Raw genomic sequence first — 115,343 nt, forward strand, 5'->3', positions numbered from 1 at the left:
CGGATATACAATGTTGCTGTATCTGGCTGCACTGCAAAGTGTATCTCGCTCTTATTATGAAGCAGCAGAGCTGGACGGAGCTAGCGGATTCCAAATGTTCCGCAATATTACATGGCCAATGGTGAAACCAGTAACCTTCTTCCTGGTCGTTACCAACATTATTGGTGGTTCGCAAATCTTTACTGAAATGAACATTATGACACCTACAGGGGGTCCGGAATATTCATCCGCCTCAATTGTCTTCTATATTTGGGATAAGGCATTTAAAAACCTGCAAATGGGATATGCCTCCGCGATGGCTATGATTCTCGGCATCTTCATTTTTATCGTAACTTTGATTCAATTTAAAATGAATGAAAAATCGTCCTTTGATGGGGATTGATTTTCGCGGAAAGGAGTGAGGCTGATTATGTCCCATAGTCAAAAAACGAAAGTTACCAATATCATTATCTTTATTGTACTGGCGATTGGAGCGATTGCGATGATCGCGCCGTTGCTTTGGATGTTGTCCACTTCGGTAAAAGAAAAGCAGGATGTCTTTGCACTTCCACCAGTATGGATACCAGAGGTGTTTCAGTTCGGTAAGTACAAGGAAATTTGGGAAGCAGGTCCTCTGTTAAGCGGGATCAAGAACAGCGTGATTGTGGCTGTAAGTGTCACGGTTGTGGGTACCTTCACATCTAGTGTGGCCGCTTTTGCATTCGCAAAGCTGAGGCTCCCTCATAAAAATAAACTGTTTTTGGCACTCATCGCATCCATGATGATTCCTTACCCAACAGTTATGATTCCACAGTTTATGATGTTCTCCAAACTTGGCTGGATAGATACGCTGTTGCCTCTGATCGTTCCCGGCTTGTTCGGTAATGTAGTTATGATCTTTTTCCTGCGGCAGTATTTGCTGAGTGTACCAGATGCTATTATCGAAGCTGCTAAAATTGACGGAAGCTCTTATTTCCGACTTTATTCGTCGATTACGTTCCCACTCATTAAGCCGGCAGTTGCGGCACAGCTGATCTTATGGTTTATGGGAATTTGGAACGATTACTTGGCACCGATTATTTACTTGAACTCACCAGAAACGCAGACATTGCAGCTGGTTATCGCGAATTTTAATGCGACTTACGCCATTCAGACAGACTATCCGCTTATTATGGCAGCTTCCATTATAGCCTTGTTACCTGTGTTGATTATATTCCTAATCTTCCAGAAACAAATTATTGAGTCGGTTGCCATTTCAGGTGTCAAGGGTTAATTGACACTCGCACTTGGACGATTTGGATGAATGATGGAACGCAGTCACCATATGTATTGAGCAAAGGAAGGAGGAGAATAACAGTTATGGTTATGCTGCTAATGCTGGGCCTATCCGGCTGTGGGGATAACACTCCGGACCCTGTATATCCGCAGGCTCCGCCTCCTGATCACTTGTATGATCAAAGCACGGTAGACGATGAACAGCGCTGGACTATTAACAATGCTCATGACCCAGCAATTATCAAAACAGATCAGGGATATTATGTCTATTCGACGGATGTAAAGACAGGTGGAGAACTGAGGCCGGGTGTCATGGTGCGCAAATCGACCGACCTGATTCACTGGAACTGGGTTCAATATGCTTTACCCGGCATTCCAAAGGAAGCGGGGGCATGGTCAACAGCAACGAATCTGTGGGCCCCGGACGTCATAAAGATGGGCGATACCTATCGAATGTATTATTCTGCCTCTACATTTGGCAGCACACGATCAGCCATTGGGTTACAGACATCCCATTCCCCAGAAGGTCCTTGGAAGGATGAGGGACTGGTTGTTAAAACGGATGAGCATGACAAGCTGAATGCAATTGATGCTAATCCGGTATTGGATGCTGATGGAAATCCATGGATGGTGTACGGATCTTTTTTCGGCGGGATTTATATTACACCGCTTGATCCGCAGACTGGAAAGCTCAAAGAATCTGGTTATGGTAAAAATATCGCTGCCAGAGATCGGGCAACCGAGGACGGAGCTGTGGAAGGTCCGTACATTGTGTACAATCCTGTGTTCCGTAAATACTACTTGTTCGTCTCGTATGATTCTTTGTTCGAGGACTACAATGTTCGCGTAGCCCGCTCGGATTCCATCACAGGCCCGTACGTAGATATGAATGGACATGATATGGCAGATACCAGTTATTTGCCTCAATATGAGATTGGGACCAAGGTACTGGGCGGTTATCGTTTCAGTGAAGGAGAAGGCTGGGTTGCGCCAGGTCATAATTCCGTGCTGAAGGACGGAGACGATTACTATATTGTTCATCATGCGCGGGGAGAAACGGATAAGAGCTGGCCTTACTTGCATGTGCGCAAAATATTGTGGACGGCTGATGGCTGGCCTGTCGTATCGCCGGAGCGGTATGCGGGCGAAAAGGAGCAGGATATACCCAAAAGATTATTATCCGGCAACTGGGAGCGCATCGTGATCAGGCAAGAAGTAGACGGTCAGGTGGAAGCTGAACCGCTTCGTCTGGAAGATGGAGGGCGGGCAACCAGTGGTTCTCTGGAAGGTCACTGGAGTTTTGATGGCAGACGTACTCTAACAATGAATTGGAGCAATGCGTCCGAAGGGTCAAAGGAGGAAGTGCTATTGCTTCCTTCATGGGACTGGGAGCTTGGTCGCCATACTCTAATTTTTACGGGTATGAATGAAAAAGGAATTTCCATCTGGGGAAAACGTATCAGCGATTAATCCTATGAACTACATATTACACATAGAGGAGAGAAAAACCATGAATCAAACTGTATCCTTTAATAATCCGGTCATTGAGCAACGTGCAGACCCTTGGATTTACAAGCATAGTGATGGGTACTATTATTTTACCGGATCTGTGCCAGAGTATGACCGCATTGAGGTTCGGCGGGCACGTACTATTCAAGGCTTGAATACAGCAGAGCCAGTGGCAGTGTGGCATAAATATGAAACAGGTCCGTTAAGCGCGAACATTTGGGCACCGGAAATTCATTATATTAACGACAAATGGTACATTTATTTTGCAGCAGCTCGTACCACAGAAACGAAGGAAGGTCTGTTCGACCATCGGATGTTCGTGCTGGAAAATGATTCAGCTAATCCTCTGGAAGGCGAGTGGGTGGAAAAGGGACAGATCAAAACTCGCTGGGAGACGTTTGCTCTCGATGCCACAACCTTCCAGCATAATGGCGTTTTATATTATGTATGGGCTCAGAAAGACCCGGACATCGTAGGCAACTCCAATCTGTATATTTCAGAAATGAGCAATCCGTGGACGCTGCGCGGTGAGCAGGTTATGATCTCTACACCAGAATATGACTGGGAAGTCATCGGTTTTAAGGTGAATGAAGGTGCAGCGGTTCTGAAACGGAACGGCCGGATTTTTATCAGCTATTCAGCTAGTGCTACGGACCACAATTATTGCATGGGCCTGCTAACGGCAGACGAGAATGCAAACTTACTTGACCCGAAATCGTGGGCAAAGTCTCCTGCGCCGGTATTCTGCACGAATGAGGAGACAGGTCAATTCGGACCTGGTCACAACAGTTTTACTGTTGCTGAGGATGGTAGTGACGTTATCGTATATCACGCCCGCAATTACAAGGAAATTACAGGTGACCCGCTGTATGATCCGAATCGTCATACACGTGTTCAGCCGTTGAACTGGAATGAGGATGGAACACCTAATTTTGGTATTCCAGTGCCAGATGGCGTTTCCGTTAATAACTAAGCAGAATATATGCTAGACGATTGACGTGTCACATAGCGACGCTATAACTTTATAAAACATCGCAGGAAAATGATTTTGCTGCGTCTAACAATAGCAATGAGATATCTTCGGCCTTAGGCTGGAAGGTATCTTTTTGCTTTTGGGAGGGAGAGACGTCTCGGAAACTATGGGAACTTTAAATCAGGTTATGTGAAGCCTAGAACATGTCAAGCGATTAATTGATACAAATGTTTAATATTTTCCACGAGATGGAAGCTACAAATGTATGGTAAAGTGTAGGGTATACAAGATATTTTCCAAAGTCTCCTGTGCATACCGAATCCGAATCACACGAGGTGAGAAAAATGTTACAATCGTTAAAAGCCATTGCTAATTACAGGAAAGAAAGTGATCTGGCTTGGGATACACCGACTTGGCTAAAGCTGCTTGTTTCGGCTGAGGAGCGTATTGTAAATTTGGAGCGCATTCGATCCATAGGTGAGTTAAAGGATGCCAATCCTGTACTGGATTATGTGGAGCGCACGTTGCTTATTTTGGACGGACTTCCATTGTCATTCTGGGTTAAAGAGCTACTGGAGGATGTATTGGTATGGTCTGAGACAGCCAAAGGAGGCACAGTCCGCGAACGGCTACGCTGGCAGCATGAGGGCATTAATTTATTTGTACATAATATTGGCTCCTCCCAACTGTATGTCAGACAGGCTCAAGCAGAGTCCCCTGCCTACCCGCGCAACAGCATGACCCGAATTTTGATTGAGACGCATGGATTGATCGGACAGTATATACGGGGAGAAATACCCTTTGCAGAAAATCGACTGCTGCTCGAAATCACTCGTAAGGGCTGGCTGAGCTCGGAGGAATTGGAGCTTGTGTTACGAGCACTGAACGAATGCATTATCGCCGGTGTAGATCCTGCATTATGGGAACAAGTACGCGCTGAAGTGGAGCAGCTAATCGGCTGGATTGCCTGGAATAACGCACCTGTAGTCTGGAGTGTAAAGGAGCGACTGGAGAGATTGCGGTCGGTTTCGATTCATGAAGGTGAGCCGTTTGAGCAGGCTTACGCCGAGCTGGAGCGGGAGCTGAATGTAGAGAAGGCGCTGGCTCCGCTGGAGAATCGTACACTTTGGTATGTAGAATCAGCTTTGCAGGATTTTTCACTTCAAGAACTGGTTAAGGTATTTTTACTCACATTGAGGGATGGCACAGGGCAGGAACAACCTACAACGGTACGGCATATCAGTTTTGAATCACTTATGAATACGATGTATTATGACTATCGTGGTGTTAAGAAAATTAACGTATACAAAAAACGAATGATAGAAAAATATTTAAGCGCACTGTCTTGGCAGGATATCACAAAAGGAAAACGGAAGCATAATCCTCATTTGAGTGTAATCGTGGAGCATAAGGAGGAGCTGCCAAGTACCGTGTTTTTTAATTTTGTATTTTCATCAGCTGCTGAAAAATTGATCGACTTTTGTATTGAGGCAGAAAAGACGCCTCTGTATGACAAAGCAGTCCTGCTGCTGTTTGATCTGTTCGGATTACGGCGCGATGCTTATGATCGCTTTCACAATGAGGAGACGTACCTTACAGATATGAACCAGACCGCAGATTTCAAAAGGGTCATTCTGGATTACGTAACTGGAACCCGTATACTGGATATCGGACCCGGCGGGGGCGTACTGCTGGACCTGATCGAGCAGGAAAGACCAGACTCCAAGCCGTTGGGTCTTGATATTTCTGTGAATGTGATTGAGGCTCTTAAACGCAAAAAGCAATTGGAGCACCGTCGTTGGGATGTCATCAAAGGTGATGCGCTTCGACTGGAAGAATTTGTGGAAACGGAGAGCATGGACACGGTTATTTTCTCTTCGATTCTTCACGAGCTGTATTCCTACATCGAACGAGATGGAAAAAGGTTCAATTCACAAACAGTGGAGGCTGCTTTGCAAAGCGCTTATTGTGTACTTGCACCCGGCGGACGCATTATCATTCGTGACGGTATTATGACCGAACCAGTAGAGCAGCGCAGACGTATTCGATTTTTGGAGCCGGACGGAATGGAATGGCTGATGCGGTATGCGCAGGATTTTGCGGGTCGCCCCATTGAAATAGAGCGTATAGGTGAGCATGAGGCTGTTTTGCCGGTAAATGATGCAATGGAATTTCTATATACCTATACATGGGGAGCGGAAGCCTATGTGCATGAAGTGCAGGAGCAGTTTGGTTATTTTACTCCGTCACAGTATGAAGAATGTATTCGTAACACACTTGGTTCACAAGCGATTATCCGGGTGAGTCGCCACTATTTGCAGGAGGGTTATGCCGAAGCGCTGTCCAGTCGTGTTGAGTTCATGGATGAGCAGGGACAGCCGGTTCCTTTGCCAGACAGTACCTGTCTGATCGTGATTGAGAAGCCAAATCCTAGGGATGAAGCAACTGAATGATTTTTAATTTGAACAAGAGAATGCCTTCTGAGGTGTGCCAAACGCACTGGGAAGGCATTTTTTTGAAAAACGAATGGAGGTGCGTTCATGTCCAAGCAGGTAGTGATATCCGAATATAATCCGCAGTGGGTAGCAGAGTATACACGAGAACGAGCAAAAATGATAGAGGCCCTCGGAGACGTATGTGTCGGCGTAGAGCATATTGGCAGTACATCCGTTCCTGGTCTGGGAGCCAAGGCTATTATCGACATTATGGTTGGAGTAGAAGATTTGGCGATTATTCAATCCGAACAGCGAGAGCGTTTACTAGGTATTGAATATGAATATGTACATAAGCCTGATTTTCCAGAGCGAGCTTTCTTTCGCCGTGGAGAATGGGGAGCTGGGACCCATCATTTGCATATTTACAAGTATAAAGGAGAACATTGGGAAAACCATTTATTGTTCAGAGATTACTTGAAAGCGCATCCTGAGAGCCTGCGAGGGTATGAGACTTTAAAAAAAGATTTGGCGCATCAATTCAAACATGACCGCGCAGCGTATACCGAAGCCAAGGGACCTTTCATTCGGCAGATCGTTGAGCAAGCGAAGCTTGAAAGACAAAAGCAGAGACAAATGGAATTTTAGTACGCATGAACAAGGTGGAGGTATGATGAAAAATATGATGCTTGATGCACAGGTAACGCCGAATGGTTTAAAAGAGAGAATGATGCTGCTATCAGCGCTGGATATTATATTGTCTTCAGAAGATTGGTTACGCACGTATCGTATGCAGTCTGAATGGTCTGGTGATGTGTGCCTGGGTGAGGTGAACAATGGCGCTGGAGATACGATTCATATGCTATGGACACGTGGAGGTGTGTTGTTGAAGGGTTTTGACCACGAATCCCCTGTAAGTCCTCATGCAAGAGACGAATATGAGGTCTGGCCGGGCATGTACGACGGTGTGCCTGATGATATGATGGAGCTTTTGGAAGATGAAGCGCTAGAGAAAGAGGACGTTACCTTTTGTATGTGGAGGGAAGCGGGAGATAAGGAGTGGCGTATGGGCAACGCGAACTTTCCTGAGGGATATGACGATGGCTCATCCTTTTTGCTGGGGAAAATTATAGTTACACCGGAGGAATATCAGGATTGGGCTGAGAGTTACTATGAGCTGCCGATTTCTCTAGGGGTGGTAAGCCAGATTTTCAACGGCGTTCCGATCACTGCCCAGATGATCTCTGCGCTTCATCCACAGCGTAACGTTACGGAAGTGGTAAAGGAGCTAAAACAGCTTGGCATTCAGGTGCATGAAAGCTAAGAATGCAGATTTGTTTTTCTTGACAAGTTTTGTATATAATACAGGAGAAATGGCTGGGTTAATCACCTCGAATTAAAGGAGCTGTGTTGAAGATGTCCAAACGTTTGATTCCTTACATCACGCTGGATGGAAATGCACGAGAAGCAATCGAATTTTATGAAGAGGCATTGGATGCCCAACTGCTTTTTATTCAAACCTTTGGGGAAATGCCGGAAAATCCCGATTTTCCCATTCCCGCAGAGGTCAAGGAACGTGTGGGACATGCTACCCTTAAAGTAGGTGAGACAGAGCTCATGTTTTCTGATACCTTTCCCGGCTCACCGTTTAGCAGCGGGAATCAAGTGAGTATCTGTATTACAACCGATAGTGTGGAGCAAGCTAAAAAAATGTTTGATGCTTTACAGCAAGGAGGACAGGTGGGAATGCCTTTGCAGGAAACCCATTTTAGTCCAGCTTATGGGAATGTAACAGACAAGTTTGGTGTCACCTTTCAAATGTTCACAGAAGCTCGATCGTAGTAAATAGAAAACGGCCCGATCCGCTACTATAGCGATCTGGCCGTTTTTTTGCGTGCATGTCCTTCGTCTGAAAAATAAATATACATACATAAAGGTATGGGGAGTGTTTGGATCTCTTTTTTCACGTATAGCTTAATTCCTAAAATAATTATTTTTATTATTGTTGAAATGGAAATAAAAATATATTATATTATGTTGTTAATGCACCAACGGGTGGGAGGACAGTCCATGAACAAAGAAGAACAGGTCATAATGGGTTTCAGGGACTTATATAACAAGATGGTTTGGCTCAATAAGGATAAGATGGAAGACAGTCTTAAAGGTTATAAGTCTTCTGAAGTACATTGCATGGAATATATTGAAAAAAATGTAGATTCCAACGTGACAACACTTGCGGAGTCCCTTTATATGACTAGCGGTGCCATAAGTAAAATAACTAAGAAGCTCATAAAAAAAGGCCTTATCGAAAGCTACCAGAAGCCGGATAACAAAAAAGAAATCTATTTTAGGCTTACTGAGCAAGGGAAAGTAATCTATAAAATCCATGAGGAACTGCACAAAGAGTTTCAAGAGCGGGATAAAGCCGTATTTGAGCAGGTAACTGATGAGCAATTTGACAGTATGCTTAGCTTCATAGATAAGTATAGCAGGCATTTGGATGCAGAAATAAAGAAAAAGGGTAACGATATTAAGTCGAAATAAAATTTGAATAATGAAAATCAAACCACAGGCAGCCGGGCTCTATTGAGAACGGACTGCTTTTTTTATTGTTTTTTTTTTTTTTGTTTCCTGGGAAGGAAAAATATGATACGATAATTTTGTTTCCCGGGAAGGAAAATCGCAACTTTTGAGGGGAGAATTGAAGTGTTCAAATTTAGATCACATAATGAACAGACCACAGAACAAACCGTAGATAAACACGCTTTAATATTCGGCCTTATCTCTGTGTTTCTTTGCGGAATAGGCTTCAGTATCATAACACCTGTCGTCCCATTCTTAGTGCAGCCTTATACAAGCAGTCCAGAAGAACAAGCCATAGTTGTTACGCTGCTGACCTCTGTTTATGCATTTTGCGTGTTTTTTGCGGCTCCCGTACTTGGAGCTTTGAGCGACAAATATGGTCGTCGTCCATTGCTCTTAATATGCCTTTTGGGTTCCGTAATCGGGTACTTAGTTTTTGGTATAGGAGGAGCTGTATGGGTACTATTTGCTGGGCGCATCATGGAAGGTGTAACAGGTGGGAGCATAAGCACGATCTTCGCATATTTTGCAGACATCATTCCTCCAGAACAGAGAACTAAATACTTTGGATGGGTGAGTGCGGTTGTAGGTGTCGGCACGGTCATTGGCCCAACCCTAGGAGGATTACTTGCCAAGTTTGGTTATTCTGTACCCATGTATTTTGGAGCAATAATCACTTTATTGAATGTTGTTTATGGATTCTTTTTTATGCCGGAGAGCCTTGACAAGAAACATAGACTGAAAGAGATCACCTTTGTAAAACTGAATCCATATACACAGCTTGCAAACGTACTTTCCATGAAAAACTTGAAAAGGCTACTTGTCTCAGCGTTCTTACTCTGGATACCCAACGGATCTTTACAGGCAGTTTTTTCACAATTTACAATGGATACCTTCGGTTGGAAGCCTGCATTAATCGGACTTATGTTTTCGATTATGGGATTCCAAGATATCATTTCACAAGGTTTCATCATGCCAAAGCTCTTGATAAAACTTAGTGATAAACAGATAGCAATTCTGGGAATGGTCTCGGAGATTATAGGCTATGGTCTTATTGCGCTATCTGCTTTGTTCTCATTCTATCCACTTATTATCGCTGGAATGTTTATATTTGGTTTTGGCGATTCGATCTTTGGACCTTCATTTAATGGGATGCTCTCCAAGTCTGTCAATTCTAGTGAACAAGGAAGGATTCAAGGAGGTAGTCAATCTATTCAGGCTTTAGCAAGAATGATTGGACCTATCATTGGAGGTCAAATCTATGTATCATTTGGTCATGCCGCACCCGCTTTTATGGGTATGATTCTTATAGCGGTGGCCATACCAGTTTTATATAAGAGAACGCATGCGAATATGTAAACTACCGCTCGAAGCTTTCCGGAACCACCTGCATAGCAGGTAGTTTTAAGAAAATAATAGGGTTTCAGAACTTAGGAATAAGTTCTGAAACCCTATTTGTTTACAGTCTGAGCCATCCGCATGTGGATGGCTCTTTATAGTATCGCCTTGCTAAATTCATTTTACGTATGTGTACTTATACGCCAAAGTTAAAATCATCATCTGTTAGCGGCTCTACATTCATCGCCCGTACATAGCCGTTTCCTTTTTTAGAAAAGAAATCGTGCTGCTTGGTGTGGGTGCTGATGCCGTTGAATACAATGGGATTGACTTCTTCTTCTTCAAAAAGTGGATCAAAGCCCAGGTTCATCATGGCCTTGTTGGCGTTGTAGCGCAAGAAGACTTTAACATCGTCTACAAGTCCAATAGGGGCATAAATTTGCTCGGTATACTGTTCTTCGTTATTGTGCAAGTAGCGCAGCAAGCCTACCAGCGTCTGGTAGAGATCGCGTTGTTCTTCCTCGTCCAGTTCCGCATAAATCTCCTGTGCCAGTACACCTACGTAGACACCGTGTATACTTTCGTCCCGCAGGATCAGATCGATAATTTCCCCGCTGCATGTCAGCTTGCCCTGACCCGCCAGATAGAGAGGGTAGAAGAAGCCGCTATAAAACAAATAGCTTTCTAACAGCACCGACGCAGCCATCGCGAGATACAGGTCTTTCGGTGTGTGAATGTTCATATAATACTGACGAATGGTTTCTGCTTTCGTTTGGAGATGCGGATTTTCTTCCACCCAGCGGAATACACCGTCAATTTCTTCCGTGGAAGCCAGGGTTGTAAAGATGCTACTGTACGACTTGGCATGAATTTGCTCCATCATCGCCATAAAGCTTAATACCGCTTTGCGTTGCAGTCCGTCCACATGCTCCATAATTTGCGGCATTCCCACGCCGCCTTGAATGGTGTCCAGCAGGGTCAAGCCACCCAGCACCTTCATGTAGGCTTCTTTTTCAATATCACTAAGGGTTACCCAGGACATTTTATCGTCAGACAGCGGAATTTCATCATCCGTCCAAAATTGCATAATATTCTGGTTCCAGAACATCAGTGTGAAATCATCGTCCGAGCGGTTCCAGTTTACAGCTTGTATACCTGTCATTGTTAGCATTCTCCCTTCAGCTTGCGAGATTCCCTGGAAACACACATGAGAGGTTACCGGAGAGTCATCGTATGCTTGACATACGGAAGCTGTATCCGCGAGGGTCTTGTTCAATCCTGTAAAGGTCTGAACCACGCGCTGGATACAGCTTCTAATGCCAAGCATTCATATCTATTCAAAATCTCATTTTATTCTATAGCTTGTTACCATGTATGCATTAGATGGAGCAAGTGAGGCACTCTTCCACAGACAGTTTTTTGGTACGTGTGTAGTATAACGATTTAAGTCCTTTATGTGCGGCGTACAGATAGCAACGTGCTAACTGACGCGTAGTCACGTCACTGTTCACATGAAGCACAGTCGAAATTCCTTGGTCCACGTGAGGCTGGATTTCAGCAATCAGATCAAGCACTTTGAATTGATCCATTTGATAAGCGGATTTGTAAAAGAATACATTATCCTTTTGCAAATACGGCATTGGATAGTAAGTTGTTGAATTCGCATAGGTACGAGTTTCAATCTGTTCGACAATCGGCATAACGCTGGACGTTGCATTTTGAATATACGAAATGCTGGCAGTGGGAGCAATCGCCATACGGTAGGCGTGATACAGACCGTTCTTCATGACGTCTGCTTTAAGTGTGTCCCAGTCTGCTTGAGTCGGAATATAAATATCCTTGAACAGTTCTTGCACACGTGCCGTTGTCGGACGATAATCTGTGTTCAGATATCGGTCAAAATATACACCTGTCGCATAATCCGATTCCTCAAATCCATAGAAGCTTTGTCCGGCTGCTTTTGCGATTTCCATACTCTTTTCGATGGAATGATAGTTCATCGTCATGAAGAAGGTACGGACAAAATCCTTCGCTTCATTGCTTTCATATGCAATCTTGTTCTTGGCAAGGTAGCCGTGCAGATTCATGACACCCAGACCAACGGAATGCATTTCACGGTTCGCTTTCGCAACACCTGGTGCATTAGCCACTTGGGTCATATCGCTGACCGAAGTGAGAGCAATCATACCCTCGTGAACGGACTCGCGGATTTTGCCGTGCTCCATGACATTTACAATGTTCAGGGAAGCCAGGTTACAGCTTACATCCCGGCGAATAATATCCTGTTGTCCATAATCGGCAATCTCAGAAGTTTCCTGTAGCTGGAAGATTTCCGTGCACAGGTTTGACATTTTGATTTGGCCCACGTTTTTAAGAGCATGCGCCTGATTTGCGTTACTCTTATTCATAATATATGGATAGCCAGACTCCAACTGGATCATGGCAATTTTTGTCAGCATATCACGTGCGCTCATTGCTATTTTTTTCTTCACTCGATCGTCAGCGAGCAGCGTATCGTACATTTCATCCAGATCCATGTCGTCCAAATGCGTTCCATAAGCCTTGAACACACTATAAGGTGCAAACACATGCAGCGGTTCATTATCTTGAGCCAGCTTGTAAAAGCGGTTGGGCACCAGCAATCCGATCGAAAGTGTCTTAAGGCGTACTCTTTCATCGGCATTAATTTTTTTACTATCCAGGAACTCCAGCACGTCCCATCCGAATATGTTGTAATAGGCAGCGCCAGAGCCTTTACGTTGACCCATTTGATCCGCGTAGGAGAAACCATCTTCCATCAGCTTCAGCACAGGCATAATACCTTTTGCTGCGCCTTCTACACCTTTAATTGCCTCGCCGCGTGACCGCAGCTTCGACAGGTTAACCGCAACACCGCCGCCGATTTTGGACAATTGCATGCAAGTGTTCAATACATAGTTGATTGAGTTCAGAGAGTCATCCATTTCGAGCAAGAAGCAGGACACCAATTCCCCACGACGGCTTTTGCCAGCGTTCAGGAAAGTTGGTGTAGCTGGCTGGAGACGTTGCTCCATCATCGAGCGGGACAACAGGCGGGCCGTATCGGCGTTGCCGCGTCCCAAATGCAGGGCGACAGCAGCCACCCGGTCAGGGTAGTGTTCCAGGTAGACTTTACGGTCATTACTCTTCATTGCATAATCGGTATAAAACTTGGATGCTGCCATATAAGAAGGAAATTTAAAATTATAGCTATGAGTGATATGGAAAATATCGTTGATTTCATCAGCCGTATAGCTGTTATAGAAATTTTCGTAATAATCATTCTCAATCATATACAGCACTTGAGCAGCTGTGTCAGCAAACTTCAAACTCCGTTCTTGAACTTCCTTCATAAATTCTGCTACGGCCTCTTGGTCCTTTTCCAATTGGAAAAAGCCGTCTGTATCGCGTTTCATCAACATGTTGTTCAATTCAATATGCCGCAACTCGGCTCACCTCCTGTTTAAAACGCTCTACATCTCCGAACGTTCCAGATAATTCAAATTTGCTAATCACGGGGACATTATAATGGTCGGCAATCAAATCCGCACTTTTGGCAAATTTGTCACCCCAGTTACGGTTGCCGCTTGCAGCTACACCAACAAGGTTTTGTGCATTTTTTTTCAAAAATGAAGATACCCTCTCAGGTATCTGTCCAAACCCGGTTGTATATGTAATGAGTACGTAAGGTTCTTCTATAGTCATTTGTTCCTCAATCTGAACAGCCGGAAGCTTGAGCTTGTTTATAAATCTTTTTACATTGCCGGTCTTGGAATCATAAGCAATCAGCATGGTGTGCAACCTCCTTAACAATTAACGAAAAAAAGAAAACGGCATTGCCAAGAGACCCATTATAGCTGTAATCCCTTGCTGGCTGCGCCATTTAAGATTTTTGACTCTATATTTACATGTATTTTCATACCTTTATCTTCAAGATATCGGGCATAAATACGTTTTTTACACTATATTTAGAGTACATTCTCTATTTTATATCTATATATAGTTTTGTCAATCGGTCTAGAGAGGCTCAGAGGACCTAGATCCGGTGTAAGTCCAAGCAGGGTGCGGAAAAGAGCGAAAGAACTTTTTTTTCGTAAGTATGTTAAAAAAGTATTGGAGTTTTTGAGGCTGGAGATGTACGATTTGTCAATGGGCAATAGAATGTAAAATTTACATTTTACTGTAGAAAGGATGAAGTGGATGGAAAGTGGTTTTTTTATGGAATTTCAATCGTTTAATATGATCTTTTTTATCGTGTTTGGACTTATTGCTATTGTAATTATTACGGGGATTGTGAAAACAATCGGAGCGGGCCTTTCCAATCAAGCAGCCGAACAGGTTCAACGTTCATGCAAGGTTGTGGATAAGCGAACTAGAGTGCGTGGGGGATCGGGTGATTTTTCAGCTTCGACCGATTACTATATCACCTTTGAGTTTGAAGGAGGTGAACGTAAGGAGCTGAAGGTAAAGGGTTCGGATTTTGGAATGATTGTAATCGGGGATCGCGGGGAGGTTCATTATAAAGGTACACGTTTTCTGGAGTTTGTGAGATTAATGGGAGCGTAAAGAGATGGCGAGGTGTTAGCGTATTACCAGAACAAATACATATAGGGAGGAAGCTGACGATGCCACATATCATTGGAGCACGAATTGTTTTAAGAGAGTACCGTCAGGAGGATATACCTGATATCCGAAGATGGGTCAATGACCCGGAAATCACACATGGTTTAAGCGACGTATTTATCTATCCGCATTCACTGGCTAATAGTGAATCGTTTGTACAGATGATGATTGACGGCAACTCTGAGATCAAGGGCTTTATCATTGCTCATAAAGACACATTGGACTATATTGGACAACTCGATTTATTCAAAATTAACTGGGTGAATCGGCATGCCACCCTTGGGATTGTAATCGGGCGTGGCGGTGACCTGGGCAAGGGCTATGGGCGGGAAGCAATCCGGCTGATACAAAAATTTGCGTTTCATTCGCTGAACCTGCATCGGCTGGAACTGGAGGTGTATGCGTTCAATGAACGTGCATATCGTTGCTATCTGGCATGTGGCTTCAAGGAGGAAGGGCGGCTACGGGAAAAGCTATTCAGGGAAGGACAGTACTATGACATTATTCAGATGGGAATGTTGCGAAGTGAGTATGAGGCTGTAGAGAAAACAAAGGAATCCTGAAAGTGAGGCCACATAAGCTATTTTACTCCGTCAGCTTTCTGCAATTTTTTATGAGTGAAATCACGGGAACTACGCTTATTCTATTTCTATTAGCTAAAGGACTTTCTCTGCAAAGTGCGAATTTCTTGCTGGTTGTATTCTTTGTAAGTATTTTTCTGTTTGAAATACCAACAGGAGCTATTGCAGACAAGTATGGAAGGAAAATTTCTGTTGTTCTGGGGCTTTGTTGTTTTCTAGTCTACAGTGTGTTGTTCGTTTGGGTAGATCACATGTGGCTGCTTGTGTTCGCACAAGTCTTTGGGGGTCTGGCAATATGCTTGCAATCAGGCTCGTTGGAATCCTGGGTTGTGGAAAACAGCGATAAGCCGATGGAAGTTCTTTTTACAACCTCTAACAGTATACAGTACATTTCGGGATTTATTTGCGGTCTGTTGGGGGCCTTTCTCGCAACTTTTAACTATTCACTTCCCTGGGTGGCCAGCATTGTATCTATTATCCTGTGTATTTTTCTATGCTGCTTTTATATGAAAGAGAAGAATATTACCCATCGAAAAACATCTGCTACTCGTATTAAAACGATTATCGGAGAAAGTGTCCGTATCGGTTTTGAAAATAAGTCGATCTGGATTGTGTTTATCATTGGTTTATTTATCAGCTTTTCAAACTCGGCGGGGAATACATTTCAACAGCCACGTCTGGTCGGTCTTTCTGAACAAGGGATTTGGATTATGGGATTGATCAAGGCAGGTTATTCACTATGTATGACTTTGGGAAGCTATCTGGTTCGAAGGCTAGGCGCCCGTTATAGTGATGTACATATACTCATGTATGCTTGCGGGATGATTGGGATATGGCTCATTTTAGCGGGTGCTTTCAACACGTTTTATCCTGTACTGCTTACCTTTTTAATCTATGAAATTGGGCGAGGGATGTATCCGGTTGCCAAACAAATTTTTCTGAACAAAAGGATCTCTAATGAGTATCGTTCAACACTGCTATCTCTGGATTCTGCCATTTCCCAACTAGGCATGTGTATAGGTTTAATCGTGACAGGCATCGTAAGCCGTAATTTTACCAATCTTGCTTCAGATCAAACACCTATTCAGATATCGTGGATGCTGTGTGGCGGGATCGCATTGATCCCAATCTTTTTGTTGCTTTATGTCCGTCGGGGGTCAAGGAAAAATAGTTCCTGGAAAGAAAAAGCAACAAAGCAGAATGTTTAGTGCAAAAAAGGGCTAAACAGGTTCTGGCTGTCAGCCCCTATGCACCTTCATAAGTAATCAGACTTTACTTCTCCCCGTACCATAACTTCAGACGATTTTGGATCAGGCCAGTGAAGATTTCTTCAGCCTTTGGTACACCCGCCTGATCCAGCTCTTGGAGCATGCGGTCATACACGGCATCGAATTGATCTGGCTTGGCGAGTACGGCCTCAGGAATCCGTTTGCGTACAATGTCCTGCGACTTTTGATAAATAACATTGTAATTTGTATTGGTCGGAACAGGCATGTTGTAGGCGGCTCCCCACTCTTTTACCGGAAAATCCTTTTCGTTCGGGAATAAGTCTTTCCATGTCCGGGCTTTATATGCCTGAAGGGATTCTTTTTCCGCTTGACTATAATTTTCGGTAATCATCTCCGGATAATTGGTTGTGTAATAGTTGCCAGTAGGGTCCTTAACGCTATCGCCGTAATGTGGTCCCCATATCCAATACAAACCGATACCTGATTCTCTGCTAAAAGAAGCATTATCTTTGTTTTTGCGTTCTTGCACAGCTGCAGGAATGACTCGTTTGCCATTCTCTACATTGTAATGCTGGCCTTCAATTCCCCAATTACGCAAAATTTGTCCTTCGTCCGAGGCCAGGAAGTCCAGAAACTTGATCGCTCGCACCGGGTTTTTGCATGAAGTTGTGATGCCGATCCCGGACGCAGTATCGAAACCAATGGGCTGGAGGGAATGATCCTCGTATTGCTCATTTAAAGTGACTGGAAAGTGGGAGTAGGTGTATTCATCCTTACCTGCTGCCTTGAGCGCATTTTCGGCATCCTGGTAGTTCCATTCCTGATCAATCAGTCCAATGACACGACCTGCGGCGATTTTGGATTTGTACTGATCGCTTTTTTGTACAAAAGTATCCTTATCCAACAGACCTTCATTGTACATATGGTTTAACCAACGGAAATACTCTCGCTCTTCTGGGCGTTTGTAGTGAAGAGTGGCTTTGTGTGTTTTAGGATCAATATAATATTCGCCATCGTCTGGTCCACCTGTAGCCGTAACTGCCGGGTTTGTCACAGTAATCTGCATTTTCCAGTCCTCGGCATCGAGCGATAAGGGAATGGTAGGCTGGCCATTAGTAGTAGGGTATTTGGCGACATAATCTTTAAGTGCTTTTTCAAAATCTTGAACGGTGCGAATTTTGGGGTATCCGAGCTTCTTAAGGGCTTGATGCTGGATTTCGAAGCCTGCTTGTGCATCAAACGCGATGTGATCTACGCCCAAATTGGTTGGGATGGTGTAAATGGCGGGATCTTCACTACTATATTTAATACGGTTAAAATAATCTCCATACACTTTCTTAATGTTAGGACCGTATTTATCAATCAGGTCGGTTAAGTCAATGAGTGCTCCGGCATCGACCAGCTTTCCAATGTCTCCTTTGGGGTACACGAGATCAGGGTACTCTCCGCTAGCAGCCATTAAAGCAAACTTTTCCTCGCCTCGACCGTTGACAGCATGTTCGGCATTGAGTGTAACACCCGTTTTCTTGGTTATTTCCTGCCCGACAGCGTCCTTCATGTTGTTCCAGTTGGAGCTTGAGTCACCGCCAAAGAACGTAAATGTAATGGGACTGGTGTCATTGGGGTCTTCCTTTTCTGCCGTACCGCCTTTGCCATTCGCGCAGCCCGTTGTAACAAGCAGCAGCAAAGCCAGGAGCAGGATAGAGCATTGTTGTACCGACCTGTTCGTGAACATCTGCAAATCCCCCTTAATAAGTATGATTTACACAATGTAAGTGCTTTCAATAGTAAATTGTAGGAAATAAAGAACCTTACGTCAAGTTATTTATGTTTATTTGTTATGTGTTTTGTTTTTTATTAAGCAAACATATTTAAATGAAAGGTGTGGATTTGTGCAAATCCATCGTTTGATGATCTAAAACAAAGTATGCTACGATGGTACCAGTTTATAGGCATACCTGTATATTTAGAAGACTAAGGTAGAAAAAGATTTCGAATAGGGTTGGGTGAGGAGATGCGTGGAAAAGTAACATTACAGGAAATTGCGGATGCGGCGGGCGTTTCAAAGTTTGCTGTTTCGCGTGCACTGTCAGGCAAACCCGGTGTAAGTGAAGAGACAAGGGCGCTGCTGGTTAAGCTTGCTGCCCAGATGGGCTATTTTCGCAGTCATCCCAAAATGACTGGGGTAGAGCCTCGGGACACAGATGCCAGAGAATGGTCGGGTACGGTGCTGGTGTTATTTCCGAATATTCGACACCAGAATCGGGAGTCCAAGTACTGGGGACCTGTATTTGAAGGGATTTCCGAGCGTCTGAACCGCAGGGGATTGGATATGATCACGCTAACGGAGCCTTCAACTGACGATATGTTTTCTTTACTGAATCCAGAGGCCATTAAAGGGATTATCACTGTAGGAACGATTTCAACTACGTTATTGCTGAACATTTATCGAATGGGTATTCCGGTTGTCATGGTGGATCATTGGGATTCTGCATTTTTAAGTGATGCGGTGTTTACGGATAATCGCACATGCATGAATGAATTAATGAAGGATTTGCTATGCAAGGGGTATGATCACTTTCAATTTGTGGGTCATATTGACGATGCTCACAGTTTCTATGAACGTTGGGAAGCTTTTCGGTCCACACTGGAAATGAGCGGAGTAGAATTACGGCAAAACAAAGCCCTTATTTATGGGGGAGCGCAGGCGCTTGCTGAGGAAATGGACAAGTTGCCCGAGGATGAGTTGCCAGAGGTTTTTGTTTGCGCTAATGATGTGACTGCTTCGCAAGTCGTGGAAGTGCTGAAAGGAAAGGGGATTGACGTGCCGAGGCGATGCGGGGTAACTGGGTTTGACGATACGAATGATCAAATGCCGATTTATGCCACGGTGAGAGTGGATAAGGAACTGTTGGGGATGCGGGCGGTAGACCAATTATTATGGCGCATCATGAACCCAAACTCACCTGTGGAAAAAAAATTGCTACACGCTGATTTACTCGTACGGGAAGTTCACGCGCCACGGCTCAGCCGGGAAAATGATGATCGTGATCGTCCCTTTAGCACAATCAAATATAGTTGATGTCCGGATATGTGGGATGAATTTGATCCACAGTGAAGACGAGGGAAGTCGCTTTTAGCCTGTTTAGGGGTAGAGGGCGACTTTTATTTTGTGTTTTACCGATTGTTCCAAAAAAACAATTGACTGATTTGTTAGCTTAATGTTATTTTTGTTATGTTAATGAGTGATCCAGATGTTCCCAATCATCCTTATAGGGAGGCTTGCGACGATGATTAATGTGATAGGGTTGGATGGCTGGAGGTTTAGGGAAGCACATAGTGATGAGTGGCTCAGTGCGAAAGTACCGGGTTGTGTGCATACCGATCTTTTGCGACATGGCAAAATTCTTGATCCTTTTATCGGTATGAACGAGATGGAGGTACAGTGGATTGATAAGCAGGATTGGATATACGAAGCCTATTTTGAGATAGATGCAAATCAGCTTCAATGTCGATGTGTAGAGCTGGTGTTGGAAGGTCTGGACACCTACGCAGATGTAAGAGTGAATGGTCAAACTGTCATATCGGCCAATAATATGTTTCGGGTATGGAGACAGGATGTGAAGGCATTTGTTCAGCAAGGGAAAAATCGGCTTGAAATCCATTTTCGCTCTCCGATTACGGAAGATGTGCCTAAGCTGGAAAGGTTGGGCTATGGACTCCCCGCACCGAATGATCAGTCCGAGATAGGTGGCTTGTCTGATAAAAAAGTAAGCGTTTTCGCTCGTAAGGCTCCCTATCACTATGGTTGGGATTGGGGGCCGAGGCTGGTGACGAGCGGGATCTGGAGAGAGGTCCGAATTGAAGCTTGGTCTGGTTTGGTCGTAAGAGACTTGTTTATTCGACAGGACAAAGTGAGTACCGAGAGGGCTGAACTCACAGCAATGGTAGAGATTGAAAGTGCAAATGAGATTAGAGATGCCGAGTTGTGTATTTCTGCTGATGGCAGGGTGTGGTCCAAGCCGGTTCGTCTTCTGAAGGGAAAGCAAACAGTAGAGCTGGAGCTGGATATGAAGGAGCCGAAGCTGTGGTGGTGTCGTGGGCTGGGGGAGCCGCATCAGTATACGTTTGTAGCCGAATTGAAGGAGCAAGCACAGGAAGCAGTAATTGCGGAAAAATCAGTGAAAACGGGACTTCGTTCGATCCGTCTTATACGTGAGCGGGATACGGCAGGGGAGAGCTTCTATTTTGAGCTGAATGGAATCCCCGTGTTTGTAAAGGGAGCCAACCATATTCCGAATGACAGCTTTGCTGCCGAAGTTACGTTGGAACGATACCGGCATGAAATTGCCAGTGCGGCCGCCTCACATATGAATATGTTGCGGGTGTGGGGTGGCGGTATTTATGAAGAAGACGTATTTTATGACCTTTGTGATGAATACGGCTTGCTCGTGTGGCAAGATTTTATGTTCGCATGCAGCATGTATCCGGGGGATCAGGCTTTTTTGGACAATGTAGCGCAGGAAGCCGAAGATAACATCAAGCGTTTGCGCCATCATCCTTGCATTGCGTTATGGTGCGGCAATAATGAGATTGATTCCGCATGGGCGCATTACGAAGAAAATGCAGGCTGGGGCTGGAAAAAGGCCTACACGCCTGAGCAACGGGAACGCCTATGGGAAGATTATGAAACGCTTTTCCACCGGATTTTACCGGAGGCGGTAAATGCCTGGACTCCGCAGACGGCATATTGGCCCTCCTCACCGCTAATTGATCTGACCGGAGATCGAAACCAGCATGCTCATCCGTCCTCCACAGCGGGAGACATCCATTATTGGGGAGTATGGCATGCGTCTGAGCCGTTTGAAAATTATCACGTACATGTGGGCCGTTTTATGAGTGAGTATGGTTTTCAGTCCTTTCCTGAATACAAGTCTGTTCGCGCTTATGCGGAAGAGAAGGATTTGGAACTGGAATCTGAGGTGATGCTGGCACATCAGAAGAACGGCTCGGGCAATCGCCTGATTCAAGAATACATGGGACGGTACATGCGGCAACCCAAGGATTTTCCATGTTTTCTGCTCATGAGCCAGGTTTTACAGGCAGAGGCGATGAAAATGGCCATTGAGGCCCATCGTCGTCACAAGCCTTATTGCATGGGGACATTATACTGGCAGATGAATGACTGCTGGCCCGTTGCTTCCTGGTCAAGTATGGACTATTTTGGTCGTTGGAAGGCGCTTCAATATACGGCTAAACGCAGCTTTGCCGATGTGCTGTTGAGTGCAGTAGATACGGAACAGGGGAGTAAAGAGCTGCATCTGGTTAACGATACGCTAGAGCCGATAGCGGGTACGCTGCGGCTGACACTTTTGCATATCCGTGGCAGTCAGGCTATTCGTGAAGAGAACATTAAGGTAGAACAGCAAGCAGGCGGCGCAGGGATCGTACATATACTGCCTACTGACAAATGGCTGAATGGCCTGGATCGTACGGAGCATATGCTGGTCGCACGTCTGATACAAAACGGTGAGCAGGTGGCCGCCAGCGAAATTTATTTTGCAGGTACGAAAGAGATGGATTTACCGCAGGCGAAAATTGAAGTGACGGAGATACCGGGAAGTGGAGGCAGTAGGTTCACGCTTTGTTCGGATGTACTTGCCAGACATGTGTGGCTGACCGCAGAGCAGGAGGGGATTTTCAGTGACAACCATCTGGATCTGGCTCCCGGTGTTCCTAAAACCGTGGAATTTCTGGCCTTGCGTAACGGTGCCTCCGCATTTGAGGTAGCTGCGCCAGGTGCATTGACGGTGCAATCATTGATCAATTGGATACAAGGTTAGAGGACAGTTAAAGCTCATCCGCCTTGAAGTAGATGATGGACAATGAAGTTCCTCTTCATCCGGCCGGCTGAGAGCATGTAGAGAAATCCGTGAGTAGGGTTTGAGCAGGGGGAGCTGAATTACAGCATTACCCGGGAAATGCTGCCTAAGATTGAGCCTATTGGAGGGCTCCTTTTGATCAGAAGATCTGCATTCGTATATCGCTTTACCTGTGAAATGAAGTCTGAAATACAGTAAGCATCTGTCTCCCAGGAATATGAGGTCAACCCCGGGAGAATAGATGCTTTTTTATCTTCATTTTATGCAGAGTGGAGCGCTTCCATTGAGCTTGAAGCCATTGTGGTGTACACTGTCCAGAATAGGTGTAAATTGGAACGTCAAGAAGGATGGACGGTTACAAGGAGGGAAAGAAACATATGTATGACCGTTTAAGATCGTTAAATTATCCAGTTAAACTTTATATTTTTATTGCACTGGCCTTATGCTCCGTAATTAGTACATTGTGGATCATTAACGTGCGACTGCCCTCAGGGGGCCGCCCTTATCTTTTTATTTGGTGGAATATGATGCTGGCCTGGATTCCTATGCTGTTGACGCTTTTGCTAGATGTCATTCATTGCTCGTGGAGAAGGGGAACAAGGACATTTTTGCTCTGGGTCATAGGGGCTGGATGGCTTTTCTTTTATCCCAATACGCCTTATTTGATCACAGATTTGCTGCATGTATTTGCCAGGTATCCATTTCTCGGGGAGCAGCGTTTTTGGGGCAATCCGTACTTTTGGAATCATGCATTAGGGATGCTGCTGGTAGCTGTGCTTGGTCTCACCATGGGAGTTGTATCACTTGAATCTGTACGACAGTTGGTGCAACGTGCACGGGGCGGGCTTGTCAGCTGGTTGTTTATGCTGGCGGTACTCCTGCTAAGTAGCCTAGGTATTTATATTGGCCGTTTCTTTCGAGGAAACTCATGGGATATTGTATCTGCACCGTCCCAGTTGTACACACAAGTATTCTCCATATGGGCGGATTCCTTGCAACGCACTCATTTTGTGGAGTTTAGCGGGATGGTCTTCGTTATTTTGCTCGTTAGCTATATATCCATGATGTGTGTGGCCTGGATGGGGAATAGCCGCCGGGACGAATGGCATCGCTGGTGATTACGATGGGGCTGAGTGGCTAAATATCATCATAAGATAAAATGTAAAAGCAAAGGAGGAATAGCTACAATGAATGGACAGAACCGATCTGATATCCGCGCTGGTCTTCAGGTGGATATTGTGCTTAAAAAGGATCAGCCCACGGGTAAGCTAACGCGAGGAACGGTGAAGGATATATTGACCAATTCCCCACGTCATCCGCATGGAATTAAAGTGCGTTTGGTAGACGGACAGGTTGGACGTGTCAAACATATTGTAATGAATGAAGGATAAGAGCTTTGGGCTTAGGAGGAATAATGTATGAATCAGGCAACGGCATGGTCTAAAAATGATCGTTATCCGCTTATTTTACTTGTACTGCTGGTGCTTGCTCTCATTTGGTCCTTGGTTCGTCCGGCGGATTATTTTACATGGGTACTGGAAGTTCTCCCAGCTGTTTTAGGAGCTATACTGCTGGCGGCTCTTTACCGTCGATTTCGGTTTACCAATCTGGTATACACCCTAATCTGGCTACATGCACTCATCCTGATTGTCGGGGGGCACTATACCTATGCCGAAATGCCTCTGTTCAACTGGATTCGGGATACGTTTGGGCTGGAGCGCAATTATTATGATCGACTTGGGCATTTTGCGCAAGGTTTTGTGCCTGCACTCATTGTCAGGGAAGTGCTGCTGCGTAAGACGGCTTTGGGAAGCGGGAGCTGGCTCACTTTTCTAACGGTTAGTGTGTGTCTTGCGATCAGTGCTGTGTACGAACTGATTGAGTTTGCCGTAGCCAAGGCAACCGGTACGGCGGCAGAAGCCTTTTTGGGGACACAGGGAGATGTATGGGATACTCAATGGGATATGCTCCTTGCGTTCATCGGTGCCCTGACAGCGGTGATTTTGTTAAGCGGGGTACATAACAAGCTGCTCAAACAGCTAAAGGTATAGCAGGGTTTCTTGAAAGTCCGATGTTTTTGAAGGCTATATTCGCGTCACAGGGCGGCTGTCGAGATGCAGGGTCGCTGCATCCATGTAGCTGTCCAGCAGCCGCTCAAAAATACGGTCCCACGTCTGCTCCAGACTGTATGCTCTACCGGTTCTGGACAAAAAGTCTCGAAGTGGGACATCCTCGTACAACAGGTGTACAGCTTTGGCAAAGGCAGCGGCATCTCCAGCTGGACACAGTAACCCCGTTTTCCTATGGATTACATTATCTTTGACCCCGCCTTCATTGGCGCCGATCACGGGTGTGCCGGAGGCCATAGCTTCCAAAACGACGTTACCGAAGGTTTCCGTAGTGGAGGGAAAGAGGAATACATCGGCTGCAGCGTACAGTTCAGCTAATTCCGGTCCTTTTACAAAACCAAGCCAGTGAACTGCGTGCTCTGGCATTCCGATATCTGCTGCAGTTTTGAACTTAAACAATGGGCCATCTCCTGCAATGACCAGCACTGAGGCTGCGCGGACGTCGTCGGGTAACTGGAGATAGGAATCCAGTAACGTGTCTATCCCCTTTTCCGGTGCTAGTCTGCCCACATACAAAATCACAAATGCGTCTGCACGAACGCCCCATTTTTCCCATATCGCTTCGCGATTCACTGTGGGCTGGAAGCGGTCAGTATCAATTCCTCTACCCCAGATTTCGAGCTGTCCCATTCCTTTATTGCGTAACAATTCCATGGTTGACCGAGAGGGGACATATACCCTTTCACAATGTCTGTGAAACCAGAGCATGTATTTCCATAACGCAGGTTCAAGCCAGCGAAGCTTGTAATATTCGAGGTATTTATCAAAGTGGGTGTGATAGGAGGCGACAAGTGGAATATGGTGTTTGGCAGCGTAGCTTGTTCCATACAGGCCAAGGTTAAACGGAGTAGCGACATGAATTAGATGCGGGGAAAAGGCTGACAGGCGCTCGTTGATTTGTTTGGCGTTAGGGATCGCTAGTCTACATTCCCGGTACAATAAAAAGGGAATACTTCGAAAACGCTCCACGCCCGGCCCCGAGGACAGATGATGGTCTGCCTCCGGTGCGAAGACAAGAGTAGATACCCCGTGTGTCTCCAAATAGCCAATCCATCGTTCCAGTGTCAGAGCAGCGCCATTGACATCAGGCGTATACGTGTCTGTAAATAATGCGACTCGAAGCATGCCTTCATTCCTCCTCCGCCATTCTCATTTATCCTATGACGTTCCAGGGGAGTCCGCTTGGAGGCTCCGGCTTTTATTGTGTCATGATTTTGTTTACGGGCTTGCCGGGTTTTGTAAAAGTTGCCCTGCGGACGGGTGCTCTTCTCAGATTTTACTAATCCATGGCACGATGAGATCCTTCTGCGATGTTGATGCAGATAGGGAAATTCTGTTGATATGTATCCTAGCAGGAACTATACATTTCATAAATATTCCTGATCTCCAATGGTTTTGGGTAATAATAAAACATGGACTTTGTCTTGAAATTTCATTATAGTAATTCGGTATGAATAAATTTGAAGGGTAAGCAGGAGGGATGGCTTTGGCTTTTGGAGCACGGGTGTTAAAAACGGGAATCGCAGTGACGCTCGCCCTTTTTCTGAGCACGCTTTTGAACACCCATTCGCCTGTGGGGGCAGCGATAGCCGCTATTTTTGCCATGCAACCGTCGATATATAGGTCGTGGCGTTATTTTCTGGATCAACTCCAAACAAGCACATTAGGTGCAGTCATGGCGTTGCTGGGCGGAATGGTATTTTCGAATGAGCCGATTGCGGTCGGACTGGTATGTGTATTGGTACTTATGATATGTCTGAAAATAAACATGGCTGATACGGTTGGATTGACACTCGTGACCGTTGTTTCTGTCATGGAAGCTTCAGGGGACTGGAAATTTGCAGTAACCCGCTTTGCGCTGACTCTGATCGGGATTGTGTCTGCTTTTGTCATCAACATTACTGTTTTTCCTCCCAAACCGAAAAGGCAGTTTATCAATCAGATTCAAAATGTATTTAACAGCATGTCCTTGCTGCTGCGAACCGCCATTTCAGATGAGATTAAGGAGTCTGTCTTTAGAGAGGAAAAGGGAAATTTGCAGGGAGCTATTAAATCACTCTCGGACAAATATCATTTGTTCGAAGAGGAGCAGAAAAAGCTCAAGCGCACCAAGTTTAGTCAGACGAGACAAATGGTCGTATACAAACAAATGCTCGAAAGTTTGCACAAAGGATACGAGGTCTTGGATGCGGTGGAAAGGCACTACTTCCAGTCTTTACGTCCAAAGGGAACAGATGCGTTTTTTGACGATCATCTGGAGCGGCTGATTCGTTTCCACGAGCACGCTCTGCTGAAATTCGAAAATAAACTGAAACCAAATGAGGATGAAAGTGAATTGTTTCAGCAGGCCAACGGCGATTTTATGAAGCATGCCATTACACGTTTTGACCATTGTGAGGAGGGAATGCTGCGGCTTTCCATCGTAGCTGCGACGATGTACGACTATGGTCATCAGCTGGAGCGATTAAGCAGACTGGCCGACCATATTCATCCTGTGGAAGAGAGTCGATAGGCAATTTCGAAAAAAAGAAAAGGCGACCGCATTCATCAATCAGATGGACGGTCGCTTTTTTATGTCATGAATTCAAGGATGTAGGAACAGGCTAATGGAAGATTGCCAGAAAATACAAAAAAAGCCCACTGGTTGCGAACAGGGACTGAACTTGCTACAATAGAGGATGCTATGTTTTACATCGTAAAACCGTATTGCATAAGTTGTTAACACACTTCTTGTTACATTATAGCATGCTTCAAAGGAATAGTCAATTTTCCCGGATCAGGGGGATGCGATGAGTATACCCGGGTCCATAATAGAGCATAGTTTGTACGCAAGGGAGCCCTGCGCGGAGCAGGAGGAAACGGAACAGGAGCGATGTCAGTGACTACTGAGCAGCAATGGAATGAGGAACAACGAAGAGTAGAAGATGTGACCGCAGTCATTAGCGGGCGTATTCGGAAGCTGGAGACAGAGGTTGGTTCTGTGCGCGGCGATGTTGTCGATATGCGTAAAGACTTCTGGGATGAGGTAACGATCAATTTCAGTGAGGCGGATGATGTGGGAGAGACGTCCACCAGTTTGCGTCAGCAGTCTGAGATTTTGTCTGAGCGGGAACGAAGACACAAGCATTCCACTGAGGCGCTAGGGCGTTTGAAAAAGTTGCTGGACTCACCCTATTTTGCACGCATTGATTTTGCTGAGGAAGGGCAGACTGCGGAACGCATTTATCTGGGGATTGCCTCCCTGCTGGATAATCAGGATGAGGAATTTCTGATCTACGACTGGCGTGCGCCTATTTCGAATCTTTATTACGATAACATGCCAGGTCCCGCTTCTTATAAGACCTCAGCAGGAGAGATGGAAGGAGAACTGACGCTCAAACGCCAATTCTCAATCCGTGACGGACAGATTCGCTTTATGTTCGATACAGGCGTCACCATTGGAGACGAACTCCTTCAAGCCGTATTAAGCCGGAGCTCGGATGCTCAAATGAAAAGTATTGTCGCTACCATTCAAAAGGAGCAGAATCGCATCATCCGTGATGACCGAAGCCGCATGCTTATTGTTCAGGGAGCGGCAGGAAGCGGCAAAACCTCTGCAGCGCTTCAGAGAGTAGCGTATTTGCTGTATAAGTATCGGGATCGCTTGCGAGCGGATCAGGTCGTGTTATTTTCGCCAAACCCCATGTTTAACAGTTATGTTTCGACGGTATTGCCTGAATTGGGTGAGGAAAATATGCTTCAGGCCACGTTTCAGGAATATTTGGAACGGCGTTTGGGCCGGGAGTTTCAGTTAGAAGATCCTTTTGAGCAGCTGGAATATGTGCTATCAGCGTCGTCACAGCCTGGGTATGAAGCTAGGATGGAAGGTATCCGTTTTAAGTCATCCAAGACGTTCTTACATGTGATTACAGGCTACAAGGCGCATCTGGAACAGGAGGGAATGCGTTTTAAACCTGTTCGTTTTCAGGGACGTGAGGTGATCTCAGTAGAGCAAATGGCAAGCAAGTTTTATGAATTCGACTCGGCTGTGCGGCTGGCGAACCGATTGGAACTGCTACGCGATTGGATGCTCAAAGAGCTGGCCCGCTTTGGTAAGGAAGAATGCTCCGCTCCTTGGGTGGACCAGCAGATGGATCTGATGGAGCCGGAGGATTATCAGCGTGCATATAACCGCATGCGCCGTAAATCCAAGAATAAAGGCGATACCTTCGACGACTTTACACGTGAAAGAGAAATATTGGCACGTATGGTGGTCAGTGACCGCTTAAAGCCCTTGCGCAAGTGGATTAAGGCACTCCGCTTCGTGGATACAACCCGTCTATACAGCGAGTTGTTTATGAACGAGACGTTATTAAGCCAACTGTCGAATCATGCAGAGCTACCCGTCAACTGGAGTGAAATTAGTCGGCAAACTCTGAAACGAATTCAGGCTGGAGAATTAGCGTATGAGGATGTGACGCCCTTTTTATATTTGCGTGAGCTGATGCTGGGCTTCCGTTCCAATAGTAACATCCGTCATGTGTTTATTGATGAGGCACAGGACTATTCACCATTCCAGCTGGCTTTCTTTAAACGATTATTTCCGCAGGCTAAAATGACGGCACTCGGCGATTTTAATCAGGCCATCTATGCCCATGCTTCGGTGCTTCAGGATGCAGAACCATTGTATGACCTGTATGGAGCAGACCAGACCGAGATGATTTCCCTGACACGCAGCTATCGCTCAACACAGGAGATTGTAGAGTTTACCCGGGGGATGGTAGCAGGGGGAGAGCATATTGTTCCGTTTAACCGTAAGGGTGAGAAGCCTCTGGTAACCGAGGTGAACTCGCGTGAAAAGCTACACCAACTGATTGCCGGGAATGTTACAAAATTGCTGGCAGAGGGTTATGAATCCATCGCAGTGATCTGTAAAAATGCTGATGAAAGCGCGGCAGCCTACGAAGCACTGGAAGGACAACTGCCAGTAAAGCCAAAATTAATTAAGAAAACAACCCCTGCTTTTGAAAAGGGGATTCATATCATTCCGGCCTACCTGGCGAAAGGCGTGGAGTTTGATGCGGTTCTCATTTATGACGGATCAGTCCAAGAATACCAGCGTGAGAGTGAGCGTAAATTGTTCTACACGGCCTGTACGCGAGCGATGCATTTGCTGCATATATATAGCATAGGGGAGATTACGCCATTCGTGAGTTCGCAGGAATCGGAGACGTATATCCGTAAAGTGGAATAAAGTGACCATGTTCTTTAGGGGCGGCTGGCATTGTTGAGCGTATTCCAGTAACATAAGCAAATAAGCCAAACAGGTAAGAAGCATAAACGGAGGTTACAAACGTAATGGACATGAAGAGAGTATTTCAACGCCCGCCGCTGGCGGACTGTGTACCCGAGTTGATAGCTACAGCTAGAGGGGAGCGCAAGGCATCGCTGGTGATCCGCGGAGGAACGCTGGTCAATGTGGTATCGGGCGAATTGTTACCGGGCATGTCTATTGCTGTGCAAGGCTCTCGTATCGCATATGTCGGTAGAGACGTTAGCCATACGATTGGAGAAGACACCGTAATCATTGAAGCGGAAGGCCGCTATATGGCACCGGGTTTGCTGGACGGACATTGTCATATCGAAAGCACACAGCTCACCGTAACTGAATTCGCGAAGGCTGTACTGCCGCTGGGCGTGACGGGCGGTTTTTTTGACCCACATGAAATTTCCAATGTGCTGGGTCTAAAAGGGCTTCGTCTGATGCTGGACGAAGCACGCACGACACCGCTGGCTGCTTACATGCAGGTAGCTTCGTGCGTGCCTTCCACAGGCCCAGAGCTGGAAACGACAGGTGCCTCTTTCGGTCCGGCGGAAGTCGCAGAGGCTCTAAGCTGGGGCCCGGATATGATCGGGCTGGGCGAAGTTATGAATTTCCCTGGCGTCGTCTATGGCGACGACGTGATGATCGGGGAAATTCAGGCCACGCTGCGCGCCGGCAAGGTGGCAGATGGCCATTTTACATGGGCCTCCGATGATTGGCGGCTGCCGGTCTATGCAGCCGCAGGAATTACGGGCGATCACGAATGTGTCACGCCCGAGGATGTAGCCGAGCGTATTCGGCTCGGCATGTATGCCAAGATGCGGCAAGGCTCCGCATGGCATGATGTGGCCGAGACGATCCGTGCCAGCACGGAAATGGGTCTCGACACGCGCCGTATGATGCTGGTGACGGATGATCGCAGCGCCGAATCCTTGCTCCATGAAGGGCAGATGGATTTCGTTGTCCGTCATGCCATTGCGCAGGGCGTTAAGCCAGTGACTGCCTTTCAAATGGCAACGCTGAATACGGCAGAGCGCTTCGGCGTAGCACGGGACATCGGCTCGATCATTCCTGGTGCGATTGCCGATATTATCTTGCTTGATGGCCGATTGGCCGAAGTGAATGTGACGGCTACCATTGCAGCGGGTCAACTGGTGGCCGAGTACGGTCAAATGGTCGCCGACTGGGACGGCTTCGTTTATCCTGCGGAAGTAATGGACACGGTCCATTTGGGTCGAGAGCTGAGTGCCGCAGATTTCTGTATTGCGGCTCCAGTGCAGGAAGGGAATGTACCTGTACGAGTAATTCGTGTCACGGAAAATCACGTGGATACGAAGGAAGTGCGGATGACCGTTCCGGTGCGTGATGGTGAAGTTGCATCAGATCCTGCACAAGACTTGTGTAAAATCGCCGTTTTCGAGCGGCATCATGCCAGTGGCAGCCACGCGGTAGCACTTGTGACAGGCGTCGGCTTCACCGAGCCAGCCGCAATTGCCATGACCGTAGCGCATGATAGTCACAACCTGCTCGTCATCGGCAATGATGACGAGCTCATGACCCAGGCGGCGAAGCAGGCCGTTGCCCTGCGTGGCGGCGTGGTGGTCGTATCCGCCTCGGGTGAGACGCGCTTCCCGCTTCCGATTGCCGGGCTGATGTCCCCAGCTCCGTTTGCTGAGGTAGCTGCGCAGTCCGAAAGCATCAGCCAGGCACTTCAGCAATCCGGCTGCATGTTGAACAACGCGCTAATGACACTGTCGCTGCTCGCACTGGTCGTAATCCCTGAAATCCGCCTGTCGGATCAGGGTCTTGTCGTGATCGGAGCCGACGGTATACGCAAGGTGTCTCTTTTCGTGGAAGAGGATGCTACGGAAGCCTGATAGAATACATCACTGGGGTTGTCCTGCAGGTCTACCCAGACCTGTGGGATAGCCCCTGTTTTCTTATATAGTCCTAAAGGTATCTTTGATTTCTTAATCAACGTTTTGTGGGGTGGTGAGGAGATGCAATTATATTATCGTTCATTAGAAAATATGGCTCATCAAGCCTCAATTATAGATCAGGATTGGAACAGGTTTGTAGAGCAAACCCGTGTGAGGCATGTTCAGCAAGGGACATATCTTATTGAAACAGGGGAACCTGTGAAACACGCTTATTTTTGTTCGGAGGGATTATTCCGTTTGTTTTATACTTTGGCAGATGGCAGAGAGTATAATGTTGGTTTTTCACCAGAAGATGATTATGTAACCTCTTATGGCGCTATGGTTCAAGGTAAACCATCCACTTTTACGATTGAGGCCATGGAAGATTCGGTTGTTATTGAAATTCCATATTACGTATTAAAGGAGCTTATGGATACAAGCCATATGTGGGAAAGATTCGTGCGTAAAAGCGTAGAAAGACTGTACATTCGCAAAGAGGAACGGGAACGCGAATTGTTATATCTTTCTGCTAGGGAACGTTATGATGCCTTTCTTCTCAAGTATCCCGGGTTAGACAAACGAGTTGCACAATACCATATAGCTTCGTACATAGGTGTATCCCCCGTCTCACTTAGTCGTTTGCTGCGCAGCAAGCCGCATTAACCTATGTTAATGCGGCTTGGCAGACAAGCAGCGTACAATAACGATAAATCCATTCAAGCTTCACTAAAAAGGAGATAGGCATATGCGTTATATGATGATTGTATTATTGGAATTCTACCCTTCTTGGTTGGCTCTTCCTCGGGAAGAACGCCGCAAACATGCGGGGGCCTTGCAGGCTCGTATTCAGAAGTACAGCGAACATGTTCAGGTTCGTTTTTTCGATGCAGAAGCACTGCCCGGAAAGGACTATACGGATTTCGTTGTATGCGAAACAGAGGATATGAAGCAATATCACTATATGTGGGAAGAAATTCGTGATTCGGAGCCGTATACCAAAGGATATATGAAGATTAAAGATGTAGTAATGGGGATGGAAAATGCATTTCAGTCCTATGAGTCCGAAATGCTACAGATGGACAAATAACTCCCCGTACTCCTTTACTATGTAAAAGTAGGAGTTGAGCTTGTACAGGTTTTAAACAAGGCGAGTTCCCATGCTGTTTTATTCAGCTGGGAATTCGCCTTTTATCTAATAGAGACGATAATAAGATAAAATCGTATTATGCAACTGTATTACTTATAACCGTCATAAAACCATTATTTGTAGCATTATTAATTAACTGATTAATAGATTTTGCTGCGCTATCGCTAAACAAGTACCACTCATCTTTGGATACGTCATGAATCAAAAACTTGGGATACCCGATTAAAACTTCGGATGGAAAGGACTGGATTAAAGAATACACATCAAAACGAGCTAAGCTTTTCCCTTTTTGGTCTAAAAAATCGTATTGTGCATTTTTATAATAAGACCCAGGTGTGTCAATAGTGAGTCTCCAAGAATAGTTTTCAGGTGCTTCGACTTTTTCGCCTTTGTTTTTTGCAAAAATATTATAAATGGCTTTGTTATATGCATTGCCATGAATTTGCTGAACTACGCCGCCCATAATCATATGGTATTCCTGTTGAAGTGCCTTTACTTGTACACCGTCTATGAGCAATGGTTCAATATTAATAGTCACTGCAAAGTTGCTGTAATTGACATTACAGCCAAATGTCTCTGCAATAAAACGAAGTGGAACATATATGTTGTTATTTTTCAAGTATGGTTTTACATCAAGCTGTATCTTTTGACCGTTTTTCTCCGCTGTGCTTTTGTTTACTGCTAATTTTACTTTCATATCGCTTTTAGTGAGAATAACCTCGGAATCGGACCATTCGACGTTAGCCCCCAAACTTTCGCTAATAACACGTAGAGGCACCATTGTACGTTTGTTCTTCATTTGTGGCTTTGCATCGGTTGCTATAGCCACACCGTCAATTTTGATTTGATTTTGTGCTGCATAAGCAGTGGACGATGAAATACATAAAAAGATAGCAAGAAAAGCCCCAAAGAATGCCTTGTTCATAAAAGATTGCTCCTTTTTTTGATTAATTTGTTGCACAGTAACTTTCCCCCATATTAAGACGCGACTGGATAAAAATTTGTTGCGTTTTCCTGTTCATCAACTTGACGTAACAACCAGTTTGTACTATTCAACTGAATTCCGATATTTACCACCCAAAAAATTCTAATCTTCCTGGGGAATTATGTCGATAACATTGAATATTGTTCATAAAATTTACAAAGTAAATCCTTAGGGGGAAAGTTAATGAGAAAACAGCTAAAAGTTGCGATTTCTCTAGCATGTTTAATGATGTTTATAGGTTGTTCAGCATCACCAGTATCACAGCAGACGACCAAGATTACATTTTTGAATTCTAAATCTGAAATAAAAACCCAATTAGAAGAAGTCGCAAAACAATACAATCAAGAGCACCCTGAAGTATCTTTAGAAATTATAACCGCTCCAGAGGGAACGTCTGCATATCAAAAGCTGATGTCGATGTACGGCTCAGGAAGCCCAGCAACGATGTCGATGCTTGACCCGGGTGACACGCAGACATTCCTGGATAAAGCCGTTGACTTAAGTAAAGAGAAGTGGGTAGCCGATACGATAGAAAATGGACTTGATGCAGTTAAGAAAAACGATGCTGTGCTGGGATTCCCATTTGCAGTGGAAGGCTACGGATTAATCTATAACAAAAAAGTATTGGACAAGGCAACAGGGGGTCCTTTTGATCCTTCTTCGGTCAACAGTAGAAGCAGCCTGAATTCATTAATGGCTAAAATTCAGAAGTCGGGAGTAGCACCAGTCATGCTTTCACCAATGGACTGGTCTCTTGGCTCTCATCTTCTGGCTCTGGCTTATTCTGTTCAACCTGGAGGTTTTCCAGAGTTTGTTAAAGGTATGCAGAACAACTCCATCGATATGTCCCAAAACAATGTAATGTCTGGATGGGTACAAACTTTAGATCTGCTCAAGGATAACAACATCAATAAACACGCGCCTTTGGACAGTACGTATGAGGATGGATCCAAAGCTTTGGGAGAGGGCAAGGTAGGGCTTTGGTTTATGGGCAACTGGGCTTGGAATGGAATAAAGAGCAATGATACGGCAAATGAGGAATACGGGTTCTTGCCTCTTCCGCTAAACGATAATACAGATGATCCCAACAATTCAAAGATCACAGTTGGTGTGACAAAGTATGTATTCATTGACTCCACAGCTACTACGCCGCAGCAGCAAGAGGAAGCAAAGAAATTTTTAAACTGGCTGGTATACGAAAAGTCGGGACAGGAACTTTTGGTTAACAAGGCTAATGTTATACCAGCCTTTAAGAATATTGACTTAGTGCCTTCCGATCCCTTGAGTAAATCGATCAAGTCATATATGTCGAACGGAAAGACGCTGCCGTTTATGGCAACCCTTCCACCTGATCATGGGGCCATCACAGGAGCATCTATCCAAAGCTATATCAGTGGAAAGATAGATAAGGCTGAGCTCTTACGCCAAATACGCATATACTGGAAAGCTCAGCAGGGATGATACGAGACCAGTCACGGGAGGAAGATAAGGGTGTTTAAATTAACATTAAAGAAAAAAATAATTAGTGCAGCGCTCATACTGGTAATCGTACTGTCCCTTTCAAGTGTTATAGGCGTCATTAAGATGTCGGAAATGGGGGAGGCTTCTGATAAGGTAAATAACAGGTCGTTACCTGCGGTTATTCTTCTTCAAGGTATGGATAAGCAGATTACAGAAATCGATAGACTCACCGTTCGAATGATACTCGAAGAGGATGCAGCTGCTCGCAGCACTTATCAAGAAGAACTAGCCAAAGCTACAGATTCAATGGATAAGAGTGTAAATAAATATCAAAGTTTGGCCTCTACGGCAGAGGAAAAAGAACTGTTCACCAACTTTTATGGTCAGTGGGCAATGTATCTTCGCCATCTAAAGGTGGTTTCTGCGGCCATGGAAGAAAACGACAAAGTGATGGCCTACATGATCATTCATGGAAATTCTTCTATTTATAAGGCAGCATTAGACGATGTAAATAAACTGAAGCTGCTTAATGAGCAGTATGCCACTGAGGCAGCTAATCAATCGAGTCAATCTTACCATTCAGGTAGACTTTTGATGATTTCTTTGACTATCATATGTACGATCCTTGGAATTATCGGTTCTTTTTTATTGGCTCAATCGTTCACTAAGCCCATATTAAAAATAGCAGAACAGATAAAGCTGGTAACGAGAGGGGACCTGCAAGTGGAACCCCTTAGGGTCCGATCCAAAGATGAGGTCGGGGAGCTGGCATCCGATTTTAATGAAATGTGCGATTCGCTACGTAACCTTTTAAAGGAAGTTGTGGATAATTCCTTACTGGTTGCCTCTACGGCTGAACAGCTAACGGCCAGTGCAGAACAGACAAGCATTGCTACCGAGCAGATAGCTATAAGTGCCACTCAGGTTGCGGAGGGTTCTCAGACACAGCTTGCAGATATAGCTGAAACGCTGAATTACACGGTAGGCGTTTCTAAAAGTGTAGAGAGCATAACCAATCGCTTTGTGAATGTGGCGAACCTCACAACCCAAGCACAAGAAAAAGCAAACAACGGGAAAACCCAAATGTCTTCCACCGTCTCTCAAATAAGAGATGTGCATACCAAGGTAACTCAATCCGCTGAAGTGGTAAATATTCTAGGCGAAAAATCTGCAGAGATTAGACAGATCACAGCTATGATTAGCGATATATCTGCCCGAACCAACTTGCTTTCACTCAATGCGAGTATAGAAGCTGCACGAGCGGGAGAGCAGGGAAAAGGATTTGCGGTTGTCGCTTATGAAGTACGTAATTTGTCGGCACAAGCAAGTGAAGCAACGGGCAAGATTTCCTCTCTGGTCAACGAAATCGCATTAAGAACAGACGAAGTTGTGATTTCGATGAATGAAGGTGTTCAATCTCTAAATGAAGGTATGATGCTTGTCGAAGGTGTCGGTAACGTCTTTTCTGAAATTGTCGGTGCCGTGGAAGAGGTGAGCGGTGAGGTAGATACTGCGGCTGTAGAAGCAAGATCCGTAAATGAAGGAACCGTTTCTATGGTGGAATCTATGAAGAAAATTGCCGAAATCTCCGAACGTGCAGCCGACTCTACTCAAACAGTCGCAAGCGTAGTCGAGGAAACTACTGCCTCCATGGAGGAAGTGTCCGCAGGTGCTAATATGCTTGCCAAGCGGGCGGAAGAGATGAATCAAACGGTGTCCGTATTCAAAATTTAAAGTAAGTTAGCGGTAGTCTTGGACGAGAAAAACAAGTCCTAGACTACCGCTGTTGTATTCAACTCTTGTGTCTAAATTAGCGTATAATTACGAATGAACTGCTTCAGCTTGTTTAGCAGCTTTTTTCAGATTCTGTTTGCGGCGTTCCTCTAGATATCGTTCTCCATTTTTCTTGTCAGCTGTTAGCGTAAAGCAGGAAATGATGGTGAACAGACCTGCAATGGAACCCAAAATAACATAAGTGATTGGGAAATTCAGAACTTCATACATATGTCCGACAATAGGTGAGAAAACAGATACCACCAGGGAGCCCATAAACAAATACAGTAGGTACATGGTGGACGATAAGCGCTGGTCAAAGTTGACGGTAATGTACTTGAAGATGGCTACCAGAATCAGCGGTTTTTCCAGGGAGTGAATCATCTTCATCGCAGCCACCCATATGGAACCGAACGGCAGCGAAGAACCGATAATACGCAACGACATGATCGTTCCGGCAATAATCAATGCCCATTTGGCAGTCGTTTTGTTCACAAACCATGGGGTAACAAACAGGAACACAAATTCCAGGAATACCTGTACAGCACTTAAATCGCCAAGGAATTGATTTCCTTCTGCTTTGGAACTGAACTGAGATACGAAATAGGTGGCAAATTGCTGGTCATATACCTCATAAATTTGGGTCACGCCAACCATGAATAGCATAAGAAACCAGAACTTTGTGGTGCGTACGAGATGTAGTACGTCAATGAGCTTCAACGATTCAGTTTTCTGCTGCTCCTGTCCAGAAATTTCGACTTTGGTCAAGAAGATGCAGATCATGGCAACAACAGCAGATACGGAGGCAATCCAGAAGGTCAGATTTACATTGATGTTGATGACCCGCCCCGCAACAAAAGTAGCGGCCGCCCATCCGAGTGAGCCCCACATACGAACTCGTCCGTATTCAAAGCCGTATTTGCGCGATACTTTGTCCATATAGGAATCGACGACACCGTTACCTGCATTAAACACCAGACCGATAAATAGTGCACCGACAATGGCACCAATGACGAACTGCGTTTGAAGCAATGGACCGTACACATAGATAAAAAAGGGCCCGACGAGCAAAAGGATCGTAAAGAGTATGTACAGCAGATGTTTTCTCAAGCCCAGCTTGTCGGATAAGTACCCAAACAGGGGTTGCATGATCAAGGCGACGATAGAGTTCGCCGCGTATAAAAATCCTGTGTAGGTTTCTGAAATCCCCAGGCTTTGTCCCAGCCAAATGACAAAAAAAGACATGGCGGCAGACCATGTAAACAGATAAGCGAAATTAAAAACGCTCAAAGACCAGTAGTTACGTTTTGCTAAATTCATGTTTAAGCACCCCTTCAAATTATAGCCGCTCAATGTATTGCATACGTCTTTAAACATTGTCTGTACTATTAATTGTAAGGATGATTCAATTGAATCCATAGGGCATTTTCCCAAGATTTCCTGTGCTTATTGCAATCAATTGCTAGATGGGTTATACAGAGCTTTTATTATCTTGTAAGAATTAAGTCCTACGTGTAAAATTGTTCGTAGTTCATTAGGCTCATTTAGTAGGAGGAGAAACATGGCACGAAGCAGAATTGTTCTAAGGTCTGGCTGACATGGTCATACTGATAGCACAATAAATTGCTAGAGCAAGGGGATGAAGTGGTTCTTTCGCAAGTACAAAGTTACTTGAAACCGTGAACGTATATAGAGTATTGTGTAATGATGAGTTATCGAAACTCACATCTTGAATAATGTTCTTACACCGATCGGGAAGGGTTAGCGGAGGGCTATCCCTACTTGGTGTTGCTATGCCCTATTCACATGTCCTATACAAAATAAAAAGAAAATGAATGATAACAAATTGTTGTGATTTCATGGTTGGAGGATTTATTATGTCAAAAAGTGTTTCTTCGTCCTTTATTATTATTATAGGATCGATGCTATTTGCCTTATTTTTTGGTGCAGGGAATCTAATCTTCCCACCTATGCTTGGTCAAATGGCTGGAGAGAATGTATGGATAGCCAATGCGGGTTTCTTGGTTACCGGAGTTGGTTTACCGTTACTAGCCATCACTGCCTTTGTTTTTTCAGGCAAAAGCAATTTACAAACTTTAGCGAGTCGGGTACATCCTGTATTCGGGATTGTCTTTACAACGATCCTTTATCTAGCCATTGGCCCTTTATATGCAATTCCAAGAACCGGTAGTGTGTCGTTTGAAATTGGAGTAAAACCTTTCTTTTCAAACCATACAGATCATCCTGTCGCACTTTTTGTATTTACAATTCTTTTTTTTGGAGTTGCATGCTTGTTATCACTTAACCCTACAAAAATTATTGATGTGATCGGAAAGTTTTTAACCCCCATTAAATTGACATTCATTGGAATCCTGGTGGTTGTAGCTCTTATTCACCCCATAGGAGCCTTCCAAGCACCTGCTGAAGGCTATACTTCGCACGTCTTTTTCAAAGGTTTTCAAGAAGGTTATTTAACATTGGATGCTCTTGTAGCCTTTATTTTTGGAATTATCATTGTGAATGCAATTAAGGAAAGAGGAGTTACTGCCAAAAAAGAGCTGATGATTATTTGTGCCAAATCGATAACCATCGCGGTTGTCCTCTTAGCATTTATCTATACGTCTCTTGCCTACATGGGAGCTTCTAGCGTTGAAAAACTGGGTGTTTTAGAAAATGGTGCTGAGGTGTTAGCCAAGGTTTCATCCTATTATTTTGGATCTTACGGCTCCATTTTATTAGGCTTAATGATTACAGTAGCGTGTTTAACGACAAGCGTAGGGCTTATTACGTCCTGTTCTTCCTTTTTTCATACATTGTTTCCGAAAGTTTCTTATAAAAGAATTGCTCTCATGTTATCCATATTTAGTACCATTGTAGCCAATATAGGTTTAACACAGCTCATTAAGGTTTCAACGCCAGTGTTAATTGCAATATATCCTATTGCGATTTCTCTAATATTTTTAACATTTTTACATTCCGTGTTTAAAGGAAAATCAGAAGTATATCAAGGCAGTTTAATATTAACCTTCATTGTTAGTCTATTTGACGGCTTGAATGCTGCTGGAATAAAAATCAAAGTAATTAATGACTTTTTCACTCAAATTCTTCCGCTATATGATGTAGGATTAGGCTGGTTAATTCCCTCTGTTTTAGGAGGAGTAGGAGGTTATATATTCTACTATATTAAACGAAGAAAAATTGTCCTTATACCTATGAAGCCAAAAAATAAATGATTTGCTTATTCGGTGAATTGGACATGTATAACAAAAAAGAAAGAACGAACGGAGAACTGGATCTTCCGCTCGTTCTTTCTTTTTTGTAACTTTACTGGCTGCGATTCAAATCAAAATCATGCTTTTCAGTCTGTTATAGCAGGGACAGCAAGCGCCTGATCTGCTTCGTGCTGCTTGCGGTATAGCGAAGGAGTCAGGCCGTTCCATTTTTTAAAGGTTGCAATAAAATAGCTTAGATTTTCAAATCCCACATCCAGCGCAATATCAACTACTTTGCGGTCACTTTGCTCTAGCAACCTGCAAGCCTTTTGAATCCGCTGATAGTTGATATATTCAACCGGACTTTTCTGCACCATCTGCTTGAAGAAACGACAGAAATGTCCCTCGCTCATCCCAACCTCATCTGAGATCTCTCGCAAACGAATGGGCTCATGCGCATGACTGTTGATGTACGCCAGTGCTTTTTTGATCCGTTCGATCTTGTTGCGTTGACTCGCCATAACCACGTCTTCTCCGTTAGCCGGAGTCATATGCGGGAACAGGCAGGCGATTATGCTATAGAGTTGTGCTTTGGTGGTCAGCTCACGGGCAGGCGCATTCTGTTCATGGCTGGTGATAATACGTTTCAACGCGGTCAATAGCTCCTGCTCCCAAGACTGTACACCGCGAATGTGAGGGGGAGGGACGAGCTTTTTATGGATAAACGGTTCAATAAACTGGGTCTGAACTGTATCTTGCGTGCGGCTGTGCAGCATGTCCGGGTGAAACACCACCGCAGAAAATACACAGCGAGGACTTTTTTGTAAATAACCGGCGTGAAGCTCGCCACTGTTTACAAAAAGGGCTTCACCTTCGCTAACCTCCGTATAGATCATATCCGTCTGAAATACAGCGCTCCCCTGTTCTACTACGATAAACTCCATTTCCTCATGCCAATGGGACTCCAATATACGATTTCCGTTCAATTGCTCTACGCTCGGATATACGCTGACTGGATACATGGGATTGCCGTGAATACGATTTTCTCGTAACATTTCCCTTTGCATTTCAATGATTCCTTTCGGCAAACTGATTTATATAGAAAACATCAAAATATTGATACTAAACGTCAAAATAGAAGAAGTAAACCCTTACATAAATCAATATTATTATAGTAAGGATTTCGAAAAAATCCAATAAGCGATTTGGGATCAAGGAATATAAAAGTCGAGACGGAGGAAGAGACAGATGAAATTTACTGATGGCTATTGGTTGGTTCGCAAGGGCTATGAAATACAAAATCCTGCTGACATCCGTGATATCGTGACGGACGATGCTTCCATGACGGTATATGCAGCAACCCACCGGATCGAGCACAAAGGGGATACGCTGAACGGGGCGTTACTGAAAGCGACCTACAGCTCTCCCATGCCGAATGTTATTCGGGTGCGTCTGAACCACCATAAGGGACGGGTGCATCATGGACCAGATTTTGAAATTCACACATTGCCGACAGAGGTGGCTATTACGGTGGGTGAGGATGTAGCGGTGCTGAAAAGCGGCGATCTGAGTGTGCGAGTCGGTCGTGGAAAGAGCTGGGACGTAGGCTTTTATGTCAAGGATCGTAAAGTCACAGGCAGTGGGCATCGGGGACCAGGCTATATTACGGACCCACAAGACCAGCCTTTTTTCCGAGAGCAGCTGGAGCTGGGCATGGGGGAGTACGTATACGGTCTTGGAGAGCGTTTCACTCCGTTTGTGAAAAATGGTCAGGTCGTTGATATTTGGAATGAAGATGGCGGGACCAGCAGTGAACAGGCGTACAAAAACATTCCATTTTATTTATCCAATAAAGGGTACGGTGTATTCGTCAATCATCCGGAAAAGGTATCCTATGAGATTGCGTCGGAAAATGTTTCGAAGGTACAGTTTAGCGTTTCTGGCGAATCGTTAGAGTATTTTATTATTGGTGGAGCTAATCCTAAGGAGGTACTTGATAATTATACCAAGCTGACAGGCAAGCCTGCATTGCCGCCGGCCTGGACCTTTGGTTTGTGGCTGACCACTTCGTTCACGACTGATTATGATGAAGCGACAGTAAACCATTTTGTGGACGGGATGGCTGAACGGGATCTGCCACTCTCGGTATTCCATTTTGACTGCTTCTGGATGAAGGAATACCAATGGTGCGATTTCCAGTGGGATCAAGATATGTTTCCAGATCCGGAAGGCATGCTGCAGAGATTGAAAGCTAAAGGTCTCAAAATTTGCGCATGGATCAATCCGTATATTGCAGAAAAGTCCATTTTGTTTGATGAAGGCATGGAGAATGGCTACTTGGTTAAAACAGCCGATGGCAGTGTGTGGCAGTGGGACATGTGGCAGGCGGGAATGGGGCTGGTTGACTTCACGAATCCGGCTGCAGTTGCCTGGTATCAGGATAAGCTGAAGGTGCTGATCGATCAAGGCGTGGATTGCTTCAAAACCGACTTTGGTGAGCGTATTCCAACAGATGTAGTTTATTATGATGGCTCTGATCCAATGAAAATGCATAATTACTATACGCATTTGTACAACAAAGCTGTGTTTGATGTGCTGGAGGAAAAGCTGGGCAAAAATGAAGCCGCATTATTTGCACGTTCTGCCACAGCCGGGGGACAACAGTTCCCAGTTCACTGGGGCGGAGACTGCTCGTCCACGTATGAGTCGATGGCAGAATCCTTGCGGGGCGGATTATCACTTGGCTTGAGTGGTTTTGGCTTCTGGAGCCATGATATTAGCGGCTTTGAACTAACGGCTGCGCCGGACTTATACAAACGGTGGGTACAGTTTGGACTGTTATCCTCCCATAGCCGTCTACACGGAAATGTGTCATACCGTGTTCCTTGGCTGTTTGACGAAGAGTCAGTCGACGTAGTGCGCAGCTTTACCAAACTCAAATGCTCGCTGATGCCACACCTGTATGCAGCTGCTGTGGAATCCTCGGTGAAGGGACTGCCGATGATGCGGGCTATGGTTTTGGAATTCCCGCAGGACCCTACCTGTGCTACGCTGGATCTACAATACATGCTGGGGGATTCCATTTTGGTAGCTCCGATCTTTAATAAAGAAGGCAATGTACAGTATTATGTACCAGAGGGTCAATGGACGAATTTGCTAACGAATGAAATCGTATCTGGCGGTCGTTGGGTCAACGAGCAACATGATTTTACAACCTTGCCTGTGCTCGTGAAGCCAAACACATTGCTGGCTATCGGTCATGAGGATCGTCGTCCGGATTATGATTATGCAGATCAAGTAGCGCTTCATTTGTTTGAACTAGGTGAGGGGCAACAGGCCCGCACGGTCATCGTGAATACATCAGGTGAAGAAGAGCTAACGGTTACTGCCAGCCGCAAGGATTCTGTCATTACGGTGAAGGCCGAAGGTGCCGTTAAACCGTGGTCTTTAGTACTGCGCGGTATCCATGAGGCTGTTCAAGTGAAGGAAGGCACTAGTCTGGCTGGAGAACAGGGGTTAATCATTACACCAGCCTCCAGCGGACAGCAAGAGCTCACTATTCACTTGGCCTAGGTTAGGAGTTCATCCGTGGATGGATAGATTATAATGTAGCGATTATATTGCAAAAAAAAGGGCTTGCCTGATACAAACAGGCAAGCCCTTTTTGATGTGGCATCCGATAAAGAATATCTTCAACTTTAGCATTGATATCATACCCTATGCATTTTGCTGAAGTAGGAGTGGTACAAGGTACTGCCGGAAAATATCCACAGGAGTCCGTTTCTTTTTAAATTTATCAGCCGTGAGGACAATTACCAAGTCATAAGAGGGGACCACAATAATGTATTGCCCACCAAAGCCGAGTGCGTAAAAAAAGTCTGTTTCCGTTCCTGTCTCTCTCTCATCTGAAAAGGAAGAAGCCCACCAGTGACAGCCGTAATATGCTTTTTGTGGTTTGGAGGCTGGAAGAAATGGACGGGTCGAATATCGGACGGTCTCTGTCTGGATGATCTGCCGTCCTTCCCAGCTTCCTTCGTTCAGATAAAGTCGCCCGAATTTGAGCATGTCCAGCGGTCTGAGATGCAGCCCAAAGCCCCCGGTGTGAGTGCCTTGCGGATCGGTTTCCCACTGATAGTTATCGATACCAAGTGGCTGGAATAATTGCTCCTCGGCAAATTCAGCAACGGCTTGTCCAGAGGCAGAACGCAGCAAGGTGGCCAAAAGTTGAGAACAGCCAGAGCTGTACTCCATTCGCGTACCTGGTATATCCGATAATGGCTGTGAAAGCACAAATTGCACCCAATCGGACGTTTTGCTCATGGTAGGAAAAGAATTTTGTCCCCCAAATTCCGTCCAATTAAAGCCAGCAGACATCGTCAGCAGGTGTTCAATCGTAATATCACGCTTTCGAGGGTCACTGTCTTTGGCTAACTGGGGAAAAAATTCGAGGATCGGTGTCTCTGGTTTGGGTACCAGTCGTTGATCCATAGCAATACTAACTAATGCAGAAATCACACTTTTGGTACAGGAATTTATTTTATAGAGTTCGTTGGCGAATTGAGGCTCACGGTAGTAATCCATGATCGTATGTCCCTGTTGCTCAATAAGACAGCTACGGGTTTCCAACTCGTTAAGCACGTGAATAAGTGGTTTGAGCTCCAGACTTTTCATGCAGATCCTCCTTGAGGCTTATAGCATACCATTACATAGTATATCATTTTTAACCATCCGAGTCCGACAAGTATAAACGAATAATGATTCTTATCTTTTTCCCTAATTTGAATTTTTTTGTTTTTTGATATTAATAAATATATATATGTTCACTAAAAAGACACAAATATATTTGAAAATCTATACACTTTTTCGGTTTCATTTAAAAAAACAGCTCAATAAAACGATATATAGTAAGTTGAACATTTTATTTTGAAACAACTGGGGGACCAATTCATGAACTTAACAATTAAGGCCAAAATGATTCTCAGCGCGATACTGATCCCAAGTGTGATTGCTGCCATGCTGCTGACCAATTACATTTTAAGTATACATAGTGAGAACGAGTACAAAGATATTATGAACCGTGAAGAGACGATTGCGTATAACTCCAAGTCTCTGCAATTTTTGTTAAACGGGATATCCAATGATGAGCGGGCATATTTGTTGACTCGTGACGAACAGTATGGGAACGAGATCGGAAACAAGCAAAGTGAAGTTGCAAAGTTGTTACAGGAGACAGAAGCTCTGCTCAATACAGGCAATGAGGATACAAAGAAGAAGATGACTGATCTCAAAACAGGGATTAATACCTATATGAATCAAGTTCATACTCTACTGACCACAGCGGGGTATAAGAGTACAAGAGATGATGCCTTCCCGCCATTTTCTGAATTGCTCGATGATTTTGAAAACGAACGGGTTTTGCGCAAGCAACTTGATACCAAGGTGGTAGCATTTGTCAAAGCGCAGGAAGATATGGTAACGGTGAAAATACAGCAGGCGCACCAAACGATGACGAATACAACCTTAATTACGAGCATTGTAGGACTTTTGGTTATTATTTACAGTATTGCTCAATCTATCGTTTTGATTCGTTCTATTCGTCCATTACACCATATGAATGAGCAGTTGTTGCAAATGTCTCAAGGTGGAGGAGATTTGCGAAGTAGACTGGATATTACGTCCAAAGACGAAATCGGTATGATTGCGAGCTCCTACAACAAGCTTATTGAAGGATTCCGCAATATCATTGTGGATGCTCAGGATACGGCTCGTACATTAACTGTAACCGCAGAGCGTGTTAACGTCAGTACTGAGGAAATGAATCAGGCCAATCGTCATACCTCCGGTGTAATGGAAGAGCTTGCGACTGGTATGGAGCATCAGGTCGATGATATTACACAAACTACAGATACCATAAAAGAGCTTGCCAACGAGCTTGAACGGATTGCTGCCACAAGCGAGCAGGTATATGAATTGTCTGATACAGCTGCTAAAGATGCAGAAGCAGGGGAACAATCGATTGGTAAGGCTATGCGTCAGATGGAGAAGGTAAGCGAAAGTGTAGACAGCTCTGCACGTGCTGTACGTTCACTTAGTGAACAGGCGGAGCAGATTGGCATGATCGGATCTGTTATTACCGGATTTGCCAAACAGACTGGAATGCTGGCGCTTAATGCGTCCATTGAAGCGGCAAGAGCGGGAGAACAGGGCAAAGGATTTGCTGTTGTGGCCTCTGAGGTAAGAAGATTGTCCGAGCAAGTATCGGTTTCAGCAGCAGAAATCACACAGTTTGTGCAAAATATTCAGGAGCATGTTGGGCATGTCGCTTCAACCATGCAGTCTGGAACAGTTGAAGTGCAATCTGGCGTAAAGGTCATGCAATCCGCTGAAACTGCATTTCGTCAGATTGGAAGTTCCATTCAACAAGTCAGCGAGCAGATTCACAGTGTAAACCGGTCTGTAGAACAAATGTCCGGTGGATCTGAGCGAATGGTGAAGGCCGCGGAACGCATCCGTGAAGTAGCGGAGCAGACGGCAGGAGGAACCCAAAGCGTCAGTGCGGCGGCTGAAGAGCAACTGGCTTCCATGGAGGAAATTGCATCGTCCATTCATACTGTGGCGGATATGTCGCAATTGCTAAACGCAAGGGTCGGTGGTTTTAAAGTATAGCCGTATAAATTCCCACCAATGTAAACACAATAATATCTGTTGAACGAATCTGGACAGCTGTGTGTTATTACTTTTGCAAAGGTGGTAACGGGATGCAACAAAATAAAGGGAATCTGGTTGCATTAGGTTCCATCCCGCTGATGATGACGCTGGGTAATTCCATGCTGATTCCGGTTTTACCGGAAATCGGACGTAAGCTACATGTAAGCTCCTTTCGGATTAGCATGTTGATTACAGTGTATGCGGTGGTGGCCATTTTACTGATACCGATTGCGGGCTATCTATCCGACCGATTTGGCCGTAAAGCAGTGATTGTTCCCTGTTTGATTCTGACTGTGATCGGAGGGGGAATTTCTGCGGTGGGAGCATGGTTGCTTCATGACCTGGCAGCATACTGGACCATTATTGCAGGTCGACTACTTCAGGGCGCAGGAGCGGCAGGTGCTTTTCCTATAGTTATTCCGCTTGTGGGCGATCTGTACGAGAACGAGGATGAAGCCAGCAAGAACCTGGGGGTAGTCGAGACCTACAACACATTCGGTAAAGTATTAAGTCCGATTCTCGGTGCTGCGTTGGGCGCTATGCTATGGTTTTTGCCATTGGCAGTGATTCCGGGTCTCTGTCTGATTTCGCTTATTTTGGTCATTTGGCTGATCCATGTGCCCAAGCGTAAAAATCAACCGATTATGTTTCGAGAATTTGTGGGGAATGTGAAGCAGGTGCTTGTCGAAAAGGGACGCTGGCTCTATGCTATTTTTGCTATGGGCGGTATTTGCATGTTTGTCATTTTTGGCGTCTTGTTCTACTTATCCGACATACTGGAAAGTCGCTACAACCTCCATGGCGTCTGGAAGGGCTTTGTGCTGGCTATACCGCTTATTTCCCTCTGTCTGTGCTCTTATTTAGGTGGCAAGGTTATTGGCAAGCACAAAAAACGTATGAAATGGATCGGTTTCGGAGGTTTGGCCATATTGACGATTAGCTTTGCCATTCTCGGATTTTTTCAACATATTTATGCGGTGATTAGCCTGTTTACGCTAGGTGGCGGCGGTATTGGGCTCGCACTCCCTTGTTTGGATGCACTGATTACCAAAGGAATTGAAAAAGAGGAGCGCGGAACCATCACTTCCTTGTACAGCAGCATGCGCTTTGTCGGAGTATCTTTAGGTCCGCCGGTTGTATCTTTGCTGATAGGCCGTAGTGGGCATGGTCTGCTTTTTGGCGTCATGGCCGCAGTGGGTGGAGTTGCGGCTCTGCTGATGTTATTTGCGGTCAAGCCAGAACAGGATGAACCAGCAGGGGACAAATCCAGTGATCGCAGCAATAAGAGTGAGGGAATGACATACATTTCTCGAGAAAAGCCTCCTTCTTCTAAGCTTAGACACAAAACCCCTGCGAAATATAAATAAATTGCAAATGAAAAAGTACCCGTTTTCCATGGAATTAAGCCATGGTAACGGGTGCTTTTGATATTTGAGCGAGTATAGATGGATACACTCATTCTAAAGAATAGTCTTATCCCTCTAGAGGGACATTTCTTTTAGGCTTGCGACTTGCGATGATCTGAATGACATAAATCAGCAAGAACAACACAACAAACAGCGACGAAAGACGATACATCCATGCATAATCACTGGCTTTGGCGATAACGCCAAGTATAAGCGCTCCAGCTGCGACCCCGAAATCGAGGGAATTGAGGAACATACCGTTTGCCATGCCTCTCTGTTTAGGTGACACGACCTGAATCATCCAGGTTTGCAACGTTGGCTGCATAACACCAAACCCGATACCATAGCAAAGAGCAGACAGATACATAAAGGCGTCACTGTGTGCGTAGGAAAGCAGGATCAGACCGCCAATGAGAAACAGGGAACCAGGGATGAGCAGTGCCTTTGCCCCTTTTTTATCATATATACGGCCCGAGAAGGGGCGTACGATCAGTACAGATACCGCATTAAACAGGAAAAAGTAAGCCGGGTGCGCAAGATTAGCTTCATCTCCATAAAGCGCCATAAAACCGAGCAACCCGCCATATGTGATAGACATCAACATGTTCAACAAGGCAGGGATCCACAATTTACGGTTAAATGCTGGTTTGCGCCCTTCTTCCAAAGGAACCATAGGTGGTTCGACGTGCCCCTTAGGCAGTGTGCGAATGAGCCAGTAAGCCAGAGGGAAAATGACAACAATGACAGCGGATGTCGAATAGGCAAGCAGGTTAAAACTGCCGTATTGCAGCATCGAAATACCGATAGTTGGCCCAATAGACATCGCTAAACTAGTGGACAGACTAAAAAATCCCATTCCTTCACCGAGGCGTTTGGGAGGGATGACGTCAGTGACCATTGTTGGAAAGGCGGTGCTGCTCATACCAAAGCCGATCCCAAACAGCATACGCATGAGCAGGAGCACCGCAATTGTCGGTGAAACACTGTATCCCAGCGTTCCTGCTAATGCAAACAGCAGTCCAACGAAGATCAGGGCGCTGCGATGTCCTTTTTCCAGCATACGGGCAGAAAAAAGCCTTGCGACAATTGCACTTAATGCGAACAAAGTCGTAACAAGACTGACCTGCACGGAGGTGGCGTGGAACGCATTTTTCACATAGGAAGGAATGGAAGATACAATCATCTGTAGTTCGAGAAACAAAAATAAATTGGAAACCGTAAGAACGATAAATTCCTTGGTCCAAAGAGGTTGCTTGCCTTGTTGCATATTAATCGTTCTCTCCTTGTTTTTCTGATTCAGTCATGTTGGTATGAATTTGTAAAAGAATGTGGCGGAATTGCTTTAGATCGGCAGAGGAAATTCCTTTTACAAAATCGTGGTTGGCATCCCGTTCGACGGGGAGGGTCTCCTCCACAAGCTGTCGACCAGCTTCAGTCAAATGAAGCAGATAGGCCCGGCGGTCCTGCGGGCTATTCACACGCCTTACCCAGCCCTTCTTGTCCAACAAATCAATAATACGGGTCGTAGTGGGCTGGTCCTTTACGGCCTTAGCTGCAATTTCTTTCTGATTTAAACCCTCGGCTTGATAGATTTGGTATAGAACCGACCATTGCTCTGGGGAAATATCATAAGGTTTAAGACGATGCAAGAGCTGTTGACTCATTTTGCGATGAGTAATCCCAAGCAACATCCCAATAGAACAATCGGGAGGCAAATTGTTCATAGGGCACTCCTTTCTATTTTTCCGTACAGGGATACTTTGAAATTAATTAGTTGTTATAACAATTATATGGACAACAAGTTGTTTTGTCAAAAGAAGTGCAAAAAACAGCCCGTAAAAACGGGCTGTTGGGGTATTAGTACAATATAGTTTGCCATGACTGGCGAATTAAGCTTTAGGTACAGTTTCCCAATCCTTAAGGAAGCGTTCGATACCGCTGTCTGTCAGCGGATGTTTCCACAGGGAAGGAAGCAAGGAACCTGGAATGGTGGCGATATGTGCACCAGACAGAGCAGCATCTTCTACATGCTTAATGTTACGGATGGAAGCCGCGATGATTTCGGATTTCAGACCATGAATGTCCAAAATTTGTCTCAGATCACGAATCAGCTTCATGCCGTCAACGGCGATATCATCCAGACGTCCTACGAACGGGCTGATAAAAGTAGCGCCAGCTTTGGCTGCCATCAAACCTTGAGCTGCGGAGAAAATCAGTGTTACATTCGTTTTGATTCCGTTTTTGGTCAGCTCGTTACAAGCATACAAGCCGTCTTCCGTCATAGGAAGCTTGATCACCACGTTAGGTGCCCACTTTGCGATGTCATAAGCTTCTGCGAGCATATCTTCAGCCTTGAGGCCAATGACCTCAGCACTTACGGGACCTTCAACGATACTGCAAATCTCCTGAATGACTTCCTTGAACACTCGACCTTCCTTAGCGATCAGGGAAGGGTTCGTTGTTACACCATCAACCAGACCCAAACGTTCAATACGTTTGATTTCTTCAATGTTACCAGTATCCAAGAAAAATTTCATTTGATTTTCCTCCTCAGGTTTATATAGTACATAATACATATCATATGGCGCACATTAGCACATTTAAATGTAGCATATTGCACACGTTAAACTTATAATTAGTATGTATTACATTCTTAATTGTGACACATTTTAAATTTGAAAACAAGCGGTCTATGATTAAAATTTGATGAATTGTCGAAACATGCTGAAATTTACTGATCTGTGCTCATTTATAATGTATACTACCCCATTCCATAAGGAGGTAATCATTATTCAACTGTCAGAAAGACAGCGGGAAATTGTAGATATTGTCCAGCGCCTGGCGCCTGTTACAGGGGATAAAATCGCTGAAGAGCTGGGACTATCGCGGCCGACTTTGCGTTCTGACCTTGCTTTGCTGGTTATGCTCGGGCTAGTAGATGCCAAACCAAAGGTGGGCTACTTGCCAGGGCGTTATCCAAAATATGATAGCCATATCGGCAGTATGCTCAAAAAGCTGACTGTGGCAGATATACTCAGTGATCCGATTTTGATATCAGGTGATGCTACCGCCTATGATGCGGTATTGATGCTGTTTCAGCAAAATACAGGCACGCTGATGGTTACAGGGGAGGAGCAGGAGCTCATTGGTATTGTTACCCGCAAAGATTTGCTGAAGGTCATGCTGGGACATACTGATCTTCACACTGTCCCGGTGACCATGGCTATGACTCGCCGGGCCCAAATGACGACGCTTGCTCCAGGAGATTCTTTATTGGAAGCAATATCGAGATTGATTCGGCATCAGATTAATTGTCTTCCTGTTTTGGACGAGCCATGTACCTCCTCGGCTCCAATTCAGGGGTTGGTAGGGCGGGTTACGAAAACGGATATTATGAACGCCATTCTGAATTTGACGGAAGAAAAGACGTAAAACATGAATAAGGGGGCCTTATATGTACTGGTTGGCCATGCTGACGATGCTGATTGACCATGTCGGACTTGTGTTTTTTCCGACAGATCCGGCTTGGAGAATTGCCGGCAGGCTTGCTTTTCCAATCTACGCGTACGCTCTCTATATGGGATATACCCGTACCCGAAATATGCGGAGCTACATGCTTCGCCTGCTCGGACTAGCCTTGATCTCCCAGGTGCCCTATATGCTGGCCTTTGATGTACACAGACCCAATGTGATCTGGACGCTACTGACGTCGTTGCTCGCGCTGGCTGCTGCATCTCGCATGAAGCATTGGGTGGCTGTAACGGGTCTGTACGTCCTCACAGCGCTATTTATGGAGCTCAGCCAGATGGATTACGGAGCTTATGGTCTGCTGCTTGTTCTCATTTATCGATACACCCGTTCATATATGATGATTGCTGCCCATTTTGTTTTGAATGTTGTGTATGATATGGTACACCATGCGAATATTCAGCACTTTAGTCTGCTGTCCAGCATTCTGATTGTATGTTTTGCCACTGGGGAGAGCGGATTTTATCGTCGGGTACCGCGTTGGTTGTGGCGCAGCTTTTATCCGGCACATCTAGCTGTGATTGCGCTAATTCGCATCTGGCCCTAAACTTGAAACCATACAATAAAAGAACCTTTACAATCCTGACATAAAATGATTGTAAAGGTTCTTTTTATTCTTAAATAAACTATGGTGTTCAGGATGCCTCATTCGGACCTTGGGCAAAAGGAAGTGGGCGAAGGGGAGCCCCTTCTTTCATATATTGTACCAATACTTCGGGAATATTGTGTATTCCACCTGCATTGACGCGATAGCCATTCGTTTGTCCTGGCGAGTTAATTCCTCGTTTCACCGTGAACGTAACGTCAATTCCCAAGGAGCGGCAAATTTCCAATGTCTCCTTGGTATACCCACCATAAGGGAAGGCCAGTACATTCTGATCATTGTGTAGATGTTTGAAGAGCTTCTTATCAGCCATGTCCAAATCGGTATAAATCCGCTGTTTGAACTCCTCCTCGGTTTCCATTCGCCCCAGCTTTTTCGAATACACCGGACCCATCAGAAGCGGTTTTTGTTTGGTGCGCGTGGTGTTGGAGTATCCGTACGAATGCTCGTCATTGGTATGACTGTAAAAATCAATGCCCTCTGCATGCATCTGATGAATTTGATTCCATGTCAGCTTAGGTATACCAATATGTTTAGGATTGCTGATTGTGGATGTAATGAGAAAATTGGTAGCCGGAACATGATACTTCTTCAACACGGGAAAAGTGTCCGTATAAAAAGATTCATAGCCATCGTCAAATGTCATAAGAACCGCATTATCGGGAACTTTGCCTTTATGTAAAATAAAATCTGTATACTCTTTCATGGTGATCCAATGAAAGCCATTTGCTTTCATTTCGTCCAACTGTTTCGTTAAATTACTAAGCTTGAGAGCACCGGGATCAGGTGGAGTCTTGGTCACTTCATGATACATCAGGACAATGACTTTGTTTTGGTAATATACCCTATCTGGTGTAGGCGTCAGTGAAAATAAATGGCGTACCAGTCGATCTGCATTAGCAGTGCGTGTACGATGAGTTCCTTTGACTACAGGTGTGTGATAAATGCTACGTGCTTCATACACCAAAATCCCTAGAATAGCTACCAAGCTTATGATTAGCAATGTTCTTTTTAAAAAAGTGTGTTTCATTGAATGACATCCCCCGCATGCAAAAAATTCTGAAAGTATAGAGGTTTATACTAAATATGAAACTAGCAAAATCTAGTCTATCATACCGAAAACACGCGGGGGAAATATCACAACTTTGTTACCTCTGTGTTGCTTGTGCAGATACCGAAGATGAGGCCGGGAAGTAACCGATCTCGACAGCATGCTCGATCATATTGCGAATAAACTCCAGGTCGGTTACCGGACACTGGACGCCAGCTTGTTCCAGCAGAGCTGTGGTTACAGAGCAGCCGTAACGGTAGGCCGAATCCTTGGCGCCATCACCTTCGAGTTGTCCCATAGCAAGGTGAAGTGCATCTTCCTGAATGCCAGAAGACGGATTCAGCAGCCAAGCGCTGTAATCGTCAAAAGGCAGGGTTTCTACTGCGTAACCGAGCTGGTTTACCATAGCGATCAATTCATCATATGGCAGTGGGTTCGGATTACAGATGTGGAAAATGCGGTTCGCACTTTTTTGCTTGACGGACAGTTCTACAATAGCACGGCTTGCGTAATCAATCGGTGTAAAGTCTGTATGCCAATCGGCTTGTGGAGCTTTGCCCAGCAGCAGCATCGCTTTCATCATACGATAATAAGCATTGCTGTCGATATTACGCTGGAAGCGTCCGTTGGCCGAATGGGCGGTCAAATTACCCGCACGGTAGATCGAGACAGGCGTACCTGCTTGAGCTGCTTGGAATAATAGCTTCTCTGCCGCAAGTTTACTGTTCGTGTACAGGTTGTCCACGTGCAGTTCATCTGGGAAGGCAGAGAGTTCTAATGTCGATTCCCATTTTCCTTCGTTTGCAAGATCCTCTGGTATTCCCATAGTGGAAACATGATGGAAGGAGACTCCTGGTTTAGCTTGGGCGATTTTAAGCAGTTCCAATGTTCCGGTCACATTCGTGCGATCGAAGGTTGCCGAATCACCAAAATGGCGAACGTCAGCGGCGCTGTGAATGATACCGTCGATGTGGTGCTCTAGCATATGGCGGTCGACAGAAGAGAGACCAAGATCAGCCTGCTCTAGATCCCCATAGACAGCCTTCACCCGTCCTTCCATCAAGCTGGAGATATCTTGACCAAAATATCCTGTCAATACGGATTGAATACGCTCAAAGCCAGATGGACCGTCCTGAGAAGGGCGTACCATTGCGTATACTTTGGCTTCTGTCCGGTGGAGCAGGTCATACAGAATGTGTGAACCCAGATATCCCGTGGCTCCGGTCAACAAAATCACGCGCAAGTCGCGGATTTCAGCTAAATCTGAAGTGCCAGGCAACTCAATAGGATGTTCATTCAAATCTGTTTTTTCCTGAGAAATCGCGAGTGACTTGCGCTGAGGCGCTTGTTCTGTAACTAATTGCTCTACATATTCAGCAAGCTCACGAACAGTTTTGTAGCGGAAGAAGTCACCAATACGCAGCGAGCCATAACGCGGCTTCAGAATAGCCAGCACATGAATGACACGAAGCGAATCGCCTCCGATCAGGAAGAAATCGTCGGTCGCGCCAATGTTATTTTTACCAAGCACTTGTGTCCATGCTTCGGCAATGAGTGTTTCGGTTCCTTCGCGGAGAGGCTCCCCACCAGACGTAACATCAGGCACTTCAGGAAGTGGCCGCAGGGCCAACTTTTTACGATCGATCTTGCCAGTTGGTGAAATAGGCATGGCTTCCAGATGAACAACATGGGTCGGTACAAAATAGGAAGGCAGCTTGCCTCCAATATAAGACTGAATAACGTCCTGTGGAATGGTCTGTCCGTCCGAAGTGGTGAAATAGCCAACTAACATGTTCTGATCTGTGTGATCCTTGACGGCAACGACAGCTACGTCCTGAACACCTGGATGTTTGGAGAAATGGTCTTCAATTTCTCCTATTTCAATCCGGTTCCCCCGAATTTTGAGCTGCGAATCCTTCCGGCTTACGTATTCAATCGTACCGTCTGGCAGTAGCTTGGCGATATCCCCCGAACGGTACATTTTCTCACCCGGGACAAATGGATTGTCCACGAACGATTGGGCTGTACGCTCCGGCTGGTGGAGATAGCCATGGGCCAACGCAGGCGTAGCAATGCATACTTCGCCCGGAATATTGACAGGGCAGAGCTTGTTATCGTCGTTAACGATGTACACTTTGTAATTGTAAATCGGCTTGCCGATCGGGATATTAACGACATGCTCAGGTACGGCACCACGGACTCGATGGGTCGTCGTCGCTACGGTGCATTCGGTAGGTCCGTATACGTTTACGATGTCGGTATCTGTACCGAATTTGCTTTGGAACGCCCGAACTTGTGAGCCATACAGCGCTTCGCCTGCTACAGTAACAATTCGAACATTTGCGAGTTTACGATAACCTTCGTCTGACAGGTACGTAGATAGCTGATTAAAGAATACGGTTGGCAAAATAGTAATAATCGTTGTGCCCGTACGTTCGATGGCTTCAGCGAATTCTTCAACAGATACGCGCTCTTCGGAAGACAGCAAGTACAATTTTGCACCGTAAAACAAGGCTCCAATCGTATCCCACACCGAAGCATCGAAGCTATAGGTGGCGAATTGGGTCAATACATCCTGAGGCGTAATGTCACAATCGCGTTGCACGACAGCTCCTAGGTTAACGACACCGCGGTGAGCGATCAGGGCACCTTTTGGTTTGCCTGTAGAACCGGAGGTATAGATGACATAAGCTAGATCATCTGAACTAACATCAACGTTTGGATTGCTTGCTGCATAACCTGCCAGTGGTCCATCAATAGCTAATATTTCTTTTACGGTTTCAATTGACCCGCATAGTTCAGCCGCTTGTTGGGTGAGTGCGGAAGTTGTTAAGACAAAAGGAGAACGCGTGTCCTCGACAATGTAGCTACTCCGGTCAGCGGGGTGAGCGGGATCAACGGGAACGTAGACCCCTCCGGCTTTCAGTATGCCGAGCAGGGAAATAACGGTCTCCAAGCTTCGTTCCATGAAGATGGTCACGAATTCACCTTTGGTGAGACCTTTGGATAACAAAACACGTGCGACTTGGTTAGCACGCTCGTTCAATTCACGGTACGTATACTCACCTGTATGGGAAGCAATAGCTGGACGATCAGGGTATTGGGAAGCCGCTTCTTCAAACATTCCGTGAATCGTCTGATGCTCAGGATATTTTACGACTGTATTATTTAAAGCTTCGTGAGCAGCTCGATCTGCGTCCGATAATATGTCAATGGAATTCACAAGTGCATGGCTGTTGTTGAGTGCACCACGCAGAAGGGTTACAAAGTATTCAGCGTAGCGGACCACCGTTGTTTCCAGCAAGAGTGATTGATCATATCGAATCTGTATTTGATAAGTGCCATTGCTCTCACTGACTGCCCAGTCCATAATACGGGATTCTACACCGCTGTCTGTAGGTAGTGTTGTTGAAAATGAAGTATCGGCTTGCGGTTCTGCCAGGAATGCATGAGGCTCACGGAGCATCTCCTGAAATAAGCTTGCCAGTTCATGAAAAGTCGTTTCCTTTTCAACTGTCAACGATGCTGTAAGCAGACCGGATTGAGGCATAAAAGTAGAGAAAGAAACTTCTTCCTCTGCGGATAGACGATATAACCATGCAGTATACGCTGATAAGAGCACCGCCTGTTTGTCTTCCGCAACTTTTTGTTGATTCAGTTGGTCCGAGATGGATGTTCCTAACTCTACTTGATAAGTAGAGGATGTATACTTGCGCTGTATACGTGCAAAATCCAAGGGAACTAGGAATGGGGATGGAGCTGTCTGTGTGCTGTTTTGTAGTAATGAAGCCATTACGCTAACCTCCTGAATGTTTGGTGTTTCAATATAAGTTGTAAATTTAGTAAATGCCTCCGATCCCTTCAAATGGATGAACAGGAGGGAGGCATTACCGAACGACTTACTTATGAAATATACATTGAAATCGATAAATGGATATTATGATTTGGTACGGTTTGTGTCTGCAATTTTGAAATAAGATGTAATTTCTTGAAGCTCTTCAGACATGGACGTCAGCTTATGGGATGACTCGATGATAGAATCCAAAGAAGCTTTTTGTTCCTCTACCGTTTGCATAATGTGAACACTGTTATTGGCTGTTTTGGTTACGGTGGAGGAAAGATCGTCTGCTGTCGCGGTCATTTCCTGTGTCCCCGCAGATATTTGCTCCGTAGCACTGGATACTTCTTGGATTTGCCATGCTAGATTTTTAGTTGCTTGAAGAATATCGTTGAACAACTCGCCTGCTTGTCCAGCAACGACAATACCGTTTTGAACTTCAACGTTCCCTTGCTCCATCGAATTCACAGCTTGTCCGATTTCACTTTGAATTTCTTCAATCAAAGAAGTAATTTGTTTAGTTGCCTCCGCAGATTGTTCTGCCAGCTTGCGTACTTCATTGGCCACAACGGCAAAGCCTTTACCTTCTTCACCGACACGCGCAGCTTCTATAGAAGCGTTCAGGGCGAGCAGGTTCGTTTGGCTAGAAATACCTGAAATGGTGCTAATGATATTGCCAATTTCCTGTGAACGGCTGTCCAGCAACTTGATGATACGGGAAGTATTCGTTACTGAATCGGTAATCAAATGCATTTGGGATGATACCTTATCTACAATCTCGTTACCTTCATTCGAACGCTTCTCTACCGAATTGGCTTCTTCGGCCACATTGGAAGAACTAGTAGCAATATTTTGGATAACTGATGCCATTTCAGCCATAGCTCGTGCACTATCGCCTGTCGCTTTTTCCTGTGAACGGATATTATCCGTAATTTCATTGATATTTTGGTTGATGATGTTGGAATTGATTCCGTTTTGCTCGCAGATTGCGAGTAATTCTTTCGCAGATTCATTGACTTCATCAGTAGTCTGCTTCACTTTGGTCATTATGCTGTTAATATGGCTTACCATATCGTTAAAGTTCTGATTCACGAGTCCCAAATCATCCTGACCAGTATGAATTTGAACATCCAGGTTTCCTCTGCTTACTTCACTGATACCGTACATCAGTTGCTTAATCGGAGACAGTGTGCGTTTTACTACCCAATATTGAAGCGCCAGGCAGATCAGTAGGAATATCACCAAAATGGTAGCGCCGCTAATGAGCAGCTTAGTCAATCCAGCCGGTACAGCCCCAGCATCAGCATCGACCGCAAAATAAGCAAAGATTTTGCCACTAGGATCTTTAATCGGCGTCATCAAAGTCGTCCAAGTACCAAAAGAGTCATCGTAGAAACTGGTGAATGTAGGTTTGCCGGAGTCCAGCATGCTAGTTACCCCTACAGCCACGACATTGGGTTGCTCGTACATAGCGCCGACACCCATCTTATCTTTTTCAAATGATTCTCTCAGATCTGTTGGCATTGCGACAATGGAGGTCTGATTCCCATTTTCCAGCTCTGTTCCGAAAATATAGGCGTGAGAGATATTCGGGTTCGTGGCCATGATGTTATCTAGATAGGTACGGAGTTTGGTTTGAATGGGTCCATCATAATTTTTTTCTTGAACCGCTTGGGATACTTCATCGGAATTAATGCCCTGCGCCCACTTCAATGTGATTTTTTCCACTTGCCCATGCAACTGGTCAATCAAAATCGTACGTTGGATCAAATAGCTAGACACAATAAGCACTAGCCCGATCAATACGATATTGAAGAAGGATAATAATAAGTTTTTGGTGAAGAATGATAAGCTACTCCACTTTTTCAAAATGTTCCACTCCCTGGTAGTATTTTTGTATATGGTGTTGAACCGCTTATCGAATGAGATAATCAAGTCCCCCTTACAAACATAATAAATAGAGATAATGACCCTTGATTTTTTTTAATAGGTCTTAAGTCTTTTTCGGACCAGTAAGATATCCCTATATATATGTCGTACAAAAAGCTCTTGAAATGAATACCTAACCCAATAAAAAATTAATTTTTAATAAGTAAACACTATGTGTATTTCAGTATTTCCCAATTTATGCTCACGCTTGAAATTCAAGTTCATTTCACTCCATAAGCAACTATTCAACAGAAACCATCATACTTTATAATAGAGTCAAATGCACTTATGAATTTGGGACATTTTTCATATTTGAAGCCGCAAATGCTTGATTTATCGCGGTTTACGTGAATTGTTTGCGAAATGAGTCCATGTATCTATGCATAGAGAAGAGGGAAGAGAAGAGTGTCCAAGCTTACGATTTTAAAGGTTGAGAGCAATCACTCGGATCTGCATCATTTGATTCATAGGCTGGATGAAGACTTGCTGGAAAGGTATCCTGCTGATCAAATTTACTTGGTCGATTTTTCCAATCCAAAAGTTAAAAGTATGTTTTTCGCTGTTGTGTATGTGGATGAAAAACCGGTTGCTTGCGGAGGGCTTAGGCCTATAGATGCGGAAGAGATGGAACTTAAGAGATTTTATGTCGATTCCTCTTATCGCAGACAAGGAATTGCGGTCAGCCTATTATCTTTTCTGGAAGAGGAAGCCAGAAAGCGGGGAGTTGTAAGGATTAAACTAGAGACCGGAGCGGCTCAACCTGAGGCAATTGCCTTCTATACCAAGCAAGGGTACGAACCTATTGAACGATTTGGGGAGTATGAATACGATGAAAATAGTCTTTGTTATGGTAAAAAGCTGTCTCTGTCTTTATAAAGCGTTCTCATATAAAATAGATGTTGATCAACACTAGCCTATATAGCGGGAGAGATGATAATGAATTTGAAGCAAAAAGCGGCTGAGAAAGCAGTAGAAGCGATTCAGGATGGCATGAAAGTAGGACTTGGTACAGGCTCGACAGCCTATTGGGCTATTCAAAAAATCGGAGAGCGTGTGGCACAAGGTTTACATATACAGGCTGTAGCTACATCCCAAGCCTCGGAGGATCAGGCTAGGGGGCTGGGTATTCCCATCATTCCGTTTGATCAAATTGGAAGGCTTGACGTTACCATTGATGGTGCAGATGAGGTGAATGAGCAACTGGTATTGGTGAAAGGTGGAGGCGGTGCTCTGCTGAGAGAGAAAATTGTGGAAAGCAATAGCGACCGATTAATCATAATTGTGGATGAGTCCAAGGATGTGAAGGTACTGGGCGCATTCCCTTTGCCGGTCGAGGTGGTACCTTTTGCCAGTGAATGGACGTTGGAGGCTCTGCGGCAGACGGGTTGTAAAGCGGAATGGCGTATGAAAGACGGCGAGCGCTTCCTTACGGATAACGGTAATTATATTGCCGATTGTCGCTATGGTACGATCGAGAACCCGCAGGAGCTGGAAATTCGCTTGAATCAAATTCCGGGTGTAGTCGATAATGGACTGTTCATTAACATGGCGGACCAAGTCATTATCGCACGAGCTAATGGACAAATTGACGTACGGAATAAATAATGTCTGGTAACCGTCTGTTTTATAATGTGGCATTCGTGTTATTGATATTATATACAGGGCTTCTATTATATTGGATGTTTCTCGGTTTTGGTCGTACATTACGGCCAGGACCTCCGTATTCATATAATATGGTTCCATTGGATACGATCGGGCGATACTGGCGGGCAATGTATTCGTCCCCTTTTCGGGTATGGGGTGTTAATTTGCTTGGGAATATTGGTGTGTTCATTCCCTTCGGTGTTCTTTTGCCGATCATTTGGGTGTCTATGCGCAAGGTAGGCAGGCTGCTGTTAGTGGTGGTGGCCGCATTGGTCATTCTCGAAGTAAACCAAATGCTGCTGGGCGCAGGTACGATGGATGTGGATGACATCATACTGAATGTGCTGGGAGTATTATGCGGACGTGTTGCCTATGTATTTTTACGTAAGAAATTAAGAACTGAATCATAATCGCCCTGCTCTCGATATCAGTGTTTAATGACTAGTCGAGGGCAGGCTTTTTTTACATAATGAACGGCAATTTTCGCATAATAGATGGTAATTCTACAATAACAGAGCGTAAGAGCAGGAAGGGAAGCGCTTAAACTTGACAAAAGTACGCAATTAAGATATCTTTGAATAAAGATATGAGTAACGGAGGCTGTTAATATGTCTGTAAAACCAGATGATCAGGACTTAGCGCTTAATTTGTTCGTTGTTCTGGCACGTGCCTATAATTCGGTCACATCTCGCACGAATCGGGACATTCATAGTCATGGATTAAATACAACTGAATTTGGTGTGCTTGACCTGCTGTATTATCGCGGACCGCAGCCTTTGCAGAAAATTGGAGAAAAGGTACTGATCTCCAGTGGGAATATTACGTATGTGGTGGATAAACTTCAGAAAAAAAACCTGCTTTTTCGCCGTGCGTCACAAGATGATCGGCGTGTAATTTATGCAGAATTGACTGACGATGGACGTCATTTTTTTGAGCAAATATTTCCACAGCATCATCGAGTTATTATGGAGACTGTGGATGGCTTATCCGTGGAAGAGAAGGAGCAGGCTATTCATCTGCTAAAAAAGCTTGGACTAACAGCTGAGGGACAGAAGAGTAACGGATCATAAGTGTTGCATATTCTGGTTAATTCAGCTTTGAGATAAAATACCGACTTTTCGGTATTTTATTTTTTTGTCTAATTTTGGAGCAGTAGGTACGCAAATCAGGTATAATTGTCTAATAGTCTCGATCTGAGGTCATCCCTAGAACCTGTTTCATATACAAATACCTTGTCGGGGAAGGAGCTGTACATGAGTATACAGCAATATACCGCAGGTGAGTCGCTATTAATGCAAGCAGGAGGCTTGGCTGAACTAGTTACCCATAAACAATACGAATTACAGCCAGATCTTTTGGAGCGCTTTGGGGACAACGGTAAAATAAAGACAAAACAGGACTCCATATATAGTTTGAACTATTTAGCAGAAAGTGTAATCGTGAACAGTCCTATTTTATTTACGTATTATGTTTCCTGGTTAAAGAGACTTCTAGAAGGTTTCGGCATAACCCAAGAAGATTTGATTATCAATTTTCAATTAATTCGGGAGACGTTGGTAGAGCACTTTCATCACACGGATAAAACGACGGTACTGATGCATCTGGAATTGGGGATACAGCAAATTGGGAAGAAGGAGGAGTACGCCTCTTTTATTACAGATGATAATCCCTATGCTGCAGATGTGGCTCAATATTTGGAATATTTACTTTTAGGTAATCGCAGACAGGCTTTGGATTGGATCGTTCATTTGCTTGATGAAGGTACGTCTATTCAACATACTTATAAATATATTTTTCAAATTTCGCAATATGAAATAGGTCGTCTGTGGCATGAAGGCAAAATTACGGTTGGCCAAGAACATTTTTGTACTGCTGCGACTCAGTTTATTATTTCCAGCCTGTATCCCAGATGGATAGGTACTGGAAATAAGGGACGCAGCCTTGTAGCAGCATGTGTAGGCAGCGAGCAGCATGAAATAGGTCTGCGTATGCTGGCTGATATATTCGAGATGGATGGTTGGGATACGTACTATTTAGGTGCTAATGTACCTGATCGGAGCCTGCTTCAGGCCATTGTGAGTTACAACGCAGATGTGGTAGCTATCTCAGCTACCATGGCTTACCATGTCCATCTGGTGAAAAAGTTGATTACTGTTATCCGTCAAAATACAACTACTAGTCATGTGAAAATTATGGTCGGTGGCTTGCCCTTTAATCTTGATTCACACTTATGGCAGGAAGTTGGGGCGGATGGATATGCACCAGGTGCGGAGGAAGCGCTGGAGGTAGCAGAGGACATACTTTCGCTCAAGAGATAATGTTAGTGTTGGCAACCCGTAAGTCATTTTGTAAAGGGGGCCTTTTAATATGAAGGAACCGACAGCAGAAATGGCTGTCCTGCGGAGAACGGTCGAACAATTAACGGATGAGGTTCTGAAAAGCAAAGCTGAGGAAGAAAAGCTGCTGAATGAATTTTCAGCAATGAACAACGAGCTGGTCAATCTGCAGCGTCAGCTTGCCAAAAGCAATGCGGAATTAAAGCGGACAAAGGAAGAAGCGATACGGGCTAATGACCTGAAGAGCACTTTTCTCGCCGTGGTTAGTCATGAATTTAGAACGCCAATGAACGGAATTCTGGGGATGATCGAAATGTTAGCTTCATCCAAACTGTCTCCAGATCAGCGGCAGGCCATCGGTGTGATACGTGAGTCGGCCTCTCTGCTGCTAAACATGATTAATAATCTGCTCGATATATCCAAAGTAGAAGCAGGACAGATGGAATTGGAGATCGGAAATGTCAGAGTTCAAGCGATTATGAGCCATGTTGCCCAGTTGTTGGAGCCACAAATTTATCAGATGGGCAATCAGTTGAGTATAGAGACTGATCCTGGCGTGGCAGAGCATCTCGAAGGAGATTCGGCAAGGATCATGCAGATCTTGCTTAATCTGTTGAACAATGCGAATAAATTTACAAGCGAAGGGAACCTTGTTGTTCGGACAAAATTGGTTGAGGAAACAAAAGATTCCCAACGTGTTCGTTTTGAAGTACAGGATTCGGGCATCGGGATTTCACCGGAGGATCAGGACAAGCTGTTTCAGCCTTATGTGCAAGCCGGTGAGGGCGGCGCCTCTCAATATGGAGGAACGGGACTGGGACTATGGATATGCAGCTCGTTTGTGAAACTTATGCAGGGAGAGATTGGGGTCGTCAGCGAAGAAGGCCAAGGCTCCACATTCTGGTTTGAAATTCCCTTCAGGAAGGCATCAGGACAGGCAGATAAAATAGAGAAACATGAAAATGGTGAATTGACGGCACGTAGCGAATTGCTTCGTGAGCATATTCATTCTCAAGTTATTTTGGTGGCTGAGGATAATCGGATGAATCGTCAAGTGGTACAATTACAGCTTAACCACCTGGGATTCCAGCATATTGACTTTGCCGAGGATGGGCAAGCCGCAGTAAGAGCGGCCTCCGAACGATCCTACGCCTGCATTCTAATGGATCACCATATGCCTCTGCTAAATGGTCACGATGCGACGAAAGCGATCCGCCAGTGGGAAGTAGAAAACCAACAGCCGCCCGTAACGATCATTTCTTTGACCGGAAATGTGTCCGAGGAAGACCAGGCTCGTGGGCGGGAGGTTGGAGTGAACGATTACTTGACGAAACCGGTGACGATTGAAAATCTCTCAGAAAAGCTCGTCAAATGGCTACCCGTTCCGGAATCCGAGCCTATTTTGGATGAGGATGTTATTCGGGAAATTATGTTGCTGGATGAGGATGGTAGCACGGGATTACTCGAGTCATTGGTTGAAATGTATACTAGTGATACACCTGCCAAAATCAACAAGTTAAAAGAATTGGTTGCTGCGGGCGAAGCCACAAAAGTAGTAGAGGCTGCTCATGAGTTGAAATCAGGCAGCGTGAGTCTAGGGGTCGGGCGTTTGTCCAAGTTGCTGTCTGATATTGAACAGCTTGCACGGGAGAACCGACTTGAGAATACGCAAGTGAAGTTGTCTGCGCTCCAGTCTGTCTATCAGGCAACGTGCTTAGAGCTGGAACGTTATATTCACCAGTCTAGACTGATTCCCCCTTGTTAGACTTGTACCTAGAAGGAGGACCTAAGATATATATATGAAAGAACAGCTGCGTTCCATTCACCCGCTGGCCTGGACGATTATAGCAGGTACGATTTTTGGTCGGATGGCGACCTCGATGAGCATCCCATTTTTGTCTATTTATCTGACCACCCGTCTAGGGGTTTCCCCCTTTCATACGGGGGTGATCGTATCGGTCAGCTCGCTGGTCGGCATTTTTGCCAGCTTTTACGGTGGATATATTTCAGATCGGATCGGACGGCGTAAGGTGATGCTGGTATCCATCGCGAGTTGGGCGCTTGTATTCGTCGCTTTTGCGTTGGCAGAAGCGGCTTGGGCTTTTTTTGTCATTAATGCTCTGAACGGACTATGCAGATCCTTGTTCGAGCCAACTTCGCGGGCGCTATTATCAGATGTAACCCCCAAGGAGAAAAGATTGCTCGTCTATAACATGAGATATGCGGCGATTAATGTTGGTGTGGTGGCAGGACCGCTGCTTGGTTTGATGTTGGGATCGGCATCTACAGGTACGCCGTTTATGGTAGCCGCTGGTGTGTATGCTCTGTACGGGGTGCTGCTGTTGATCCAATTTACTCGGTATGCAGCAGATCTGCATGTAGGCACAACCGCAGGCGAGGCTCCGCTGCGGATGGGTGAGGCGTTCCGAACAGCCAGCAGAGATCCCGTATTTATGCCGATTTTGTTGGGAACCGTATTCTGCGTAATGGGCTATGCTCATTCCAATTCGACAATGCCTCAATTTTTATCGTTGTCCTTCGAGGAAGGTACCCGGTGGTTTACATACATGCTAACGGTCAACGCGTTTTGCGTATTGGCTTTTCAGTATCCACTGGTACGACTGGCAAGCCGCTTTTCTCCAGTGAATTCCTTAATAGCAGGGAATATATGTATTGCAGTTAGCTTGCTGCTGTGCGGTATGCTAAACTCAGGCTGGATGTTTATACTGGATATGGTGTTGTTTACAGTAGGCGAAGTATTATTGTTCACGATGCTGGACGTACTGATTGATCAAATTGCTGATGTCCAATATAAAGGGACCTACTTCGGTACGATCGGCTTTAATAATTTGGGTAGTGTACTGGCTCCTTTATTTGGTGGCTGGTTGCTGGATATCTATGGTCAAACAGCACCGCTTGCCGTGTTTGTTCCGGTTGCACTATCGGTTGTGATCGGTATTCCGTTCCTGCTGGTCGCACGCCGCCGTTTGGCGCAGCGTACAGCCCGGTTCGCGGCTCAAGGTGGAGAGTCTGTGCAGCAACTATCATCATAAAAAAGGGAGCTGAGTACAGGATGAAGTCGGAAGAAGATGTGCTACGAATTATACAATATATGAATGATCCACAGGTTTTGGAAGACTTGCGCTATGTGCGAGAGCTGAAGCTTCCGCAAGGCTGTATAGCCGCGGGCTATGTACGAAACCGGGTTTGGGACAAGCTTCATGGCTATACAACGGCTACACCTCTAAACGATATCGATGTTATTTATTTTGACCCTAAAAATACGCTAGAGGAACGAGATGGGTTTCTGGAGCAGTCCTTGAATCGTAAACAGGCAGGACGCAACTGGTCTGTCAAAAATCAAGCTCGGATGCATATTCGCAACGGGGAGGCTCCGTATTCCTCGATAGAGGATGCGATGAGCCGCTGGCCAGAGACGGCAACAGCTGTAGCCATTCGATTGAATGCCAAGGATCAAATGGAGGTTATTTGTCCGTATGGGTTGGAAGATCTGCTGGATATGCGGGTACGCCAAAGCCCCCTGTTCCGTCACACTACGGCTTTTCGTCAGCGTGTATTTGAAAAACAGTGGCTAGATAATTGGCCGTTGCTTATTGTGGAAAACTAAAGTATAACCTCATTTCAGATTATAAGGAGAGACGACTAACGATGTTTAAAAATATAAAACCAGATTCAGATCGTGAGGAGGTGCTGGAGCTCCTTACCTACGCTGTGCTTGATCATCCTGAACGCGGAGAGGCGGCTTTGCGTGCTTATCAAGCCTCGGATGAATGGAAGTTGTTCGGTGTGGAAGATGAAGGACTTATTGTAGGTGTTGTCGGTTTTGAGGAGCGGGAGGATGGAACGATCGTGCTCCATCATCTGGCTGTATTACCTGAAAATCGTCATAGAGGCTACGGCAGAGGGATGTTGCTTACGCTTATTAAGGAGCGTAGCCCGAAGCGACTTACGGTGGACACAGATGCGGAGGGGGCAGATTTCTTCCGCAACGTGGGTTTTGCCGTATATGGATCGGAGGATTTGCCAGATGGTGGGCAATTCCATTGTATATATGAAATAGACGAAGAATAAGCGAATCTCCGTGTCCCACTTCCTTTTTTCTACATAATATATGTTATGTCGGAGGGAGGTGGGTTTCATTGGCGTATCACTACACAGCGATTGGAGATTCTTTAACGACAGGTGCAGGGACGTTGCTGAGTGGCGGCTTTGTACCTGTCTATCGGCGAATGGCGGAAAGACATCTCCGTACGCCAGTCAGTTACGAGAATCTGGGAATCAACGGATTGACATCGCAGGAGCTGCTGTCCATGGTCCGCAACAATCCGCTTTTTCGGTCGGCAATCAGCCGGGCTGAACTCATAACGGTGACGATCGGCGGGAATGATCTGCGTCCATATATCAGTACACTTGCTGGAAGCCCAGGCGCGTCGGGTTCTTCCATTTCGCAAGCGCTGAATCATACCAAAGAACATGTACGCCAAATTGTACATGCCCTGTATCAAATAAAGTCCGGTCAGCGTGAGCCATTTATCATCCGAATGGTGGGGTTATATAATCCTTTTCCAGGAGTAAGGGAGGCGGGAGTATATGTGCGCCAATACAACTCGTTTCTCTATACATTGGGCGGGCCGAATTATCGGGTAGCGAACATTTATCCCATATTCGAAGGCAATGAACGGGCACTGCTTTCGCTGGACCGGATACATCCGAACAGCCGTGGTTATCGCGTGATTGCGGAAGAGCTGAATCGACTTGGTTATGCGCCGTTACGATGACCGTGAGAGGATGCTTTGGATCGGAAAAAGTATAATAAAGAAAGAGGTTCATCATGGCAGATTAACTGTTCATCTTGAACCTCTTTTTTGCGTTTCAGCGTGTGATTTAGCTGATTATTTTACGGAATAGACTGCGTGCAGCCCACTTGCGCTCACTTCGTTTGCGGTATTTGGGCAGAGAACGATAGACAGCAATAGACTGGTTAAATGCAGTGATGGCTTCATCCTTGCGTCCCAGCATACGGTACATCAGGCCTGTCAGATAATAGCCCTCGCTGGAAGAAGACTGAATCTCCTGAAAATGCTGTAGATAGTGTAGTGACTTATTTACGTCCCGTTCCTTGAAAGCTGCGGCTAAATGCAAATAGGGTTCACCGTATTGCACCCGCGGGTTAATGTCCAGTGCCTTGAGTAAATGCTGTTCTCCATCCTCCAGGTGGGTTGTGTGTACCTCAGCCGTACCCCGCGCGTTCCAATAATCTGCTGAATCTTCATATCGGGATTGAATTTCCAATAGTAGCTCCAAAGCCTGCGAGTATTTCTTGCTTTCGATCCAAATCCGTGCCAAATCAAACTTGGCAGCCACATCGTTGGTGTTTAACACAATCTGTTGACGCAATCGTGCTGCATTGCGTCTTCTTTTCCAAGGTTTGCTGATGCTGGGCAATACACCGACAAAGCTGCGATCCAATATATAGATCACAATTAGGAGTACGAGCATTGCCAAAAACGGATTACCGAGCAAACTCCATAGTAGAGAGAAAATCAAAAATTTCCCAATCATTCTGCTCCAATCCTCCTGTACATGTAACTATCCATACTTTCCACATTATAGCATAGGTTACTTTAAGGGGCATTAGCATCATGAGATTTCGAAGGATGATAGCTTTCAGAATTGGTGGGGGACTTGTACATGCTTTTGATATATCGATGGGGAAAAAGAGGAGCATGAGATGTCTCAGCATTCCCGCCAAAAGGTTGAACAGTCGGCCTTATCCAAAATATTAAACTCGATTATTTTCTCAAGTAATGAGAAATCAACTGGACTATCCCACTGGATACGTACCAACTGCTTGGTGTGATTATAGCCAGCCTGCACAATTAACTCAGAAAAATGATTAATCCCTGCCTTTTCAGGGGCAACGGCTAAATGATGTTTGGCTACGCTAAAGCCAATAATAAATGTGCCGTGATCCATAAACATAGGCTGATTCCACGCAATTTTTGGCAATAAATTTGGAAAATTCTTGGTTACCCAAGCCAAAACCTCTTCCGTTCGGGCCCGATGTTGTGGGTTATCAATATGCGCTAAATATTCTGCAAAAACTTCCATGTTGTTCCCTCCTAAAATAAAAATTATGTCCTGTAATATTCCTCAGCAAGAATAGAGTACAAATATGAATCATGAAACTCGCCTTTGTAGTACCAATGTTCTCGCATTATACCTTCACGTTGCATTCCGATCTGTTGCATAACCTTCTCAGAAGCTTTATTTTCTGGACGACATGTTGCATAAATACGATGGACATCAAGTGTGCTAAATCCAAATCCTAGCAGGGCTCGTGCCGCTTCTGTTGCATAACCCTTACCTTGATAATCTGGGTTTAAAATATAACCCATTTCTGCATTAGTATCTTTGACATGAATACCAACACCGCCGATCAGAATTCCAGTTTCTTTCAGACATACGGCTAGTTCGTAGTCTTGTCGTGGCTTTTCCAGCTGTGAGACTAGAACTTGTTCTATATACGCCTTTGTATCTTCTTCTGTATTGGGTCCCCATGCTGTGTGCCTAGTAACTTGAGGCAATGACGTGTAGGTATGTATACTTCCTTAAGCAGATCTGATGGGAAAGATTCAAGATTTTGAAAGAAAACGTTAAAGAAGAGTATCCAATTACGTGTTGAACAATGGGAACGAATGAATCCTTTTGCCGCCTGAACGCAAACCGCAAGGGAGGCGTCCGGCAAAAGCAATCAGAAGATAATGAATGTGGTAATGGAGCAGCCTACGGTTATGGGGTATCTGCTTGTCCTAAAACACCCTGCGAGCTGTTACGAAACGTTTCTTCCATTTACCGTCAAACGTGTCAAAATGAACGCCGCGTTCTTTGGAGAAAGTATGCAGCAATTTGTTGTTCCCTGCATAGATCGCCACATGGCCGATCTCCAGCCCCCGCGCACTGAAGAACAGCAGGTCACCTTTGCGCAGCTCGTTCAGCCCGATCTCTTGGCCTTCTTTGGCCTGATCGTAAGAGACACGGGGGAGGTCGACAGAGAGCGTATGCCGGAACACTTCCCCGACAAAAGAGGAACAATCAAAGGTCGATGTTTGTCCGGTTGCAGCGCCGAATTCATAAGGGGTGCCAAGGTATTTCTGCCCGTAGGCGATCAGTTCATCTCCCTGCCGTTCTGCTAGGGAAGTGCTGGTATAGTCACTGTATTTTGGTTTTGCCGATATGTACCCGGTCAGGTTGTTTTTAGTGCGTACTTCCAGCCAGAGGGCATTGACCTCGCGGATGACATGAACCTTTTCACCGGTTGGAATAAGCCGCAGGGAAGGGGAAGTTTCTGATGAATCCGGTTTGCTACGCAGGTTGACTCCATAAAGAACCGTTGTGAAAAAATCATCAGTGGAGGCAATCCGAATCGTACGGGTTAGGCCGTCCCACTTCACTGTGCTCCCAAGTGCTTCACTCACAAAACGCAGTGGAATCATTGTGTTGCCCTCAACAATCTGTCCGGGAACGTTCAGGGATAGCGTTTTGCCGTTGAGGGTGGAGGTGACTTCTCCAATGCGATAGGTCAGCGTCGTGTCGTTTTTGGTTGCTGTTACGGTTTTGCTGGATCCATTCCAGGAAAGCACAGCTCCTTGCGCTTCAAACAACTGCCGCATGGGAACGAGCGTTGTCCCGTCTAGCAGTAGCGGTTGAGCAGTAAGCTCAAGCGGGCGGTCATCCACATAAACGGTTGTTACTGGAGTTAGCGGTGCCGGCTTGGCGTAAGATGGGGTTGCTTGAAGCAGTGGTACTGCCAGCAGAGCCAGCCATACTTTCTTGTTGATTCTCATGCTGTCATCACCTCGTTGTTAATGTGTTCCTCTAAGTTGTACGATACTGTCTCCGATTAGTTGTGTACCAATTATTGGACTGATTCAAAAAACAAAACAAACAAAAATAAAACAAATAAATATCTGTGTTTTTATATTGACATCAAAATCAAATAAAGATAGAATTGCAATTGTGAAATGTTTCACTTTAGAGTAGTTCTGTATTTAGCGAGGGATCAAAAGTGAATCCTTGGGAGGCAGATTTTTATGAGCGCACATGTATTTTTTGTACCATCTATCAATCTGATGGGAAAAGGCTGTTTGCATGAAGTTGGACCCTATATAAAAGAACTACATTTACACAAAGCACTGGTCGTGACGGATAAGTTTCTGATGAAGAGTGGAATTGCCGGCAAGGTCACATCCTTGCTGGATGATATAGGCTTGGACTATGCGGTATATGATGAGGTCAAGCCCAACCCGACCTGTAAAAATGTACATGATGGTGTCCAATTTCTACAAGAAAACGGCTGTGACTTCTTAATTTCCATTGGCGGAGGATCCCCACAGGATACGGCCAAGGGAATCGGCATTATTGCTACCAACGGGGGACATATAACTGAGTATGAGGGCGTTCATCAATCCAAGCATAAATCGCTGCCAATTGTCGCTATTAATACAACGGCAGGAACATCCGCAGAAATTACAATCAATTATGTCATTACGGACGAAGAGCGCAAAGTCAAAATGGTTATGGTTGACAAGAATAGCGTAGCTACGATTTCAGTCAACGATCCTGAACTGATGGTAGACAAACCCGCCGCATTAACGGCAGCTACCGGACTAGATGCTTTGACCCATGCCATTGAAGCTTTGGTTACTCCGGGTTCCTACCCTGTTACAAATGCGACCGCGTTGGCAGCAGTAGAACTTATTTTTAACAATTTGGCCCGCACGGTGAGCAATGGTCATGATATAGAAGCACGTGAACAAATGGTTTTCGCTATTTTCTTGGGAGGACTTGCATTTAATAATGCCGGCTTGGGTTACGTCCATGCTATGGCCCATCAGCTAGGCGGCGTATACGATTTGTCTCATGGGGTTTGCAATGCCATGCTGCTGCCGATTGTGGAGGAGGAGAATGCCAAGCATGTACCAGAGAAGTTTCGTGCCATTGCTAAGGTGATCGGTTTTGAAGATAAGGGAAAAACGGATAAAGAATGCGCAGACTATGTAATTCAAAGAATCAAAGACCTGTCGAAGGAAGTAGGGATTCCTGCCAAACTTTCTGAACTAGGTGTAAATGAGGTGGATTTAGACTTGCTTGCCGAAAACTCCATGAAGGATGCTTGCGCTCCGGGCAATCCGTTCATACCTAGCAAAGAACAAGTTATCGAAATGTTTAAGAAAATTCTATAAATAATACTGTTATTATTTTTTGTTATTTTTGTTATATACTTTGAGGGCTGTCCCAGGAACTGATCAAGAATACCGGGAACGGCCCTTTTGGCCTAAGTCATTACAGATTCCCATTTGTCCACTTTTTTACTTAAGAACTCCTGAAGCTCCCCCTCGTTGTTGCTTAGCTTATAAAATAAAGAAAGGGCAACCAGAATCACGTCTGCACATTCCTCTTTGACATCGGAAATATTCAATTGCTTATATTCGCTTCCGTTTGCATTCATATAAGACAGCATGGCTTGAGAGGTTTCTCCTACTTCTTCGGATAGTTTAAGAACCATCTGCTCTAATGTCTTCTTTTCGTGGGTGCTCAAGTATTGGATTTTCTTTAAAAGCTGCTCCATTTAACAACCTCCTAACTATTTTTAAAATCTTATTATAACAGACTTAGATCTAGTTCTTTGAAGCATTTCATACGTTAAAATTAGATCAGACTGACTAAGTACTTGATATATATAGATGTCTATGTAATAATACTTGTATGTTAAAAAATAATGCAGCTGCACTTGTAGGAACCATTAGGGACTCGATCAATAAATTAATTGTATCTGAGCTCGAATCCTATGGAGTTGAAGGAATCGTACCTACCCATGGTGGAATACTGATGTTCCTGTATCAAACGGATGGACTTTCGATTAAGGAATTGACGCAAAAAATTGCTCGTCAACAGCCCACAGTCACTGTTTTAATCGACAAGCTAGTAAAATTGGGGTATGTGGAAAGGAAAAAAGAAAGGGAGGATAGCCGAGTTACTCTGATCTATCTTACCGAAAAGGGGAAAGAGCTGGAGCCTATATTTGAGGCGATCTCTAATAAATTAAAAGAAACTATTTATGGTGGTCTCAAAGACGAGGAAAAAAAACAACTGGAATATCTGTTGGAGCATATAAAAAACAGGTTTTAAAATTTTTTTTGAGTAAATGTATAGATATCTATACAAATGCCAAAATAACAATAAAATATCTGGAGGTCATGAAAATGAAACATCTTATCATCTATGCTCACTCTAACGCTGAAAGCTTTAACCACGCGATACTGGAAACGGTTGTAACGACCTTGAAGGAAAAAGGTGACGAAGTCGTTGTACGCGATCTGTACGCTCTTGATTTTCAACCGGTATTAAAACCTGAGGATACGGCTGCGATGAGAGCTGGACAAACGCCGGCTGATATCAAAGTAGAGCAGGAATATATCTCGCAGTCTGATACGATTACGTTTATTTCACCCATTTGGTGGACAGGTCTTCCTGCGATCCTGAAAGGTTATATTGATCGTGTATTTGCCTACGGCTTTGCATATACGGCTGGTGCAGAAGGGATTAATAAGCTGCTTACAGGTAAAAAAGGGTTTATCGTGAATACACATGGTACGCCCAACGCGATCTACGATGAAATTGGTATGACCGCAGGATTGAAGCTCACATCAGATACGGGTATTTTTGATTTTGTTGGAATTGAATCGGTCGGTCACTTGCTGCTTGGAAGTATCGGCTACCTTGATGAAGATGGTTACAAAGGATTGTTGAAACAAGTACAAGACACGGTTAAAACGGTGCTGTAAAGTTAGTTCATATTCGTTCAAAAGCGTAGGACATTCTTTAAACGATAAGGTCAACCAGCATTTACGGGTTGGCCTTATCTTACAAATGCTAATACTTTTCCAATATAGTCCAGACAACGATCTGATCCTGCTTGTTATTATGGGGATATACAAAACTAGCCTTCGTACGATTTATTTTGTCATAATATACTATGGCGTTTAGGCTTTGGGCAGAGTCGTAGCTTTGATTCACGAAATGGTTGCCCAATTTATTTTTCACATCCTCAAGTTTCTGAAGTTTGTGGCCACTGATGCTGGAAAATTCGCTCTCGGACAAGGTTTGCAGTTTCATAATCTCTCCACTAGAACTATAGACAATCAAGAAATTTTCAAAATACCTGTGATCGGCATCTTTTGTGTGTTTATCGTTAAAATCGGGGTTCTTTTTATAAGCAGTCAAATCAATCTCCGCAATATTCTTGCTTAGTGGAATATTGTTTATTGACAATTCCGATAGATCCGTTGATTTTACCGACATCTCCGTCCTTAGATTTTTTGTGAAATATGCCATTAAAGCGATCAGGATAACAATACATATAATGAAGCTTTTTTTGGGGATTAGCTTAAGCATAGTTTGAAGACTCCTTCACTATCACAGAGATTAGCATGGTTTATTTTATCGCAAATACTGGAATATACTATTTATTGTAACGAGTCAATGAATGAGATTAAAGAATTTTTTGTTCTCGGCCTGAGAGATGTCTATAGGTGAAGGGGGAAGGATAATAATTCACAAATATTTCATTGTTATTATTGTTGGCAATTCTTTATAGTACATAGTATCCATATTTAGTTTAACGTCGAGATAATGGAATTAATTTCCCCTTACTCCGAGATCATCTGCATGTATCCAGAACAAGAATTACGGCAGCGCTTACGGTAATAAGGAAAAAGGCGATGTGGCAATAGAAATAGAAATGCCTGATGTGGTTAATTGAGCTTTCTTTGAATATGATGAATGCGGATTCTAGTGAAAAATAACATAATGTGAGGGTGTACTGGGTGAGATATAAAATCATAGCAGATAGTTGCTGCGACTTAACGACAGAGCTTAAAGAAAAGATGCAAGTAACTACGATTCCATTAAACATGACATTGGGTGAAAAATGCTTCATAGATGATGATACATTGGACTTGCCTCAGTTTATGGAAGAAATGAAAGCCTGTACAACCAAGATTGGTTCCGCTTCACCGTCACCTATGCTATATAAGGAAGCCTTTCAAGGCGCGCATACTTCTTTTGCCATTACATTATCCAGCAACCTGTCCAGCTCGTATTCCAGTGCATTGGTCGCAAAGGATATGGCGGAAGAAGAAGGGGCAGATGTTCATGTATTCGATTCGAAAAGCGCATCGGCTGGACAACTCTTGTTAGCTCTAAAATTACGCAAGCTGATTGACGAAGGATATCATAAAAGCGAGATTATCTCTTCTTTGGAGAGCTTTATCAGCAAAATGAAAACCTATTTTGTGTTAGAGAATTTGGATAATTTGGTCAAGAACGGACGAATGAATAAAATTACTGGAAAGATACTTTCATTTTTGCATATCAGGCCTATTTTAGGTTCAGACGGTGACGGAAACATCGCATTATTTACTCAAGCCCGTGGTCAGAATCAAATCATTGAAAAGTTGGCAGATACCATTGAAAAAAGTGGTCGGAGTACCGAAGGAGAAAGCATCGTTATTACTCATTGCAATAATCCCGGACTGGCACAAAAGTTAATGAATACCTTGAAGAACCGCTATCAATTTAAAGATATTCATATTGTGCCCACCAGGGGAATTAGTTCAATGTATGCCAATGACAAAGGGATCATTATCGCCTTTTAAAAAGTATTCAGGGTTTATCCTCGTGTGATGGATAAACCCTTTTTAGTATATTGGGGCTTTGCATGAGTCTAAGCCTATCCCAATTTTCTAATGAGGACAGAGGCATTTACGCTGGCTTGAGTTCCTCCGGCCTGTGTTTGCAGGGTAACAGCAGCAGTAGAGCTATGGTTACGCAGAGTAAGGACATCACCGCATGCCAAAGCAAGGACGGCTTGCCCGGTGTTCTGCTGTGTCCCGGCTCCTGAGCCGTACACGGTTCCCTCAGCCAGTACGCCATTAATAAAGATGGCGAATTGGTTAGGTTCTATACCCGACACCGAAAAGTGGACTTCATACTTCCCTGCATCGGCTACAGCAATTTGTGTAGTCCCTGGAAGGTGAGCAATCCCAGGTGTAAGTATGCCGTTCGTATCGAAAATGACCTCCCCTTCAATCGAAACGAGTTGGGGCCTCACATTATAAATGTAACCGAACTGCGCTAAATCACCTGTGGTTCTGGAATCCCCTTCAGCATCATGATTAATATTCACATGTACAACTTGCTTTTTGACAATGATGTCTTTACCAAACGATTTCCGTTTTGAGCGGCCTCTTTTTTTGGGGGGCATTTCCTCAAACTTTTTTTCTAGCTTATCAAACCAGGCACGGACAAAAACGTCTTTTTTACGGCCTTTTTTTCGGTTCAATTCAGGACGACCCAATACAAACACCTCCATATGGTTTGTTGTATAGTACTCCATTCATCTAGAGGAGGCATGGATATCTGTCCTGTGTTTCATAGGAAACAATCTATTTTGACTAAAAACAGGCTTCTGTACAAGGTACATTCGTCTAGTATGTAAAAAGCACCTCCAAATGTATCCTTGGTTGTCATCTAAGGATACACTTGGAGTGCCAGTAGTAGGTTAATATCATGATGAAGCGGTTTGAAGCCGCTTTTTGCGTACATATAAGGCGTACAGGATACCGCCAAGCAGGCACAGGATACAAGCAAATCCCGCCAGTAACCAAGCTGAAGCTACTGCTCCTCCATGATCCATACTGTTTCCAAGCCATAAGGGCAGCAGGGCCCCTCCGACTCCGCCTGCACCGATAAGCAGGCTGGTGGTCGATTCTTCTGTACCTGGCATCATTTTGCTGGCAAAAACAAGAGCGATGGAAAAGATGCCGGACATGCCGAGTCCCAGCAGTACGATAAGGACAAAGGCACCAGCAGTGCCTTGGATCAACGGGAACACACACAGCAGCAGGGTCGCTGCCAGTGAGCTCAGAGCGACAAAGACACCGTAGCCGTATCGATCGGCAATGTAGCCTGTAAATAACCGTCCGAAGGCCATTGCCAACCAAAAGCAGGTGACACTGAGTGCTGCTTCGGCTTGTGTGAGACCGAGTCGCTCGATAAACATGGAGGGCAGGAAATTGGCCAGGCTCATCTCAGTTCCTACGTAGATAAAGAAAAAAACGATAAATAATGCAAGTAGCTTCCAATTGCCTATAGGGCTGCTAATAGAAGCCTTTACGGTAGGTGACTCCAGTGAATTAGTGGAACGCTTATGGTAGTCACCTCGGCGTTCCTGTTCGTCCAATAGAGCGTCCAGTGTGCCGAAGGACCCGCGCAGCCAAGCTATAGTGGCTACGGCTGCAAACAAGGAGATGATGGGAAATGCCAGTCGCCACCAACCTAGAGCAATGAATTGGCTAGCGATAGCGGGCATAGCCAAGGCGCCGATCCCGAAAAAGACTTCCAGACGGCTCATAGCCGCGCCCGTTCCTTGAGTAATACCTCCAATAACAATAGTACCAATGAGTGCTTCTACCATCCCAAAGCCAAATCCGGCTACTGCCCCGACGGCATATAGCCAGCCCCAGGGCGGCAGAAGTGAATACAGCACTTCTGCCGCACACAGCAGAAGTAGAGCAAATACCAGACTTCGGCGTTTGCCGAACGTCCGGGCAAGCCACGGTGACAGTAGGACTCCAGCCAGAAAGCCGGAAAATTGAGCGAAAATCAGGCTTCCGCCATCCGTATAGGTTCTACCGTAATGCTCTAGCAACACAGGCAGTAGGGAGCCTACAACCACATGTGCTAGACCAATTAAAAAATAAGACAAGCTGCCGATCCATAGTAGTCGTTTCATGATTAACTCCTTTGGTACTAAATTACCTTTATGCAGTAAAGTGAGTGGTATAAGTCAGATTGAATTGATTAGGATAGCTCCAGCACTTGAAAGCCATAGCCTTCAATACAAATATCTCCTTCCAGGAATTTTCCGCTGATCAGCTCTTTTCCTTTTTGGTCATCCAGATGATATTGCTGTGTCTGGGCATTATGGTTCAGAACAAATAGATACGACTTTCCATCTTTGGACCGCATAGTGGCTTCTATGCCCGCAGGAGCACGCAGCAGGGATGAAATCCCTTTTTGCTCACAAATGTAGCCCAGCAGACCATCAAGGAAAGGTTCCTCAGGGTCAGTAGCGACATACCACGCTTCACCTTGACCAAAGCGATTGCGTGTCAGTACTGGCATGCCCTGATAGAAATCATCGCCGTATTCCGCCAGAACCTCGGCTCCTTCGCTATGCAGCAAGTCGCAGAGCAACCCACACTTATATTCACCTTCTAATACGCCCACTTTTTCTTTCAATATAATGCGGTTGTGTGATTCAGGCAGAAGCGCATCAATTTCCTCCACCCAGATCCCGAGTAAATTACGCAGTTTACCAGGATATCCTCCGGTTGTAACCAGATCGTTTTCATTTACAATGCCACTGAAAAAGGTCGTTAAGAAGGTGCCGCCACGCTCTGTGAATTGTTCCAGTTTCTCAGCAGTACTCGGCTTGACCATGTAGAGTACAGGCGCGATAATGAGATCATATTTTTGGAAATCTGTGTCCACAGAAATCAGGTCTACCTGTACGTTACGCCGGAAGAGGGTAGCATAATACTTATGCACCTGATCCAAGTATTTCAAGGCGACAGAAGGGCCGCTTGACTTTTCCAAAGCCCACCAATTGTCCCAATCAAACAAAATAGCTACTTTGGCATGAACAGTCGCGTCAAGCAGCGTGTTGCCTAAAGCGCCGAGCTCATTGCCAAGCTGTGCCACCTCGCGAAATACACGTGTGTTCTCATGCCCGGCATGCTCAATTACGGCCCCGTGGAATTTCTCGCAAGCACCGATCGAGCGGCGAAGCTGGAAAAACATGACCGTATCCGCGCCATGTGCTACAGCCTGATAACTCCATAAACGCATAACGCCAGGTCGTTTAAGTGAATTATACGCCTGCCAATTCTGTTGGCTCGGTGTTTGCTCCATCAGCATAAAGGGCTGCCCATCCTTCAAGCCGCGCATCAGGTCGTGCGCCATCGCCGTATAGCTTATCGGGGTATTAGCCCCGGGATAGCTGTCCCAAGATACTATATCCATGTGCTTAGCCCACTTAAAATAATCCAGTTGCTTAAAAAAGCCCATCAGATTGGTTGTTACCACGGCATCGGGAATATGTTTTTTAATCGCGTTATATTCCAGCAGGTAGCAATCCAGCATACTGTCTGAATTGAAGCGCGCATAATCAAGGGATATGCCCTGAAATGTGGAGTGATTTTCTCCCCAATGCTCACTCAGATTATTTGGAGGTACAATTTCATCCCAATCATAGAAGGTGTGACCCCAGAAGGAAGTATTCCACACCCGGTTTAGCTCTTCTAGTGATTCGTATTTTTGTTTGAGCCATACCCGGAACGCTGCGGCACAATTGTCACAATAGCAATCCCCGCCATACTCATTGGATACGTGCCACACGAGGATTGCGGGATGGTCTTTGTATCGCTCTGCAAGTCGGTCAGCCATCTGCTCTGCGTATTTTCGATAGGTTGGACTGTTCGGACAAGAGTTATGTCGTCCTCCGAATTTTCGCTTACGCCCGTCAGCATCGACCCGAAGAATGTCGGGATAACGGGTAGCCATCCAAGCAGGATGCGCTGCCGTACTAGTAGCTAGACAAACGAAGATATCGCTTTCATAAAGATTATCAATCAACTGATCCAGCCACTCAAAATGATATGTGATTTCGTCAGACTGAATTTTAGCCCATGAGAAAACGTTGAGTGTGGCGATATCAATTCCTGCCTGTCTGAACATCCGTAAATCCTCCTGATGCGTGGCCTCATCCCATTGCTCAGGATTGTAATCCCCACCGTAAAATACTTTAGGAAGTTTGCTGCTTATCATGCCAATCACCTCTGTATATAAGAATAATCCTATCTTATAATACAAATAAATGCTTTTAAATATAATAAAATGAACATGTATATAACAATATGGATCTACATGAGAAATAGATACCGCATACGCCGGAGGTGCTTATTATGATTTTGACTCCCCATCATTTGCGATTTTTCCTGACTACTCGTGAGCACTCTTTACCCCTTTTTATTGAAAGTATCGGATTTAATAGCAGACAGGAGGATGTTTCCCGTCCAGAGGGCTATCCTTGCTTTCACTGGATTCAGACGGTGTCAGGTGAGGGGATGTTTACATATAAAGGGGGAACCTTCCGTTTGGGTGAGCAGTCCGGGGTTCTGCTACTGCCTGGTGAAGCCCATGCATACAGACGGGCGACCAAGGTATGGCGAACGTTATACATTACATTTGACGGACCCATCGCCGCGGCTGTATTGACTGCACTCGAATTGAAGCATACGCGAGGGTACCATTGGGACCCGGATAGCGAGCTGCACAGCTTTGGGGAAAACATGCTACACTCCATGGTTAGTGAACGTGATTTGTCTGGATTAGATGCTTCGGCCAATATGTACCGTTTTCTGACTCTGCTGCGTAAACATGGACAACATAGCTCGATGCCTTCCTTATCTCACAATGTGGAACGTTTAACCCCTGTACTGACCTTTATGGAGCAAAATTATGCCAGCCCAGATGTGGGTTTAAGGGATATGGCCGTTATGATGAATGTCAGCGCTCGTCATTTAAATACATTGTTTAAGCAAGCGTTCGGTGTGACTTCGTATGCTTATCTGATTGTAATTCGGTTGCGGAAGGCTAAGGAGATGATGACAGAGTATCCGCAATTAACGGTAAAGGAGATTTCTGAGCGCGTAGGCTTCCGGGATGTCAGTCATTTTGTGGCAACTTTCCGCCGGGCGGAAGGAATTACGCCGGAAAGGTTCAAAATACTGTATACATAAGGGTATTTTATCGAAATACTCTTTCTTACTCGGGAATGCTCTTTTTAGGGAGCATTCCTTATTGTTTTTTTCTGGATGAGGGAGTATAAAATAATAGTTCATTTGTTTCATCAATCTGATGTGCAGGTGACATAATAAATATCCGATTCATATTTCTTTTGCAAAACCCTCATCCAAAGAAGGAGTCAACGAAATGCTAAGTAAAGTCAAAAGGTTATTAATCGGTCGTCCGCGAAAATCGACGGCCCTTGAAGATGAGAAACTGAATAAGCTCAAGGCACTGGCCATTCTGTCCTCAGATGCATTGTCCTCTGTAGCTTACGGAACGGAGCAGATTCTGCTGGTTTTAATTACAGCGGGCTTTGCTGCCCTATGGTATTCTATCCCTATATCCATTGCGGTATTGGGTTTGCTTATCATTCTGATCCTATCGTATAGACAGACCATTTTTTCCTATCCTGGTGGTGGGGGAGCCTACATTGTTGCACAGGACAATTTAGGAAAGAGTCCGAGTCTGATTGCAGGCGGCTCTCTGCTGGTCGATTATATTCTAACGGTAGCTGTTAGCTCATCGGCAGGTACAGATGCCATTACATCGGCGTTCCCATCGTTACATGATCATCGAATCGCAATTGCTTTAGTGATGATTATCTTTTTGACTATTATGAACTTGCGCGGGGTGACGGAATCTGCCTCGGTGCTGGCTATACCGATTTACTTATTTGTTGTTGCCATTTTTGTTCTGATTATTAGTGGTATCATTCACTATCTGGCAGGAGGAGCCCATGCGGCGGCGCCGCAATTTGGAGCTACGGTATCTAACGTCAGTCTGTTTCTCTTACTAAAAGCATTTAGCTCGGGCTGTTCGGCGCTAACCGGTGTAGAAGCTGTCTCAAATGCCATTCCGAACTTCCGCAAGCCTGCTGCCAAAAATGCGGCAACTACATTGATGATGATGGGCTTGATTCTCGGCTGTATGTTTATCGGAATTAGTTTGCTGGCTTATTGGTACGGTGTTCGTCCTAATCCGCAAGAAACAGTGATTTCGCAAATTGCTAATGCTACTTTTGGGCGCGGTGTGATGTATTACATCATTCAAGGCGTGACGGCACTTATCTTGTTTTTGGCGGCCAACACAGCTTATTCAGCTTTTCCGTTGCTCGCTTTTATGCTCGCGAAAGACAAATACATGCCGCATATGTTCATGGTTCGTGGAGATCGACTCGGCTATTCTAACGGCATCCTGTTTCTGAGTATCTTCTCGGCATTGCTGGTCATCGTTTTTGGTGGCAACACAGAAAACCTCATCCCGCTTTATGCCGTAGGGGTATTTATTCCGTTTACCTTGTCACAGCTTGGTATGATGATTCGGTGGATTCGGCTCAAACCAGCTGGCTGGGTCGTCAAATTGGCTATTAATACGGTCGGGATGCTAACCACGCTGTCAATTACGCTTATCTTTATCTTTACTAAGTTTAGCCAGGTATGGGTAGTCTTTATCTTCCTGCCTTTGGTATTATATTTCTTTATGAAGATTAATAAGCATTACAAAAATACGGCTGAACAGCTGCGCATTGATATCACAAAGGACAAACCTATGGTCAAAGGCAACACGATTATTATTCCGGTGGCAGGCATTACACGAGTCGTCATGAATACCATCAGCTATGCCAAAACTCTGTCGGACAATGTGGTTGCCGTATATGTAGGTGTGGACGATGAAGCGATTCAAAAAATGGAACAGAAGTGGGAAGAGTGGGATGTGGGTATACGTTTAGTAGTGCTGAGATCGCGTTATCGCAGTATTATTAATCCGCTTCGCAAGTTCATTGATACAGTAGAGTGGAAAAAAGCAGACGAGGATCATATTACAGTTCTCATTCCACAATTTATCACTAAACACTGGTGGGAAAATATACTGCATAATCAGACCAGTTTGCTGATGAGAGCCTATTTGATTAACTACAAAGATGTCATCGTAACGACCGTACCTTTTCATTTAAACAAATAGAGAACAGCTGATTATAGCATGATAAAATCAACACTTTTTGACCGCATCTTGGTGCGGTCAGAGGGTGTTTTTTTACATAATGGGGATATTTACTTGGGTGATACATTTTGTGTATTATAGATACAAAATGTATCATTTGAATTTGTTATGGAGGGATACGATGCCCGAAGACAAGGGGAAGATGGAACAAGATAAGTTGCAATTTGTAGATACGCTAAGGGCGCTGGCGATTATGGGAGTGTTACTTGTGCATGTCAGTCAGCATGTGGACGGATTAAACGGTTGGTTGCAAAAAGGCTTGAGCATAGGAGCCAAAGGAGTCGCTTTATTTTATATGGCCAGCGCTTTTACGCTGTTTTTATCCCTAAGCAGGCGTTCGAGTGACAAGAGAGAAGGATTGGCGGCCTACCTGTTGCGTCGTTTTTTTCGGATTGCACCCTTGTATTACGTGATGCTAGGAATCTATTTAGCTGTGAATGGGACGGGTCCACGATTTTGGCTTGGGGATCAGGAGGGGGTTACTGCCACTAATATTGCAGCCCATGTTCTGTTTTTGAACGGTCTCAATCCGTATTGGATCAACGGCATTATCGGTGTGGAATGGTCCATTGCGGTGGAATGCATGTTTTATCTGTTTATCCCTCTCTTATTTAAGTTGATTCGATCGGTTCGCCATGCGACTTGGTTTGTCATGATGGTGCTTGTGGCAAGCTTTGGGCTAAATACGGTGTTTGCTCAATATCCACTAATTAGTGATCACTCTTTATGGGGGCACTATTTGTATTTATGGTTTCCGAATCAGTTGCCTGTCTTTGGACTGGGTATATTGTTGTTTTTCATTTGGAAAGACGAGCGTCATTGGAAAAGTGTAGACGCGCTCAGTGGCGGCTTGCTGCTTGGTACTGTGCTGTTTGCGTTTTTTGGAGGTATGGCGGATTATCTCTTAGGTGTCGGGTTGCTGCTGGGAGCGTATGCTTTGTATCACTGGCAGCCGATGTGGCTGCTTAATCAGGTGTGGTCATGGATCGGCCGCCTCAGCTATAGCATGTATTTGACGCATATGCTGGTCCTGGGGCTAATCATACAGATTAAATTACCGTTTGCTCCTTTGGTCAGCCTCACACTTATGTTCATCATGACGTTGCTAATCACCGCTGGACTTTCCTGGTTTACCTACATATGGATAGAACAGCCTGGCATCCGATTGGGGAAAAAGCTTATATCACGTATATAATCTGTACGCAAGCAGGAAGATTCGGTCAAAGAAAGTGTTGCCTAGTTGCAACTTGAAGCAGCATCAGATAACATTTGGTTGAAGTGCTTGAATAAATCTACGAAATTATTGAAAAGACCCCTTGAAAAGTAGCTCCCAGCCCTTTATATTCGATGTACATCCAAGTTTTTGAATACACCGATGAGGTTTGTTGGAATTGTAAAGGAGATGCACGTATGCTTTTGGAGCCACTCGGCTTTTTATTTTTCTCTACACTGGAAGGAGTAGCTGTTTTTGCGCTAATTTTAAGTATCTTTAAAGTTAGAATGACTCCCTATCTATGGCAGGCTATTTTTGTAAACCTGATTATGAACCTGCAAAGTTATTTGCTCCGAGAGGAATTTTCACTTTCATATGTGGTACCTGTCATTAATATGCTGCTTTTTATTTTTTTACTTGCTACGGTGGTGAAGATCCCGATTGTTTGGTCAGGTATTATGACAGTTACCGGTTATTTTGCATATGCCGTTATTCAATCGGTACTCCTGAAGGCTATGTTCGGTAACCTGCCGATTTCTGAGCTGCAGAACGGGTCCTTGAAGGGCTATCTGTTACAAGTGGTTAGCGCAGCAACAGGACTACTTATTTCATTTATATTGTATCGAAAAGAGATCGGCTTTTCCCCAAATTTCAAAAAGCTTAAGTTCAAAGAGGAATATGGCATTGTTATTACCTTGATAATTCTGTCTCTCATTTCAACCTCTATTGTGCTTTACTATAGCGAAGTATGGTTGAGTATGATATTTTTTGCACTGGTATCGGGATTTTTTATCTACTACGCAGTCGGAAAGGAATACCGAGATGATTGAAACGATGGCCTTCAAACTTGCTAACCAGATTAAACGTATTGTGCCTGATCATCCGGCCTCCGTCCCAGTGCTTAAATACGCACTTGCTCTCATTCTGAATGCGTCTATGATCATCTTGTTGACACTATTCGCCTCATTCTTCACGGGGCGGATGGTAGAAGCTGCAACGATTCTCGTTGCTTTTGCTTTGCTGCGCCAAGTATCTGGTGGTATTCACTTGAAAACGGGTATGGCATGTGTGTTGGTGACCTCTGTAGCTTTTACATACATATCTTGCATTTCCTTAAATAATGGGTTGACAAACCTGTTTACCGGAATCGCGCTCATTCTTGTTTTATGCTTTGCCCCGTCCAGAATTGAAAAGCAGTCGCGCATTCCAGTCCGGTTTTATCCCCTCTTGCGATTGTTATCCTCCTTGCTTGTATGTACAAATTTTGTTATTGGTTCTTCTGTAGTGGCTGTTGCTTTTTTGCTTCAAAGCCTAACATTGATTCGGGGAAGGAGGTGAGTGGAATGATGAAAAAAGTAGTATACGGGTTAGCCACATCGTTGTCTATGTTTGCGACATTTGCTGTATCGGTGGCAAGTTATGTGTATGTTTATCAAGGGGATACACCTGAAGAACTGCTGAAATAAGCGAAATGCAGATTAGAAAAAATAATACATAAAGCTGCTTTAAAGCAGCTTCTTTTTATGCAAAAAAACAGGCGCTCTACGAAAGAGCGCCCGAATGGGAGAGGAGAAACCGGACGAAGAGCTTATGGGGAAACGTAAGTCTTCTCCGCGGTTGTCTACGACATTGGTTGAATGCCGATATCCTAAGGATGCCCAGGAGATGGTTTTTTATACCTGCTTCATCACTAAGTTTTTCAAACGGCGGTGCATGTGGTACGATAACGTCATAATCTTTATATGGTTATGAACACATATAGAAAATAGGTGAGTTTCAGCGTGAGAGTGGTATCGGGTAGTGCCAAAGGAAGGCCGTTAAAGGCAGTTCCCGGCACCGGGACGCGACCGACCACGGATAAGGTCAAGGAAGCGCTATTTAGCATGATAGGTCCTTATTTTGATGGAGGAGTCGCGCTTGATTTGTTTGCTGGCAGTGGCGGCCTGGGGATAGAGGCGCTTAGTCGGGGAATGGACAAGGCAGTTTTTATTGATATGGAATCCAAAAGCATTGATGTCATTAAAGAAAATTTGCGAAAAACTGGATTGGAAGGAAAGGCAGAAGTGTTCCGCAATGATGCCGGACGAGCGCTCAAGGCGCTGGCAAAACGTGGAGCTCTTTTTGATGCTGTTTTTCTGGACCCGCCTTATCGTCTCAAGCACGGGGATGAATTGATGAGACGCATGGCAGAGTTGGACTTGCTTCGTTCAGGTGCAATCATCGTGCTGGAGTATGAATCGGGACATGAGTATCCGATAAGTTTCGGACCGTTTGAACAAGTTAGAAAAGCGGTCTATGGTGAAACGGCGTTATCCATTTATCACTTTGCAGATGATGCTTTGTCAGACGCCGAAGAACATACAGAAGCCGAAGGGGGCAAATTCGGCATCACCGAATCAGACGGGGAGGACCATCATGATTGAGCACAAACCACGTGTTGCCGTATATCCGGGAACCTTTGATCCCGTGACGATGGGGCATCAGGATATTATTCAAAGAGCGGCCCGACAGTTTGATTTACTGATTGTCGCGGTTCTTAACAATATTAGTAAAAATCCGCTGTTTTCACTTGAGGAGCGAATGGAGCTGCTGCGGACGGTAACTCGCGATATTCCGAACGTTGAAGTGGACAGCTTTCGTGATTTGACAGCTAATTATGTACGTCAAAAAGGGGCTCAGGTTATTGTCAGAGGAATCCGGTCAGTGACCGATTTTGAATATGAGCTGCAATTGGCCTCTACAAATCATAAGCTGAACCCGGATGCGGAAACGATCTTTATGATGACCAATCCGGCTTATTCATATCTGAGTTCCAGTATGGTGAAGGAAATTGCGCATTTTGATGGCAAGGTCGTAGATCTGGTGTCACCAGAGGTGGAAGACGCACTGCGTGCAAAGGTTAGCGCGAATCGCGGTGGCTCCACCATGAAGTCATAAAGGAAACGGCGAGCAGAGCAAGTATAATCGTACTTAGAAGTACGACGGACAGTACGGTCAGTTGCCAGGGGTACATGGATGTTCCTTCTATTTGTGTTAATAAACTGCTGGCTCCGACCATGACAGATTGTACACCAGAGTCATTTACACTTTCCGAAAAAGAAGATACAGAACTGCGACTGATGTAAGCAGGAATTGTATTACTGACAATGTGGCTAAGCGGAGTCCATGCCGCCAAGGTCAGTCCAAAAGCAATGATCCCATGGAGCACTCGTGATAAGGTGAAGGTGATGCCCTTGTCGGAAGGTCTGGTGACGGCGGTAATTTGAAGCCAGCCGCACAAGCCGCCCCAGCCTAACACAGCGCTGATCAGCGCTGCTTGTGTACGGAGATCGTTGGGCAGACGGCTGATTTCATAGGAACCCAGATGGATTTCCATCCAGGCAGGCCACACCATAGAAAGCGTCACTTGACCTGAGTATAGGGTTAGCAGCCGAATCAGTACGGAAAAGAAAATAATGAATCCACCTGTCACCATCAGCGTCTGTACAGCATGGGATACGGTTTCGCCTAACAGTTTTCCAAAACTGCGACCGTCCCGTTCTTTGGCAGAGCGGGTAGCTTCCCATGCGGATCGGATCAGAGAGGTGGTAGTGCGGGAAACAGAAGCGCGCCGGATGGCAGCTGGCGTTTCCCGTTTTTTCGATTTTCTGGACGATTCAGGTAATCTGGCTGTGATCCAGCCTGCCAGCAGCCCAGAAATCCAGTGAACGGCAAGTAACAGCCCGCCTACAGCAGCATTGTGCAGCAGTCCTGTGCCAATGACGAGCAGGATCGTAATCGGATTGCAGAAATGAGCGATAGCGGTCAGACGTCGAAGCTGAAGCGGGGTCATATCCTCCTGCTGTGCCCATTGGCGTACCGCTTCCGCAGCAGCCGGGAATCCCGCAGTTAGGCCGAGGGCCAACACCCAGCCGCTTCGTCCCGGCAGCCGAAACCAAAATCGCATGAACGGCTCCAGCAGAACACCTAGACCATGTACCAGACCAAAGGCGATGAGCATTTCAGATAGCATCAAAAAGGGCAGCATGGCCGGGAAAATAATGCTCCACCATAACTTAAGCCCCTGGGTAGAGGCTTGAAATACTTCTTCTGGTGAGGCGACAATAGCCACTACAAGCAAAATGGCTCCGAGGCCAAGCAGCAAGGTTGTCCAATAAGGAGCAGGGCGGGTTTCCTTTTGCATCAAAGAGTTCACCTCTCATAAATATACTAAGGAGAGTCGGATGCTGTCTCCAGCGTTTATTCACGTTCATTGTCTGGGTAGAGGTTGCTCGTACACGTTGTCGTAAACAATGTATGCTTTTTTGGAAGGCTTGAGAACAGGTGGTGCAAAGGCACTTGGGTAAGATAGGAGAAGTTAGGCTGCAAGGGGGAGAAGCAATGATGCAAATTAACCGGAAAAGAGCCTTTTTTACAACCGGTTATGTCTTAATACTGGCTGCAATGGTCTATGTGCTGGTTTATATGCCAACCCCTTATCTGATCTATGGACCAGGTGGGGCAAACGAGATCAAGCCGATGGTTAAAGTACAGGAAGGGGATAGCAGCGAACGGGGGAGTTTTATGATGACGACGGTATCGGCGAGATATGCCAATGTCATCATGCTAGCTATGTCCAAGCTGGACAGCAACTCGGAGATTCAGCGCAAAGAGGATCGTCTGCATGGCAGAAGTGAAGATGAATATGCAGCAGAGCAGGTATGGTATATGGGGGATTCCCAATCTTCCGCGATGGAGGCTGCCTATACCCGTGCTCATGTTCCCTATCGCATTGTGCCGGATTATGTGTATGTATTTAAGGTTCCGGGACCAAACAGCGTGTTTGAGCCCGGAGATGAAATATTAGAGTTGAACGGTACGAGGGTAACTGATAATCATTCCATTCGGAAGGCCTTGGAGGATGAGAAACCGGGGACGTTGGCTAAAGTGAAGCTAAAGCGCGATGGAAAGTTGCTGGCAGTGCAAGCTCCATTAACAACCATCACGGACAGTGAGACGGGAAAAGAACGTTCCGGGTTTGGTGTCAGTATTGCCACGGTACAGAAGGTAGAGCCGAAGGATGGACGTAAAACGATTCATTTTACATCCACGGATGTCGGTGGTCCTTCAGCAGGTTTGATGTTTACTATGGAAATCTATAACCAGCTGACACCAGGTGACTTAAGTAAGGGATATCGTGTAGCCGGTACGGGTACTATTGATAAGGACGGTCAGGTTGGAGCGATTGGTGGTGCCAAGTATAAAATTGTCGCTGCTGAACGTCAGGGCGCGGAATTGTTTTTCGTCCCGGCGGATAATTATAAAGAGGCTAAAGCCAAAGCAGAGCAAATCGGAACCCAGATGAAGCTTGTCCCGGTTCGCAAGCTTGGCGATGCGCTGAATTATATGGAAAAGCTGCCTATTAAACCATAACGGGGGGCCGCAAGTAATCAGCATACATGTGACGGATGGCGGGACGCGGCATCCCGGCTGCATGTATGGCGGCGGCGGCAGTATCCCAGTCCAGATGGGCATGTGACCCGGCAGACGGCTTGACCCATACTGGCAGGGCGGCTGTGTCTTTCATTTGCGCCAGCAGCTTGCGTCCAGCCCTGTTAAAGCCGAGCACGCGGATATAGCCGGGACCTTTCGCCAGCTCAGCGGGAGTCATATCGGCTTTGGCATGATTCAGCAAAATATGTGTACACATTCGCTGAAGCTTCGTACGAGTATAGCGTTTTGTCTTGACAGCGGCAAACAGAGCCTCCACAGAGGGCTGGGGCAGCGTGTACAGCGATTGCTGCAGACGGTGCTCCAGTCCTTCGGTGACCTCGTGCAGCTCCGCCAGCTGCTGCGGGCTCCGCGTGATCAGGGCGTTCAGCAGTGGCTGGCAGAACGCTTCCCAATGCAGCGGCGCGCGTTCTTCTTGCCACTCGCGCTGTAAAATCTCCAGGGTCGCCGCAGGTACGTACGGCGATGCGGCCTCCGGCCCGCCGTCCAGCAATAGACGGCGGATGGCCGTGGCGCTGGCGATGACTCCGTCCTCAGGAGCCACGGCTTCGTGGTAGCCCGATCCCGTGCGGGCTACCGTGAAGGGCTTGATCGTGCTGCCCAGTCGTTCCAGCGCAATCAAGTAATGCAGCCCCAGCGTATTGTTGGGCTGCTGCATAAGAGCGGCGAGCGCAGCGCCGTCCGCTCCTTCGGCCGCCAGCGCGGCTGCGGCTCCCGCGTAGGCGGCGGGATAGCTCGCGCCCTTGCTCAGGCGCTGGGCGATGCCGGCCTTGAGTTCGGCCGGCTCTGCCGCCAGCACACGGGCCAGCGTGTGCAGCGGGGCGATGTCTCCGCTCTCGCTGCCGAAGCAGAGCGCGTCGACGATGCCCGTCGCGCACAGCAAGGTCACCGCGCCGCGGGCAAACCATTCTGCGGGCTGGACAGCATAGGCTACAGGCAGCTCCAGAACCAGGTCTACGCCCATGGCGAGTGCCATTTCGGTGCGCGACCATTTGTCTGTAATCGCGGGTTCGCCTCGTTGAAGGAAGGGACCACTCATCACAGCCACCGTGCGCTGTGCACCAGTGATACGAAGAGACTCCTTCCAGTGATGGACATGTCCGTTATGCAGGGGATTATACTCTACAATGATACCGAGTGTTTTCAAAACTGTATGTCGGCTCCTTTCTTTAGTAGCTTATTTGATAACTATTTTGAGTGGTTTACTACCAGCGAATGCATGTTTTCAGGGCAGCTATCTGGTATTTCATCATGCACTTCAACAAGACCATTGAGACCTAGAGCAAAAAGCTTTATACTCGCATTATTGTACACGAAGAGTGGCGGGGGTACGAATACTCACAGGTACATGATGAATACAACACATTTCTTCATCCGCATAGATCTTACCGAACCATTGGAAAACCAATGGATTTGTAAGTGGTGTAAAGTGAAAGGTGTTGACAAACGACTCGATCAGTCGTTATAATAATTTTTGTTTGTTTGGAGTGATAGTGATGCAACTATTTTTTCGCAAAGTAGCAACAAGTGACGGTCCCTTTCCTATCCGTGAATCTCTTAATGTGAGTGAATTGGTGGATGATCGTGCTGATGTTACAGCCGTTTCCCCGCTGGAGACCGACTTGGTCGCCGTTAGTCTGGGCCAAGGCTCGATGAGTGTGGAAGGCAAGTTGACCGCAGGTCTGGACATGCTTTGCTCACGCTGTTTGAGCCCGATGCACGAGGATTTGAAAATTGAATTCCGTGAACGGTTTAAGCAAACCTCATCTTCAAGTGTTGAAGAGGAGGATGAAGATGGCGATTTTATCGCAGTGACGGAGGATTCCTTCGACATTGCACCGTATTGTGAAGAACTGTTTGTACTGCATGTGCCGTTTGCGCCTGTATGCAGTGAGGATTGTCAGGGCATCGCGCCAGCGGCCGGACAAGACTGGAGCCTTGGCTCCGATGACAGTAACGATGGTGATACGGAAAAGATTGATCCGCGTCTGGCAGGGCTTAAGGATTTTTTTAAATGAGAATTGAGTTCAATTCTGAAAAAAATCATCATCCGCTTGTGCCGGGAAGTTATTGAACCGATACGTGGATGTTGCATGCTTGATTCACCGGCTGTAAGATCATTGTCTTCTGGCATTTTCTTTCGGTCTTGAATGAGATAAGAAGTCATACCCGTTATGCGGGGTTGATCTGTTTAAGGAGGTGGGAATAATGGCAGTACCTCAACGGAGAACATCCAAAACTCGTCGCGACAAACGTCGTACTCACTTTAAACTGGAAGTACCAGGTATGGTGAAATGCTCCGAATGTGGCGAATTGAAACTTGCTCACCATGTGTGCAAAGTTTGCGGAACGTACAAAGCTAGAGAGATCATCTCTCAATAATGTCCGATAAGCGGATTCTTTGGAATATTCGCAGAGAAAGTAGCGCTTCACTACAGTGAGGCGCTACTTTTTTTATCAGCATGCTTTCTTTTTGCGTCAGCATGCTATATACTGTTTTAGTACCAGGTTCTAAGAAAGAAGGGCCTAAGAGGTTCCTTTATACATACAAGAAGACAAACCGGCTTGAAGTTTAGCCGTTAGAACGTAAAGTAACCTGAACTGTCGGCTGAACGGCAGTTTACTGTAGGGAAAGGAGGCGTCACTGATATCGAACGTTTGCCGAAGAGACAGAGACAGCAACGGCTGACTCAATTAATTGATGATAATCCGTTCGTGACGGATCAGGAATTGACAAGACAGCTGAAGGTAAGCATTCAGACCATTCGGCTGGACCGGATGGAACTGGGGATTCCGGAATTGCGGGAGCGGTTAAAGCTGATGGCTGAGCGCTCCTACGATCAGGTTCGTTCCTTGCCTTTACATGAAGTAATTGGGGACATCGTTGATCTCCAGTTGGATCGAAGTGGTATTTCGATTTTTGAAATTAAAGAGGAACATACTTTTTCACGCACAGGCATTGCACGAGGACATTATGTGTTTGCGCAGGCCAATTCATTGGCCGTTGCCGTAATTAACGATGAGATAGCATTGACCGCTTCAGCGGATATTCGCTTTGTTCGTCCGGTTCATTTGGGTGAAAAATGTATTGCCAAGGCATATGTACGCTCAAATCCAGAACAAAAAGGAAAGGCCAAAGTGGAAGTGTTTGCCTACGTAGGAGAAGAAATGGTGTTCCAAGGCAACTTTGTCATTTATCGCTCCACGGAGGAAGAGTATAGCGAAGGAGGAAGTCAGCATGCGGATCGCCATTGATGCCATGGGGGGAGATAATGCTCCTGAGGCGACAGTAGAGGGCGCGTTATCTGCGGCGGCGGAATGGAAGGATACAGACATTACGCTGGTTGGTGACCGGGAACGGATTGAATCGGTTTTGAACGGCAGGGCGCTGCCGACGAACCTCACCATTCGCCATGCGTCCGAAACGATAGATGCGCAGGACGAGCCTGTAAAGACAGTGCGGCGTAAAAAGGATGCCTCAATGGTCGTAGCGGGTCGAATGGTTAGAGAAGGTGAAGCGGATGCCATGATATCCGCAGGTAATACAGGCGCTCTGATGACTACAGGATTGCTAGTGGTTGGAAGAATGGAGGGCATTGAACGTCCGGCTCTCGCGCCGATGATACCAACGATTGATGATCAAGGTATACTGGCGCTGGACTTGGGGGCCAATATGGATGCCAAGCCTGAACATCTTGCCCAATATGCACTGATGGGGAGCTTGTACCGTCAGAAGGTTCACGGATTGGCTTCTCCAAGAGTGGGTCTGCTGAATGTTGGGACTGAAGCAGGAAAAGGCAACGAACTGACAAAGTTGGCATTTCCACTTATTGAGCAGTTACCTGTCAATTTTGTGGGGAATGTTGAATCCCGAGATGTGTTAACTGGAAATTGTGATGTATTGGTGTGTGACGGATTCGCCGGAAACATTATGCTAAAATCGCTAGAGGGAACAGCTGGAGCGATATTTTCTCTCCTTAAAGAGCAGTTCACCAAATCCTTAAAGACCAAGCTTGCAGCGGCCTTGATTATGCCTGAGCTTCGGGGTCTGAAGGGGAAACTGGATTATAAAGAGCACGGCGGGGCTCCTTTGTTGGGGTTGAGCGGACTCGTCTTAAAAAGTCACGGTTCGTCTGATGGCATTGCCGTCAAAAATGCGGTAAGGCAGGCTCGTACGGCCTTGCAAAACCGGTTGGTGGAAAGTATATCCAAGGAAATCAGCAGGAAGTGAGTGACGATATGAATAAATTACGGCCGGTTGGTGTTATCGGAACAGGGAAATACGTACCTGAGAAAATTCTGACCAATAAAGATTTGGAAGAAATCGTTGAAACAAGTGATGAGTGGATTGTTAGCCGTACAGGGATTCAGGAGCGCCATATTGCTGCTCCAGAGCAGGCTACATCTGATTTGGCTTATGAAGCAGCAGTTAAGGCGTTGGAGTCTGCGGGTATGACGGCACAAGATCTGGACCTGATTATAGTAGCTACGGTTACACCAGATATGGCGTTTCCGTCAACTGCTTGCATTCTTCAGGACAAGTTGGGGGCCAAAGGCGCAGCGGCTTTCGATTTGTCTGCTGCATGCTCGGGTTTTGTGTACGGGCTGGCTACGGCAACGAGTTTCATTAAGACAGGTATTTATAACAATGCGTTAATTATTGGTGCAGACTGCCTTTCCCGGATTACAGATTATACTGACCGCAACACCTGCGTTCTTTTCGGAGATGGAGCAGGAGCTGTAGTGATTGGTGAAGTACCTGAAGGTAGAGGATTCCAATCCTTTGATCTGGGGGCTGAAGGCGCTGGAGGCACCTTGCTCAAGTTGGAAGCTGGGGGCTCACGTTTGCCTGCGAGTGCGGATACACTGGAAAATAAACAGCACTATATTTATATGAACGGACGCGAAGTGTTCAAGTTCGCGGTTCGCGTTATGGGAACAGCAACGGTTGATGTGTTGGAAAAAGCTGGGATGTCCAAAGACGACATCGATCTGTTCGTTCCGCATCAAGCCAATATCCGAATCATCCAATCCGCAATGCAACGTTTGGATTTACCAGAGGAAAAGGTAGTTATTAATGTTAATAAATATGCGAATACATCCGCAGCATCTATTCCTCTCGCTCTTGTGGAAGCAGCTGAGGAAGGCCGCATGAAGGAAGGCGACCGTATACTAATGGTGGGCTTTGGCGGCGGTTTGACCTGGGGTGCGTCGGTTCTTATCTGGTAATTAAGTGGCAGTTTTGATATAATATTGAATTTGTCTGGTGTTTTACAGAAGAAGCATTGGATACAGAGAGGTGCATGCACGATGGGCAAAACGGCATTTATATTTCCCGGTCAGGGTTCACAAGCTGTAGGTATGGCTAAAGATGCTTATGAAGCAGTTCCAGCTGCAACAGAAGTATTCCGTAAAGCGGACGAACGTTTGGGTTTCGCGCTAAGCACACTGATATTTGAAGGGCCTGACACAGCCTTGAAGCAAACATCCAATACGCAGCCTGCACTGTTAACGGCGAGCATTGCGTTGTATGAAGCGTTCAAGGAAAAGGGCATCCGCCCTGATTATGTGGCTGGGCACAGTCTAGGAGAATACAGTGCGCTAGTGGCTTCCGGTGTTCTCACATTTGAGGATGCAGTTGAGACTGTTCGTGCACGTGGTCAGTTTATGGAGCAGGCCATTCCTGATGGACAAGGCGGGATGGCTGCTGTGCTGGGAGCTGATCGTGAAGCATTGGCAGCATTGTGCCGTGATATTACGGAGTCTGGCCAACTGGTTGAATTGGCCAACATCAACTGTCCCGGACAGATTGTTGTATCCGGTACAAAGGCGGGCGTAGCTGCCGTCGCTGAACGTGTGAAGGAAGCAGGCGGTAAGCGTGCTATTACTTTGGAGGTCAGCGGACCTTTTCATTCGTCATTGATGAAGGAAGCGGCGGACAAGCTCTCCGGTAAATTGGAGACTGTGAAATTTGCTGAAGCCCAGATTCCGGTTGTGACCAATGTGACAGCAAAACCTGTACGTGAGGGAAGTGAAATTCGCCAACTGTTGGTGGAACAGGTCTATTCTCCGGTACTATGGGAAGACAGCGTAGCATGGTTACTGGAACAAGGTGTGGACACCTTTGTTGAGTTTGGACCGGGAAGTGTTTTGACCGGACTGGTTAAAAAGATTGACAAAACGGTTAAGCTGTATAACATGAGTAGCCTGGAGTCGTTTGCTTCTATAATAGAAGCCCTGGAAGCCCGCTAAAAGTATTAATGATTGCCTTTACGGGTTAAATACTTGCAAGGGAGGACTATGATGTCTAAGCCATTGAGTGGAAAAACAGCGCTGGTTACGGGAGCGTCGCGCGGAATTGGCCGTAGTATCGCACTGGCGCTGGCTGAAGCAGGGGCTAATGTCGCAGTAAATTATGCTGGTAGCGAAGCGGCTGCGACTGAGGTAGCAGAGCTGATTCGTGCCAAAGGTGTAGAAGCTATTACAGTTCAGGCTAATGTGGGACGTGCTGAAGAAGCTGATCAGTTGATCAAGGATGTAATTGGCGCTTGGGGCAAGATTGATATCCTGGTGAATAATGCTGGCATAACAAGAGATAATTTAATCATGCGGATGAAAGAAGAGGAATTCGATCAGGTGATCGAAACGAATCTTAAGGGTGTGTTTAATTGTCTCAAGGCGGCCACACGCCCAATGATGAAGCAGCGTTCTGGACGAATTATCAATATCTCTTCCGTTGTTGGTGTACTTGGTAACGCAGGACAAGCCAACTATGTCGCTGCTAAAGCGGGAGTGATTGGTCTTACTAAATCCTCTGCTAGAGAGCTTGCCTCAAGAGGAATTACAGTGAACTGTGTGGCTCCTGGATTCATTGATACTGAAATGACACAGGTGCTGGCTGATGATTTGCGTGACAATATGCTTAGCGGTATTCCGCTGGCCCGTCTTGGACGGCCTGAGGAAATTGCAGATGTGGTGCTATTCTTGGCCTCGGATGCTTCCTCATATATGACGGGCCAGACTTTGCATGTGGATGGCGGCATGTATATGTAGTTCTTGTTGCCAATCCGCATGCCCCGATGGAGAGTAGTTAATGAAAACTCTCTTCTATGGCATTTTAATTGTAATTTTCGTATAATACCATAAGGAGGAGGTGAGCCGGATGTCCGATGTATTGGAGCGCGTAAAACGCATTGTCGTTGACCGTTTGGGAGCCGACGAAGCCGAAGTTACACTTGAAGCATCTTTTAAAGATGATTTAGGCGCTGATTCTCTCGATGTAGTTGAATTGGTTATGGAATTGGAAGATGAGTTTGATATGGAAATCTCTGATGAAGATGCAGAGAAAATTACAACTGTAGGTGAAGTTGTGAAGTACATACAATCTCATACCTAATTCATGTCATCAAAAGTCCCGTTCTGTTACAGGCGGGACTTTCTCCTAATTATACAGATTGAACTAAAGACGGAATTGTCGCGTGTTTTTGACTTCATCTCAGCTTCACTTCGTCAAGGGCTGAGTATAATGCGGCATTACTAACTTTAGTTGATTCTATATTATTTTTGTACACAAGCGTGTGCGAACTAAAAATACAATTTGCAGTAGACATAGAGGTGATTATCTTTGAAACAACGTGTTGTCATAACAGGAATGGGTGTAATCACTTCGCTGGGACAGGATTTGAACACACTATGGGATAATCTGATGGCTGGAAAATCTGGTATCAGTAAAATCGAAGCTTTTGATACAAGTGAATACACTACGAAAATAGCCGCTTCCATTAAAGATTTTAATCCAGAGGATTATATCGATCGTAAGGATGCGCGTAAAATGGACCGCTTTGTGCAGTTCGCGGTTGCTGCTAGTAAATTGGCGCTTGAGGACAGCAAACTCGTAATCGGAGAGAATGTGGATGCTGAGCGTGTTGGTGTATCTGTTGGTTCTGGTATTGGCGGATTGGGCACTTGGGAAGATCAGCATAATGCACTGATCGAAAAGGGACCTAAACGCGTAAGCCCTTTCTTCATTCCGATGATGATTGCTAATATGGGTTCCGGCCAAGTTTCGATCTCACTCGGTGCTAAGGGTCCCAATACATCGCCAGTTACAGCTTGTGCCACAGGTAGTCATGCTATCGGTGATTCCTTCCGCATGATTCAGCGCGGTGACGCTGACGCTATGATTTGCGGCGGTGCCGAAGCAACGATTCGTCCGATTGGTATTGCTGGATTTTGCTCCATGCGAGCGATGTCCACACGTAACGATGAGCCGGAAAAGGCAAGTCGTCCATTTGATACCGAACGGGACGGATTTGTTATGGGCGAAGGCTCTGGTGTACTGATTCTGGAATCGTTGGATCATGCTTTGAAGCGTGGTGCACATATTTACGGCGAAGTGATTGGCTATGGTCTTTCAGGCGATGCCCATCATATGACGGAGCCTGATCCAGAGGGAGCAGCACGCTGCATTAGAATGGCGATCCGTGATGCTGGATTGAATCCTGAAGATATCGATTATATCAATGCACATGGTACATCTACGCCGGTTGGTGACAAATCGGAGACGGAAGCAGTTAAGAAAACGCTTGGAGAGCATGCCTATAAGGTAGCGATCAGTTCAACCAAGTCGATGACAGGGCATCTTCTGGGTGCAGCGGGAGGCGTTGAAGCCGTAATTTGTGGTCTTGCGCTCCAACATCAGACAATTCCGCCAACAATTAATTTGGATAATCAAGACCCGGCTTGTGATCTTGATTATGTACCTAATAAGCCGAGAAAAGCGGAACTGAATGTGGTTATGTCCAATTCCTTTGGTTTTGGCGGTCACAATGCTACGGTTATTCTAAAAAAATATGAAGCGTAAGGGGTCAGTTCGTTGAGTGGAGACTTGAAGCAATTACAGCAGAAACTTCATATTCAATTCAACAATCGGCAGCTTCTGAAGCAGGCTTTTACGCACGCTTCCTACGTAAACGAACATCGGTTCAGTCAGCATGCAGATAATGAGCGTCTGGAATTTCTGGGTGACGCTGTTCTGGAACTGACGGTGTCTGAGCAATTGTACAATCAGTACCCTAACCGGCCCGAAGGCGAACTAACCAAGTTGCGTGCAGCTATTGTCTGTGAGCCTTCTTTGGTGAAGTTTGCTGTCGGGCTTGAGTTTGGGCAGTATGTATTGCTTGGAAAAGGTGAAGAGCTGACAGGCGGACGTACTCGTCCTGCTCTGTTGGCTGATGTGTTCGAGGCGTTCGTAGGCGCGCTTTATTTGGATCAGGGTCTGGAAGCCGTCCGGTCGTTTCTAGAACGTTATATTTTTCCTCAAATTGTATTAAACGGTAAGCTTCAGATGAGTGATTTCAAAACAGAGCTTCAGGAACTGACGCAGCATCATAACATGGGGATGCTTGAATACAAGATTGTCGAGGAACGCGGACCTGCCCATGAACGCGAGTTTGTAGCCGAGGTATATATGGACAGCGAACGGCTGGGGGCAGGTACAGGACGCTCCAAAAAGGAAGCTGAGCAGCAAGCGGCGGCAGTTGCTTTAAACCGTTTGAAGCTGGCGGAATCGTAATCGGTACCTGAGCGGCCCGAACGGGTGACGCAAGCAGAGGACACAAAGTAAGAGCAAAGGGCAGTCCGCGGGGAGTCCCGGCCCATAATGGCGAATGGACTGCGTTTTGCTCTTTTTTCGTGGCTTTACTGCTGTAAAGTGAACGTCGATACTGTGCTTTTTTCAAATTAGTCTTATGCTACAATAAGGATAATTCAATCAATCAGGTCAATGAAGTTGTACAAGCATATTTGAATGTTAGAGGTGAGATTGAGCATGTTTTTAAAGCGCATTGAGCTGGCGGGCTTCAAATCGTTTGCAGATAAAACGGAAATGGAATTTGTCCGCGGCATTACGGCAGTCGTCGGACCCAATGGGAGTGGAAAAAGTAATATTTCCGACGGAATTCGTTGGGTGTTGGGCGAACAGAGTGCCAAATCACTGCGTGGCGGCAAGATGGAGGACATTATTTTTGCAGGTAGTGATGCTCGTAAGGCTGTTAATTACGGTGAAGTATCACTTACGCTAGATAATGAAGATCAGGCATTGCCTCTGGATTTTGGTGAAGTGACGGTAACGCGACGTGTGCATCGGAGTGGGGATAGTGAATATTTCATTAATCGTCAATCATGCAGACTTCGGGATATTACTGAGCTGTTTATGGATACAGGGATTGGTAAAGAAGCTTATTCGATTATTGGGCAAGGACGTATTGAAGAAATTTTGAGTACCCGATCTGAGGATCGACGGGGTATTTTTGAGGAAGCCTCGGGTATCGTAAAATATAAATCACGTAAAAAAGATGCAGTTCGCAAGCTGGATGAAACAGAGCAAAATTTGCTGCGTATTCACGATTTGGTCAGTGAACTAGAGGATCAGATTGGACCTCTTAAGGAGCAGTCTGAAAAGGCGATTCATTTTAAAGAGCTGCGCAGTGAATTAAAATCAAAAGAAATTTCGATGTACGTCCATCAAATTGAACAAATTCATACTTCGTGGAGCGATGCGACTTCCAAACTAGCTTTGTTGCAGCAAGAGCAGCTTCAGTTGTCTACAGTAGTGTCCCGCCATGATGCAATGCTGGAAAACGATCGTAATGAATTACGGCAGCTGGAAGAGCAAGTAGAACGTCTGCAAAAGGATCTGCTGCAATACAGTGAAGCTACGGAAAAAAGTGAAGGATACGGTGAATTGCTCAAAGAGCGCACACGCAATTTGGAGGCCAATCGGGAACAATTGATCTTATCCCTCAGCACAAGTGAATCACGGCATTCCGAACGCAAAAGCGAACTGGATCAGCTGAACGAAAAGCTGTCAGCGCTGAATGTAGAGCTGGACGAGTTGCGTGCGCGTCTGTCTGATGAAGAGGCCAAACTGATTGGCGTCACAGGTGGAATCAGCCAGGAGCAGGAAGAAAGCCTAAAGGGTGGTCTGCTGGAGCTGATGAATCAGATGGCGCAGGCGCGTAACGAAATTCGTTATACCGACCAACAGAAGGAAGCGTTGGAACGCCGAGTGAATCGCGTCAGTGATGAATCCGGCAAATGGGAAGCCCAAAAAGTCGAACTTGAACAGCGCAAAAAAGGGTTGGAAGCGACGATTCAGAAGCTGGGACAGGAAATTAGCAGTTTGCGCAGTGGCTATATTCAGGGAAGTGAACAGTACCAGGCCCTGCAAAAACTACTGGAAGAAAACCAGGGCACGGTTCGTAAATGGGAACAAAAACGTGAGGCTCAAATTTCACGGCGAGATACGATGAAAGAAATGCAGGATGACTTTGACGGCTTCATGCTCGGAGTTAAAGAGGTGTTAAAGGCTTCACGCAAAGGAACTTTGCACGGTGTGCATGGAGCAGTAGCGGAGCTGATTCGGGTACCTGAGCATTTAGAGCAGGCGATGGAAACCGCTTTGGGCGCTTCAGTTCAGCATATTGTGATGGAAAATGAATCGGTATCCAGACAGGCGATCAGTTTTCTAAAGCAACGTCAATTGGGCAGAGCGACATTCTTGCCTATGGACGTTATCCGCCCGCGTCAGATTGGTGCTGGAGAACGTCAAATTGTGGAAAGCGCAGAAGGCTTTGTCGGGATCGGTGCAGATCTTGTTCAGTACGATGATCGATATGCCGGAATCGTAGGCAGTCTCTTGGGGAATGTGGTCATTGCCCGTACGCTGGAAGATGCCAATCGTATTGCGGCCCGTTGTCAATATAGATATCGTGTTGTCACGCTGGAAGGCGATGTTGTCAATGCAGGTGGTTCCATGACTGGGGGGAGCCAGTTCAAGAAAAATGCTAATCTGCTGGGCCGTAAACGTCAGCTGGATCAGTTGGATCAAGACATTCTAGACACGGAACAGCAAATTGCCAGGTTGCGCCAGAGTGCAATAGATACCAAACGACAGTTGGAGGAGACACAGACCCGTCTGGATGAATTGCGCCAGGGCGGCGATGTGAAGCGGACCGAAGAGCAGCAGATGGCAATGGAGCTCAAACAACTTGAGCATGAACTTCGTCATGTTCTGGAGCAGGTAGCTGCGTCTGGCCAGGAGAAAAAAGGCTTTGACCAGGAAATCAAGGAGTTGGAAGCTTCCCGTGCAGAAGCACTGGTAAAGTTGGCTGCGCTGGAGGAAGAAGAGAAGAAAACGCATCAAGCCATTCACGCTGCCGAATTTGCTCGTAAAGCGAATGAATCAGCCAAAGAGCAGCTGCAAGGAGAGCTCACCAATCTCAAGGTAAGAGAAGGCAAGTTGGACCAAGAGCGCTTTTCATTGGAAGAGCAGATTCGCAGACTGCGTGGGGATTATGATACCCTTGGTAAGGATTCAAGACAAAACAAGACCTTGCTTGCTTCCATCGAAGCGGATTTGCTCACCAATGAGCAGGAGACCGTGAAACAAATTGAGAATCTTAATCAATACCGTTTGAAAAAGGAAGAAGCTGCAGAGCAATTGGAATTCAAACGGGCTGCACGCAGCAGCTTGTCCAAAAAACTGGAAGTTGCTGAGAATGACACAAAAGAACAGCGAATTCAGCTTAAGTCGGTGGAGGAACTGCTTCGCCAAACAGAAATTGGAGTAAACCGACTTGATGTGGAACTGGAAAATGTTTTGAAAAAATTAAGTGATGATTATGAACTCAGCTATGAGCTGGCCAAGCAACGTTACCCTATACCGGAAGATATTGAAGGTACGCAGAGTGAGGTGGAAAGGCTCAAACGCGGGATATCTGCGCTGGGTGAGGTCAATCTGGGTGCTATTGAGGAATACCAGCGTGTACATGAGCGCTATACGTTTCTTGATGAGCAAAAGTCTGATTTGGTAGAGGCCAAGACAACGCTTTATCAGGTTATTCGTGAAATGGATGATGAAATGTCCAAGCGCTTCAAGACCACGTTCGATGCGATTCGTCGCGAATTTGGAACGGTTTTCTCCAAGCTGTTCGGAGGCGGACGTGCAGACCTTGTGTTGCTTGATCCGGAACGTTTGCTGGAGACAGGCATTGACATTGTAGCTCAGCCTCCAGGCAAAAAACTTCAAAACTTACAGTTGTTGTCAGGCGGTGAACGGGCTCTAACAGCAATGGCTTTATTATTTGCCATTTTACACGTTAAACCTGTTCCATTCTGTGTACTCGATGAAGTAGAGGCAGCATTAGACGAAGCAAATGTGGTGCGTTTTGCTCAGTATTTACGGGAATTCTCAGAGCAGACACAGTTTATCGTAGTTACACACCGTAAAGGCACCATGGAAGAATCCGATGTGCTGTACGGGGTTACGATGGAAGAAGGCGGGGTTTCTAAACTCGTATCTGTCAAGCTGGACAACGATGAAGCTGAGATTGCCTGACATCAAATAACATACTTTCAGATCAACGGAGGGAATCCATGAGTTTCTTTAGAAAATTGAAGGAAAGCATCGCAAGTAAAACGGAATCGGTCACAAAGCAGTTCAAAGACGGTTTAGAAAAAACACGTAAAGGTTTCGTCGAAAAAGTAACGGACCTGATGATTCGCCGTAAAAAAATTGATGAGGAATTTTACGAGGAACTGGAAGAAATTCTGATCGGAGCGGACGTAGGCGTCAATACCGTTATGAACCTCATTGAAGACTTGCGGGGAGAAGTGAAAAAACGCAAAATCGAGGATGCGTCCGAGTTACAGCCTGTACTGTCGGAAAAGCTGTCTGAGTTGCTGCGGGGGAATGACAATAGTCAGCTCAAAATGAATCCAGACGGGATTACGGTCATTCTATTCGTAGGCGTCAATGGAGTCGGAAAAACAACGACCATTGGCAAGTTGGCTCATCGTTTTAAACAAGAGGGCAAAAAAGTATTGTTGGCTGCTGGAGATACATTCCGGGCGGGCGCGATTGAACAGTTGGAGGTTTGGGGCCAACGGGCAGGTGTAGAGGTCATCAAACAGCAATCTGGTTCTGATCCAGCTGCGGTTATGTTTGATGCCGTACAGGCTGCCAAGCAGCGTCAAGTAGATGTTTTGTTATGCGATACAGCAGGACGTCTTCAAAATAAAAGCAATCTAATGGAAGAATTGAACAAGATTTTCCGCGTTATCCAGCGTGAAATTCCAGACGCTCCTCATGAAGTGTTGTTGGTACTTGATGCGACGACTGGACAAAATGCACTTAACCAAGCCAAGCTGTTTGGTGAGAAGAGCGGCGTAACCGGTCTGGTACTGACAAAATTGGATGGAACAGCAAAGGGCGGGATTGTTGTTGCTATCCGTCAGGAATTGAATTTGCCTGTTAAGCTGGTGGGCTTAGGTGAAAAAGTGAATGATCTTCAACCGTTTGATTCAGAACAATTTGTTCATGCATTGTTCGCCGGTTTGATCCAAGAAGAGGCTGTCGAAGCTGGCGAGGAAGAGCAGAACTAATCCGTTTGATTAGACTTGCTTATAAGTCTGGGACTAAGCAGTGCTCCTGTTGCCGCGTAAGTCCGCCCAATTGTATAATGAAAGCAAAAGGTTTGACGATGCCGGATAAATTTCTTGTATAAAAATATTACTCAGGAAGCCGGGTGAAAAACGATGGCAAACACCTATACTTATTCCCGCCGGGAAGAAGTAGCTAACGCGATTACACATGGTATTGGAGCCGTTTTAAGTGTAGCAGCGCTTGTGCTACTCATTGTTTTTGCTAGCATGAAAGGAACTGCTTGGCATGTCGTAAGCTTTACAATTTACGGGATTACAATGCTGTTGCTGTATACCAATTCCACGTTGCTTCATAGCCTGCGTGAAGGAAAATTGAAGGATTTGTTCGAAATATTCGATCATTCTTGTATTTACCTGTTCATTGCAGGTAGCTACACCCCTTTTATGCTCGTTGCCTTGCGAGGTACTCTGGGATGGACGCTATTTGGAGTGATTTGGGGGATCGCTTTGTTTGGTGTACTGTTCAAGGCGTTCTTCACCAAACGCTTCCTGTTTATGTCTACTGTGTTTTACATTATAATGGGCTGGCTCATTACAATTGCCTGGAATCCCCTGATGGCCATTGTTCCCGCCGGAGGGATGACGCTATTGTTCGTGGGTGGTCTTATGTATACGCTGGGCACGATTTTTTATGTGTGGCGGGCATTTCCATATCACCATGCGATCTGGCATCTGTTTGTTTTGGCAGGCAGCATACTTCATTTTCTGGCTGTTCTGCTGTATCTTACTCCAGTAAGGGTTTGAGTGAGAGGGGCAAAAAAGTCGATCTATTCTCCCGTTTAAGGGCAGTGGATCGGCTTTTTTTTGTATGACAAGGGATAACGCTTGACATCTTCTTTTCTTTTATGTATGATAAGGAACGTTGAAAAGAACTGTAAAGTGTTTTTCCTTGACGATGGAGGTATACACGATGAGTCAGGAGAATCGGCTGGAAAAGACAAACCGGATTAACCGACTGTTTGACTTCTATGAACCTCTACTTACAGAGAAGCAACAGATGTTTTTAAAATATTACTTCCATGATGATTTTTCTTTAGGGGAAATTGCATCGGAATTTCAAATTAGCCGTCAGGCAGTCTATGAACATATTAAACGTGCTGAACAGGTATTAGAAATGTATGAGGAAAAGCTTGGATTGCTAAGTAAGCATGAACGTAGAATCCAAGATTTAGAGGAACTGAATGCGACATTATATGATGCATTCGGAAAAGTTGGTAAGCCCGATAAGGATACATTGCAACATGTCCAACAAATTGTAAATCGCCTGCAGGAATTGTAGGATATATAAATGAAGAACTAACAACCCTGGTAGACAAGGAGGTGCGAAAGTATGGCATTTGAAGGATTATCGACTCGCTTGCAAAATGTATTCAGTAAATTGCGCGGCAAAGGAAAAGTGTCTGAGGATGATGTAGCTCAGGCGATGCGTGAAGTGCGATTGGCTTTGCTTGAAGCGGACGTTAACTTCAAGGTTGTAAAGGACTTTATTGCCAAGGTAAAGGAGAAATCCGTTGGTAAGGAAGTGATGGACAGCTTTACGCCAGGCATGGTCATCATCGACATTGTAAACAAGGAATTGACCGAGTTGATGGGTGGCAGTCAGGCCAAGCTTGCCAAAGCAAACAAACCGCCTACAGTCATTATGATGGTGGGTCTCCAGGGCGCAGGTAAGACGACGACGTCAGGTAAACTAGCGAAGTTGTTGCAAAAGCAAAACCATCGTCCATTGCTTGTAGCTGGTGATATTTACAGACCTGCCGCGATCAAGCAGCTTCAGATTCTCGGTGAGCAGATTAACGCACCTGTATTTACATTGGGAGATCAGACAAGCCCGGTGGAAATCGCAAAACAGGGTTTGCAGCATGCTAAGGATAATGGTAATGACTACGTTATTATAGATACTGCCGGTCGTCTTCATGTTGATGAAGAACTGATGGAAGAGTTGCGCCAGATTCATACTAATGTCAAGCCGGATGAAGTTCTGCTGGTTGTAGATAGCATGACAGGACAGGATGCAGTTAACGTTGCGGAGCACTTTAACAATAGCCTTGAGTTAACGGGAGTTGTACTGACAAAGCTGGACGGCGACACTCGTGGGGGCGCGGCCTTGTCGGTTAAAGCTGTGACAGGATGCCCGATCAAGTTTGCTACATTGGGTGAAAAGCTGGATGCAATGGAGCCATTTCACCCTGAGCGGATGGCTTCACGGATTTTAGGCATGGGTGACATGCTGTCCCTGATTGAAAAAGCGCAGTCCAATATCGACGCGGATAAGGCGAAGGAAATGGAACGGAAAATGCGCAATGCCGAGTTTACTTTCGAGGATTTTCTGGAGCAAATGGATCAGGTTAAGAAGCTTGGCCCAATCGACCAGATTCTCGATATGATTCCTGGTATGGGCAACATGAAGCAAATGAAAGACATCAAAGTGGATGACAAACAGATGGGCCGGATTGAGGCTATCGTTCATTCGATGACTAAACAGGAAAAGCAAAACCCAGACATGATTAATCATAGTCGTCGCAAGCGGATTGCTGTAGGCAGTGGAACATCGCTGGCTGAGGTAAATCGTCTCATTAAGCAATTTGACGAAATGCGCCGTATGATGAAGCAGTTCTCAGATATGATGGGTCCTAAGGGTGGCAAAAACAAGGCTCTGAAACAGCTGAAGAGTATGGGCAAAGGTATGAAGTTTCCTTTCCGCTAAAAGGTCGATAGGCCTTTGGAGTTATAGGATAGCAATATACAGTCTACTTTTTGAAGGAGGTGAATTTTCGTGGCAGTTCGTATTCGTCTGAAACGTATGGGTGCACATAAAGCTCCTTTCTATCGCGTCGTGGTATCTGATTCCCGTTCCCCGCGTGACGGTCGTTTTATCGAAGAAATCGGTTACTACAACCCTATTACAGTACCAGCGGTTGTAAAAATTGATGAAGATAAAGCGCTGAAATGGTTGCAAGATGGTGCACAAGCATCCGACACTGTTCGCAACTTGCTTAGCAAAGCGGGCGTGTTGAAAAAGTTTCATGAGCTTAAAACACAGAAATAAGGTGCTGATACGGAGGGTCAACCATGGAAGAATTAGTGATAATCATTGCTAAGGCTTTAGTCGATCATCCGGATGATGTGACCGTGAAGACCTTGGAGAAGGATCGACTTGTAGTGTATGAACTTAGTGTACATCCTGAGGATGTGGGCAAGATCATTGGCAAGCAGGGACGTATCGCCAAGGCGCTTCGCACTGTGGTTGCATCAGCAGCCGTTAAGATGGATAAACGGGTTACCGTAGACATCATATCTTAAAGATATACGAAAGTGGGTTAGGATGTATGTCCTAACCCTTTTTCGTACATGATGAAGATGATATGGAGCGGAGCCGATTATATGCAGGAGGAACACGATGCAGCAAATGTTTAATGTCGGGAAAATTGTGAATACACATGGAATTCGCGGTGAGCTAAAAATATTAACGACAACTGATTTTCTTGAGGATCGTTTTGCCAAAGGCAGCGAGCTATTGATTGTTCCAGCAGATGGCAAAGCACCGATTCCCGTAACTGTAGAAACAGCTCGTTTTCAAAAAAATATGGTTGTCGTAAAATTTAAGGAATATCACAACATCAATGATGTTGAGAAATATAAAGGTACTTTGTTAAAGGTCTCTGCTGAACGGTTAGGAGAATTGGAAGAAAACGAGTTTTACTTTCATGAAGTAGTCGGTATGGAAGTAGTAACGGAAGACGGAACTAAGCTCGGTGAGGTAAAAGAAATTTTGACACCGGGAGCGAATGATGTATGGGTAGTCCAAATGCCTAAAGGTAAGGAACTGCTATTGCCGTATATAGAGGATGTTATTTTGGATGTAAACGTGCGCGAAAAACGGGTTACAGTACGATTAATGGAAGGTCTGCTGTAATGCGGGTGGATGTACTGACCCTGTTTCCAGAGATGTTTGATGGCGTTTTTAATGCAAGCATTCTGGGAAAAGCAAGGGATAAGGGGATTGTATCACTGCAAGCGGTTAATTTTCGCCAGTATGCCGGCAACAAGCATGGGCAAGTGGATGATACGCCCTATGGTGGTGGAGGCGGCATGGTTTTGAAGCCAGACCCTATTTTTGCTGCCGTGGAAGCGCTGTTGGATAAATCAGAGCAATCAACATTTGAAGCTGCCGTTGAAGGTATTGGAGATGAAGATGCCGAACATAACGCAGACATAAAAACTCCGCGTATTATTTTGATGTGTCCACAAGGAGAGACTTTTACGCAAAAAAAAGCGGAAGAGCTTGCCAAAGAGGACCATCTTATTTTTATATGTGGACATTATGAGGGTTATGATGAGCGTATTCGAGAGCATCTGGTGACGGATGAGCTTTCGATCGGAGATTATGTATTGACTGGTGGCGAGCTACCAGCCATGGTCGTCATTGATAGTGTGACACGGTTGTTACCAGGAGTGTTGGGTAATGAAACGAGTGCGGTAACAGATTCGTTTAGTACAGGACTGTTGGAATACCCACATTATACTCGGCCTGCTGAGTTTCGGGGCTGGAAAGTGCCGGATGTACTCTTATCAGGGCATCATGTCAATATTGACTCTTGGAGACGACAAGAGGCGTTACGTCGTACGATGGAACGTCGACCGGACTTGCTGGAACAGGCTGAACTGACAAGCAGGGAGCGCGCGTGGATTGAGGAGCAGCACCAATTGGACAGTTCGAGGGACAAGCGATAAAGCACTATTAACATGAGTGGATTTGAAAGCAGGCAGGGACCTGTTTTATAATGAAGTCAATTAAATAATGTTTGGTCAAATCCCTTTTTGTTGTTGCAATGCGGTAACCTCCATGATACAATACATCTGTTGTGTGTAATACGGTGGTCCTCTGTGGATGATGAAGGAAACGGAAGAGTTTCCAGAAGAAACATGAACACCTGTACGGAAGGAGGGAGTCATAGATGAATATCGTCCAAGCGATTACTGAAGAACAACTGCGTAAAGATCTGCCTAACTTTCGTCCTGGTGACACTTTGAAAGTGCACGTGAAGGTTATCGAGGGAACTCGTGAGCGTATCCAGTTGTTTGAAGGTGTAGTAATTAAACGCCGTGGTGGTGGAATCAGTGAGACTTTTACAGTTCGTAAAATTTCTTACGGTGTAGGTGTGGAAAGAACTTTCCCGCTTCATTCCCCAAAAATCGATAAAATCGAAGTGGCTCGCCGTGGTAAAGTGCGTCGTGCGAAGCTTTATTATCTTCGTGAACTGCGCGGTAAAGCAGCGAGAATTAAAGAAATTCGTCGTTAATACAACGAATAACGAAAGGGGCTTGGTTACAAGCTCCTTTCGTTTTTTCTACGTACATAGGGAACTGTGGATTATTGACCGTAAAGAGAGGACAGTGAGCTATGGAGCAAGAAGTAGGACAAGGAGCTGTGCAGCAGCCAACTGATCAGGATGGTACGCCCAAGCGTAAACCAAAAAATGAGATTTTTGAGTGGCTCAAGGCCATCATTATTGCGTTAGTGCTTGTCTTTTTAATCCGCTGGCTTCTCTTTAAGCCTTTTATTGTGGATGGTCCGTCAATGCAGCCTAACTTTCATACCGGAGAACGCGTCATTGTAAATGAGATTTTGTATGATTTTCGTGCTCCTAAACCGGGTGAAGTGATCGTGTTCCATGTCCCGGAAGAAAAAAGAGACTTCATCAAGCGCGTCATTGCCGTTGCGGGTGATACGGTCAAGGTAGAAGGTGACACGATTACAGTAAATGGTAAGCCGATCCAAGAACCTTATCTCAAGGCTCCTTTGGAAGAAGCACATCAAAATGGCGAACTTTACAACAAGTTTACCAATTTTCCAAATGAAAAGTTTAAGAATGGAAAAGTGCCAGAAGGGCATATTTTTGTTATGGGCGATAACCGTTCCAATAGTACAGACAGTCGGATGATTGGATATATTGATTTGAAGGAAGTCGTGGGCCGGGCTGATGTCATTTTTTGGCCTGTGATGGATATGCAGTGGATTAACCACTAGAAATAACTAATAAGCAGCATAGCTGCCGTAATCCTAACTATGACCCTAAGGGTGAAAGTAGGAGTTACGCTCAATGGGGTGATGACGGTGACGATTCAATGGTTTCCTGGTCACATGACCAGAGCGCGCCGCCAAATTGAAGCAAAATTAAAGCTGATTGATTTGGTTATTGAGCTGATTGATGCTCGGTTGCCGCTTTCCAGCCGAAATCCAATGATTGATGATATTTTGCAAGGCAAGCCGCGAATGATTATTTTGAACAAGGCAGATTTGGCGGACCCTGTAGTATCACAGCAATGGATTGCCTACTTTAAGGAACAGGGGCATGTAGCCTTTCCAGTAGATGCCACGACAGGGACGGGGCTCAAAGAAATTCCGGTTCAGGCCAAGCTGTTGCTTAAGGAAAAAATAGACCGGCAGATTTCGAAGGGAATGAATCCGCGTCCTATACGTGCTTTGATTGTCGGTATTCCGAATGTCGGCAAATCGACATTGATCAACCGAATGGCAGGACGTAATATTGCAGCTACGGGTGATCGCCCCGGAGTAACGAAGGCACAACAGTGGATCAAGACCGGAGAAATTGAATTGCTGGATACACCAGGTATTTTGTGGCCTAAATTTGAGGATCAGAACGTGGGCTATCGTCTAGCAGTTACAGGCGCGATCAAGGAAGAAATTTTAAATGTAGAGGACATTGCCTTTTTCGCGACAAAATATCTTGTTCAATATTATTGGGATGCCATGGCAGAACGTTTTGAGCTTACCGAACGCCCTGAGGATACAGAAAATCCAGATGATGTTGTGAACGTTATGGAGGCTATCGGACGTAAGCGTGGCTGTATTGTTAGTGGTGGACGTGTAGATCTCGAAAAGGCGTCAAAAATTATTTTGCGTGAGCTACGTGCAGGGAAGCTGGGACGATTCAGTTTAGAAGCACCATATTGATAGAGCTGGTACATCTGATACAGAACATTGCATTTTGTGGCAAGGAAGAACCTTCCCCATCTCTCCGGAGAGGAGGAAGGTTTTTTGGTATGTAAAGGTAGATAGAAAAGGGTTTTGAACAGTAGAGGTCTGTGGTAAGCTGAATTCAATTGTTAGAGCTACGGCATGATGAAGCTTAAACTACGTAAAGATGGGCAGGTATTGAATATGGAAGCTAAAGAGAACGCAGTAAAGGACATGCTGCACTATGAAAAAAAATGCTGGGAACAATCTTGTGAGCGGATTGCAGGTATTGACGAGGTAGGGCGTGGATGTCTGTTTGGAGATGTTGTGGCGGCAGCAGTCATTTTACCAGTTGGTGAGTTATTGGAGGGGGTAGACGATTCCAAAAAATTGACGGACAAGAAAAGAGAAGCCTACTACGAACTGATTATGGAGAAGGCGATTGCTGTAGGAGTTGGTCATGTAGACGCGCGGATGATTGATGAAATCAATATTAAACAAGCGGCTCGTTTAGCTATGAAAAAGGCTGTTGAGGCTTTACATGTGTCTCCTGATTATTTACTTGTGGATGCAGAAAAGGTAGATGTACCTATTCCTCAGCTATCCATCATTAAGGGAGATGCGAACAGTCAGTCTATTGCGGCAGCTTCTATCATTGCCAAGGTGACTCGTGATCGGCTATGCAAAGGTGAATGGGATGCGAAATATCCGGAATATGGGATTGGTATACATAAAGGTTATGCTACCAAGTTGCATAGAGAACAAATTTTGGCGCTAGGGCCTACAGAAATGCATAGACGCAGCTTTTTAGGCAATTTGTTGACCGAGCAACCAACGTTGTTTGATCTGTAGATACTTATTATGAATCAGGACAATACCGATATAAAGTATATCTAATATTACAGACCCTTTTGAGTAGGGGGAGAGTGAGAGGAGGGGCGATATGAACATCGGATCTGTATTCCGGGGATTACTTGGAGATGTGAAGGCGGGAGAGGCGAAAAAACTTGATATGCAGCCAGGCCAGGTCGTAAGAGGAGTCGTATTAAAGGTGTCTGAGGACGGCGACGAGGCTGTATTGCAAATACAGGGTTCTCAAGTCAGGGCAAAGCTGGAGACCCCTCTTCAACCTGGACAGACTGCAACGTTTCAGGTACAACCGGCTTCTTCCAGCGGAATGACTGTGCTTAAGCCTCTGAATGATGCTGCCAATATGCCACAGCAAACCGTAGCGCTGACAGACGTATTGGAATCGGTGGGACTGCCGGATACAGCTCAAAACAGGGAGCTTATACAGGCAATGCAAAAGAATGGTGTGCCGTTGACATCGGAAAATGCGGCTTCTTTGCAAGAAGCCTTGTCGAAGCAAAGCGGCAATGTACAATTGGGAACGTTTGTGCAGGCAGCGGCAGTTGCCTTTCAGCGGGGACTTCCATTAACGGCCGAAAGCATAAATGGATTGCGTCAAACAATGTTTGGGCCTCCTTTAAATGATTTGTTGTCATCGTTGGAGCAAGAACTTGAAGCGGTGTTAAAGCAGCAAGGACAGGGAACGCCTACTGACCGTTCAGTAGGGGAAGCAACCACAATAAAAAGCACTGACCGAACGTCAGTTAGTCCAACAGGCACTTCTTCTGTGGTGATTGCAGAGGGACAGGAAGGCCAAGCTTTAACATTGTCCAAGGATGCTTCTGCCTCTGCTGCTACAAAACAGGCAGAAACAGGACAACAAGTCACAGGCGGCAAGGAATTGTTAAAAGGGACTCAGGCAGCCAATCTCGCTGCTACAGTAAGCGAAGCGAGTGTTTTGGCTACAGATTCGGATACTTCGGCGGGATCTACTGCATTTGCATCCAACGGGACTGCTTCAGAAAAACCGCAAGCAGTTAGCGGGCGAGGAGCGACAGTGGTATTGGATGCTGGTGCCAATGCGCCTGAATCGGGCGCTGCTGATGCATTAAACGGCTCCCGCGTCAAAGCGGAGCAACAACAGCAAGCCACTGCGGCAGGTACGCAGCTTAAGGATGCCGATGGTGCTCCAACTCCGGCCACGGCAGAGTCTACGGGGACGAAGTCTGCCTTAAACGCAGTCACGGCAGACCGTCCTTCCGCACAGCAAGCCGCTGGCTCTACGCTACCATCCGCGACGAACAACGCTACTGTGCCAGAGGCGCCGCTCCAGCGGCTGCGCCTCCTGCTGCAAGAGCTGCGTGCAGCAGTGCCACCCGAACTGAGCACGGCTGCGCCAGATCAGTCCTCAGCAGAGGTAACGCAGCCAGCGGCTGGCGCTTCGCGGACTGCGGATGCCACTGCTTCACAGTCTGCGGCGCCCAGCATGCAGCTCAGCCCCACGGAGGATCCGTGGGTAGGCCGTGTGCTGAAGCTGCTCGGTGCAGAGCACGAGCAGCAGGTACACCGCTCGACTGCGCAGCTCGCGCAAGGGGCGGCGGCACGTACGGAGCCGCCTGAGGGAGTGTTGCAGACGCTGCCGGGTTTAGCGGCTACGACAGACAACTCCGTGACAGCGGCCGCAGACACCGTTAAAGGAGCGCTGCTCCAGTTAATGAGCAGCGAAGACCTGCCGTCCGCTTTGAAAGAGGCGGCTCAGCAGGTTGTACAGCACCTGACAGGCCAGCAGCTGCTGCTAAATACAGACCGAACGGCGCCTTTTGCACAAGTGCATATGTTTATACCGTTTATTGGACCGGACGGTCGTGAAACAGCTACAATCCAGATTCAGTCCCGCCGTGGCAAACGCGGAGAGCTGGATGCCTCCAACTGTCGACTTTGGTTTGATTTGGACATGAAGGGGCTTGGTCCAACGCTGGTGGATGTGCAGGTTGTAGATCGGATTGTAAGTCTCAAGCTTCATAATGATCAGGAATGGGCGGCTTCGCTATTAACGAGTGGGCGTGAGTCCATTCGTACCGCGCTGGAGTCGCTAGGCTACCAACTTTTAACACTGCGTACCGAGCCTATGCCCACAAGGGCTGAACAGAGCAGCCCCGCCTCTTCAGAGGTACAAAGCTATGTGCCTCAGCCGTACAAAGGAGTCGATCTTAAAATATGAAAGAGCCCTTGGAATCTCCTTCTCCTTCCATGAAGAAGGCGGTCGCCCTTAAATATACACCTGGTGAGAGCGAAGCGCCGATCGTCGTTGCCAAGGGGAGCGGCCGCATTGCGGATAGCATTTTGGAAAAAGCCAAAGAACATGGTGTTCCTGTTCAGGAGGATGCTGCGCTGGTTGAAGTGCTGTCCAAACTTGATTTGGACGAGCAAATCCCTGCTGAACTCTATCAGTTGGTAGCAGAGGTGCTAACCTATATATATCAAATGGATCGGCTTGCTCCAAGGGATGACTGGTGATGGGAAATGAAATGAAGACTAGAGGCAAGGACCAGCGGAAAGCCAAAGGAGCGATGGGCGAAGAAGCCGCGGCTTTGTTTTTAGAAAACTTGGGTTATCGTATCTTGGAGCGCAATTGGCGATGCCGTAGTGGAGAAATAGATCTGATTGCCAAGCAGGAGCACATACTCGTATTTATTGAAGTACGTAGCCGAAGCAGCTCTAAATATGGAACACCAGCCGAATCAGTTACTGCACGTAAAATAACCCAGGTTCGCCAAACAGCCGCAGTATACTTGCATATGAACGGAATGGGAGAATCTCCAATCCGTTTTGATATGATTTCTGTACGATTATCTGCTGAAACGGCTGTTGTTACGGACCATTTTATAGATGCCTTTTAAAAAAGTAAGAAC

General features: G+C 45.6%; 106 protein-coding genes (1 of these 106 cut by a window edge). 80 read left to right on the forward strand and 26 right to left on the reverse strand.

What is annotated here, in order from left to right:
• The 10 genes from PPM_RS09250 to PPM_RS09295 all read left to right on the forward strand — a co-directional run.
• Positions 1-382 carry the 3' portion of a carbohydrate ABC transporter permease gene (locus tag PPM_RS09250; protein ID WP_013370548.1) on the forward strand. It extends 509 nt beyond the left edge of the window, so the window shows 382 of its 891 coding nt (coding positions 510-891); its start codon lies off the left edge, out of view; the stop codon is at positions 380-382.
• A gap of 27 nt (positions 383-409) precedes the next feature.
• Positions 410-1,252, forward strand: coding sequence for a carbohydrate ABC transporter permease (locus tag PPM_RS09255; RefSeq protein WP_014599642.1), 843 nt, complete (start codon positions 410-412; stop codon positions 1,250-1,252).
• Positions 1,253-1,338: 86 nt separating this feature from the next.
• The gene (locus PPM_RS09260; protein WP_013370550.1) at positions 1,339-2,724 is read left to right on the forward strand and encodes an arabinan endo-1,5-alpha-L-arabinosidase; all 1,386 of its coding nucleotides are present in this window, start codon (positions 1,339-1,341) and stop codon (positions 2,722-2,724) included.
• Between the two features lie 40 nt (positions 2,725-2,764).
• Positions 2,765-3,736, forward strand: coding sequence for a family 43 glycosylhydrolase (locus PPM_RS09265; protein WP_013370551.1), 972 nt, complete (start codon positions 2,765-2,767; stop codon positions 3,734-3,736).
• A gap of 344 nt (positions 3,737-4,080) precedes the next feature.
• A complete protein-coding gene (locus PPM_RS09270) occupies positions 4,081-6,189 on the forward strand; it encodes a class I SAM-dependent methyltransferase (RefSeq protein ID WP_013370552.1) in 2,109 nt (702 codons plus the stop codon).
• 87 nt (positions 6,190-6,276) lie between these two features.
• Positions 6,277-6,816: a GrpB family protein gene (locus PPM_RS09275; RefSeq protein ID WP_013370553.1), complete on the forward strand. Its 540-nt coding sequence runs from the start codon at positions 6,277-6,279 to the stop codon at positions 6,814-6,816.
• Positions 6,817-6,838: 22 nt separating this feature from the next.
• Positions 6,839-7,492 carry a hypothetical protein gene (locus PPM_RS09280; RefSeq protein ID WP_014599644.1) on the forward strand — a complete coding sequence of 218 codons (654 nt, stop codon included), beginning with the start codon at positions 6,839-6,841 and terminating at the stop codon, positions 7,490-7,492.
• 92 nt (positions 7,493-7,584) lie between these two features.
• Positions 7,585-8,010 carry a VOC family protein gene (locus tag PPM_RS09285; protein ID WP_013370555.1) on the forward strand — a complete coding sequence of 142 codons (426 nt, stop codon included), beginning with the start codon at positions 7,585-7,587 and terminating at the stop codon, positions 8,008-8,010.
• Between the two features lie 228 nt (positions 8,011-8,238).
• Complete coding sequence (locus PPM_RS09290) at positions 8,239-8,712, forward strand: MarR family transcriptional regulator (protein WP_013370556.1); 474 nt, start codon at positions 8,239-8,241, stop codon at positions 8,710-8,712.
• A 162-nt stretch (positions 8,713-8,874) separates the two neighbouring features.
• A complete protein-coding gene (locus PPM_RS09295; RefSeq protein ID WP_013370557.1) occupies positions 8,875-10,110 on the forward strand; it encodes an MFS transporter in 1,236 nt (411 codons plus the stop codon).
• A 175-nt stretch (positions 10,111-10,285) separates the two neighbouring features.
• Here the strand turns inward: PPM_RS09295 and nrdF are convergent, their stop codons facing one another.
• The 3 genes from nrdF to nrdI form a co-directional block, all read right to left on the reverse strand.
• Entirely contained in the window at positions 10,286-11,251 is a 966-nt protein-coding gene (nrdF, locus tag PPM_RS09300) for a class 1b ribonucleoside-diphosphate reductase subunit beta (RefSeq protein ID WP_013370558.1), read from the reverse strand.
• Positions 11,252-11,468: 217 nt separating this feature from the next.
• Positions 11,469-13,553: a class 1b ribonucleoside-diphosphate reductase subunit alpha gene (nrdE, locus tag PPM_RS09305; RefSeq protein WP_013370559.1), complete on the reverse strand. Its 2,085-nt coding sequence runs from the start codon at positions 13,551-13,553 to the stop codon at positions 11,469-11,471.
• Positions 13,540-13,899: a class Ib ribonucleoside-diphosphate reductase assembly flavoprotein NrdI gene (gene nrdI, locus PPM_RS09310; protein WP_013370560.1), complete on the reverse strand. Its 360-nt coding sequence runs from the start codon at positions 13,897-13,899 to the stop codon at positions 13,540-13,542. The genes nrdE and nrdI overlap by 14 nt, the downstream gene beginning before the upstream one ends.
• A 408-nt stretch (positions 13,900-14,307) precedes the next feature.
• On the opposite strand from nrdI, the gene PPM_RS09315 reads away from it, so the two are divergent.
• From PPM_RS09315 to PPM_RS09325, 3 genes are read left to right on the forward strand one after another with little or no spacing between them, the layout of a single operon-like run.
• Positions 14,308-14,673 carry a DUF2500 domain-containing protein gene (locus PPM_RS09315; protein ID WP_013370561.1) on the forward strand — a complete coding sequence of 122 codons (366 nt, stop codon included), beginning with the start codon at positions 14,308-14,310 and terminating at the stop codon, positions 14,671-14,673.
• Between the two features lie 59 nt (positions 14,674-14,732).
• Positions 14,733-15,293 carry a GNAT family N-acetyltransferase gene (locus PPM_RS09320; RefSeq protein ID WP_013370562.1) on the forward strand — a complete coding sequence of 187 codons (561 nt, stop codon included), beginning with the start codon at positions 14,733-14,735 and terminating at the stop codon, positions 15,291-15,293.
• A 2-nt stretch (positions 15,294-15,295) separates the two neighbouring features.
• Entirely contained in the window at positions 15,296-16,519 is a 1,224-nt protein-coding gene (locus PPM_RS09325; protein ID WP_013370563.1) for an MFS transporter, read from the forward strand.
• A 64-nt stretch (positions 16,520-16,583) separates the two neighbouring features.
• Here PPM_RS09325 and PPM_RS09330 read toward each other — a convergent pair whose 3' ends face one another.
• Entirely contained in the window at positions 16,584-18,275 is a 1,692-nt protein-coding gene (locus PPM_RS09330; RefSeq protein ID WP_013370564.1) for an ABC transporter substrate-binding protein, read from the reverse strand.
• Between the two features lie 279 nt (positions 18,276-18,554).
• Here PPM_RS09330 and PPM_RS09335 point away from each other — a divergent pair, with 279 nt between their 5' ends.
• The 5 genes from PPM_RS09335 (at position 18,555) to PPM_RS09355 (ending at position 24,473) form a co-directional block, all read left to right on the forward strand.
• On the forward strand, positions 18,555-19,622 hold the full coding sequence (locus PPM_RS09335; protein ID WP_013370565.1) for a LacI family DNA-binding transcriptional regulator: 1,068 nt from the start codon (positions 18,555-18,557) through the stop codon (positions 19,620-19,622).
• Between the two features lie 208 nt (positions 19,623-19,830).
• Entirely contained in the window at positions 19,831-22,383 is a 2,553-nt protein-coding gene (locus PPM_RS09340) for a beta-mannosidase (RefSeq protein ID WP_014599645.1), read from the forward strand.
• Positions 22,384-22,799: 416 nt separating this feature from the next.
• Entirely contained in the window at positions 22,800-23,540 is a 741-nt protein-coding gene (locus tag PPM_RS09345; RefSeq protein WP_013370569.1) for a DUF1361 domain-containing protein, read from the forward strand.
• A gap of 69 nt (positions 23,541-23,609) precedes the next feature.
• A complete protein-coding gene (locus PPM_RS09350) occupies positions 23,610-23,813 on the forward strand; it encodes a YwbE family protein (RefSeq protein ID WP_013370570.1) in 204 nt (67 codons plus the stop codon).
• A gap of 27 nt (positions 23,814-23,840) precedes the next feature.
• Complete coding sequence (locus PPM_RS09355) at positions 23,841-24,473, forward strand: DUF2238 domain-containing protein (RefSeq protein WP_013370571.1); 633 nt, start codon at positions 23,841-23,843, stop codon at positions 24,471-24,473.
• Positions 24,474-24,506: 33 nt separating this feature from the next.
• Here PPM_RS09355 and PPM_RS09360 read toward each other — a convergent pair whose 3' ends face one another.
• On the reverse strand, positions 24,507-25,676 hold the full coding sequence (locus tag PPM_RS09360) for a glycosyltransferase family 4 protein (RefSeq protein ID WP_013370572.1): 1,170 nt from the start codon (positions 25,674-25,676) through the stop codon (positions 24,507-24,509).
• A 355-nt stretch (positions 25,677-26,031) separates the two neighbouring features.
• Here PPM_RS09360 and PPM_RS09365 point away from each other — a divergent pair, with 355 nt between their 5' ends.
• From PPM_RS09365 to PPM_RS09385, 5 genes are all read left to right on the forward strand, one after another.
• Positions 26,032-27,063: an FUSC family protein gene (locus PPM_RS09365; protein ID WP_014599646.1), complete on the forward strand. Its 1,032-nt coding sequence runs from the start codon at positions 26,032-26,034 to the stop codon at positions 27,061-27,063.
• A 360-nt stretch (positions 27,064-27,423) separates the two neighbouring features.
• Entirely contained in the window at positions 27,424-29,784 is a 2,361-nt protein-coding gene (gene helD / locus PPM_RS09370) for an RNA polymerase recycling motor HelD (RefSeq protein WP_231860488.1), read from the forward strand.
• A 104-nt stretch (positions 29,785-29,888) separates the two neighbouring features.
• A complete protein-coding gene (locus PPM_RS09375) occupies positions 29,889-31,730 on the forward strand; it encodes an adenine deaminase (RefSeq protein WP_013370576.1) in 1,842 nt (613 codons plus the stop codon).
• Positions 31,731-31,853: 123 nt separating this feature from the next.
• A complete protein-coding gene (locus PPM_RS09380) occupies positions 31,854-32,435 on the forward strand; it encodes a Crp/Fnr family transcriptional regulator (protein WP_013370577.1) in 582 nt (193 codons plus the stop codon).
• A gap of 82 nt (positions 32,436-32,517) precedes the next feature.
• Positions 32,518-32,859 carry a darcynin family protein gene (locus PPM_RS09385; RefSeq protein ID WP_013370578.1) on the forward strand — a complete coding sequence of 114 codons (342 nt, stop codon included), beginning with the start codon at positions 32,518-32,520 and terminating at the stop codon, positions 32,857-32,859.
• Between the two features lie 136 nt (positions 32,860-32,995).
• Here PPM_RS09385 and PPM_RS09390 read toward each other — a convergent pair whose 3' ends face one another.
• Positions 32,996-33,844 (reverse strand): copper amine oxidase N-terminal domain-containing protein, encoded by an 849-nt coding sequence (locus PPM_RS09390; protein WP_014599648.1) that lies wholly within the window; start codon positions 33,842-33,844, stop codon positions 32,996-32,998.
• Positions 33,845-34,087: 243 nt separating this feature from the next.
• On the opposite strand from PPM_RS09390, the gene PPM_RS09395 reads away from it, so the two are divergent.
• Positions 34,088-35,365, forward strand: coding sequence for an ABC transporter substrate-binding protein (locus tag PPM_RS09395; RefSeq protein ID WP_013370580.1), 1,278 nt, complete (start codon positions 34,088-34,090; stop codon positions 35,363-35,365).
• A 30-nt stretch (positions 35,366-35,395) separates the two neighbouring features.
• Positions 35,396-37,099 (forward strand): methyl-accepting chemotaxis protein, encoded by a 1,704-nt coding sequence (locus tag PPM_RS09400; protein WP_013370581.1) that lies wholly within the window; start codon positions 35,396-35,398, stop codon positions 37,097-37,099.
• Positions 37,100-37,186: 87 nt separating this feature from the next.
• Here PPM_RS09400 and PPM_RS09405 read toward each other — a convergent pair whose 3' ends face one another.
• Positions 37,187-38,458 carry an oligosaccharide MFS transporter gene (locus PPM_RS09405; RefSeq protein WP_013370582.1) on the reverse strand — a complete coding sequence of 424 codons (1,272 nt, stop codon included), beginning with the start codon at positions 38,456-38,458 and terminating at the stop codon, positions 37,187-37,189.
• 557 nt (positions 38,459-39,015) lie between these two features.
• Here PPM_RS09405 and brnQ point away from each other — a divergent pair.
• Positions 39,016-40,371, forward strand: a complete 1,356-nt coding sequence (gene brnQ / locus PPM_RS09410; RefSeq protein WP_013370583.1) for a branched-chain amino acid transport system II carrier protein — start codon at positions 39,016-39,018, stop codon at positions 40,369-40,371.
• Between the two features lie 125 nt (positions 40,372-40,496).
• Here the strand turns inward: brnQ and PPM_RS09415 are convergent, their stop codons facing one another.
• Positions 40,497-41,417 carry an AraC family transcriptional regulator gene (locus tag PPM_RS09415; protein ID WP_013370584.1) on the reverse strand — a complete coding sequence of 307 codons (921 nt, stop codon included), beginning with the start codon at positions 41,415-41,417 and terminating at the stop codon, positions 40,497-40,499.
• Between the two features lie 181 nt (positions 41,418-41,598).
• Here PPM_RS09415 and yicI point away from each other — a divergent pair, with 181 nt between their 5' ends.
• Positions 41,599-43,923: an alpha-xylosidase gene (gene yicI, locus PPM_RS09420; protein ID WP_013370586.1), complete on the forward strand. Its 2,325-nt coding sequence runs from the start codon at positions 41,599-41,601 to the stop codon at positions 43,921-43,923.
• 144 nt (positions 43,924-44,067) lie between these two features.
• Here the strand turns inward: yicI and PPM_RS09425 are convergent, their stop codons facing one another.
• Positions 44,068-45,021, reverse strand: a complete 954-nt coding sequence (locus tag PPM_RS09425) for a serine hydrolase domain-containing protein (protein ID WP_013370587.1) — start codon at positions 45,019-45,021, stop codon at positions 44,068-44,070.
• A 276-nt stretch (positions 45,022-45,297) separates the two neighbouring features.
• Between PPM_RS09425 and PPM_RS09430 the strand changes: the two genes are divergently transcribed.
• Both PPM_RS09430 and PPM_RS09435 read left to right on the forward strand, forming a co-directional pair.
• Complete coding sequence (locus tag PPM_RS09430; RefSeq protein WP_013370588.1) at positions 45,298-47,016, forward strand: methyl-accepting chemotaxis protein; 1,719 nt, start codon at positions 45,298-45,300, stop codon at positions 47,014-47,016.
• A 92-nt stretch (positions 47,017-47,108) separates the two neighbouring features.
• Positions 47,109-48,425 carry an MFS transporter gene (locus tag PPM_RS09435; RefSeq protein WP_013370589.1) on the forward strand — a complete coding sequence of 439 codons (1,317 nt, stop codon included), beginning with the start codon at positions 47,109-47,111 and terminating at the stop codon, positions 48,423-48,425.
• A gap of 106 nt (positions 48,426-48,531) precedes the next feature.
• On the opposite strand, the gene PPM_RS09440 is transcribed toward PPM_RS09435, so the two are convergent.
• The 3 genes from PPM_RS09440 to fsa form a co-directional block, all read right to left on the reverse strand.
• Positions 48,532-49,731 carry an MFS transporter gene (locus PPM_RS09440; RefSeq protein WP_013370590.1) on the reverse strand — a complete coding sequence of 400 codons (1,200 nt, stop codon included), beginning with the start codon at positions 49,729-49,731 and terminating at the stop codon, positions 48,532-48,534.
• A gap of 1 nt (position 49,732) precedes the next feature.
• Positions 49,733-50,188, reverse strand: coding sequence for a MarR family winged helix-turn-helix transcriptional regulator (locus PPM_RS09445; protein WP_013370591.1), 456 nt, complete (start codon positions 50,186-50,188; stop codon positions 49,733-49,735).
• Between the two features lie 165 nt (positions 50,189-50,353).
• A complete protein-coding gene (fsa, locus tag PPM_RS09450) occupies positions 50,354-51,001 on the reverse strand; it encodes a fructose-6-phosphate aldolase (protein WP_013370592.1) in 648 nt (215 codons plus the stop codon).
• 184 nt (positions 51,002-51,185) lie between these two features.
• On the opposite strand from fsa, the gene PPM_RS09455 reads away from it, so the two are divergent.
• Entirely contained in the window at positions 51,186-51,896 is a 711-nt protein-coding gene (locus PPM_RS09455) for a CBS domain-containing protein (RefSeq protein ID WP_025677935.1), read from the forward strand.
• A gap of 22 nt (positions 51,897-51,918) precedes the next feature.
• Complete coding sequence (locus tag PPM_RS09460) at positions 51,919-52,539, forward strand: TraX family protein (protein WP_013370594.1); 621 nt, start codon at positions 51,919-51,921, stop codon at positions 52,537-52,539.
• Positions 52,540-52,627: 88 nt separating this feature from the next.
• Here PPM_RS09460 and PPM_RS09465 read toward each other — a convergent pair whose 3' ends face one another.
• The 3 genes from PPM_RS09465 to PPM_RS09475 all read right to left on the reverse strand — a co-directional run bounded on the left by PPM_RS09465 (position 52,628) and on the right by PPM_RS09475 (position 59,354).
• Complete coding sequence (locus tag PPM_RS09465) at positions 52,628-53,626, reverse strand: polysaccharide deacetylase family protein (protein ID WP_013370595.1); 999 nt, start codon at positions 53,624-53,626, stop codon at positions 52,628-52,630.
• 118 nt (positions 53,627-53,744) lie between these two features.
• Positions 53,745-57,440 carry an amino acid adenylation domain-containing protein gene (locus PPM_RS09470; protein ID WP_013370596.1) on the reverse strand — a complete coding sequence of 1,232 codons (3,696 nt, stop codon included), beginning with the start codon at positions 57,438-57,440 and terminating at the stop codon, positions 53,745-53,747.
• 144 nt (positions 57,441-57,584) lie between these two features.
• Positions 57,585-59,354 carry a methyl-accepting chemotaxis protein gene (locus tag PPM_RS09475; protein ID WP_013370597.1) on the reverse strand — a complete coding sequence of 590 codons (1,770 nt, stop codon included), beginning with the start codon at positions 59,352-59,354 and terminating at the stop codon, positions 57,585-57,587.
• 465 nt (positions 59,355-59,819) lie between these two features.
• Here PPM_RS09475 and PPM_RS09480 point away from each other — a divergent pair, with 465 nt between their 5' ends.
• The 10 genes from PPM_RS09480 to PPM_RS09525 all read left to right on the forward strand — a co-directional run bounded on the left by PPM_RS09480 (position 59,820) and on the right by PPM_RS09525 (position 68,193).
• A complete protein-coding gene (locus PPM_RS09480) occupies positions 59,820-60,290 on the forward strand; it encodes a GNAT family N-acetyltransferase (RefSeq protein ID WP_013370598.1) in 471 nt (156 codons plus the stop codon).
• A gap of 60 nt (positions 60,291-60,350) precedes the next feature.
• Positions 60,351-61,019, forward strand: a complete 669-nt coding sequence (rpiA, locus tag PPM_RS09485; protein WP_013370599.1) for a ribose-5-phosphate isomerase RpiA — start codon at positions 60,351-60,353, stop codon at positions 61,017-61,019.
• Positions 61,019-61,468 (forward strand): VanZ family protein, encoded by a 450-nt coding sequence (locus PPM_RS09490; protein ID WP_043885922.1) that lies wholly within the window; start codon positions 61,019-61,021, stop codon positions 61,466-61,468. The genes rpiA and PPM_RS09490 overlap by 1 nt, the downstream gene beginning before the upstream one ends.
• A 198-nt stretch (positions 61,469-61,666) precedes the next feature.
• Positions 61,667-62,128, forward strand: a complete 462-nt coding sequence (locus PPM_RS09495) for a MarR family winged helix-turn-helix transcriptional regulator (protein WP_013370601.1) — start codon at positions 61,667-61,669, stop codon at positions 62,126-62,128.
• A 183-nt stretch (positions 62,129-62,311) separates the two neighbouring features.
• On the forward strand, positions 62,312-63,376 hold the full coding sequence (locus PPM_RS09500; protein ID WP_013370602.1) for a cobalamin B12-binding domain-containing protein: 1,065 nt from the start codon (positions 62,312-62,314) through the stop codon (positions 63,374-63,376).
• A 49-nt stretch (positions 63,377-63,425) separates the two neighbouring features.
• Positions 63,426-65,159: an ATP-binding protein gene (locus tag PPM_RS09505; RefSeq protein ID WP_013370603.1), complete on the forward strand. Its 1,734-nt coding sequence runs from the start codon at positions 63,426-63,428 to the stop codon at positions 65,157-65,159.
• Positions 65,160-65,193: 34 nt separating this feature from the next.
• Positions 65,194-66,447, forward strand: a complete 1,254-nt coding sequence (locus PPM_RS09510) for an MDR family MFS transporter (RefSeq protein WP_013370604.1) — start codon at positions 65,194-65,196, stop codon at positions 66,445-66,447.
• 20 nt (positions 66,448-66,467) lie between these two features.
• Positions 66,468-67,022: a nucleotidyltransferase family protein gene (locus PPM_RS09515; protein ID WP_013370605.1), complete on the forward strand. Its 555-nt coding sequence runs from the start codon at positions 66,468-66,470 to the stop codon at positions 67,020-67,022.
• A gap of 41 nt (positions 67,023-67,063) precedes the next feature.
• Positions 67,064-67,486 (forward strand): GNAT family N-acetyltransferase, encoded by a 423-nt coding sequence (locus PPM_RS09520; RefSeq protein ID WP_013370606.1) that lies wholly within the window; start codon positions 67,064-67,066, stop codon positions 67,484-67,486.
• 68 nt (positions 67,487-67,554) lie between these two features.
• Positions 67,555-68,193: a GDSL-type esterase/lipase family protein gene (locus PPM_RS09525; RefSeq protein ID WP_013370607.1), complete on the forward strand. Its 639-nt coding sequence runs from the start codon at positions 67,555-67,557 to the stop codon at positions 68,191-68,193.
• 106 nt (positions 68,194-68,299) lie between these two features.
• Here PPM_RS09525 and PPM_RS09530 read toward each other — a convergent pair whose 3' ends face one another.
• From PPM_RS09530 to PPM_RS09545, 4 genes are all read right to left on the reverse strand, one after another.
• The gene (locus tag PPM_RS09530) at positions 68,300-68,977 is read right to left on the reverse strand and encodes a tetratricopeptide repeat protein (RefSeq protein WP_013370608.1); all 678 of its coding nucleotides are present in this window, start codon (positions 68,975-68,977) and stop codon (positions 68,300-68,302) included.
• 174 nt (positions 68,978-69,151) lie between these two features.
• A complete protein-coding gene (locus tag PPM_RS09535) occupies positions 69,152-69,526 on the reverse strand; it encodes an iron chaperone (RefSeq protein ID WP_013370609.1) in 375 nt (124 codons plus the stop codon).
• A 23-nt stretch (positions 69,527-69,549) separates the two neighbouring features.
• Entirely contained in the window at positions 69,550-70,020 is a 471-nt protein-coding gene (locus tag PPM_RS09540) for a GNAT family N-acetyltransferase (RefSeq protein ID WP_043885924.1), read from the reverse strand.
• Between the two features lie 207 nt (positions 70,021-70,227).
• Entirely contained in the window at positions 70,228-71,262 is a 1,035-nt protein-coding gene (locus tag PPM_RS09545) for a stalk domain-containing protein (RefSeq protein WP_013370611.1), read from the reverse strand.
• 246 nt (positions 71,263-71,508) lie between these two features.
• Here PPM_RS09545 and PPM_RS09550 point away from each other — a divergent pair, with 246 nt between their 5' ends.
• Positions 71,509-72,660: an iron-containing alcohol dehydrogenase gene (locus PPM_RS09550; protein WP_013370612.1), complete on the forward strand. Its 1,152-nt coding sequence runs from the start codon at positions 71,509-71,511 to the stop codon at positions 72,658-72,660.
• Positions 72,661-72,752: 92 nt separating this feature from the next.
• Here PPM_RS09550 and PPM_RS09555 read toward each other — a convergent pair whose 3' ends face one another.
• A complete protein-coding gene (locus PPM_RS09555; protein ID WP_013370613.1) occupies positions 72,753-73,046 on the reverse strand; it encodes a MazG-like family protein in 294 nt (97 codons plus the stop codon).
• Positions 73,047-73,183: 137 nt separating this feature from the next.
• On the opposite strand from PPM_RS09555, the gene PPM_RS09560 reads away from it, so the two are divergent.
• Both PPM_RS09560 and PPM_RS09565 read left to right on the forward strand, forming a co-directional pair.
• Positions 73,184-73,606 (forward strand): MarR family winged helix-turn-helix transcriptional regulator, encoded by a 423-nt coding sequence (locus PPM_RS09560; RefSeq protein WP_014599652.1) that lies wholly within the window; start codon positions 73,184-73,186, stop codon positions 73,604-73,606.
• A 74-nt stretch (positions 73,607-73,680) separates the two neighbouring features.
• Positions 73,681-74,262 (forward strand): NAD(P)H-dependent oxidoreductase, encoded by a 582-nt coding sequence (locus tag PPM_RS09565; protein ID WP_014599653.1) that lies wholly within the window; start codon positions 73,681-73,683, stop codon positions 74,260-74,262.
• A gap of 88 nt (positions 74,263-74,350) precedes the next feature.
• Here the strand turns inward: PPM_RS09565 and PPM_RS09570 are convergent, their stop codons facing one another.
• Positions 74,351-74,872 carry a hypothetical protein gene (locus PPM_RS09570; protein WP_013370616.1) on the reverse strand — a complete coding sequence of 174 codons (522 nt, stop codon included), beginning with the start codon at positions 74,870-74,872 and terminating at the stop codon, positions 74,351-74,353.
• Positions 74,873-75,303: 431 nt separating this feature from the next.
• Here PPM_RS09570 and PPM_RS09575 point away from each other — a divergent pair, with 431 nt between their 5' ends.
• Positions 75,304-76,134: a DegV family protein gene (locus tag PPM_RS09575; RefSeq protein WP_013370617.1), complete on the forward strand. Its 831-nt coding sequence runs from the start codon at positions 75,304-75,306 to the stop codon at positions 76,132-76,134.
• A 74-nt stretch (positions 76,135-76,208) separates the two neighbouring features.
• Here the strand turns inward: PPM_RS09575 and PPM_RS09580 are convergent, their stop codons facing one another.
• From PPM_RS09580 to PPM_RS09590, 3 genes are all read right to left on the reverse strand, one after another.
• A complete protein-coding gene (locus tag PPM_RS09580; RefSeq protein ID WP_013370618.1) occupies positions 76,209-76,835 on the reverse strand; it encodes a BclA C-terminal domain-containing protein in 627 nt (208 codons plus the stop codon).
• A 210-nt stretch (positions 76,836-77,045) separates the two neighbouring features.
• The gene (locus PPM_RS09585) at positions 77,046-78,272 is read right to left on the reverse strand and encodes an MFS transporter (RefSeq protein ID WP_013370619.1); all 1,227 of its coding nucleotides are present in this window, start codon (positions 78,270-78,272) and stop codon (positions 77,046-77,048) included.
• Between the two features lie 68 nt (positions 78,273-78,340).
• Positions 78,341-80,368 carry a beta-galactosidase gene (locus tag PPM_RS09590; protein WP_013370620.1) on the reverse strand — a complete coding sequence of 676 codons (2,028 nt, stop codon included), beginning with the start codon at positions 80,366-80,368 and terminating at the stop codon, positions 78,341-78,343.
• 137 nt (positions 80,369-80,505) lie between these two features.
• On the opposite strand from PPM_RS09590, the gene PPM_RS09595 reads away from it, so the two are divergent.
• From PPM_RS09595 to coaD, 8 genes are all read left to right on the forward strand, one after another.
• Positions 80,506-81,342 (forward strand): AraC family transcriptional regulator, encoded by an 837-nt coding sequence (locus PPM_RS09595; protein WP_013370621.1) that lies wholly within the window; start codon positions 80,506-80,508, stop codon positions 81,340-81,342.
• Between the two features lie 193 nt (positions 81,343-81,535).
• Positions 81,536-83,353: an APC family permease gene (locus PPM_RS09600; RefSeq protein ID WP_013370622.1), complete on the forward strand. Its 1,818-nt coding sequence runs from the start codon at positions 81,536-81,538 to the stop codon at positions 83,351-83,353.
• Positions 83,354-83,513: 160 nt separating this feature from the next.
• Positions 83,514-84,587: an acyltransferase family protein gene (locus PPM_RS09605; RefSeq protein ID WP_013370623.1), complete on the forward strand. Its 1,074-nt coding sequence runs from the start codon at positions 83,514-83,516 to the stop codon at positions 84,585-84,587.
• A gap of 215 nt (positions 84,588-84,802) precedes the next feature.
• Complete coding sequence (locus tag PPM_RS09610) at positions 84,803-85,435, forward strand: hypothetical protein (RefSeq protein WP_013370624.1); 633 nt, start codon at positions 84,803-84,805, stop codon at positions 85,433-85,435.
• Positions 85,428-85,943 carry an accessory gene regulator ArgB-like protein gene (locus PPM_RS09615; protein WP_013370625.1) on the forward strand — a complete coding sequence of 172 codons (516 nt, stop codon included), beginning with the start codon at positions 85,428-85,430 and terminating at the stop codon, positions 85,941-85,943. Before PPM_RS09610 ends, PPM_RS09615 begins: the two co-directional genes overlap by 8 nt.
• Before the next feature lie 5 nt (positions 85,944-85,948).
• A complete protein-coding gene (locus tag PPM_RS28445; RefSeq protein WP_013370626.1) occupies positions 85,949-86,071 on the forward strand; it encodes a cyclic lactone autoinducer peptide in 123 nt (40 codons plus the stop codon).
• Positions 86,072-86,386: 315 nt separating this feature from the next.
• Complete coding sequence (gene rsmD / locus PPM_RS09620; protein WP_014599656.1) at positions 86,387-87,028, forward strand: 16S rRNA (guanine(966)-N(2))-methyltransferase RsmD; 642 nt, start codon at positions 86,387-86,389, stop codon at positions 87,026-87,028.
• Positions 87,021-87,542 carry a pantetheine-phosphate adenylyltransferase gene (gene coaD, locus PPM_RS09625; protein WP_013370628.1) on the forward strand — a complete coding sequence of 174 codons (522 nt, stop codon included), beginning with the start codon at positions 87,021-87,023 and terminating at the stop codon, positions 87,540-87,542. Before rsmD ends, coaD begins: the two co-directional genes overlap by 8 nt.
• Here coaD and PPM_RS09630 read toward each other — a convergent pair.
• Positions 87,505-88,788, reverse strand: a complete 1,284-nt coding sequence (locus tag PPM_RS09630; protein ID WP_013370629.1) for a nucleoside recognition protein — start codon at positions 88,786-88,788, stop codon at positions 87,505-87,507. The genes coaD and PPM_RS09630 overlap by 38 nt on opposite strands.
• Before the next feature lie 197 nt (positions 88,789-88,985).
• Between PPM_RS09630 and PPM_RS09635 the strand changes: the two genes are divergently transcribed.
• Positions 88,986-90,017 carry a SepM family pheromone-processing serine protease gene (locus tag PPM_RS09635; RefSeq protein ID WP_043885926.1) on the forward strand — a complete coding sequence of 344 codons (1,032 nt, stop codon included), beginning with the start codon at positions 88,986-88,988 and terminating at the stop codon, positions 90,015-90,017.
• Here PPM_RS09635 and PPM_RS09640 read toward each other — a convergent pair.
• Positions 90,007-91,242 carry a nucleotidyltransferase gene (locus PPM_RS09640; protein WP_013370631.1) on the reverse strand — a complete coding sequence of 412 codons (1,236 nt, stop codon included), beginning with the start codon at positions 91,240-91,242 and terminating at the stop codon, positions 90,007-90,009. The two genes, PPM_RS09635 and PPM_RS09640, sit on opposite strands and share 11 nt — an antisense overlap.
• Before the next feature lie 349 nt (positions 91,243-91,591).
• Between PPM_RS09640 and PPM_RS09645 the strand changes: the two genes are divergently transcribed.
• From PPM_RS09645 to PPM_RS09770, 26 genes are all read left to right on the forward strand, one after another.
• The gene (locus tag PPM_RS09645; protein WP_013370633.1) at positions 91,592-92,113 is read left to right on the forward strand and encodes a YceD family protein; all 522 of its coding nucleotides are present in this window, start codon (positions 91,592-91,594) and stop codon (positions 92,111-92,113) included.
• 190 nt (positions 92,114-92,303) lie between these two features.
• Entirely contained in the window at positions 92,304-92,477 is a 174-nt protein-coding gene (rpmF, locus tag PPM_RS09650; protein ID WP_013370634.1) for a 50S ribosomal protein L32, read from the forward strand.
• Between the two features lie 276 nt (positions 92,478-92,753).
• Positions 92,754-93,350 carry a transcription factor FapR gene (gene fapR / locus PPM_RS09655; RefSeq protein ID WP_014599659.1) on the forward strand — a complete coding sequence of 199 codons (597 nt, stop codon included), beginning with the start codon at positions 92,754-92,756 and terminating at the stop codon, positions 93,348-93,350.
• Positions 93,334-94,326 (forward strand): phosphate acyltransferase PlsX, encoded by a 993-nt coding sequence (gene plsX, locus PPM_RS09660; RefSeq protein WP_013370637.1) that lies wholly within the window; start codon positions 93,334-93,336, stop codon positions 94,324-94,326. Before fapR ends, plsX begins: the two co-directional genes overlap by 17 nt.
• Before the next feature lie 8 nt (positions 94,327-94,334).
• Complete coding sequence (locus tag PPM_RS09665) at positions 94,335-95,324, forward strand: beta-ketoacyl-ACP synthase III (protein WP_013370638.1); 990 nt, start codon at positions 94,335-94,337, stop codon at positions 95,322-95,324.
• Between the two features lie 81 nt (positions 95,325-95,405).
• Positions 95,406-96,347, forward strand: a complete 942-nt coding sequence (gene fabD, locus PPM_RS09670; RefSeq protein WP_013370639.1) for an ACP S-malonyltransferase — start codon at positions 95,406-95,408, stop codon at positions 96,345-96,347.
• Positions 96,348-96,398: 51 nt separating this feature from the next.
• Positions 96,399-97,148 carry a 3-oxoacyl-[acyl-carrier-protein] reductase gene (fabG, locus tag PPM_RS09675; protein WP_013370640.1) on the forward strand — a complete coding sequence of 250 codons (750 nt, stop codon included), beginning with the start codon at positions 96,399-96,401 and terminating at the stop codon, positions 97,146-97,148.
• A 109-nt stretch (positions 97,149-97,257) separates the two neighbouring features.
• Positions 97,258-97,491: an acyl carrier protein gene (locus PPM_RS09680; protein ID WP_007429985.1), complete on the forward strand. Its 234-nt coding sequence runs from the start codon at positions 97,258-97,260 to the stop codon at positions 97,489-97,491.
• A 228-nt stretch (positions 97,492-97,719) separates the two neighbouring features.
• Positions 97,720-98,958, forward strand: a complete 1,239-nt coding sequence (fabF, locus tag PPM_RS09685) for a beta-ketoacyl-ACP synthase II (protein ID WP_013370641.1) — start codon at positions 97,720-97,722, stop codon at positions 98,956-98,958.
• Positions 98,959-98,970: 12 nt separating this feature from the next.
• Positions 98,971-99,669, forward strand: coding sequence for a ribonuclease III (rnc, locus tag PPM_RS09690; protein WP_013309856.1), 699 nt, complete (start codon positions 98,971-98,973; stop codon positions 99,667-99,669).
• Positions 99,670-99,924: 255 nt separating this feature from the next.
• Positions 99,925-103,494: a chromosome segregation protein SMC gene (gene smc / locus PPM_RS09695; RefSeq protein ID WP_013370642.1), complete on the forward strand. Its 3,570-nt coding sequence runs from the start codon at positions 99,925-99,927 to the stop codon at positions 103,492-103,494.
• Between the two features lie 38 nt (positions 103,495-103,532).
• A complete protein-coding gene (gene ftsY, locus PPM_RS09700; protein ID WP_013370643.1) occupies positions 103,533-104,540 on the forward strand; it encodes a signal recognition particle-docking protein FtsY in 1,008 nt (335 codons plus the stop codon).
• Between the two features lie 153 nt (positions 104,541-104,693).
• Positions 104,694-105,344 (forward strand): PAQR family membrane homeostasis protein TrhA, encoded by a 651-nt coding sequence (trhA, locus tag PPM_RS09705; protein ID WP_013370644.1) that lies wholly within the window; start codon positions 104,694-104,696, stop codon positions 105,342-105,344.
• Positions 105,345-105,510: 166 nt separating this feature from the next.
• Positions 105,511-105,879, forward strand: coding sequence for a YlxM family DNA-binding protein (gene ylxM, locus PPM_RS09710; protein WP_013370645.1), 369 nt, complete (start codon positions 105,511-105,513; stop codon positions 105,877-105,879).
• Between the two features lie 51 nt (positions 105,880-105,930).
• Positions 105,931-107,307: a signal recognition particle protein gene (gene ffh / locus PPM_RS09715; protein ID WP_013370646.1), complete on the forward strand. Its 1,377-nt coding sequence runs from the start codon at positions 105,931-105,933 to the stop codon at positions 107,305-107,307.
• Positions 107,308-107,376: 69 nt separating this feature from the next.
• A complete protein-coding gene (gene rpsP / locus PPM_RS09720; protein WP_013370647.1) occupies positions 107,377-107,649 on the forward strand; it encodes a 30S ribosomal protein S16 in 273 nt (90 codons plus the stop codon).
• A 23-nt stretch (positions 107,650-107,672) separates the two neighbouring features.
• Positions 107,673-107,903 carry a KH domain-containing protein gene (locus tag PPM_RS09725; protein ID WP_013370648.1) on the forward strand — a complete coding sequence of 77 codons (231 nt, stop codon included), beginning with the start codon at positions 107,673-107,675 and terminating at the stop codon, positions 107,901-107,903.
• A 97-nt stretch (positions 107,904-108,000) separates the two neighbouring features.
• Positions 108,001-108,516 carry a ribosome maturation factor RimM gene (gene rimM / locus PPM_RS09730; protein ID WP_013370649.1) on the forward strand — a complete coding sequence of 172 codons (516 nt, stop codon included), beginning with the start codon at positions 108,001-108,003 and terminating at the stop codon, positions 108,514-108,516.
• Positions 108,516-109,334, forward strand: a complete 819-nt coding sequence (gene trmD / locus PPM_RS09735; protein WP_013370650.1) for a tRNA (guanosine(37)-N1)-methyltransferase TrmD — start codon at positions 108,516-108,518, stop codon at positions 109,332-109,334. Before rimM ends, trmD begins: the two co-directional genes overlap by 1 nt.
• 224 nt (positions 109,335-109,558) lie before the next feature.
• The gene (gene rplS, locus PPM_RS09740; RefSeq protein WP_007429998.1) at positions 109,559-109,903 is read left to right on the forward strand and encodes a 50S ribosomal protein L19; all 345 of its coding nucleotides are present in this window, start codon (positions 109,559-109,561) and stop codon (positions 109,901-109,903) included.
• 101 nt (positions 109,904-110,004) lie between these two features.
• Positions 110,005-110,631, forward strand: a complete 627-nt coding sequence (lepB, locus tag PPM_RS09745; protein ID WP_013370651.1) for a signal peptidase I — start codon at positions 110,005-110,007, stop codon at positions 110,629-110,631.
• An 87-nt stretch (positions 110,632-110,718) separates the two neighbouring features.
• The gene (gene ylqF, locus PPM_RS09750) at positions 110,719-111,579 is read left to right on the forward strand and encodes a ribosome biogenesis GTPase YlqF (RefSeq protein ID WP_014599660.1); all 861 of its coding nucleotides are present in this window, start codon (positions 110,719-110,721) and stop codon (positions 111,577-111,579) included.
• A 168-nt stretch (positions 111,580-111,747) separates the two neighbouring features.
• Complete coding sequence (locus PPM_RS09755) at positions 111,748-112,434, forward strand: ribonuclease HII (protein WP_025676862.1); 687 nt, start codon at positions 111,748-111,750, stop codon at positions 112,432-112,434.
• Between the two features lie 91 nt (positions 112,435-112,525).
• Entirely contained in the window at positions 112,526-114,652 is a 2,127-nt protein-coding gene (locus PPM_RS09760; RefSeq protein WP_013370654.1) for a hypothetical protein, read from the forward strand.
• Positions 114,649-114,948 carry an EscU/YscU/HrcU family type III secretion system export apparatus switch protein gene (locus tag PPM_RS09765; protein WP_013370655.1) on the forward strand — a complete coding sequence of 100 codons (300 nt, stop codon included), beginning with the start codon at positions 114,649-114,651 and terminating at the stop codon, positions 114,946-114,948. Before PPM_RS09760 ends, PPM_RS09765 begins: the two co-directional genes overlap by 4 nt.
• On the forward strand, positions 114,948-115,331 hold the full coding sequence (locus tag PPM_RS09770; RefSeq protein WP_013370656.1) for a YraN family protein: 384 nt from the start codon (positions 114,948-114,950) through the stop codon (positions 115,329-115,331). Before PPM_RS09765 ends, PPM_RS09770 begins: the two co-directional genes overlap by 1 nt.
• Positions 115,332-115,343 lie beyond the last annotated feature (12 nt).

It is taken from the genome of Paenibacillus polymyxa M1 (genome assembly GCF_000237325.1).
GTDB lineage: Bacteria > Bacillota > Bacilli > Paenibacillales > Paenibacillaceae > Paenibacillus > Paenibacillus polymyxa_C.

Bases quoted from the DNA above. Each gene is read 5' to 3' on its own strand.
- PPM_RS09255 (WP_014599642.1), top strand. From the start codon at position 410: ATGTCCCATAGTCAAAAAACGAAAGTTACCAATATCATTATCTTTATT.
- PPM_RS09260 (WP_013370550.1), top strand. From the start codon at position 1,339: ATGGTTATGCTGCTAATGCTGGGCCTATCCGGCTGTGGGGATAACACT.
- PPM_RS09265 (WP_013370551.1), top strand. From the start codon at position 2,765: ATGAATCAAACTGTATCCTTTAATAATCCGGTCATTGAGCAACGTGCA.
- PPM_RS09270 (WP_013370552.1), top strand. From the start codon at position 4,081: ATGTTACAATCGTTAAAAGCCATTGCTAATTACAGGAAAGAAAGTGAT.
- PPM_RS09275 (WP_013370553.1), top strand. From the start codon at position 6,277: ATGTCCAAGCAGGTAGTGATATCCGAATATAATCCGCAGTGGGTAGCA.
- PPM_RS09280 (WP_014599644.1), top strand. From the start codon at position 6,839: ATGATGAAAAATATGATGCTTGATGCACAGGTAACGCCGAATGGTTTA.
- PPM_RS09285 (WP_013370555.1), top strand. From the start codon at position 7,585: ATGTCCAAACGTTTGATTCCTTACATCACGCTGGATGGAAATGCACGA.
- PPM_RS09290 (WP_013370556.1), top strand. From the start codon at position 8,239: ATGAACAAAGAAGAACAGGTCATAATGGGTTTCAGGGACTTATATAAC.
- nrdF (WP_013370558.1), bottom strand. From the start codon at position 11,251: ATGACAGGTATACAAGCTGTAAACTGGAACCGCTCGGACGATGATTTC.
- nrdI (WP_013370560.1), bottom strand. From the start codon at position 13,899: ATGCTGATTGCTTATGATTCCAAGACCGGCAATGTAAAAAGATTTATA.
- PPM_RS09315 (WP_013370561.1), top strand. From the start codon at position 14,308: ATGGAAAGTGGTTTTTTTATGGAATTTCAATCGTTTAATATGATCTTT.
- PPM_RS09320 (WP_013370562.1), top strand. From the start codon at position 14,733: ATGCCACATATCATTGGAGCACGAATTGTTTTAAGAGAGTACCGTCAG.
- PPM_RS09330 (WP_013370564.1), bottom strand. From the start codon at position 18,275: ATGTTCACGAACAGGTCGGTACAACAATGCTCTATCCTGCTCCTGGCT.
- PPM_RS09335 (WP_013370565.1), top strand. From the start codon at position 18,555: ATGCGTGGAAAAGTAACATTACAGGAAATTGCGGATGCGGCGGGCGTT.
- PPM_RS09340 (WP_014599645.1), top strand. From the start codon at position 19,831: ATGATTAATGTGATAGGGTTGGATGGCTGGAGGTTTAGGGAAGCACAT.
- PPM_RS09345 (WP_013370569.1), top strand. From the start codon at position 22,800: ATGTATGACCGTTTAAGATCGTTAAATTATCCAGTTAAACTTTATATT.
- PPM_RS09350 (WP_013370570.1), top strand. From the start codon at position 23,610: ATGAATGGACAGAACCGATCTGATATCCGCGCTGGTCTTCAGGTGGAT.
- PPM_RS09355 (WP_013370571.1), top strand. From the start codon at position 23,841: ATGAATCAGGCAACGGCATGGTCTAAAAATGATCGTTATCCGCTTATT.
- PPM_RS09360 (WP_013370572.1), bottom strand. From the start codon at position 25,676: ATGCTTCGAGTCGCATTATTTACAGACACGTATACGCCTGATGTCAAT.
- PPM_RS09365 (WP_014599646.1), top strand. From the start codon at position 26,032: ATGGCTTTGGCTTTTGGAGCACGGGTGTTAAAAACGGGAATCGCAGTG.
- helD (WP_231860488.1), top strand. From the start codon at position 27,424: ATGTCAGTGACTACTGAGCAGCAATGGAATGAGGAACAACGAAGAGTA.
- PPM_RS09375 (WP_013370576.1), top strand. From the start codon at position 29,889: ATGGACATGAAGAGAGTATTTCAACGCCCGCCGCTGGCGGACTGTGTA.
- PPM_RS09380 (WP_013370577.1), top strand. From the start codon at position 31,854: ATGCAATTATATTATCGTTCATTAGAAAATATGGCTCATCAAGCCTCA.
- PPM_RS09385 (WP_013370578.1), top strand. From the start codon at position 32,518: ATGCGTTATATGATGATTGTATTATTGGAATTCTACCCTTCTTGGTTG.
- PPM_RS09390 (WP_014599648.1), bottom strand. From the start codon at position 33,844: ATGAACAAGGCATTCTTTGGGGCTTTTCTTGCTATCTTTTTATGTATT.
- PPM_RS09395 (WP_013370580.1), top strand. From the start codon at position 34,088: ATGAGAAAACAGCTAAAAGTTGCGATTTCTCTAGCATGTTTAATGATG.
- PPM_RS09405 (WP_013370582.1), bottom strand. From the start codon at position 38,458: ATGAATTTAGCAAAACGTAACTACTGGTCTTTGAGCGTTTTTAATTTC.
- brnQ (WP_013370583.1), top strand. From the start codon at position 39,016: ATGTCAAAAAGTGTTTCTTCGTCCTTTATTATTATTATAGGATCGATG.
- PPM_RS09415 (WP_013370584.1), bottom strand. From the start codon at position 41,417: ATGCAAAGGGAAATGTTACGAGAAAATCGTATTCACGGCAATCCCATG.
- yicI (WP_013370586.1), top strand. From the start codon at position 41,599: ATGAAATTTACTGATGGCTATTGGTTGGTTCGCAAGGGCTATGAAATA.
- PPM_RS09425 (WP_013370587.1), bottom strand. From the start codon at position 45,021: ATGAAAAGTCTGGAGCTCAAACCACTTATTCACGTGCTTAACGAGTTG.
- PPM_RS09430 (WP_013370588.1), top strand. From the start codon at position 45,298: ATGAACTTAACAATTAAGGCCAAAATGATTCTCAGCGCGATACTGATC.
- PPM_RS09435 (WP_013370589.1), top strand. From the start codon at position 47,109: ATGCAACAAAATAAAGGGAATCTGGTTGCATTAGGTTCCATCCCGCTG.
- PPM_RS09440 (WP_013370590.1), bottom strand. From the start codon at position 49,731: ATGCAACAAGGCAAGCAACCTCTTTGGACCAAGGAATTTATCGTTCTT.
- PPM_RS09445 (WP_013370591.1), bottom strand. From the start codon at position 50,188: ATGAACAATTTGCCTCCCGATTGTTCTATTGGGATGTTGCTTGGGATT.
- fsa (WP_013370592.1), bottom strand. From the start codon at position 51,001: ATGAAATTTTTCTTGGATACTGGTAACATTGAAGAAATCAAACGTATT.
- PPM_RS09455 (WP_025677935.1), top strand. From the start codon at position 51,186: ATGCTGAAATTTACTGATCTGTGCTCATTTATAATGTATACTACCCCA.
- PPM_RS09460 (WP_013370594.1), top strand. From the start codon at position 51,919: ATGTACTGGTTGGCCATGCTGACGATGCTGATTGACCATGTCGGACTT.
- PPM_RS09465 (WP_013370595.1), bottom strand. From the start codon at position 53,626: ATGAAACACACTTTTTTAAAAAGAACATTGCTAATCATAAGCTTGGTA.
- PPM_RS09470 (WP_013370596.1), bottom strand. From the start codon at position 57,440: ATGGCTTCATTACTACAAAACAGCACACAGACAGCTCCATCCCCATTC.
- rpiA (WP_013370599.1), top strand. From the start codon at position 60,351: ATGAATTTGAAGCAAAAAGCGGCTGAGAAAGCAGTAGAAGCGATTCAG.
- PPM_RS09490 (WP_043885922.1), top strand. From the start codon at position 61,019: ATGTCTGGTAACCGTCTGTTTTATAATGTGGCATTCGTGTTATTGATA.
- PPM_RS09495 (WP_013370601.1), top strand. From the start codon at position 61,667: ATGTCTGTAAAACCAGATGATCAGGACTTAGCGCTTAATTTGTTCGTT.
- PPM_RS09500 (WP_013370602.1), top strand. From the start codon at position 62,312: ATGAGTATACAGCAATATACCGCAGGTGAGTCGCTATTAATGCAAGCA.
- PPM_RS09505 (WP_013370603.1), top strand. From the start codon at position 63,426: ATGAAGGAACCGACAGCAGAAATGGCTGTCCTGCGGAGAACGGTCGAA.
- PPM_RS09510 (WP_013370604.1), top strand. From the start codon at position 65,194: ATGAAAGAACAGCTGCGTTCCATTCACCCGCTGGCCTGGACGATTATA.
- PPM_RS09515 (WP_013370605.1), top strand. From the start codon at position 66,468: ATGAAGTCGGAAGAAGATGTGCTACGAATTATACAATATATGAATGAT.
- PPM_RS09520 (WP_013370606.1), top strand. From the start codon at position 67,064: ATGTTTAAAAATATAAAACCAGATTCAGATCGTGAGGAGGTGCTGGAG.
- PPM_RS09530 (WP_013370608.1), bottom strand. From the start codon at position 68,977: ATGATTGGGAAATTTTTGATTTTCTCTCTACTATGGAGTTTGCTCGGT.
- PPM_RS09535 (WP_013370609.1), bottom strand. From the start codon at position 69,526: ATGGAAGTTTTTGCAGAATATTTAGCGCATATTGATAACCCACAACAT.
- PPM_RS09545 (WP_013370611.1), bottom strand. From the start codon at position 71,262: ATGAGAATCAACAAGAAAGTATGGCTGGCTCTGCTGGCAGTACCACTG.
- PPM_RS09550 (WP_013370612.1), top strand. From the start codon at position 71,509: ATGAGCGCACATGTATTTTTTGTACCATCTATCAATCTGATGGGAAAA.
- PPM_RS09555 (WP_013370613.1), bottom strand. From the start codon at position 73,046: ATGGAGCAGCTTTTAAAGAAAATCCAATACTTGAGCACCCACGAAAAG.
- PPM_RS09560 (WP_014599652.1), top strand. From the start codon at position 73,184: ATGTTAAAAAATAATGCAGCTGCACTTGTAGGAACCATTAGGGACTCG.
- PPM_RS09565 (WP_014599653.1), top strand. From the start codon at position 73,681: ATGAAACATCTTATCATCTATGCTCACTCTAACGCTGAAAGCTTTAAC.
- PPM_RS09570 (WP_013370616.1), bottom strand. From the start codon at position 74,872: ATGCTTAAGCTAATCCCCAAAAAAAGCTTCATTATATGTATTGTTATC.
- PPM_RS09585 (WP_013370619.1), bottom strand. From the start codon at position 78,272: ATGAAACGACTACTATGGATCGGCAGCTTGTCTTATTTTTTAATTGGT.
- PPM_RS09590 (WP_013370620.1), bottom strand. From the start codon at position 80,368: ATGATAAGCAGCAAACTTCCTAAAGTATTTTACGGTGGGGATTACAAT.
- PPM_RS09595 (WP_013370621.1), top strand. From the start codon at position 80,506: ATGATTTTGACTCCCCATCATTTGCGATTTTTCCTGACTACTCGTGAG.
- PPM_RS09600 (WP_013370622.1), top strand. From the start codon at position 81,536: ATGCTAAGTAAAGTCAAAAGGTTATTAATCGGTCGTCCGCGAAAATCG.
- PPM_RS09605 (WP_013370623.1), top strand. From the start codon at position 83,514: ATGCCCGAAGACAAGGGGAAGATGGAACAAGATAAGTTGCAATTTGTA.
- PPM_RS09610 (WP_013370624.1), top strand. From the start codon at position 84,803: ATGCTTTTGGAGCCACTCGGCTTTTTATTTTTCTCTACACTGGAAGGA.
- PPM_RS09615 (WP_013370625.1), top strand. From the start codon at position 85,428: ATGATTGAAACGATGGCCTTCAAACTTGCTAACCAGATTAAACGTATT.
- PPM_RS28445 (WP_013370626.1), top strand. From the start codon at position 85,949: ATGATGAAAAAAGTAGTATACGGGTTAGCCACATCGTTGTCTATGTTT.
- coaD (WP_013370628.1), top strand. From the start codon at position 87,021: ATGATTGAGCACAAACCACGTGTTGCCGTATATCCGGGAACCTTTGAT.
- PPM_RS09630 (WP_013370629.1), bottom strand. From the start codon at position 88,788: ATGCAAAAGGAAACCCGCCCTGCTCCTTATTGGACAACCTTGCTGCTT.
- PPM_RS09635 (WP_043885926.1), top strand. From the start codon at position 88,986: ATGATGCAAATTAACCGGAAAAGAGCCTTTTTTACAACCGGTTATGTC.
- PPM_RS09645 (WP_013370633.1), top strand. From the start codon at position 91,592: ATGCAACTATTTTTTCGCAAAGTAGCAACAAGTGACGGTCCCTTTCCT.
- rpmF (WP_013370634.1), top strand. From the start codon at position 92,304: ATGGCAGTACCTCAACGGAGAACATCCAAAACTCGTCGCGACAAACGT.
- plsX (WP_013370637.1), top strand. From the start codon at position 93,334: ATGCGGATCGCCATTGATGCCATGGGGGGAGATAATGCTCCTGAGGCG.
- PPM_RS09665 (WP_013370638.1), top strand. From the start codon at position 94,335: ATGAATAAATTACGGCCGGTTGGTGTTATCGGAACAGGGAAATACGTA.
- fabD (WP_013370639.1), top strand. From the start codon at position 95,406: ATGGGCAAAACGGCATTTATATTTCCCGGTCAGGGTTCACAAGCTGTA.
- fabG (WP_013370640.1), top strand. From the start codon at position 96,399: ATGTCTAAGCCATTGAGTGGAAAAACAGCGCTGGTTACGGGAGCGTCG.
- PPM_RS09680 (WP_007429985.1), top strand. From the start codon at position 97,258: ATGTCCGATGTATTGGAGCGCGTAAAACGCATTGTCGTTGACCGTTTG.
- smc (WP_013370642.1), top strand. From the start codon at position 99,925: ATGTTTTTAAAGCGCATTGAGCTGGCGGGCTTCAAATCGTTTGCAGAT.
- ftsY (WP_013370643.1), top strand. From the start codon at position 103,533: ATGAGTTTCTTTAGAAAATTGAAGGAAAGCATCGCAAGTAAAACGGAA.
- trhA (WP_013370644.1), top strand. From the start codon at position 104,694: ATGGCAAACACCTATACTTATTCCCGCCGGGAAGAAGTAGCTAACGCG.
- ylxM (WP_013370645.1), top strand. From the start codon at position 105,511: ATGAGTCAGGAGAATCGGCTGGAAAAGACAAACCGGATTAACCGACTG.
- ffh (WP_013370646.1), top strand. From the start codon at position 105,931: ATGGCATTTGAAGGATTATCGACTCGCTTGCAAAATGTATTCAGTAAA.
- PPM_RS09725 (WP_013370648.1), top strand. From the start codon at position 107,673: ATGGAAGAATTAGTGATAATCATTGCTAAGGCTTTAGTCGATCATCCG.
- rimM (WP_013370649.1), top strand. From the start codon at position 108,001: ATGCAGCAAATGTTTAATGTCGGGAAAATTGTGAATACACATGGAATT.
- trmD (WP_013370650.1), top strand. From the start codon at position 108,516: ATGCGGGTGGATGTACTGACCCTGTTTCCAGAGATGTTTGATGGCGTT.
- rplS (WP_007429998.1), top strand. From the start codon at position 109,559: ATGAATATCGTCCAAGCGATTACTGAAGAACAACTGCGTAAAGATCTG.
- lepB (WP_013370651.1), top strand. From the start codon at position 110,005: ATGGAGCAAGAAGTAGGACAAGGAGCTGTGCAGCAGCCAACTGATCAG.
- PPM_RS09755 (WP_025676862.1), top strand. From the start codon at position 111,748: ATGAAGCTTAAACTACGTAAAGATGGGCAGGTATTGAATATGGAAGCT.
- PPM_RS09760 (WP_013370654.1), top strand. From the start codon at position 112,526: ATGAACATCGGATCTGTATTCCGGGGATTACTTGGAGATGTGAAGGCG.
- PPM_RS09765 (WP_013370655.1), top strand. From the start codon at position 114,649: ATGAAAGAGCCCTTGGAATCTCCTTCTCCTTCCATGAAGAAGGCGGTC.
- PPM_RS09770 (WP_013370656.1), top strand. From the start codon at position 114,948: ATGGGAAATGAAATGAAGACTAGAGGCAAGGACCAGCGGAAAGCCAAA.